The sequence below is a fragment of the Erwinia persicina genome (assembly GCF_014838825.1).
Lineage (GTDB): Bacteria > Pseudomonadota > Gammaproteobacteria > Enterobacterales > Enterobacteriaceae > Erwinia > Erwinia persicina_A.
Window position 1 is genome coordinate 57,672 of the sequence record NZ_JACYMO010000006.1, and the last position, 115,343, is coordinate 173,014.

Consider the following 115,343-nt stretch of genomic DNA (forward strand, 5'->3'; position numbering starts at 1 on the left):
TGGCGGGGTTTTCCTCGACAGCGATATTCAGACGGTAGAACAGCTGATCCTGAGCTGGTACGCCAGCCGTCTGGATCAGATCAGCCCGGGCGATAAACAAAAGGATCCAAAAACGCGTCTGCAGGAGTTCTTGCAGGGTCGCCATCTGCCTCTGCCCTCCTATCTGGTGGTGCAGGTGCGTGGCGAAGCGCACGATCAGGAATTTACTATTCACTGTCAGGTAAGCGGCATGGCAGAACCGGTTGTGGGAACCGGGTCAAGCCGTCGCAAAGCTGAACAGGCAGCAGCCGAACAGGCGCTGATTAAGCTGGGAATTGAATGAACGAACAAACTACCCATTGCGGCTTTATTGCTATTGTAGGCCGTCCGAACGTTGGTAAATCTACCTTACTGAACCAGTTACTGGGACAGAAGATTTCCATTACCTCGCGTAAGCCACAAACCACGCGCCACCGCATTATGGGCATCCATACGGAAGGGGAATATCAGGCGATTTATGTCGATACCCCGGGCCTGCATATGGAAGAGAAGCGGGCGATTAACCGCCTGATGAACCGTGCTGCCAGCAGCTCGATCGGTGACGTTGAAATGGTGATCTTCGTCGTGGAAGGCACCAAATGGACCGCCGATGACGAGATGGTGCTGAACAAGTTAAAAGACGGCAGAGTGCCGGTACTGCTGGCGATCAATAAAGTCGACAACATTACCGATAAAAGCATCCTGCTGCCGCACCTGCAGTTCCTGGGTTCACAAATGAACTTCATGGACGTGGTGCCGATCTCGGCCGAAAAAGGCACTAACGTTGATACCATCGCCAGCATCGTGCGCAAACGTCTGCCGGAAGCCGAACATCACTTCCCGGAAGATTACATCACCGATCGTTCTCAGCGCTTTATGGCGTCGGAAATTATCCGTGAAAAGCTGATGCGTTTCCTGGGGGCTGAACTGCCTTATTCTGTGACGGTAGAAATTGAACAGTTCCTCACCAATGAGCGCGGTGGCCTGACCATTAACGGTCTGATTCTGGTGGAACGCGAAGGTCAGAAGAAGATGGTCATTGGTAACAAAGGTGCCAAAATCAAAGTGATTGGTACCGAGGCCCGTCGGGACATGGAAGAGATGTTCGAGGCGAAAGTGCACCTTGAACTGTGGGTGAAAGTGAAGTCCGGCTGGGCGGATGATGAACGCGCCTTACGCAGCCTGGGCTATACCGACGACCTCTGAACCTGATGGAAGGCTGGCAACGCGCATTTGTCCTGCATGGACGGCCCTGGAGCGAAACCAGCCTGCTGCTTGACCTGTTTTCTGAACAGCATGGCAGGGTACGGGTGCTGGCCAAAGGCGCCCGTTCCAAACGTTCCAGCCTGAAAGGGGCACTGCAGCCTTTTACTCCGCTGCTGGTGCGCTGGGGAGGCCGTGGCGAGGTGAAAACCCTGCGTGGGGCTGAACCGGTCTCCCTTGCTCTCCCTCTCAGCGGTACCTCTCTCTACTGCGGCCTGTACGTTAACGAGCTCCTTTCCCGGGTGCTGGAACACGAGACGGCATTCAGCGAGCTCTTCTTCGACTATCTGCACTGCATTCAGACGCTGGCGTCGGATGCCGCTTCCCCTGAACCTGCGCTCCGGCGCTTTGAACTGGCGATGCTCGGCCACCTTGGCTACGGCGTAGATTTTCTGCACTGTGCAGGCAGCGGGGAAGAAGTGGCCGACGGCATGACCTACAGCTACCGCGAAGAGAAGGGCTTTATCGCCAGCCTGGTGGTGGGGCACCGCAGTTTCACCGGGCGTCATCTGCGTGCGCTGTACCAGCGTGACTTTCCAGATGCCGATACCCTGCGCGCGGCGAAGCGCTTTACCCGCATTGCCCTTAAGCCCTACCTCGGAGGAAAACCGTTGAAAAGTGCCGAACTGTTTCGGCAGTTTTTGCCGAGAAAACGACCAGATGCAGCGCTTCCGGGCGATGAATAGCCACCAGCCATACCCCTGTGTGCTGGGATCGTTGTACACTTCTTAAAACCCTTCGCGATTTTCTGAGGACTATCATGGCAGAGCTGTTGTTAGGCGTTAATATCGATCACATAGCCACCGTTCGTAATGCCCGTGGCACGCACTATCCCGATCCGGTTCAGGCCGCTTTTGTCTCTGAACAGGCGGGGGCCGATGGCATTACCGTCCACCTGCGGGAAGACCGCCGCCACATCACCGATCGTGACGTGCGCATTCTGCGTCAGACCATTCAGACCCGGATGAATCTGGAGATGGCGGTGACAGATGAGATGGTCGATATTGCCTGCGAGATCCTGCCGCACTTCTGCTGCCTGGTACCGGAGAAACGTGAAGAAGTGACCACCGAAGGCGGGCTGGACGTGGCCGGCCAGCAGGATAAAGTGACGGCTGCGGTAAAACGGCTGAATGATGCCGGCATCCTGGTATCACTGTTTATCGACGCTGACCATCGCCAGATTGATGCCGCCGTCGCCGCCGGCGCACCTTATATTGAGATCCATACCGGTGCTTACGCTGAAGCCGAAGAAGGCCCGGTACGCGAGGGTGAACTGGCGCGTATTGCTGAAGCGGCCACCTATGCCGCCGGGAAAGGCCTGAAGGTCAATGCCGGGCATGGCCTGACCTACCACAACGTACAGCCGGTTGCCGTACTGCCGGAGATGCACGAGCTGAATATCGGCCATGCCATTATCGGACGTGCGGTGTTTAGTGGCCTGGCTGAGGCGGTGAAAGAGATGAAGCAGCTGATGCGGGAAGCGCGGCGTTAATGGCTATTCTCGGGCTCGGTTCTGACATTGTGGAGATTGCCCGTATCGAAGGGGTGATCTCCCGATCCGGCGACCGCCTGGCAAAACGCGTACTCAGTGCCAGTGAATGGGCGCAGTATCAGGCGCATCAGCAGCCGGTTCGCTTTCTGGCCAAGCGTTTTGCGGTAAAAGAGGCGGCGGCGAAAGCCTTTGGCACCGGGATAAGAGGTGGCCTGGCGTTCAATCAGTTTGAGGTTTATAACGACGAACTTGGCAAACCCGGACTGCGGTTTTTCCAGCAGGCCAGTGAAGTTGCGGCGAAGCTCGGGGTGGTTCACGTGCACGTCACGCTGGCTGATGAACGTCACTACGCCTGTGCGACGGTGATTATCGAAAGCTAGCCGGCAGGGTGCAGTTGCACAAACTTCTCCCACAGCTGGTCGGAACTTTCGCTGCGCTGCGGGTCGACAATAATGGTGTTATCGATGGGGCAAACCTGCTGGCAGGTGGGAGCGTCGTAGTGGCCGATGCATTCCGTGCAGCGGTCAGCATCGATTTCATAGTACTCGTCACCCATGGCGATCGCCTCGTTAGGGCACTCGGGTTCGCACATATCACAATTAATACATTTCTTAGTGATCAGCAGCGCCATCGTTCTCTCATCCAGTAACCGGTTAAAGTGCGCGGGTATTATACGCACGCTGTCTGCTCAGACCAGCTTTTTCACCAGCGCTTCACTGTGACGGATATGGCTGGATGCGCGTTCCGGATCGCGTTGGATCAGCGCCATAAACAGCAGGTCGGTCAGCGCCAGCTGCGCGGTCGTGGAAGAGATGGCCGCGCTGCGCGTCGTCTGCTCTTCTGCCACGGTGTACAGGCAGTGGCTGGCTGCCTGCTGCAGGGTATTGGGCGTAAACCCGGTAAACGCCAGTACGGTAGCACCGATGCGCTGGGCTTCCTGCGCGGCCAGGTTAATTTCCCGGCGTTCCCCCGTGTAGGAGATAGCCAGCAGCACATCGCCCACCTCCAGGGCCTGAACGCTGGCCAGCAGGGCATGCATATCCTGCTCTGCCACCGCACTGATGCCTATCTTCATCAGCTTCCAGGAAAAATCTTTTGCAACCAGGCCGGAAGCGCCGATACCTACCAGCACGATGCGTCTGGCCTGCTTCAGCAGGCGCAGCGTTTCCAGCAGCATCTCTTCACTGTTAATATCCAGCGTGGCGCGTATGGCGGAACATTTTTCGGTAAACAGCTTCTCCCCGACCACCTTTAGCGCATCGTCACTGAGGATGTGATTGTGAACGGTGATTGCATCCTTCTCGGTAAGGGACTCACTCAGTGCCAGCTTCAGTGCCGGAAACCCTTTGTAACCCAGTTTCTGAGCGAATTTCACCACGCTGGACTGACTGACCCCTGATTCATCCGCCAGCTTTTGTGAGCTCAGGTGGCGTGCGCGGTCCGGCTGCGACAGCAGATAGTCAGCAAGCCGACGTTCGTTCAGAGCCAGGCTGGGATAAAGCTGACGGATACGCAGCAGTGAACTCATCATTTTTCCTCTTACGAATCAGGCCCATCATATTGAATTATCTGTAATGATAACATTCAGTGCTCTAAGTCTAACGTGCCATTTAACGGTTTCCATGATTAAGAAGGGTAAAATGGCATGCGGCAAAGAATAAAATATTCGTATATATTAAATTTATTGTGAATTAAAAATTCTAAAAGGAGAAGTCATGGATCTTGGCTCACTGGTATCAGAAACGCGTAACCCGGATACGATCGATCTGGATAATCTGTCGACCTTAGAGATGGTATCCAGATTTAATCAGCAGGATGCCACCGTGGCGGACGCCGTCCGTCTGACGCTGCCGCAGGTGGCGCAGGCCGTTGATGCCGCCGCTGCCGCGCTCTCCGCCGGCGGCCGTCTGATCTATATGGGTGCCGGTACCAGCGGACGGCTGGGCGTGTTGGATGCGTCCGAATGTCCGCCCACCTTTGGCGTACCGCACGGGCTGATTGTCGGGCTGATTGCGGGCGGCCCGGGGGCGTTACTCAAGGCGGTGGAAGGCGCTGAGGATGATGAACAGCTGGGGATCGCTGATTTACAGGCGCTGAACCTGACCGCAAACGATATGGTGGTGGGGATTGCCGCCTCGGGGCGCACGCCTTACGTCATCGGTGCGCTGCGCTATGCCCGCCAGCAGGGCTGTCGTACGGCAGCGATCTCCTGCAATCCAGACTCCCCCATTGCCCGTGAAGCGCTGATTGCTATCTCACCCGTGGTCGGTCCGGAGGCGCTGACCGGCTCAACGCGGCTGAAGTCGGGAACGGCTCAGAAGCTGGTGCTGAATATGCTCTCTACGGGGGCCATGGTCAAAATCGGTAAGGTCTATCAGAACCTGATGGTGGACATGCAGGCGACTAATATCAAACTGATCGATCGCGCGCGGCGCATGGTGTGTGAGGCCACGGGCTGCGACGCGCAGCAGGCCGGGAACACCTTACAGCAGGCACAGTACGAAGTGAAAACCGCGATTTTAATGATTCTCGCCGATCTTCCGGCCGACCAGGCAAAACAGCGACTGGTTGCCTGCAACGGCTTTTTGCGCGCGGCACTCGCCAGCAACTAACGGCAGAAAAAGGATCACCCATGGAAAAATCTCTCCAGCTGGCACAGGCATTACTGCAGGGCATTGGCGGCCCGGCCAATATTCTGCGACTGGAAAACTGTATGACGCGCGTGCGCGTTGAGGTCCGTGACGAAAGCCTGCTGATACCGCAAGAGCTGCGCCGGCTGGAAGGGGTGAAAGGCTACGTTAAGCAGGGCAGTCAACATCAGTTTATTGTGGGGCCAGGAGCAGCGGCCAAAGTGACCGATGCGATGCGTACGCTGATTACCGCCCCCGGGGCGGCTGATGCAGCGGCGGTCGTCAGACAGAATAAGGCACAGGCGAAAGCGCAGTATCACGCCCCTTTCAGTGATGCGCTGCGCCAGCTGGCGAACGTCTTTATCCCGCTGATCCCGGCTTTTATTGCCTCCGGTTTGATCACCGGGCTGATTAATATCGTCAAACGTCCTGATATTGTGGGTAACCTTGCCACGCAGTACCCCAATATCATCGGGCTGGCGGCGATTTTCGGCAGTGCGGTATTCGCCATTATGAATATTCTGGTCGGTGTTAATACGGCCAAAGTTTTTGGCGGCTCTACCGCTCTCGGTGGCGTTATGGCGGGCATCCTTTCCAGTCCGGCGCTGGCGCAGATCACCCTGTTTGGCGAACCGCTCCAGCCAGGACGCGGCGGGGTGATTGCCGTATTGCTGGTGGTGGTCATGATGTGCTGGATTGAAAAACGTCTGCGTCAGCGGCTGCCAGAGTCTCTGGAGCTGATCCTTAACCCGCTTCTGACTACACTTATTACAGCATCACTGGCGATTGTGCTGTTACAGCCGCTGGGCGGTATGATTTCAGACGCCATTGCTCATGGGGCCACGCTGGCCATCGATCGCGGCGGAATGCTGGCAGGAGCAGTACTGGCGGGAACCTTTTTACCGCTGGTTCTCACCGGCCTGCACCAGGGCATGGTGCCGATCCACGTCGAGCTGGTGCAGGCGCACGGCTATAACGCGCTGCTGCCCATTCTGGCGATGGCCGGGGTAGGGCAGGTCGGGGCGTCGCTGGCGGTATTAATGAAAACGCGGAATGCCAGGCTGAAAAAGCTGGTTAAAGGGGCACTGCCGGTGGGGATCCTCGGCGTGGGCGAACCGCTCATCTTTGGTGTTACGCTTCCGCTCGGACGCCCTTTTATCGCGGCCTGCCTGGGCGGTGCGGTTGGCGGCGCAGTGATCGGTTATGCTAAGGTCGCTACCCTTATTACATTTGGGCTTTCCGGCCTGCCGCTGGCGATGACCATCGTGGCCGGTAAAGTGATGATGTATCTGGTGGGGTGGCTGACAGCTGTGATTTGCGGCTTTCTGTTTGCATGGTTTATGGGGTTCAACGACCCTGAGGAGTGAGGTTTGACAACCAGTCGGGAACGACGTGTGGTATTTTTTGACCTTGATGGCACCCTGCATCGGCAGGATATGTTCGGCACCTATATGCGCTGGCTGCTGTGGCGTCAGCCTCTGAACCTGCTGCTGGTTGCGCCTCTGCTACCGGTTATTGGTCTTGGCCTGCTGTTGAAGGGCCGCGCCGCACGCTGGCCAATGAGCCTGCTGCTGTGGTCAATCACCTTTGGCCACAGTGAGGCGCGTCTGAAGGCGCGTGAGCAGCAGTTTGCCCTCTGGTTCCGCCAGCGCGTGACGGCCTTCCCCGTGGTGCAGCAGCGGCTGACGGACTATCTCAGCAGTGAGGATGCCGACGTCTGGCTGATCACCGGGTCGCCGCAGCCCCTGGTGGAGCAGGTCTACTTCGATTCAGCATTTCTGCCGCAGGTTAAACTGATCGCCAGTCAGATGGGGCGAGCCTGGGGCGGGCGGGTGCTGGCAATGCGCTGCCTGGGCCATGAGAAGGTGGCGCAGCTGGAAGAGCAGATTGGGACTCCGCTGCAGCTTTACAGCGGTTACAGCGACAGTAAGCAGGACAACCCGTTACTGTTTTTTTGCCAGCACCGCTTCAGAGTTACCCCGGTGGGGGAGCTACAGCAACTGGAATAACCGACAATTGACGATATAATGTCGCGCTTTTTTTTGCTGGAGACGCGGGTGACTGACAATAACGATGAATTCTGGATGCGCCATGCGCTGACACTGGCCAGGCGTGCCTGGGACGAGGGCGAAGTCCCTGTGGGCGCTGTGCTGGTGTATCAGGGGCGGGTGATTGGTGAAGGCTGGAACCGCCCGATCGGTCATCACGATCCAACGGCACACGCCGAGATGATGGCGATCCGGCAGGGGGGGAAGGTGATCGAGAACTACCGCCTGCTGGACACTACGCTGTATGTCACTCTGGAACCCTGCGTGATGTGCGCAGGGGCGATGATCCACGGGCGCGTGGGACGGTTAGTGTATGGCGCACGGGATGCAAAAACCGGGGCTGCGGGGTCACTGCTGGACGTTCTGGGGCATCCGGGAATGAATCATCACGTGCAGACTGAACAGGGGGTACTGGCGGAAGCGTGTGCTGCGCTGCTGAGCGACTTTTTCCGCCAGCGCCGGGCCGAAAAGAAGGCTCTCCGCCTCTAGAGGCCGGCCGTCTGTTCCGGTGCCTCCGTCCGACTGAGTCGGTTCAGTTTAGCGCGATTTTTGCTGCCACCGCCGGATAACCGCTGCCCAGTTCGGCCTCCATCGCCGCCTGCTGGGCCAGCTTTCTCTCCTGATCCTGCAGATAGCCAACCAGGCTCAGCTGATATTTGCGAATATTTTCCACGTAGGCATAAGCTTCATGACCGCGCGCGTAACCGTAGGTGGTCTGGCTGTAGTAACGTTTCTGACTCAGCATGGGCAGGCGGACTTTGACGTCAGCCCAGCTATCCGGATCCCCTTTCTGCTTTTCCGTCAGCTTGCGTGCATCAAGCATATGGGCGTACCCCATGTTATAGGCCGCCAGCGCAAACCAGATACGTTCATCTTCCGGCACGGTGGGCGGCACCTTCTCCATCATGCGCACCAGATACTCACTGCCGCCGCGTATACTTTGCTCGGGGTCGGTACGGTCACTGACGTTCAGGCTGTCAGCGGTGTTACGCGTCAACATCATCAGGCCGCGTACCCCGGTCGGTGAAGTGGCCTGCGGGTTCCAGTGTGATTCCTGGTAGGAAATGGCCGCCAGCAGACGCCAGTCGATAATCTGCGCGTACTTCTCGAACAGCGGCTGAATGTCCGGGAGTGTGCCGTCGATGGCGCGCAGGAAGGTGCGCGTGTCGACATAGTCAAAGGTGCCGACGTGACCCAGATACTTTTCATCCAGTCGGGCCATCGCACCTTCTTCGCTCATCTGGTTAAAGAAGTCGAGCAGGGCCGCATTCATGCTGTCGTCCTGCTCGTGTTGCACGTACCAGGTGACCGGCTCTTCATCGGTAATGTCAAAGGCCACCGCCAGCTGTGGATGGATCCGCTGCATCAGGGCAATGGTGACCGAGTCACCCACCGTATAATCGAGTTTGCCGTCTGCCACCGCCTCCAGCAGGCCCTGGGGCGTCTGATCGGTGGAGATCGCCCAGTCGAGGTCAGGATACTGATGCGCTTTCACATTGCGCAGCGTCGACAGATAGGCTGAGCCGGATGCCGCCGTCAGGCGACCTTTCAGATCGCCGAGGTTTTTGGGGCGCGGAGCGCCAATGCGGTACACCAGCTGTTGGGAAACGGAATAATAGGACGGGCCCGCACGAAAACGCGCCAGCCGTTCATTATTATAAATTAAGCCGGCCGCCAGCAGGTCGGCCTTGTCATCTTCCAGGTCATCAAACAGATCGCCCAGATTAGGACGAACGGTGACTTCAAGCTTCACACCTAAATAACGGGCGAAGCGCTTCGCCAGCTCGTAGTCCATACCCGCTGGTGATTTATTGACCGTGTAGTAAGTCAGCGGAGAATTAATCGTGCTGACACGAAGTACTCCCCGCGATTTTATCTGTGCAATCCGGTCGGTGGAGTCCCCGTACCATGGGATAGACGGCCACAGCGCAAGCGCCAGAAGTACCGTGATCAGTCCGACCAGCAGATAATTAAATTTAAGGCGTTTCAAATGGTTATCTCTCGATGGTTCTCAGGTATCTGTCTTCTATGGCAGTATTTGTGGTCTATAATTGGCCCTGAGCGTGGGGCATTCTGCGCAACTCCGCGCGGCTCCGCAACTGAATTCCATCCGATTTGTGTGTTTTTCAGGCAATTCCTTATCGCGATAAATTCTGCGCAAACGGTTTCGTAACGGGTGCGGATTCACTATAATACCGCCCGTTTTCCCCTGTTGCGCCCAATGAAGCGTCGCCCGGCGCTTCGAGACGAGAGATCTTTAATGATGGAAATTCTGCGTGGTTCGCCCGCTCTGTCGGCATTTCGTATTAACAAACTGCTGGCCCGCTTTCAGGATGCTCACCTGCCGGTGAGTGACATTTACGCTGAGTACGTCCATTTCGCTGATGTCAGCGCGCCGCTGAGCACGGATGAAAAATCCCGTTTGCAGCGCCTGCTGAAATACGGCCCCTCTCTCGCTGAACATACCCCGGAAGGTCGCCTGCTGCTGGTGACGCCTCGTCCCGGTACCATTTCGCCCTGGTCTTCCAAAGCGACGGATATCGCCCATAACTGCGACCTGCCGCAGGTGCTGCGTCTTGAGCGCGGTCTGGCTTTCTATGTCAAGGCGCCACAGTTAACGGAAGCGCAGTGGGGGGCACTGGCGGCCCTGCTGCACGACCGCATGATGGAAACCGTGTTTACGGATCTGAAGCAGGCCGACGCGCTGTTCGTTCAGCATCAGCCTGCGCCGGTACAGAGTGTAGACGTGCTGGGTGAAGGGCGTAACGCGCTGGTTCAGGCCAACATTAAACTGGGGCTGGCGCTGGCTGATGACGAAATCGATTACCTGCAGGCGGCGTTTGAACAACTGGGGCGCAACCCGAACGATATCGAACTGTACATGTTTGCTCAGGCCAACTCTGAGCACTGCCGCCATAAAATCTTCAACGCCGACTGGGTGATTGACGGGCAGGTTCAGCCGAAGTCGCTGTTCAAAATGATTAAAAACACCTTTGAGAAGACCCCCGATCACGTGCTGTCAGCTTACAAAGACAACGCCGCCGTGATGGAAGGTTCTCAGGTCGGGCGCTTCTACGCGGACGCGCAGGGCCATTACGATTTCCATCAGGAAGAGGCCCATATCCTGATGAAGGTGGAAACCCATAATCACCCGACGGCGATCTCGCCGTGGCCGGGTGCCGCTACCGGTTCCGGTGGCGAAATCCGCGATGAAGGGGCCACCGGGCGCGGCGCAAAACCCAAAGCCGGACTGGTCGGGTTTTCCGTATCGAACCTGCGTATCCCCGGCTTTGAACAGCCGTGGGAAGAAGATTTCGGCAAGCCCGATCGCATTGTTACCGCGCTGGATATTATGACCGAAGGCCCTCTGGGGGGCGCAGCGTTTAACAACGAATTTGGTCGTCCGGCCCTGAACGGCTACTTCCGTACCTACGAGGAGCGCGTCAACAGCCATAATGGCGAAGAACTGCGCGGCTACCACAAGCCGATCATGCTGGCGGGTGGTATCGGTAATATCCGTGCCGATCACGTACAGAAAGGTGAAATCACCGTCGGTGCCAAACTGATCGTGCTGGGTGGCCCGGCGATGAATATTGGCCTGGGCGGCGGGGCCGCATCCTCAATGGCTTCGGGCCAGTCAGATGCAGACCTCGACTTTGCGTCTGTGCAGCGTGATAACCCTGAGATGGAACGGCGCTGTCAGGAAGTGATTGATCGCTGCTGGCAGCTGGGTGAAGCGAACCCGATCCTGTTTATCCATGACGTGGGAGCGGGCGGTCTTTCTAACGCCATGCCGGAGCTGGTGAGCGATGGTGAACGCGGCGGACGTTTCAATCTGCGCGACATTCTGAACGATGAGCCTGGCATGAGTCCGCTGGAAGTGTGGTGTAACGAATCCCAGGAGCGCTATGTTCTGGCCGTTTCCCCGGACAGCCTGGCGCTGTTTGATGCCCTGTGCCAGCGCGAGCGTGCTCCGTACGCGGTGATTGGTGAGGCCACCGAAGAGATGCACCTGTCTCTGTCGGACAGCCATTTCGACAATACCCCCATTGATATGCCGCTGGACGTGCTGCTGGGTAAGACCCCGAAAATGACCCGCGACGTTGCCTCGCTGCAAGCGAAAGGCGAGCCGCTGGCGCGTGACGGGATCACCGTGGCGGATGCGGTAAACCGCGTCCTGCATCTGCCGACCGTGGCGGAGAAGACCTTCCTGATCACCATCGGCGACCGTTCGGTCACCGGTATGGTGGCCCGGGACCAGATGGTCGGGCCATGGCAGATCCCAGTGGCCAACTGTGCGGTGACCACCGCCAGCCTCGACAGTTACTACGGTGAAGCCATGGCGCTGGGCGAACGTGCCCCGGTAGCGCTGCTCGACTTTGCCGCCTCCGGTCGCCTGGCCGTAGGGGAAGCGCTCACCAATATCGCGGCGACCGCCATCGGCCCGCTGACGCGTATCAAACTGTCGGCAAACTGGATGGCCGCTGCCGGTCACCCGGGCGAAGATGCCGGGCTGTATGAAGCAGTGAAAGCCGTAGGTGAAGAGCTGTGCCCGGCGCTGGGGATCACCATCCCGGTCGGCAAAGACTCTATGTCGATGAAAACCCGCTGGCAGCAGGGAAGCGAACAGCGTGAGATGACCTCTCCGCTGTCGCTGGTGATCACCGCCTTTGCCCGCGTGGAAGACGTGCGTAAAACCGTGACCCCACAGCTGCAGACGGGTGACAATGCCCTGATGCTGATTGACCTGGGTAAAGGCGTCAATGCGCTGGGGGCAACGGCGCTGTCGCAGGTCTACCGTCAGTTGGGCGACAAGCCTGCCGACGTGCGTGACGTGCAGCAGCTGGCAGGTTTCTATAACGCTATCCAGGCGCTGGTGGCCGATGGCAGGCTGCTGGCCTACCACGACCGCTCTGACGGCGGCCTGCTGGTGACGCTGGCAGAGATGGCCTTTACCGGCCACTGCGGCGTAGAAGTCGACATTGCGGCGCTGGGCAGCGACAGCCTGGCAGCCCTGTTTAACGAAGAGCTGGGCGCGGTTATCCAGATCGCGGACGCCGATCGTGAGGCGGTGCAGCAGGTGTTTGCCGATCATGGTCTGAGCGACTGCATTCATCTGCTGGGCCGGGCCGTGGAAGGCGATCGCTTTGTGATCGCTTCAGGCGATACGCCCGTTTACAGTGAAAGTCGCACCACGCTGCGTACCTGGTGGGCAGAAACCACCTGGCAGATGCAGCGCCTGCGCGATAACCCGACCTGCGCAGACCAGGAACATGACGCGAAGAAAGATGACCGCGATCCGGGCCTGAACGTGGCGCTGACCTTTAAGCCACAGGAGGATATCGCAGCGCCGTACATCGCGACCGGCGCACGTCCGAAAGTGGCGGTGCTGCGTGAACAGGGCGTTAACTCTCACGTTGAGATGGCGGCAGCCTTCCACCGTGCCGGTTTTGACGCCGTTGATGTGCACATGAGCGATCTGCTGGCAGGCCGTCGCGGCCTGGCGGACGTCCAGGCGCTGGTGGCATGTGGCGGCTTCTCCTACGGTGATGTTCTCGGGGCAGGCGAAGGCTGGGCCAAGTCGATTCTGTTTAACACCCGCGTGCGCGACGAATTCGAAACCTTCTTCCACCGTCCGCAGACGCTGGCGCTGGGGGTCTGTAACGGCTGCCAGATGATGTCTAACCTGCGCGAGCTGATCCCCGGCAGCGAAGAGTGGCCGCGTTTTGTGCGTAACCAGTCCGAACGTTTTGAAGCCCGCTTCAGCCTGGTGGAAGTGGCGGCCAGCCCGTCGCTGCTGCTGGACGGCATGGCCGGTTCACGCATGCCGATTGCGGTATCGCACGGTGAAGGCTTCGTGGAGGTGCGCAGCGATGCGCATCTGGCCCAGCTGGAAAGCAAAGGTCTGGTGGCGCTGCGTTTCGTCGACAACTTCGGCAAGGTGACGCAGCAGTACCCGGCGAACCCGAACGGCTCGCCGAACGGGATTACTGCCGTGACGAACGAAAGCGGCCGCGTGACCATTATGATGCCGCACCCGGAGCGCGTTTTCCGCACGGTCAGCAACTCCTGGCATCCGGCAGAGTGGGGCGAGGACAGCCCGTGGATGCGTATTTTCCGTAATGCGCGTAAACAACTGGGCTAAACCCCTGCCTGAGCGAACGACTGTACCTGCTAACCGGCCTCTCAGGAGGCCGGTTTTTTTGGGGTTTTACGGCGGTCAGACAGCCAGTGTTGCTATTTCACTACAAAGTCGCCCCCGCCCTGTCTCCAAAAGGAGACATCTAAGCAACTGATTTTTAATGCTTGTTTTTTTTCGTCTGAATGGTGTAGCCATTTGGCGACAGTTTTGCAGACCCGATGGTCAAAAATGGGCTGTGCTGTAGGTAGAAGAGCATTAAAATCCAAATATTTCAGCGGGTTAAAAATATATTTTCAATATGGCACAGTTATTGCTATATTACCCTCAGTGGCTCATTCACCTGGTTATGACAGCCCTGCGCAAGCGGTCAAGTGCCCATAACACCCAGAATGACGCACAATACGGTGCCTGTCGTCCACCATACCGATAATCGTTCACTCTGTGACGTTATCAAACATCGGACGCAACGTTGAGTTAGGCACCACCTATTCAGTTACGCGGGCTTTCCGGCGTAACACCAGTGGCCGGTTCTTTGAACCGGCCATTTTCATTTTCTCCCCGCGCACTTTCTTATCCGCTCACTCTCAGCTAGCATCGCCGTAACTACTGCAAAGAGAACCTGTGTCGTGAAGAAATGGCGTCTGTTACCGCGATCGTTACGTCAGCTGGTGCTGATGGCCTTTTTACTGGTGTTATTACCGTTACTGGTGCTGGCCTGGCAGGCCTGGGAAAGTCTGTCGGCGCTGAGTGACCGCGCCGCCGATACCAACCGTACCACGCTGACCGATGTGCGCCGCAGTGAAGCCATGGCGCGTACCGCACTGGAGCTGGAACGCAGCTACCGTCAGTATTGTGTGCTGGACGACCCGATGCTGGCACGGCTTTATCAGACTCAGCGTAGCCGCTACTCGCAAATGCTGGATGCCCACGCTCCGGTGCTGCCAGATATGCGCACCGGGCAGATTCTGCGTCAGAACCTGACGCAGCTGAGTCAGATTAAATGCGTCAACAGCAGCCCGGTGCCTGCGGCAGCCGACCAGCTTGAAGCGTTCTCTGCCGCTAACAGCCAGCTGGTGCAGGCCACGCGTGAAGTGGTGTTTTCACGCGGTCTGCAGTTGCAGCGTGAGATTGCCGAACGGGGTCAGTATTTTGGCTGGCAGGCGCTGATCCTGTTTCTGCTCAGTTTCGGTCTGGTCATGCTCTTCACCCGGATGATTATCGGCCCGGTGAAGGCGGTTGAACGGATGATTAATCGGCTGGGAGAAGGCCGACCGCTGGGACAAAGCCTCGCCTTTAAAGGGCCGCGTGAGATCCGTTCACTTGGACAACGGATCCTCTGGCTCAGCGAGCGTCTGGCCTGGCTGGAGTCCCAACGGCATGAGTTTCTGCGCCATATCTCCCACGAGTTAAAAACCCCGCTGGCCAGTATGCGTGAGGGCACCGAACTGCTTGCCGATCAGGTGGCCGGGCCCCTGACGCCCGATCAGAAAGAGGTCGTCAGCATTCTTAACGACAGCAGCCGCCACCTGCAAACGCTAATCGAACAGCTGCTGGACTATAACCGCAAGCTGGCCGATGGACCGGTAGCGCTGGAAGATGTCGAACTGCGGCCGTTAATTGATACGCTGGTTTCCTCCCACAGTCTGACGGCCCGCGCTAAACTGCTTCATATTGATATCGATTTGCAGGCAGACCGCTGCCGTGCTGAACCGACTTTGTTATTGAGGGCCATCGATAATCTTTACTCCAATGCGGTACACTACGGTGCAGAATCCGGAAATATCTGGATCCGCAGTCGGCAACAGGGAAACCGCGTCCTCATTGAGGTAGCGAACACCGGAACCCCCATTCCTGCGGCGGAACAGGCAATGATCTTTGAACCCTTCTTCCAGGGAAACCTGCAACGTAAAGGGGCGGTCAAAGGCAGCGGACTGGGGCTGAGTATTGCCAAAGACTGCCTGCGACGGCTGCAGGGGGACTTACAACTGATTGACAGCGTTGATGCTGATGTCTGCTTCCGCATCGAATTAAACACCACCGCCGGGACGTTATCATAATGGAATCATCACGTTTTTCTGCCGCGCCGCACGACGGACGCCTGGGCAGATTTGCCGTTACTGTCATACTGGCGCTGGGGCTGCTGGGATGCAGTCAGCCAGCAACTCAGAAGGTTGTCAGCCGTGCGGATATCCCGGTGAGCGAACCTGATGTCAAAATTGTCGATTATCAGAGCGTTGCCTGCGAGAATATCTGGGCATTTGCGGATGTTGCTGCCACCGGGAACCCTCTCTACTGGCTGCGCACCATCGACTGCGGTATCCGACTGTCGCCCGTGGATGCCCGTGCAGAAGCCCGTCGTTGGCCTGGTAATGACTGGCAGAGCGCCTTCAAACAGGCGGTATTACTGAATAATGGCAACGTGACGCCCGTTGAGCGACGTGAGTTTCTTAAACGTCTGGACAGTTACAGCTATGACTATCCCGCATCGGTACGCCCGTTACTGATGCTGTGGCGCGAAGGGCAGGGCTCACAGTTACAACTTTCTGAAGAGCGGATGCGCTATGCCCACCTGCAGGAGAGCAGCGACGGTCAGCTGGACGCGCTTCGCCAGCAGCAAATCCGCCTGAAGAACGAACTTGTGGTGACCCGACGCAAGCTCGATACCCTGACCGATATTGAACGTCGTCTGTCGTCGCGCCGCTCTCCGGATGCTTCCGATAGTACCAGCCACGGCGATGATACCACCGCTCCGGATAGCCACAGTTCTGGCGATGCCCCGGCTGATAATCTGCCACAGGATGATGCCAATCCATGATGAAAAAGTCAGCAAGGTTGCTGCTGGTCGATGACGACCCGAGTCTGTTAAAGCTGCTGGGGATGCGCCTGACCAGTGAAGGGTTTAGCGTCACCACCGCAGAAAGCGGGCCGGAAGCACTGCGGGTGCTGAACCGCGAGACAATCGATCTGGTGATCAGCGACTTACGTATGGACGAGATGGACGGCATGGCGCTGTTTGCTGAGATCCAGAAGCTGCAGCCGGGGATGCCGGTCATTATACTCACTGCCCACGGCTCGATCCCTGACGCGGTGGCGGCGACGCAGCAGGGCGTGTTCAGTTTTCTCACCAAGCCGGTCGACCGCGATGCCCTGTATAAAGCTATCGACGGGGCGCTGGCCCACCGCGCCCCTTCCAGTGATGAAACCTGGCGCGAAAGCATTGTCACCCGCAGTCCGGTGATGCTGCGTCTGCTCGATCAGGCGCGGATGGTGGCGCAGTCCGATGTCAGCGTGCTGATCAACGGCCAGAGCGGCACCGGCAAAGAGGTGCTGGCCCAGGCGATACACGCCGCCAGTCCGCGCGCGGGCAAAACCTTTATTGCCATCAACTGCGGGGCTCTGCCGGAGCAGCTGCTGGAATCAGAGCTGTTTGGCCATGCGAAAGGAGCTTTTACCGGCGCTGTTAGCAGCCGTGAAGGGCTGTTCCAGGCCGCCGAGGGCGGGACGCTGTTCCTCGATGAGATCGGTGATATGCCACAGGCTTTACAGGTCAAGCTGCTGCGCGTGCTGCAGGAGCGAAAGGTTCGCCCGCTGGGCAGCAACCGCGACCTCGACATTGATGTGCGCATCATCTCTGCCACACATCGTGATTTGCCTAAGGCGATGGAAAAGAAAGAGTTTCGCGAAGATCTGTTCTACCGCCTTAACGTGGTCAACCTCAAGATCCCGGCGCTGCATGAGCGCGCTGAAGATATCCCCCTGCTGGCTAATCATCTGCTTAAGCAGTCTGCCGAACGGCATAAGCCTTTTGTACGCAGTTTCTCCACCGATGCGATGCGCCGTCTGATTGCCGCCGCCTGGCCGGGCAACGTCAGGCAGCTGGTGAATGTGATTGAGCAGTGCGTGGCGCTGACGTCCGCCCCGGTGATCGGGGAAGCGCTGGTGGAACAGGCGCTTGCCGGGGAGAATACGGCGCTGCCGACCTTTGCTGAGGCGCGCAATCAGTTTGAACTGAACTATCTGCGTAAGCTGCTGCAAATGACCCGTGGCAATGTCACCAACGCCGCACGGCTGGCGGGACGCAACCGCACAGAATTCTATAAGCTGTTATCGCGACACGAACTGGATGCTGCCGATTTTAAAGAGTAATTTTCACTGCGGTTAGCCGGTCCGGTTATGGTAGTTTATCTGCCTGAAAAGAGACGGACATCCGCTATACCCATGGCGATCACCGGTTTGCCACCCAGGCGCAGGCAGGCTGAGTGTTACGGGTATATAGTTAACTGATTATCCGTCCGCGTACGGAGGGAGAGAAAAGGGTCAGCCATGAAAAAAATTGATGCAATTATCAAACCGTTCAAACTCGATGATGTGCGTGAAGCGCTGGCGGAAGTCGGCATCACCGGGATGACCGTAACGGAAGTCAAAGGCTTTGGTCGTCAGAAAGGCCACACCGAGCTGTACCGTGGTGCTGAATATATGGTCGACTTTCTGCCAAAGGTAAAAATTGAAATCGTCATTGCTGACGATATCGTTGATACCTGTGTGGATACCATTATGCGCACGGCGCAGACGGGCAAAATCGGCGATGGGAAAATTTTCGTCTTTGACGTCGCCCGCGTGGTGCGTATCCGCACCGGTGAAGAAGACGAAGAGGCGATTTAAACCGCCCGTGACTGCTCAGGGGCCTGTCGGTTCAGGCCCCTGTTGTTATTTCTGCCCGTCTTTCTCCCTTCCTTTGACAATCGCTCTCCTGTCCGGACAATAAGCCCCCCGAAGCCTTCAGGCTGAACTGCCACTTTTCAACAGTTAAGGACGATTATGGCTATCACCCGCCGCGATTTTCTCAACGGCGTCGCGATCACTGTCGCCGCCGGTATGACCCCCCTGCAGATATTACAGGCCTCGCCGTTACAGGCGCAAAAGACGCTGTACTATCCTCCTTCGCTTACCGGTCTGCGCGGCAACCATCCGGGATCCTTTGAAAATGCCCACCGCCTGGGCCGCGATAATGTGGCGTTCGATTTCGACTCTCAGCCGGTAACCGAAGACTACGATCTGGTGGTGGTCGGGGCCGGGATTAGCGGTCTGGCGGCCGCCTGTTTCTGGCAGCAGCTCCATGGGAAACAGCAGCGTATTCTGTTGATTGATAACCATGATGACTTTGGCGGCCATGCTAAACGTAATGAGCTTAACGGGCTGCTGGGTTACGGCGGCAGTGAATCCTTCCAGTCTCCGCGTTCCAATTTTAGCCCGGTGGTGATGGATCTGATTAACACTCTCGGCATCAGTCTTGACGGCATGGAGCAGGGCTTTGATAAAACCTTCTACCCGGATCTGGGCCTCAGTCGTGGAGTTTACTTTGACAGGAAAAATTTCGGCGTGGACAAAGTGGTCAGCGGCGATCCGGGCAGGGTTGTGGCCGACGATATTCCGCGTGACCGGCTTAACGGACGCTCGTGGCAGGCCTTTATCAATGATTTTCCGCTGCCGGAAAGCGACCGTGAGGCGCTGATTGCTCTGCATACGGTACCGAAGGATTATCTGCCAGGACTGAGCCAGCAGGAAAAAGTGGCCTGGCTGGATAAGCACAGTTACAGCACCTTCCTGCGTGAGAAAGTGGGGTTAAGTGAACAGGCTATCCGCTACTTCCAGCAGTCGACTAACGATTTTCAGGCCGTCGGTATTGATGCCACCGCCTGCAGCGATGCGCGTATCTGCGACCTGCCCGGCCTGGACGGTATGGGACTGCCGCCGCTGGATGAGGAATCTCAGGCCGATCTTGACGACCCCTACGTCTTCCACTTCCCGGACGGGAACGCCACGCTGGCCCGCCTGATGGTGCGCAAACTTATTCCGTCTGTGACCTCCGCCGGACAGAATATGAATGATATCGTGCAGGCGACATTTGACTACAGCCAGTTAGACCGGCCGGATTCCCCCGTCAGACTGCGCCTGAACAGCACCGGGATGCAGGTGGTAAATGTGGGTAACCACGCTGAGGTGAGCTATATGACCGGTGATACGCTGACTCGTGTACGCGCCGGACGGGTGATAATGGCCGGTTATAACATGATGATCCCCTATCTGGTGCCGCAGATGTCGCCCGCGCAGCAGGAGGCACTGAAGCAAAACGTTAAGGCACCGCTGGTCTACAGCAAGGTGAAGATTGCCAACTGGCAGCCGTTTATTCAGCTGGGCATCCACGAGTTTTATGCGCCCGGTGCGCCATACTCCCGCGTTAAGCTCGACTATCCGGTAAGCCTGGGCGGTTATCACCACCCGCACGATCCCCGGCAGCCCATCGGGTTGCACATGGTGTATGTGCCAACGCTGCCGGGCAGCGGACTCAGCCCGCGTGAGCAGTCACGCAAAGGGCGCGCCATGTTGCTGGGCACGCCGTTTTCGGTACATGAGCAGATGATCCGTGAACAGCTGCAGGCGATGCTCGGCCCGGCAGGTTTCGACCATCAGCGTGATATCCAGGCGATCACCGTTAACCGCTGGTCACACGGCTACTCTTATGCCCTGAGCGGCATGTTTGATGATGAAGAAGAGGCACAACGAACTATCGAACGCGCCCGTGCGCCCGTTGGTAATATTTTCATTGCCAACGCCGACGCCGACTGGAGCCCTTACGCACACTCGGCTATCGATCAGGCCTGGCGGGCGGTCAATGAGCCGGCAGGAGGCACGTCAGCCCCGGGGGAAGCGTCATGAAGAGGGCCATCTTCAGCCTTATGCTGCTGGCAGGCGGCCCGACCTGGGCGATGTCGCCGGGGGAATACGTGGCAAAAGCAGCCGACTGTACGGCCTGCCATACCGCGCAGGGGGGCGTACCGATGGCGGGCGGGCTGCGCTTTGCCACGCCGGTAGGGGATATTTACAGCACCAATATAACCCCTGATAAACAACACGGCATTGGACGCTACACGTTTGCAGAGTTTGACCGGGCGATGCGACAGGGTGAAGCTCGTGACGGTCATCGTCTTTATCCGGCCATGCCCTACACCGCTTATGCAAAAATGAGCGAGGCGGATATGCACGCGCTGTACGACTTTCTGCTGCGGGAGGTGCCCGCCAGTAGCCAGGCGAACCGCGACAGCGACATTCCCTGGCTGCTATCGGCGCGCTGGCCGCTGGGCATCTGGAACGTACTGTTTCATGAAGACCGCCGTTATCAGCCTGATACGCAACAGAGTGCGCAATGGAACCGGGGGGCTTATCTTGTGCAGGGGGCAGGGCACTGCGGGAGCTGCCACACGCCGCGCGGCTGGGGAATGCAGGAGCAGGCGCTGGATCAGCAGAGTGATGTTTATCTCAGCGGCGCAGAGCTGGACGGCTGGTATGCTCCCTCGCTGAGAGGATTGCCGGAGGAGGAGCTGGTGGCGCTGTTGAAAACCGGGCGTAGTGCCCGGGGCGCGGTAGCCGGACCGATGGCGGACGTGGTCACCCACAGTACTCAGTATCTGACGGAGGCCGACCTCACCAGCATGGCCGTCTATCTGCGGAGTCTGCCTGCGGCCCCGGCAGCCCGCAGTCAGCCCGCCACGCCTTCCGCCGCAGGGGCGAAAACCTATGCCATGTACTGTTCAACCTGCCACGGCAGTGAGGGCGAGGGCAACGCTCACACCATTCCTGCGCTGGCAGGGAATGCCACGCTTACGGCGGACAATCCGCTGACCGCGCTGCGCGTGGTGCTGGACGGGGCACAGACGCCTGTTACACAGCAGGGGATGGCGCAGACCATGCCGGGTTACGGCTGGGCGCTGAATGATGTTCAGATGGCCGAACTGATGAACTACGTGCGTCACAGCTGGGGCAATCAGGCCCCGGGGGTGAAACCTGAGCAGGTGACGGAGGCGCGCCGTCAGGCGGAGAAATAGGGCGGAAAGACATCCGGGGTGAAACGGGTGGAACCCTGTCGCCTGCTGCTGACATTCAGCAACAGGCGAAGGTGTCCCCGCAGGGCCGGGTTACAGCGCCTTATGCGGACCAAAGACTTCATAATGAATACGGTCTTTCGTCACGCCCAGTTCGAGCAGGCGTTTCTCTACCAGCGCCATAAAGGCCAGCGGTCCGCACAGATAGTAGTGCATGGCCGGATCGCTCAGACGGGATTCCAGCGGCAGCAGGTTCATCAGCCCGCGGCTGTCGTAGCGGCCCTGATCCTGTTCCTGCGGATGGTTATACCAGACATGCTGCCAGAACTGCGGCAGCCGTGCGCCCAGTCTGGTCACTTCTTCAGCGAAGGCGTGTGTGGCCCCGTTTTCCGTGGCGTGCAGCCACTGGACACAGGCAGGATGTTTGTCGGCTGCCAGCTGGTTCAGCATGGCCAGCATGGGCGTCAGGCCCACACCACCCGAAATCAGTGTCACTGGTGTCTCCGGGGTCACATCGAGGAAGAAATCCCCGGCGGGCGGTGCCAGGTGGACCCGCTGGCCCGGCTGTTGCTGATGCAGCCAGCTGGAAAGAACCCCCCCTTCCTCATGACGAACGGCAATACGGTAGTCGCGACCGTTTGGTGTGCGGGTCAGTGAGTACTGGCGGATCTCCTGATTGGCAAAAGAGGGATCTTTCACCCACAGGGCGAGATACTGGCCGGGTTTGTAGTCTGCCACTGGCTGACCGTCCGTCGGGGTCAGGATAAAGCTTTTGATCACCGTGCTTTGTGGCGTGATCTCACTCATGACAAACTCACGCTGCCCCCCCCGCCAGCCCCCGACTTTCTCCTCGGTCTCTTCATAAATCTGCTCTTCGCGCTGGACAAAAATCCCCGCCAGCACGCCATAGGCTTTACCCCAGGCCTCAAGGACTTCTTCTCCCGGATGCAGCATTTCATCAATGCTGGCCAACAGGTGCTTACCGACAATGGGATACTGGTCCGGGCGGATCGCAAAACTGGTATGTTTCTGGGCGATTTTTTCCACCGCAGGGCCCAGGGCCGCAAGGTTATCCAGGTTGCTGGCATAGGCGCAGACGGCATTAAACAGCGCTTCAGGCTGGTTGCCGCTGCTCTGATTGCTCATATTAAAAATGTCTTTCAGCTCAGGATTGTGGCTGAACATACGCTGATAGAAATGGGCGGCCAGGCGCGGGCCGAGTGCAGCAATGGCGGGAATGGTGGATTTCACAGTAGCAATGGTTTGGCTGTCCAGCATGGCGTGCTCCTTAGCAGGGATTATAAACATGTATTTTAAATGTATCTTATAACCGCGCAGCTAATTCTGTAAATACACCTTATGAGTTAAGGGGTATTTTTTCGCACGTAACATCCGCTTCAGAACAACAGCCTGTCTGCGGCGGGCGAGGATACGCCCCGATCGGGGGCTGGCAGAAAACTGTAACTAACCCTTGCCAATCCTGAAGCCAATCGTTTGCGTAAAAAGGCGGCCGTGATGCTATTCAACGGGTGGGTAAACAGTTTAAACTGTTTACCATCACCCCCGAGGGGGCATTCATTTTTGAAAGTCAGTTGAGTCAGGAGATGCAGATGTTAAAGCGTGAAATGAACATTGCCGATTACGATGCCGAATTATGGCAGGCGATGGAGCAGGAGAAAGTGCGTCAGGAAGAGCACATCGAGCTGATTGCCTCAGAGAACTACACCAGCCCACGCGTGATGCAGGCTCAGGGATCTCAGTTGACCAACAAGTACGCGGAAGGGTATCCGGGCAAACGCTATTACGGTGGCTGTGAGTATGTGGATATCGTTGAGCAACTGGCGATTGACCGTGCGAAAGCGCTGTTCGGTGCCGACTACGCTAACGTGCAGCCGCACTCAGGTTCTCAGGCCAACTTCGCCGTTTATACCGCGCTGCTGCAGCCGGGCGATACCATTCTGGGGATGAACCTGGCCCACGGTGGCCACCTGACTCACGGTTCCCCGGTTAACCTGTCAGGTAAACTGTACAACGTTATTCCTTACGGCATCGACGAAAGCGGTAAGATTGATTACAACGAACTGGCCGAACTGGCGAAAAAGCACCAGCCGAAAATGATCGTGGGCGGCTTCTCTGCTTACTCAGGCGTGTGCGACTGGGCCAAAATGCGTGAAATCGCCGACACGGTAGGCGCTTACCTGTTCGTCGATATGGCGCACGTTGCGGGTCTGATCGCGGCTGATGTCTACCCTAATCCCGTTCCTCATGCGCACATCGTGACGTCGACCACCCACAAAACGCTGGCCGGTCCGCGTGGCGGTCTGATCCTGGCGCACGGCGGCGACGAAGATTTTTACAAGAAGCTGAACTCTGCCGTCTTCCCAGGTGGCCAGGGTGGCCCGTTGATGCACGTTATCGCGGGGAAAGCGGTCGCCTTCAAAGAAGCGATGGAGCCTGAGTTCAAAACCTATCAGCAGCAGGTTGCTAAAAACGCCAAAGCGATGGTGGAAGTCTTCCTGGCGCGTGGCTACAACGTTGTCTCCGGCGGTACGCACAACCACCTGTTCCTGCTGGACCTGGTGGACAAGAACCTGACCGGTAAAGAAGCGGATGCTGCCCTGGGTCGTGCCAATATTACCGTGAACAAAAACAGCGTTCCTAACGATCCGAAGAGCCCGTTTGTGACGTCCGGTATCCGTATCGGCTCCCCGGCGGTGACCCGTCGCGGCTTTAAAGAAGCAGAAGTCCGCGAACTGGCAGGCTGGATCAGCGATATTCTTGACAATATCAATGACGAAGGCGTGAGCGAGCGCGTGAAGAAGCAGGTACTGGATATCTGTGCGCGCTTCCCGGTTTACGCATAACCTGAGCGCGTCTCCCCGCAGCCACAGGGGAGCCTGACCACTGATAGCGGGACACCAACGTGTCCCGCTATTTTTTTATCTCCCGCCACGGTGTACATTAGCCTCCACTTTGTCGGAGGGAAAATGACGATACGTTCCACGTACTGGCTTGGACTGAGCTACTTCACCTACTTTTTCGCCTATGGCGTCTATCTGCCTTTCTGGGGCGTCTGGTTAAAAGACAGCGGTCTGCAGCCGGAAAAAATCGGTCTTTTACTGGGGTGTGGCATGATTGCGCGCTTTGCCGGTAGCCTGATGATTGCTTCCCGCGTTACCAATCCCTCCCGACTGATTACGGTGCTGCGCCTGCTGGCGCTCCTGACCCTGCTGTTTGCGCTCGGCTTTTGGGCGGGTTCCCAGTGGTTATGGCTGTTGCTGGTGATGGTGGGGTTCAACCTGTTCTTCTCACCGCTGGTTCCCCTGAGCGATGCGCTGGCCGCCACCTGGCAGCGGCAGATTGCGCTGCCCTACGGCCCGGTGCGGCTCTGGGGATCGCTCGCCTTTGTTATCAGTTCAGCCCTCACCGGCGTGCTGGTGACTCATTTTTCCTACCACGCTATTTTAGTGCTGCTGTGTGTGGGCTGCGGGGCGATGATCGGCGGGATGCTGCTGCGGCCTGCGGTGATGCCGCAGGGGGCGGAAAAACAGGCACAGCATGCCGGATGGGCGCAGTGGAAGCAGATGCTGAGTGAGAACGCCGTCTGGCGTTTCCTGCTGTGCGTGACGCTGATGCAGGGGGCACATGCGGCCTATTACGGGTTCAGCGCCATCTACTGGCAGGAGGCGGGCTACTCATCGGGCACGGTGGGCTACCTGTGGTCGCTGGGGGTGGTGGCTGAAATCATCATTTTTGCCGCCAGCCACCGGCTGTTTCGCCGCTGGAGTGCGAGTGATCTGCTGCTGCTTTCCTGTATTTCGGCGCTGGTACGCTGGAGTATCATGGCTTCATCCACCGATCTGGGCTGGCTGATCGCCGCACAAATTCTCCACTGTGGCAGTTTCACCCTCTGCCATCTGGCCGCGATGCGCTTTATCGCCGCCCGTGACGGCGGAGAAGTTATCCGGCTGCAGTCCGTCTACTCGGCGCTGGCGATGGGCGGCGGGATCGCCCTGATGACCATGGTCTGTGGCGTGCTGTTCCAGCATCTGCAGGGGGGCGTATTCTGGGTGATGGCGCTACTGGTTGTACCGGTGCTCTTCCTGCGGCCAAAAGTGAGCTGATTACGACTCCAGCAGCGTACGGATGCTGCGCTGCTGGTGTTCTCCCAGCGGCAGTTCCGCATGGATCAGCGGGGGAGAATAGAGCGGCAGCGGGGTGGCATAGGGGGTGATCACCAGCGCGATGCCTTTCGGCGCACTGTGACGCTGGAAATCGGCAACATCCTGATACTTGATATTCAGCGGCAGCAGCGTCAGTTCGCGCAGCTGCTGTTCGACCTGACGTTCCAGCTCCCGATCGTGACCGATCAACAACAGCACTTGTTTTTCCTGCAGGGCGCTCTCCTGCATCAGCCACGCACCGAAAATAATCGCAATCAGCCCCATCTCTTCATCGCTGAACTGGACACCGTACTGCTGTTCAAAAGCGGCCACCGCCTCACGGGTGGTGCGTAACAGCCGGGGATACTGCTGGGCGATATCCTCAACCAGGCTGTGGTCAATGCCGATAGCGAACAGCGCACGCTCCAGGGCCTGTGCCAGATGCGTATACAGCTGCGCACTGAGCCCGTCATCATTACTGAACACCATGCCCGACAGCGCCTGAAAGCGTTGAATCAACAGCTGAACAGACTGCAGCAGCTGGCGTTCATGCTCTGCGTGAGGGTGTTGCAGCATCGGGATATGCAGCTGGCTGAAGAGCAGGGTAAGCAGGTCGCTCTCACTGGCGGTGGCCTGATAGCCACGCTTGCGCCAGCAGCGGACTATCTCCTCCGCCAGCGCCGACTCGCTTTTTCCTCTCAGCCACCGCTGCTGAACCGGGGTGAAGGTGGGCTGGCAGGGCCAGGCGAGGGAAAAACGCAGCCAGACCTGCAGGAACTGGGCGTCACGGGGGCTGAACTCCCGCCCCAGATGCAGTGAGCAGTGCTGAATTAGCGCCAGCAGATTGTGTTCATCATACAACGCTTTATCAACGGGTAGCGAATGAAGCCGCTGTCTGATGGCGCGGGAAAAATCGGTATGAATAAATGATGGCGACAGGCGCAGCGCACGGCGCAGGCCGTGCAGCAGACAGAGGCGGCGATCCAAATCCGTTCCACAAAGTGACAGCGCGCCCTGACCGTCCTGCTCAATGACAAGACGGTGATAACGCTGGATTTCCTCTGCGACCTTCGCTATATCTTGCCGGGTTACGGCGTGTTCCACTCCGTTAAGCTGGCAAACCGACTCCTCAGTTACAGGGGACGCAGGCAGGCAGAGCATTAAAAGCAGGTGGCAACGGCGCTGTTGACTGGACAGGACAGAAATTTCTGGTGAGTGTGCACTCATCATCTGTGATCCCAGTGACGATTGATTCTGCTAAGAATAGCCTGACCCGCAGACGCTGTGGCCGGTGGGGGGCGCTTTTATTCAGAGCTTTTAAGACAGGTCACAAAAATAATCGACAAAAACTGAGGTGGGGTTTATTTTGTTATATTATAACAGGTGGGTGGCAGCCACTGTCGTGTTGATGGCGCTTCTGACCCAGCGTGCCGGGGCGCACCCGCACAGTTTTATCGATATGCAGACCACCCTGGTTCACCAGGGAGATCGGCTCACCGGGCTGAAAATGCGCTGGGTGATGGATGAAATTACCTCTGCTGACCTGTTGTACGATGCCGGAACGGCAAAACCAGACTCGGTGGTGTGGAAAAAACTGGCGGCAGAGGTGATGGCAAACGTGCTGGGCCAGCATTATTTTAGCGAGTTCTGGCACCAGAAGCAGCCTGTCAAATTCGACAATCTGCCCCCGGAGTATCATCTGTCGCGAGAAGGGCACAAGGCGGTGCTGGAGTTTATCCTGCCGCTGGCCCACCCACAGGCGCTGAAAGGCCAGCGTTACCTTTTTTCCACCTTCGATCCGACGTACTTTGTAGATATGTATTACGACTCTGAAAAATCCCTGACCGTCCCTGCTGAACTGGCATCGCAGTGCCGTTTCGAACTGCACACCCCAAAACCAGATGCCTCCATGCAGGCCTATGCGCTGTCACTGGATAAAGCCGATGCGCCCGCTGAAGAGATGGATCTGGGGCGGCAGTTTGCCCAGACGGTGACCCTGATATGTCAGTAAACGACACCGTTCGTCTGCCGCACAGGGCGGCGATCTGGCCTTTTGCACTGCTGATGGTGATGCTGGCGGGGGCAGGCGTGTGGGGCTGGCAGCACTGGCCGCAAATCCTGCTGCAAAGCATTTTGTGGCAGAAGGAACTGCATCAGCACATGACCGGGTTACTGCAGCAGGTGGCCAGTAATCCTCACCAGGCAGGAGTGACGCTGATGGGCTTCAGCCTGCTGTATGGCGTGCTGCATGCGCTCGGGCCCGGGCATGGCAAAGTGGTGATTGCCACCTTCCTGGCCACCCATCCGACCAAAATGAAAACCAGTCTGCAGCTGACGCTGGCCGCTGCCGTGGTACAGGGGGGCGTGGCCATCGCGCTGGTGACCGTGATGCTCGGCGTGTTACAGCGGTCGTCCCGTGAGCTTCATCTCAGCAGCTACTGGCTGGAGAAGGGCAGTTATTTACTGGTCTGCGGGCTGGGGCTCTGGCTGTGCTGGCGCGCGTTGAAAAAACTGCGGCTGGCGCTGCGCCCGCCGGCAGCGCGAATGACCATCACCCGCATCCTGCCTGCCGATCATCAGCACAGCGACCACTGCGGCTGCGGCCACCAGCACGTGCCGGACAGCGCGATGCTGTCCCAGGTGACTGGCTGGAAAACCCGGGCCGCCGTGGTGCTGTCGATGGGCCTGCGGCCGTGCTCGGGAGCGATCATGATGTTGCTGTTCTCGAAAGTGATCGGCGTGTACCTCTGGGGCGTCCTGTCGGCGGTGGTGATGGCGCTTGGCACCGCGATGACAGTGTCGGCGATGGCCCTGCTGGTGCAGCTCTCCCGTGCGCTGGCCCGGCGGTTAACCCAGAACCGTGGCCAGGCTGGCTGGCACGGCGTGGCGCTGAACAGCCTGGCGCTGCTGGGGGGGATCCTGCTGGTCGCCGCCGGCGCGCTTCTGTGGGTCAGCGCTCAGCCAGCGATGTCCGGCGGCATCCGCCCGATGTTTCTGCCATAAAAAAGGGCTGACCACTGCGTGGTCAGCCCTGAATGGAGAGTGTGTGTCTCCGGTGGCCCTTTTACGACAGCGATTAACGCTTCAGGGCTTCACTCAATTCGTCACGCATATTGGCCAGCATTGCTTTCACGACGCGCGGGTTACCGGCGACGATGTTGCCTGACAGCATATAGCCATGTGCGCCAACAAAGTCAGTAACCAGACCGCCTGCTTCACGCACCAGCAGTTCACCGGCGGCAAAATCCCACGGTTTCAGGCCGATCTCGAAGTAACCATCAACGCGACCCGCGGCCACATAGGCCAGATCCAGCGCGGCAGAGCCGGTGCGACGGAAGTCTGCACACTGGGTAAACAGTTTGCCTACGATGTTGATATACGGGGTCGCGTGCTGTTTTAGTTTGAACGGGAAACCGGTCGCCAGGATGGTGCCATCCAGATCGCGGGCGGTGCCGCCGCGCAGGCGGTAGCCGTTAAGCTGGGTGCCCTGGCCGCGAACGGCGCTGAACAGTTCATTACGCATCGGATCATACACCACCGCGACTTCGGTACGGCCTTTAATGCGCACGGCGATGGAAACACAGAAATGGGGCAGGCGTTTGATGTAGTTGGTGGTGCCATCCAGCGGATCGATAACCCATTGTACATCCTGGTCTTCGCCCTGCAGTTCACCGCTCTCTTCAGTAATGATGGTGTGCTGAGGGTAGGACTTGCGGATCACTTCAATAATCTGGCGTTCCGCTTCACGGTCAACATTGGTGACAAAATCGTTGCTGCCCTTCTGGGTGGCTTCGACTGAGTCCGGGGTTTCATAGTGCTTAGCAATTACGTTTCCGGCCTTGCGCGCAGCGCGCACGGCAATGTTGAGCATTGGATGCATATTAAGTTTCGTCTCGCTGGATGTTAAAGAACGGTATATCATTTATCTGATATAAATCGGCGCGTAGTATAGCAGGGCATAACGGTAAATGTCCTTAAAATATGTTAGTATCGCCAAATTAACTCCCGGACTTCAGAATCCTTATGCTGCAAAATATCCGAATTGTGCTGGTGGAGACCTCTCACACCGGCAACATGGGATCCGTCGCGCGCGCGATGAAAACCATGGGCTTAACCAACCTTTATCTGGTCAATCCACTGGTCAAACCGGACTCGCAGGCCATTGCCCTGGCGGCCGGGGCCAGCGATGTGATTGGTGACGCGAAAATTGTCGACACCTTTGATGAGGCCATTGCCGGCTGTAGCCTGGTTGTGGGCACCAGTGCGCGCTCCCGCTCCCTGCCGTGGCCGATGCTCGACCCGCGTGAGTGCGGTCTGAAAAGCGTGGAAGAGGGGCAACAGGCACCGGTCGCTCTGGTCTTTGGCCGTGAGCGCGTTGGTCTGACGAACGAAGAGCTGCAAAAATGCCACTATCACGTCGCCATCGCCGCCAACCCGGACTACAGCTCGCTGAATCTGGCGATGGCCGTCCAGGTGATTACCTATGAAGTGCGAATGGCCTACCTTCAGTCGCTCGACACCCCACAGGAAGCTGCGGCGGAGTCACCGTACCCGCTGGTTGACGATCTTGAACGCTTCTATCAGCACATGGAAAAAATGATGATCGGCAGCGGCTTCCTGCGTGAAGCCAGCCCGGGACAGGTGATGAGTAAGATGCGTCGTTTGTTTACCCGTGCGCGTCCGGAGCGGGACGAGCTGAATATCCTGCGTGGAATGCTGTCATCTTTAGAGAAAAAACAGAGCGAATGAGTCCGTACGAGTGGTTAAAATAGCAGCATAATAGTTGAGTGTTTTACTTGGTTAAATAGTTGAGTGTTTTAGTAGGTTAAATACTTGACCAATTTACTCGGGAATGTCAGACTTGCGTCCATATTTTGTTAACACCCATCCAGGGTTATAACCGAGGTTGTAAACGCCATGAGACTGACATCCAAAGGCCGTTATGCTGTTACCGCTATGCTTGATGTTGCGCTGCATTCCCATGAAGGCCCGGTGCCTTTAGCGGATATTTCAGAGCGTCAGGGCATTTCCCTTTCTTATCTTGAGCAGCTGTTCTCCCGTCTGCGTAAGAATGGTCTGGTGGCCAGCGTACGTGGTCCGGGTGGTGGTTATCTGCTGGGTAAAGGCGCTGATGCTATCGCGGTGGGTGCGGTGATCACTGCCGTTGATGAGTCCGTGGATGCGACAAAGTGCCAGGGCAAAGAAGGCTGTCAGGGTGGCGAGCGCTGCCTGACGCATGTGCTGTGGCGTGACCTGAGTGAGCGCATTAGCGACTTCCTCAACAATATTACGCTGGCTGAACTGGTCAACAATCAGGAGATCCTGGAAGTGGCTGACCGTCAGAACAGCAATGAAATCCGCCGTGCGCCTAATGGGCGTATGCAGGAAACCATTAACGTCAATCTGCGCGCCTGATCGCAGTCCGGGCGGGGCCCGTTCTTCGCCCCCGGAAATGAATAAAAGGCCTGCACGGGCCTTTTATTCATTTCTGCTTCCAGCAAAGATTTCAGGGCGCAGAAGGGCGGCAATCGATAAACCTCCCGGAGCTTAACGAGCAATGAAATTACCGATTTATCTGGATTATTCTGCCACCACGCCCGCCGATCCTCGCGTGGCCGCTAAAATGATGCAGTATCTCACCCTGGACGGTACCTTTGGCAACCCGGCTTCCCGTTCTCACCGTTATGGCTGGCAGTCAGAAGAAGCGGTTGATGTGGCGCGTAACCAGATTGCTGAACTGGTCGGGGCTGACCCGCGCGAAATCGTGTTCACATCCGGTGCAACCGAAGCCAATAACCTCGCGATAAAAGGGGCAGCCAGCTTCCATAAGGAAAAGGGCCGTCACATTATTACCTGCACCACAGAACATAAAGCGGTACTGGACACCTGTGCACAGCTGGAGCTCGAGGGCTGCAGCGTCACATATCTCAACCCGCGCCATGACGGCACGCTCGACCTGCAACAGCTGACTGACGCCTTTCGCGACGATACGGTGCTGGTGTCTGTTATGCACGTCAACAATGAGATCGGTGTGGTGCAGGATATCGCCACCATCGGCGATCTGTGCCGTGAACGCGGCATTCTCTTCCACGTTGACGCCACGCAGAGCGTGGGCAAATTACCCATCGATCTGAGCGTCCTTAACGTCGACCTGATGTCCTTCTCCGCTCATAAGATTTACGGGCCGAAGGGCATTGGTGCGCTGTATGTCAGCCGTTCGCCGCGTATCCGCCTGGACGCGCAGATCCACGGCGGTGGGCACGAACGCGGAATGCGCTCAGGGACGCTACCGGTTCATCAGATTGTCGGAATGGGTGAAGCGTATCGCATTGCAAAAGAAGAGATGACCAGCGAGATGGCGCGGCTTGGCGCACTGCGCAGCCGCCTGTGGGCGGGGTTGAGCAGTATTGAAGAGGTCTGCCTCAATGGCTCTCTGGCGCAGGGCGCGGCGAATATTCTTAATGTCAGTTTCAACTACGTCGACGGCGAGTCGCTGATTATGGCGTTGAAGGATCTGGCGGTATCGACCGGATCGGCCTGTACCTCGGCCAGTATGGAACCGTCCTACGTCCTGAGGGCGATCGGACTGAACGATGAGCTGGCTCACAGCTCAATTCGCTTCTCTCTCGGCCGGTTTACCACCGAAGAAGAGATCGACTACGCTATTCAACTGGTGCAAAAGTCCGTCAGTCGCCTGCGCGAGCTTACGCCGCAGTGGAAAGCCTTCAAAGCCAGCGGTGCGAAACAGGCCGGCTGATTGACCCGGCATTGAACCCACGGGCCGGATTTTTCGGCCCGTCTGACACGCTCTGCATCCGCAGTCGCATCCAGCAAAAACATCCCTGTCACATTTCTGTTAGTCTGGCTGTACAATCGAACTGCGGAAAAATCGCAGCGATCGGGCAATCCCGGTCTGAAAGATAAAAAAATCAAAAGGAGCCATGCGATGACCACCCCTATGAATATTACCCTGTCAACGGCCGCGGCCGACCTGCGTTGGGGGGAAAAAGCCACCCTGAGCAGCAATGACAGTGGCATGACGATCCACCTGACCGGCAGCGAACCGCTGGTTACCATTCAGCGCGCGGCGCGAAAAATTGATAGCCAGGGCATCCGCCACGTCAGCCTGAGCGGCGAGGGTTGGGATCTGGAAAACAGCTGGGCGTTCTGGCAGGGCTATCGTGGTCCAAAAGGCGAGCGTGAGGTGCAGTGGGCCACGCTGGCAGAGAGCGACCAGCAGGAACTGGTTAATCGCCTGAAAATTATCGACTGGGTGCGTAACACCATCAACCTGCCGGCGGAAGAACTGAGCCCGGAACAGCTCGCGACGCGTGCCATCGATCTGCTGTGCGACGTTGCCTGCGATGCAGTCAGCTACCGCATTATCAAGGGTGACGATCTGAAAGCCCAAAACTACATGGGACTGCATACGGTCGGCCGGGGTTCATCACGCAACCCGGTGTTGCTGACACTCGATTATAACCCGGGCGGCAGCGATGACACGCCGGTTTACGCCTGTCTGGTGGGCAAAGGCATCACCTTTGATACCGGCGGTTACAGCCTGAAGCAGAGTGGCTTTATGGACTCCATGAAGTCAGATATGGGCGGCGCGGCGACCCTGACCGGCGCACTGGCGCTGGCGGTCAGTCGTGGCCTGAAAAAGCGCGTGAAGCTGATCCTCTGCTGTGCGGACAATATGGTCAGCGGCAACGCTTTCAAGCTGGGCGATATTATTCGCTATCGCAATGGTAAATCAGTGGAAGTGATGAACACCGATGCCGAAGGCCGCCTGGTCCTGGCCGATGGTCTGATCGATGCCAGCGCGCTGAACCCGGAGCTGATTATCGACGCGGCTACGCTGACCGGTGCGGCAAAAACCGCGCTGGGCAATGACTATCATGCCCTGTTCAGCTTTGACGACGCACTGGCACAGTCACTGATGCGCAGCGCAGAGGGTGAAAATGAACCCTTCTGGCGTCTGCCGCTGGCCGAGTTCCACCGCAGCCATCTGCCGTCAAACTTTGCTGACCTGAACAATATTGCCAGCCCGTCGCACTCTGCCGGTGCCAGCACGGCGGCGGCGTTCCTGTCACACTTCGTCAGCGACTACCAGCAGGGCTGGTTGCACATCGACTGCTCTGCGACCTATCGCAAAGGTGCGGTCGATCAGTGGGCTGCCGGCGCAACCGGTCTGGGCGTTCGTACTGTCGCTAACCTGCTGTTAAACCGGGCGTAATATCTCAGGCCGATCACAAAGCGATCGGCCCTTCGTCGGGGCGGCCCTGTTTTCCGGTCCGCCCGCTGTACACTCTGGAACCTATTCATGAACGAACTAAACCCGCGGCTGGAAGAAGTACTAAAACTGGCGGCGACGGAGCCGGCACATCGCCCGGAATTTTTTACGCTGCTGATGGACGCCAGCGTAGTAGTGCCGGGCGAGAGTGCCCACCCTGAACAGGCGGTTGACGCCAGTACGCCGGTGGATTTACAGCACTGGGAAAAAGACGACGGCACCAGCATTATTCCATTTTTCACGTCGGCGGCAGCCCTGGAACAGGCGGTCAGCGGTGAGCAGGCCTACCTGGTACTGCCGGTACGTACGCTGTTTGAAATGACGCTGGGCGAAGCGCTGTTCCTTAACCCTAAATTACCGAATGGCAAAGAGTTTTCCCCGCGTGAAATTGCACATCTGTTAGGCGAGGGCAGCAGCGCTCTGAGCCAGCAGACGGTGCTGGAGGGCGGAACGTCGCTGTTGTTATCGGAGCTCGCCGAACCGCCTGCGCAGATGATTGACTCGCTGACCCAGCTACTGGCGAAATACAAAACCGTTCGCCGTGCCTACGTCGCGCAGATCAAAGAGCATGCAGACCAGCCTGCCAATTTACTGATTGGCATCGAAGGTGAGGGCGATCTTGAGGCGATTATCCAGGCCGCAGGCAGCGTGGCGACCGATACGCTGTTAGAGGATGACCCGATTGATATCTGTCAGGTTGTGGAAGGCGAAAAGGGCATCAGTCACTTCTTTGTTGCCCATATCACGCCCTTCTACGAACGGCGCTGGGGCAGCTTCCTGCGGGACTTTAAAGTGAAAAATATCGACTGAAAGGTGGGGGCGGACTGCAATATCCGCCCCCTTCAGTCTGCGTTATAAGGAATCGTTGACGATCGGCAGATCGTTCCGTGCCCCCCATTCGCCCCAGGAGCCGTCGTACAGCGCCACGTTTTTTAACCCCAGACTGGTCAGTGCGAGGATAACCACCACGGCGGTGACTCCGGAGCCGCAGCTGGCGATCACTGGCTGTGACAGATCCACGCCCTGCTGGCTGAAAATTGCCTGCAGTTCGGCCGCTGGTTTTAAGCGTCCTTCGGTGACCAGGGTATTCCACGGAACGTTAAGGCTGCCCGGGATACGCCCGCGATGCAGCCCCGGCCGCGGCTCGTCCACCTCACCGTGAAAGCGGTTGGCGGCACGGGCATCAATAATCTGTGCGCCGCCTTCATGGCTGGCCAGCAGCACGTCCGTTACGCGTTTAACTTCGCCTTCACCGTGATCGGCTTCGAATTCGCTTTCTGCCAGTTTCACCGGGCCACTCGCCAGCGGCAGCTGCGCCTGCTTCCACCCCGCCAGCCCTCCGGCCAGAATGGAAATCTGCTTCACGCCAAAATGCCGCAGCATCCACCAGGCACGCGGGGCAGAGAACAGATTACCCTCATCGTAAATCACCAGGTTTTTGTCATTGTGGACGCCCAGCTCACGCATCGCCACGGCGAAGGTCTCCGCCCGGGGCAACATATGTGGATAAGCACTGGTGTGATCAGACAGGGCTTCAATATTAAAAAACGGCGCACCCGGCAGGTGTTCCGCCTGGTACTCTTCCTGCACGTTGCGGGTTTTCTCCAGGCCTGGCGGCAGCATGCGTGCGTCCAGAACCTGCAGGTTGTCGTCATTCAGATGTTCTGCCAGCCAGTCAGCAGTTACAAAAAGAGAAGGAGTCGTCATCGCGGCCTCATTGTCAGTAACGTTTAGCTGAGTGTCAGTGATTTTGTCAGCTATCACAAGGCGAAATCACGCTATTCAGAGCTGGCTCTGGATTCCTGAAAAATCTTTGCCACCACCGATAGATATTGCCCGGAGAAACTATTACTCTTTGACCAATTTTGTAACATGGAAGGTTCCTTCTGATGGATGTGATCACGTTTATCCTGCGCTTGCCTTTTACCCTGCTAAAAGCGCTGTGCTGGCTCCTGTCGCGGTTTTTCCGCATGCTGGGATGGCTGCTGCGCCCGCTGTTGGGTGAGGTCAACTGGCAGGCTCCCCGCTGGGTAAACCCCCTGAAAGCCCGCTTTACCCGTCTGGAGCAGGGTATTGAGCAACATCCGAAGAAGATTGCCCTTAGCGTACTGCTGCTGGTCGCAGCGGGCGTGGCTGGCGTCTATGGCTGGCACTGGTGGCAGAACCGCCCGAGGCCGATTGAGGTGGCACCGCTGACCATCCAGCACAGCAGCGTGCAGGCAGTAAACCCGCAAGCGGTTGACTACAGCGTGGCTAAACCCGCCGTACAGACGCTGACGCTCCGGTTTAACCAGTCGGTTGCCCCGGTCACCCTTGTCGGTAAAAAGATCACCGAGGGCATCAGTGTTCAGCCATCACTGGCCGGTGAGTGGCAGTGGCAGAACGCCTGGACGCTGGTATTTACCCCGGCGCAGCCGTTGCCAATGGGCGCAGGCTACGAAGTCACGCTGAAGCCTGACACGCTGCTGGCCCCCCAGATCCGTATTGAACAGCCCCGTTATACCTTCACGGTTCCCGCTTTTGACTATCAGATCGTCAGCAGTGAGTACTATCAGGATCCGCAGGACAACAGCCATCACAGCGCTATTTTTAACCTCAGGTTTACAGCCTCTGCCGATGTGCAGAGCGTGGAAAAACAGCTCTCGCTGGGCCTGACGGCAGCCCGGGGGCAGCCTGAGCAGCCGCTGAAGTACAGCGTGACCTGGGATGAAAAGAAGCTCAATGCCTGGGTGCGTTCTTCGGCTTTACAGCCGATGGATCACGGCGGTGCGGTGCATCTGCAGGTTAACAGTGGGGTGGCCTCTTCGCATCCCGGCAGTCCGGTGACGCGTAAGACCAACGGCTGGGTGAACGTACCGAATCTCTACAGCCTGAGCCTGAATGATATCAGCGCTGAAGTCGTGGATAAGCCAGGCAGCCAGGGCGAACGCGCGCTGATAATCGGCTTCAGCGATGCCGTGCGCGATGCGGACGTGAGAAAAGGGGTCAAAGCCTGGCTGCTGCCGGAGAAAGATCCGCGCCGTCCCGCCAGCGAACTGTCAGAGGTGGACTATACCGTCTGGGATCAAGACAATGTCGATCAGAGCATCATTGATCGCTCCCCGGCAGTACCGTTAAGCCTGAATGACGCAGAAGAAACCTGGCAGCCGCAGTTCAGCTTTAAATTTGATGCCCCGGCTAAACGCTACCTGCTGGTGTTGACCGATAACGCGATGACCTCCAGCGGTGGCTACAAAATGGCTGAAAAAGTCTGGCGCGTGGTACAGGTGCCGGACTATCCGAAGCTGCTACAGTTTGCTGCCCAGGGGGCACTGCTGTCGGTCAACGGCGATAAACGTATCAGCGTGGCAGCGCGCAATGTACCGGGACTGCGCGTTGACATTAAGCGGGTTATCCCCAGCCAGTTACAGCACATCGTTTCGTTTAAAAGCCGCCAGTTTGCATCGGCTGATTTTAACCGCCTGAACGATGAGTACTTTACCGAGCGCTTCCGCTACCAGACGACGGTGAATAACGACAAACCGGGCGAGGTCAGCTATCAGGGCGTCGATCTGTCGCGCTATCTCTCTACCCGTCCGGACTCTCATCGCGGCGTGTTCCTGCTGACCCTGTCTGAATGGTCACCGCAGCAGAAAGAGCCTGAGCCGGGCGAAGAGGAGTATCAGGAAGAGGACGGACAGCAGGAAATCACCGGCGACTCACGCTTTGTGGTGGTGACCGATCTGGGCATTATTGCCAAACGTTCGCAGGATAAAACCCGCGATCTGTTTGTGCAGTCGATCAGCAGCGGTCAGCCGGTCGTCGGGGCGAAGGTCTCGGTAGTGGCAAAAAATGGCGAAAAACTGCTAACCCGCCAGACTGCTGAAGACGGACACGTCAGCTTCCCGTCGCTGGAGGTCTATACCAGCGAACGCGAAGCGGTGATGTTCCTTGTGGAAAAAGACGGGGATGTCTCCTTCCTGCCGACCGGACGGGATAATGACCGTGGCCTCGATTTCTCCCGTTTTGACGTCTATGGCGAAACCACCCCGGATGATACGCGCACCCTCGGAAGCTATCTTTTCTCTGACCGGGGTGTCTATCGTCCCGGCGATACGTTCCATATTGGTGTGATCACCCGTGCTGCTGACTGGGCGGTGCCGGTGGGCGGCATTCCGGTGCGTGCTGAAATACGTGACCCTCGCGATAAGCTGATGCGTACCGTCCCGCTGACCCTCAGTGCCAGCGGCTTTAACGAGCTGAGTTTCACCACTGAAGAGAGCTCGCCGACGGGAGAATGGAATATTTACCTTTACCTGCCGGGTAAAGACGATGACTCCACGCGTCTGCTCGGCAGTACGGCGGTTAACGTGAAGGAGTTCGAGCCTGACCAGCTGAAGGTCAGACTGACCCTGACCCCGGACCATCAACAGGGGTGGGTAAAACCGGATGCGCTGAAGGCCAGTATCGACGTACAGAACCTGTTCGGTACCCCGGCGCAGGGGCGACGCGTGGCGTCTAAAATGACCCTGCGTCCGGTATATCCGGCCTTTGATCGCTATGCAGACTACGCCTTCTATGAAGCGCGTTCGGCCAGCGAGGGTTATGAAACTGAACTGGAAGACAGCACCACCGACGAGAACGGTGCTGCTGCGATCAAGCTGGATCTGAGCGGTTTTGGCGAGTCGACCTACCAGCTGCAGCTGCTGTCAGACGCCTTTGTCGCCGGGGGCGGTCGTTCGGTGGCGGCCACGGCCCGTACGCTGGTCTCGCCCTATGATTACCTGATCGGTGTGAAAGCCGACGGCGACCTCGGTTATATCCATCAGAATGCCGTGCGCAACGTCAATCTGATCGCCATCAATCCGTCGCTGGACACTATGGCTATCAACGGCCTGTCACTGCATCTTCTGCAGCAAAAATATTTGTCGGTACTCACCCGCCAGGAGTCCGGGGTCTTCAAGTATCAGTCGAAGCTGAAAGAGATCCCGCTGTCGGAAACGCCACTGGATATTCCTGTCGGCGGTCATACGTTAGCCCTGGCTACCGACAAACCCGGTGATTACGTGCTGGTGGTGGAAAATGCCAAAGGCGAGGTGCTGAACCGTATCGCTTACAGCGTGGCCGGAAACGCCAACCTGACCCGCTCACTCGACCGCAATGCGGAGTTGAAACTCAAGCTGAACAGCGATAACTATCAGCCGGGCAGTGAGATTGAAGTGGCGATCAACGCGCCTTATACCGGCAGCGGGCTGATCACCATTGAAAAGGATCGGGTTTACAGCTGGCAGTGGTTCCACACCACCACGACCAACTCCGTGCAGAAGATCCGCATTCCGGCCGGGCTGGAGGGCAATGCCTATATCAACGTGCAGTTTGTGCGTGATATTAACTCGGACGAGATCTTTATGAGCCCGCTGAGTTACGGGGTTATGCCGTTTAAAATCAGTAATGATGCGCGTAAGAACAGCCTGCAGCTGGCGGCACCGCAGGTGATCAAGCCGGGCGACGATCTGACGGTCGACGTCACCACCGACGGGCCGCAGCAGGTGGTGGTATTCGCGGTGGATGAAGGGATCCTGCAGGTTGCACGCTATCGCCTGGCCGATCCACTGGACTACTTCTTCCGCAAGCGTGAACTGAATGTGGAAAGCGCGCAGATCCTCGATCTGATCCTGCCGGAGTTCAGCAAGCTGATGTCGCTGACCTCTGCGCCAGGCGGGGACGGTGGCGAAGGGCTGGATCTGCATCTCAACCCGTTTAAACGCAAGCGCGACAAGCCGGTCGCTTTCTGGTCGGGCATCACTGACGTAAACGGGCAGGCACGGTTTAGCTGGCCGGTGCCGGACTACTTCAACGGCAGGATCCGCGTGATGGCCATTTCGGTTACGGCGGATAAAATCGGTAAAGCGCAGACTGGCACCACCGTACGTGATGACATTATCCTGACGCCAAACGTTCCGGCAATGGTGGCTCCGGGGGATGAATTTGACGTTAGCGTGGGCGTCAGCAATAACCGAGAAGGGCAGGGCAATGACAAACTGCCCGTGACGATTAATGTGACGCCACCCCCTCAGCTGGAAGTGGTGGGTCAGGCCGCCCAGCCGCTGCAACTGGCGGCAAAACAGGAGGGCGTGGTCAGCTTCCGTCTGCGTGCCAAAGCCGAGCTGGGCGATGCGCCACTGGTCTTCAGCGCGCAGTATGCGGATAAAACCAGCCAGCGAACGATCAGTACTTCTGTACGTCCTGCAATGCCGTTCCGCATCCAGACGGTGATGGGACGGATGAACGGCAGTCAGCAGCAGGTGGATAACCTGCGCCTGATGTTTGATGCTTTTGCGCAGCGCCAGGCGTCGGTATCGAATTCACCGCTGGTGCTGACCAGCGGTCTGGCAACATACCTGGCGAACTACCCCTATTACTGTTCTGAACAGATTGTCAGCCAGTCCATCCCGCTGCTGTTGCAAAGCGAACACCCCGAGCTGCGCAACGGGCTGGATGCCGCTAACGTGCGTCAGCAGCTGAAGGGCATTCTCGACGTGCTGCGCTCCCGACAGAATGGCGAGGGTGCCGTGGGTCTGTGGATGGCGACGCCGCAGGCAGATCCGTTTATTACGCCGTATGTGGTGCAGTACCTGCTGGAGGCAAAAGCGGCTGGTTATCCGCTGCCTGCCGGTATGCTGGAGGACGCCAATGTTGCGCTGCGTTCGCTGGCCGCCAGCGGATATGACGATCTCTACCACCTGCGACTGCGTGCCTGGGCGGTTTATCTGCTGACGCGTCAGGGTGAGATCACCACCAGTGCGCTCGGCTCAGTGCAGGAGACGCTAAAAAAACGCTATCCTGACAGCTGGCAGACCGATCTCAGTGCGCTCTATCTGGCCTCGTCCTGGCGTTTGCTGAAAGCCGATGATGAAGCGGAACGGCTGTTTGATCCGGGCTGGCAGGCACTGAATAAGGCGTATGACAAAAGCTGGTGGACACAGAACTACTACGATCCGCTGGTGCAGGACGCCACCCGGCTGTATCTGATCACCCGCCACTTCCCGGAGAAAGTGGCCGCGATCCCACCGCAGCTGCTGGAAAACATGGTCATGGCCCTGCGTGAAGAGCGTTACACCACCTTCTCAGCGGCAATGAGCATTCTGGCGCTGGAGAGCTATTCGGAGCAGGTCGCCAGGCAAAACGATGCGGCAGCGCTGACCATCAACCAGCTGGGGCGCGACAACCGCACTCCGCAGCTGATCTCGGCACTGCAGGGGCGCTTTGCTCAGGGGAACTTCAGTTCAGCGGCAGCATCCGTTCAGTTCCGAAATGCCGGAAACGCACCGGCCTGGTATGTGGTCACACAAGCCGGTTACGACAGGGAAGCACCGCAGAAGGCGATCAACCGTGGTCTGGAAATCAGCCGCGACTACACGGACGCCGCCGGTAAAGTGGTCGACAAGGTCACGCTGGGGCAAACCCTTAACGTCCATCTGAAAATCCGCGCTAACTCGAAAGCGGCACTGAGCAATCTGGCGATTGTGGATCTCCTGCCGGGCGGTTTTGAAGTGGTTCAGCAGACGCCGCCTCCGCCGGAAGCCGATGAGGATGAAACGGCTGACGCCGCCTCAGCAGGATGGCAGTCGCCGCTGGCCGTCAGTGGATCCACCTGGGCGCCGGACTACAGCGACATTCGTGAAGATCGGGTGATTATTTACGGGGGCGCCAGTACGGAACTGCAGGAGTTCGTTTACCAGATCAAAGCCACCAATACCGGCAGCTTTGTTATCCCTCCGGCGTACGGAGAGGCGATGTACGATCGTGACATTCAGGCCATGTCAGCCAGTAGCGGAAAAATCACGGTGGTGGCAGCTGAATAGTCCTGCCGCGAGGCGTTTGCTGCGATGAAACGGCTGCTGCAAAATCTGGCGGTGGCGCTGGGATTACTGGCGCTGCTGCTGGCAGGCATCCGGCTGTGGCCGCACCCGCCACTGTCCCACGGGGTGCCGCTGTCAACAGCGTGGTATGACCGGCACGGTACGCTGCTGCGTCTGTCGTTGGCCAGCGACGATCGCTATCGTCAGTGGACGCCGCTGGAGGCCATTTCGCCGCTGGCGGTGGACGGGCTGCTGCTGCATGAGGACCGCTGGTTTTATTATAATCCCGGCGTCAACCCGCTGAGCCTGGCACGCGGCTTCTGGCGCAGCTATGTGCTGGGAAGCAGCCGGCAGGGAGGATCGACTGTCACCATGCAGCTTGCCCGCATGCACTGGAAGCTCAATACGCGCTCACCCGGTGGCAAGATGGTTCAGGTATTACGGGCGATCCAGCTCGAACTGAGCTACTCCAAACACGATATTCTGGAGGCCTATCTTAACGCTGCGCCTTACGGGCGAAACATTGAGAGCATCGGCGCGGCCAGCCTGATCTATTTTAATAAACCGCCGGCGGAGCTGACACTGGCAGAGGCGCTGACGCTGGCGGTACTGCCTCAGTCACCCAGCCTGCGGATGAATCCCCGCAGCGGTGAGGTCAGTCCTCCGCTGATGCAGGCGCGTAACCGCCTTTTTCAGCGGTGGCAGCACGCCCATCCCACCGACAGCAGCCAGCAGGCCCTGTTCAGATTGCCGCTGGCCCTGCGCCAGCCGCAGAATCTGCCTTATATTGCCCCCCATTTTATTGAACAGTTGCAGAACGGGGAGCGGGCGTCACGGGTCGACACCACGCTTGATGCCGGCCTGCAACAATTGGTGGAAAAACAGGTCAACGCGTTTATCCGCCGTAATCAGAGCCGGGGCATCCACAATACGGCGGTGCTGCTGGTAGACAGCCGCGATATGGGCGTACGGGCGCTGGTCGGGTCAGCCGACTATTACAATCGCCAGATACAGGGTCAGGTCAACGGCACGAATGCCAGGCGCTCACCGGGGTCGGCACTGAAACCCTTTATTTATGCGCTCGGCATGGAGCAGGGGATCTTACATCCGATGACGGTGCTGAAAGACGTTCCTTACTCTTTTGGCAGCTATGCGCCGGAAAATTTTGACCGCCGCTTTCTCGGGCCGGTCACCGCCACCGATGCGCTGAATTTCAGCCGTAATATCCCGGCGGTGACCATTGCTTCCCGGCTGCACCAGCCGGGTTTTTACCAGTTTCTTCAGCTGGCCGGCATCAGCGGGCTGGCCAGTGAGAAACATTACGGACTGTCGCTGGTTCTGGGCGGCGGGGAAGTGACGGCGCAGGAGTTGGCAAAACTCTATGCGATGCTGGCAAACCGGGGGGCGCTGCGGGCGCTGCGGATGCGGGAACAGACGCCTCAGCCACCGGCATTCCGCCTGCTGAGTGAAGAGGCCAGCTTTATGACGCTGGATATCCTGCGCCAGCACCGTCGCCCGGGGGATACGCTGGCACAGCGTCCATCATCGCTACCGGTCTACTGGAAAACGGGAACGTCCTGGGGCTTTCGTGATGCCTGGAGCGTGGGGATCTTCGGCCCGTATGTGCTGGTGGTGTGGCAGGGGAACTTTAACGGCCAGGGGAATAACGCCTTTGTGGGCGTAGAAGCCGCCGCGCCGCTGTTCTTCAATATCATTGATAGCGTCATCGCCAGCTATCCCGGGCTGCGTGAACCTGAACACCGCTTTCCGCCGCATCTGAAGCGCGTGGAAATTTGCCTGCCGAGCGGAGATCTGCCGACGCAGTGGTGTCAGCAGCGTGGACGCAGCTGGTTTATCCCCGGAAAATCACCGATCAACGTGGATACGGTGTACCGGCCACTGCGCATCGACAATCACAGCGGTCAGCCGGTCTGTGCTCCCTGGGATCCGCAAGCCAGTCACGTTGAAGTGTTTGAGTTCTGGCCCTCAGACCTGGCCCAGGTCTTTATGCAGGCGGGCCTGCCCAAACGTGCTCCGCCTTCGGTAAGTTGCCAGCAGGGGGCGGTGGAGGGGGATGCGCCACGCATCACATCGCCGCTGAGACATACGACTTACCAGCTACGGCAGTCGCAGAAGGGGCGGGACAATATCAGCTTCAGTGCGGTGACCGATGCAGACAGCGCCACCGTTTACTGGTTTGTCGACGATGTATATCTTGGCTCAAGCGCCAGTAAGACGCCCCTCGACTGGCGGCCTTCCCGCCCCGGTAAATACCGTATCCGGGCAGTTGACGATCGCGGCCGGGCAGACAGCCGGGTGATCAATGTGGCCTTAATCCGCTAATTTCAGACGGATCCCCAGGCGCTTTTCTGGTCATCGATTGCCTGCCTGCGTAAAATAGTCGCAGGTGGGGAAAAAATGTCGCGATGAGGATCGGATTTTTCGATAAATTATTGAATCTCCGGTAGGCATCTCACGCGATGCCCCCTATAATCTGCGGCCATTTTCCCGGCCGGGAACCGTTTTCGCGGCTAAACTCGAAAGATAAGACAAGGGTCAACAATGACTATTGAGCGTACATTTTCCATCGTAAAACCAAACGCTGTGGCAAAGAATGTGATCGGTGCCATCTTCAACCGTTTTGAAAGCGCTGGCTTCAAAATCGTTGGCAGCAAAATGCTGCACCTGAGCAAAGAGCAGGCAGAGGGTTTTTACGCGGAACACCAGGGCAAACCGTTCTTTGATGGTCTGGTTGAATTCATGACCTCCGGCCCGGTGGTGGTTTCCGTACTGGAAGGTGAAAATGCCGTGCAGCGTCATCGTGATCTGATGGGCGCAACGAACCCGGCGAACGCGCTGGCCGGTACCCTGCGTGCTGACTACGCGGACAGCTTTACCGAGAATGCGACTCACGGTTCTGATTCTGCCGAATCTGCTGCCCGTGAAATCGCTTATTTCTTCGGTGAAGGCGAAATCTGCCCGCGCACCCGTTAATCCGGCTGCCTGACGGAACGGGGTTTACAAAAAAAGTGAGTTTGCTCCTTTAACCCTTATCACGTCATGAGTACAATAATGCGCCCCTGAGCTGTGTTCGGGGGCGCTTCTATTTTATTCACTCCAAACCCAGTGCCATAACGTGTAACAACGAGGCCAGAGAAAATTATGTCAGAACTTATTGTGACGCCGTCGCCTGCATCTCCTGCAATCGCCACCCCTAAAAAAGAAAAAGTGAATCTGCTCGACCTCAACCGTCAGCAGATGCGTGAGTTTTTTGCCGGTATGGGAGAAAAGCCGTTCCGTGCCGATCAGGTCATGAAATGGATCTATCACTACTGCTGTGATGACTTCGATGAGATGACCGATATCAACAAGGTCTTCCGGAACAAGCTGAAAGAGGTTGCCGAAATCCGTGCGCCGGAAGTGGCTGAAGAGCAGCGCTCGACAGATGGCACCATCAAGTGGGCTATCCAGGTCGGCGGCCAGCAGGTCGAAACCGTTTATATCCCCGAAAAAGACCGCGCCACGCTGTGTGTTTCTTCCCAGGTGGGCTGTGCGCTGGAGTGTAAGTTCTGCTCGACAGCGCAGCAGGGCTTTAACCGCAACCTGCGCGTATCCGAAATTATTGGTCAGGTATGGCGTGCGGCGAAAATTATCGGTGCCACCAAAGTTACCGGCCAGCGTCCCATCACCAACGTGGTGATGATGGGCATGGGGGAGCCGCTGCTCAACCTGACTAATGTGGTGCCGGCGATGGAAATCATGCTGGATGACTTTGGTTTCGGCCTGTCAAAACGTCGCGTAACGCTGTCAACATCCGGTGTGGTTCCGGCGCTGGATAAGCTGGGTGATATGATCGATGTTGCGCTGGCGATCTCGCTTCATGCGCCGAATGACACAATTCGTGACGAAATTGTGCCGGTCAACAAAAAGTACAATATTGAAACGTTCCTGGCCTCGGTCAGCCGTTATATTGGCAAGTCCAACGCTAATCAGGGGCGTGTCACCATCGAGTACGTGATGCTCGACCACGTCAATGACAGTACCGATAATGCCCATGAGCTGGCAGCCTTGTTGAAAAACACGCCGTGTAAAATTAATCTGATCCCATGGAACCCCTTCCCGGGCGCACCTTATGGACGCAGTTCGAACAGCCGCATCGATCGCTTCTCTAAAGTGTTGATGGATTATGGATTTACTACTATTGTGCGTAAAACCCGTGGTGATGATATCGATGCTGCCTGCGGCCAGTTAGCCGGGGACGTGATTGACCGTACCAAGCGCACACTGAAAAAGAAAATGGCCGGTGAAGCGATATCTGTGAAGGCGATCTGAAACCCAGCCTTATCCGCGGTTGACCCTGGTGAGATTGGCGTACGATAGTGCGTTAATACTGACAGGGAGTCACAGAGATGCGAACAGGGCGGGCTGCCGTTTTGCTGCTGGTGCTGCTGGCGAGTTGCCGGACATTACCGCAGCCGGACGGGCTGGTTGAAACACGGATTCAGTTAGGAATGGCGTATCTGGCACGCGGCAACAATGACGCCGCACGCAGGAATTTACAGCGTGCGCTCGATCTTGCCCCTGGGGATTACCGCAGCCAGCTGGCGATGGCACGTTACCGACAGCAGACTGGCGATACCCGCAGCGCGCAGTTACATTATCGCCGCGCCCTTAAATTAGCAGCGCAAAACAGCTATGTGCTTAATAATTACGGTGCGTTTCTCTGCGGATTAGGGCAGTATGATGCGGCACAACGGCAGTTCCGCAGGGCCATGGATGATTCAACCAACGGGCTTCGTGCTGACAGTGTTGAAAATTCGGGCTACTGCTTTTTGAATGCCGGGCAGCATGAAAAAGCCTATCACGCACTGATGGACGCGGTGCGGACCGAACCAGCCAAAGGATTGCCTATGCTGGCAGAAGCCGAAAGGCGATTTGGAAAGGGAAAACGCGCAGAATCGCGGGTTCTGTTGGATATTTACCAACAAAACTTTCCGGTTTCGGCAGAAAGCCTGTGGTTAGAGATTCGCTTCGCCGCGCAGGCAAATCAACTCGATGACGTTCAACATTATGGGGTACAGCTTGCGCGAATTTTTCCACACTCGATACAGTACCAGCATTTTTTAGCTAATGAATACTGAAGCCACTCAAGAAAAATCTAGCGTAAATTCAACAGGCGAGCGCCTGCGTGGTGCCCGTGAGCTTATGGGCCTGACTCAGCAGAATGTTGCTGAACGCCTCTGCCTGAAACTTTCCACCGTTCGTGATATTGAAGAGGACAAGTCGCCTGCCGATCTGGCGTCGACATTCTTGCGTGGCTATATTCGCTCCTACGCACGCCTGGTGCGTGTGCCGGAAGAAGAGCTGCTACCGATGATGGCAAAACAAGCCCCGGTCAGAGCCGCAAAAGTTGAACCGATGCAAAGCTACTCCCTCGGAAAACGCCGCAAAAAACGCGACGGCTGGTTGATGATCTTCACCTGGCTGGTGCTGTTTGTTGTGGTGGGCCTGACGGGAGCCTGGTGGTGGCAGAATCATAAAGCCGCTCAGGATGATCTGGTGACGATGGCCGATCAGAATGCTTCACCTGAAGGGGATAACAGCCAGTCCATCCCCTTAACTGACAGTAACGCCAGCAGCGGTGCCGATAACGGCTCGCAGACGGCGATTCCGTTAGACACTACGCCAGCAGAGTCGGCGAACACCAGCAGTGCACCTGCTGCTGCCACGCCGACGGCGGAAGCGCCCTCTGTGGCGAACACGCAGGCTGACAATACTCAGCCTGCCGTGGTTTCACCAAGCCAGGCACCGGTTGATACCGGTGCCAGTGGTCAATTGCCTACCAGCAGCGCAGGCGTCAGCCAGCCTGCAGTTGACCCGAATGCCGTCATTATGAATTTTTCCGCCGATTGCTGGCTGGAAGTGACCGACGCCGCAGGCAAGAAATTGTTTAGCGGTATTCAGCGCAGCGGGGGCAAACTGAGCCTTGCTGGTACAGCACCTTATCGTTTAAAAATTGGTGCGCCAGCCGCAGTACAGATTGAGTATCAGGGCAAACCTGTCGATCTGAGTCGTTATATCCGTACTAACCAGGTTGCTCGCCTGACTTTAGGTGCGCAATAACGCATCTTCTCTGGTCTCGAGTAATTGTGGAGAAAGAATATGCATAACGAAGCACCCATTATCCGTCGCAAATCAAAACGCATTTACGTCGGCAAGGTGCCCGTGGGTGACGGTGCACCTATCGCCGTTCAGTCCATGACCAATACCCGTACCACCGACGTTGCCGCGACGGTCGCCCAGATCAAAGCGCTGGAACGTGTCGGTGTCGACATCGTACGTGTCTCCGTGCCGACCATGGATGCCGCGGAAGCTTTCCGTCTGATCAAACAGCAGGTTAACGTCCCGCTGGTCGCTGACATCCATTTTGACTACCGTATCGCGCTGAAAGTGGCCGAATATGGGGTGGACTGCCTGCGCATTAACCCCGGCAATATCGGCAACGAAGAGCGCATCCGCTCAGTCGTTGACTGTGCACGCCACTACAATATTCCTATCCGTATTGGTGTGAACGGCGGTTCGCTGGAAAAAGATCTGCAGGAAAAATATGGCGAGCCTAATCCCCAGGCGCTGCTGGAATCCGCCATGCGTCACGTGGATATTCTTGACCGTCTGAACTTTGATATGTTCAAAGTCAGCGTCAAGGCCTCCGATGTGTTTCTTGCCGTTGAATCCTATCGGCTGCTGGCTAAGCAGATCGACCAGCCGCTGCACTTAGGCATCACCGAAGCCGGTGGCGCCCGAGCGGGCGCGGTGAAATCCGCCATTGGTCTTGGCCTGTTACTGTCTGAAGGCATTGGCGATACCCTGCGTATCTCGCTGGCGGCGGACCCGGTGGAAGAAGTGAAAGTCGGCTTTGATATCCTGAAGTCGCTGCGCATTCGCTCACGCGGGATCAATTTTATCGCCTGCCCGACTTGTTCACGTCAGGAATTTGACGTTATCGGTACGGTGAATGCGCTAGAAGAGCGGCTGGAAGATATTATCACCCCGATGGACATCTCTATCATTGGCTGTGTAGTTAACGGCCCCGGTGAAGCGACCGTTTCCACCATGGGTGTGACTGGCGGCAGTAAAAAAAGTGGTTTCTACGAGGACGGCGTGCGTCTGCGCGAGCGTCTTGATAACGACAATATGATTGACCAGTTGGAAGCGCGCATCCGTGCGAAAGCCACCATCCTGGACGCATCACGCCGGATTGATATCCAGCAGGTCGAAAAATAATTAATCGCGCCCGGTAATGCCCTGGGGACCACAACGGTGGGTTATCCCGGGGCGGGCACTCATTGATGAGAACATTGCAGTGGCGAAAAATATACAGGCCATCCGTGGCATGAACGACTATTTACCCGCTGACACGGTCGTGTGGCAGCGGATTGAACAGATCCTGAAACAGGTGTTAGGCAGCTACGGCTTCAGCGAAATTCGCCTGCCGATTGTAGAGCAGACCCCGTTATTCAAACGCGCTATCGGTGAAGTCACCGACGTGGTTGAAAAAGAGATGTATACCTTCGACGATCGCAATGGTGAAAGCCTGACGCTGCGTCCCGAAGGCACCGCTGGCTGTGTGCGTGCGGGCATTGAACACGGTCTGCTGTACAATCAGGAACAACGCCTGTGGTATATCGGCCCCATGTTCCGCTATGAGCGTCCGCAGAAAGGCCGCTACCGTCAGTTCCACCAGATTGGTGCCGAAGTGTTTGGCCTGCAGGGGCCGGATATCGATGCCGAACTGATCATGATGACGGCCCGCTGGTGGAAAGCGCTGGGTATCGCCGATCACGTGAGTCTGGAGCTGAATTCTATCGGTTCCCTGGACGCGCGTGCGAACTACCGCGATGCACTGGTGGCCTTCCTGGAACAGCATATTGACGTGCTGGATGAAGACTGCAAACGCCGCATGTATACTAACCCGCTGCGCGTGCTGGATAGCAAAAACCCGGACGTTCAGGCGCTGCTTAATGACGCGCCAACGCTGGGTGACTACCTGGATGAAGCATCCCGTGAGCATTTCACCGGGCTGTGCAGCCTGCTGGATGATGCCGGCATCGCTTATACCGTCAATCAGCGTCTGGTGCGGGGTCTCGACTACTATAACCGTACGGTGTTTGAGTGGGTTACCAGCAGCCTGGGTTCCCAGGGCACCGTCTGTGCCGGGGGCCGCTATGATGGTCTGGTCGAACAGCTGGGTGGGCGCGCAACGCCGGCCGTCGGTTTCGCGATGGGCCTGGAGCGCCTGGTCCTGCTGGTGCAGGCCGTTAATCCGGAGTTTGAACCGACGCGCATTGTTGATGTCTATGTTATCGCTTCGGGTGAGGGCGTGCAGAGTGCTGCGATGAAGCTGGCAGAACAGCTGCGCGATGCGCTGCCTGAACTGAAGCTGATGACTAATTTTGGTGGCGGCAACTTTAAGAAGCAGTTTGCGCGTGCAGACAAGTGGGGCGCCCGCATTGCACTGGTACTTGGCGAAGACGAAGTGGCTAATAGCCAGCTGGTCATTAAAGATTTGCGTAATGGTGAGCAGCAAACGCTGGCTCAACGTGATGCGGCAACCGCGCTGGCGTCACTGTTACAGCGTTAAGCCCCTGCAGCGGCACGATTTAAAGGAGTAAGATTGCGTGGAAGTATATAGCAACGAAAACGAACAGGTAGATGCGCTGAAGAACTTCTTTGCTCAAAATGGCAAAGCATTAGTGGTCGGCGTCGTTCTGGGGGTTGGGGCACTGCTTGGCTGGCGTTACTGGAGTCATCACCAGGACAGCGGGTCGCGCGAAGTCTCTGCCTCTTACCAGCAGGTCACGTCGGCGCTGGACGCCAGCAAACCTGCCTCGCTTGATGCGGTGGCGAAGTTTGCCAGTGAAAACAGCAATACTTACGGTGCGCTGGCTTCACTGGATCTGGCAAAACGCTATATTGATAATAATCAGTTGGATAAAGCCGTACAGCAGCTGAAGAGTGGCCTGAAAAGCACCAAAGATGCCAACCTGCAGGCCGTGCTGAATCTGCGCCTTGCGCGTATCCAGCTTCAGCAGAAACAGCCTGACGCCGTGTTAAAAACCCTGGATAGCGTTAAGGGTGACGGCTGGGCAGCCATCGTGGCTGACGTGCGCGGCGAAGCGTTACTCAGCAAAGGCGACGCAAAGGGTGCACGCGATGCGTGGACTAAGGGGATCGACTCTGATGCCTCATCGTCGCTGAAAGAGATGCTGCAAATGAAAGTGAATAATCTGCCGGGTTAATTTCCAGCCTGTCACCGCAGCAACGGCGAATGCTGGCTGCTGCGGGATTGGTATAAGGCTCTAATATTTGGCCTGAACAGGCACAAGAGGGATTTCATGGAATTGCGTAAGTTACTTCTGCCGGGACTGATGTCAGTCACTTTACTCAGCGGATGTTCATGGTTCAGCGGTGAAGAGGACGTGGTGAAAATGTCACCACTGCCAACGGTTCAAAACCAGTTCGAACCACAAAAAGTCTGGAGCACTTCGGTTGGCGATGGCGTAGGTGATTTTTATTCCAACCTGCACCCGGCCTGGGCAGAAAATACCGTCTATGCTGCTGACCGCCACGGCGTGGTGAAAGCCCTGAACTCCGGCGACGGCAAAGAACAGTGGAAAGTGGACCTGTCGGAAAAAACCGGTTTCTTCTCCAGCAATATCCCTGCACTGCTTTCCGGTGGTGTGACCGTTGATGCGGGCCATGCCTATATCGGCAGCGAGCGCGGTCAGGTATTCGCACTGAACACCAGCGATGGCTCGATCGCCTGGCAGACCACAGCGGCGGGTGAAGTACTGTCCCGTCCGGTCGTCAGCGATGGTCTGGTACTGGTTCACACCAGTAACGGTATGCTGCAGGGTCTGGATCAGACCAGTGGCAATATCAAATGGACCGTTAACCTCGATGTTCCGGCGCTGAGCCTGCGCGGCGAGTCTGCACCAGCGACGGCATTTGGCGCGGCCATTGTTGGCGGCGATAACGGTCGTGTCAGCGCCGTGATCATGAACCAGGGCCAGATTATCTGGCAGCAGCGCATCTCCCAGCCAAGCGGAGCGACTGAAATCGACCGCCTGGCGGATGTGGATACCACGCCGGTTATTGTTAACGGTGTGGTTTACGCACTGGCCTACAACGGTAACCTGACGGCGCTGGACCTGCGCTCTGGTCAGATCCTGTGGAAACGCGAAATCGGTTCAGTCCATGACATGATTGTTGATGCAGGCCGTATCTACCTGGTGGATCAGGATGACCGCGTGATTGCCCTGAATACTGACGGCGGAGTGACTCTGTGGCGTCAGAGCGATCTGCTGCACCGTAACCTGACCTCGCCGGTGCTGTATAACGGCTACCTGGTGGTCGGTGATGCAGAAGGCTACCTGCACTGGATCAATACGGATGACGGGCGTTTTGTTGCGCAACAGAAACTGGACAGTTCTGGCTTCCAGACTGAACCTGTGGTTGCCAGCGATAAGCTGCTGATCCAGTCCAAAGACGGTGAGGTTTACGCGATTACGCGTTAATTCGCCGGTCAGTTTGAGCCCCAAAAATCACCGTCTGCCACCATCGCGGCAGGCAGTGAGATGAAGGGTAAGCGGCTCCTGATTGTTCAGGGGCCGTTTTGTTTTATCCAAGGCGTGTTATTCTAGGCGCCATCGGCCTGAGTAGAGCGGCAGTTAATCTGCCTGCACAGCGAATAATATCGCAGCCAGGCGCTTATTTTTTAGTTATGAGGCTTCACTATGGTACCTGTGGTCGCGCTGGTCGGGCGTCCCAATGTGGGAAAATCCACCCTGTTTAACCGTTTGACGCGCACACGAGATGCGCTGGTGGCAGATTTTCCCGGGCTTACCCGAGATCGCAAATATGGCCGCGCCGAAATAGAAGGGCGTGAGTTTATTTGTATCGATACCGGTGGTATCGACGGTAATGAAGAGGGCGTGGAAACGCGCATGGCGGAACAGTCGCTGCTGGCGATTGAAGAGGCCGATGTCGTGCTGTTTATGGTTGATGCGCGTGCCGGGCTGATGCCTGCAGATACGGCTATTGCCAAACATCTGCGCTCGCGCGACAAACCAACGTTTATCGTGGCGAACAAAACCGACGGTCTGGATGCGGATTCTGCCGTCACTGACTTCTGGTCGCTGGGGCTGGGTGAAATCCATGCGATTGCCGCCTCTCACGGGCGCGGTGTGACCAGCCTGCTTGAGCTGGTGCTGCTGCCGTGGATGGACGTGGTCGCGCCTGAGCGTGAGCTGACAGAAGAAGAAGAGAACGAAGCCTACTGGGCGGAGTTCGCGGCGAAAGAAGCCAAAGCCAGCGGTGAAATGCCGGAAGATGAAGAAGATGACTTTAACCCGCTGGATCTGCCGATCAAGCTGGCCATTGTCGGTCGTCCGAACGTCGGTAAGTCAACACTCACTAACCGCATTCTTGGTGAAGAGCGCGTGGTGGTCTATGACATGCCGGGTACCACGCGCGACAGTATTTATATTCCGATGGAGCGCGACGGGCGTGAATATGTTCTGATCGACACCGCCGGGGTGCGTAAGCGCGGGAAAATTACTGAAACCGTCGAAAAGTTCTCGGTGATCAAAACCCTGAAAGCAATTGAAGATGCCAACGTTGTGCTGCTGGTGATTGATGCGCACGAAGGCATTTCCGATCAGGATCTCTCGCTGTTGGGCTTTATCCTCAATAGTGGGCGCTCACTGGTGATCGTGGTCAACAAGTGGGATGGCCTGTCACAGGAAATCCGTGATGAGGTGAAAGAGCAGCTGGACTACCGTCTGGGCTTTATCGATTTCGCCCGCATTCACTTTATTTCCGCCCTGCACGGCAGCGGCGTGGGTAACCTGTTTGAATCCGTGACCGAAGCCTACGACTGTTCTACCCGCCGTGTTAACACCTCCATGCTGACGCGCATTATGAACATGGCGGCCGACGATCATCAGCCGCCACTGGTGCGTAGCCGCCGCGTGAAGCTGAAATATGCGCACGCCGGCGGGTATAACCCGCCGATTGTTGTGATCCACGGTAATCAGGTTAAAGACCTGCCGGATTCCTACAAACGTTATCTGATGAACTATTTCCGCCGTTCACTGGAAATTATGGGTACGCCAATCCGTATTCAGTTCAAAGAGGGTGATAACCCGTACGAAGGTAAGCGTAACCTGCTGACGCCAAATCAGCAGCGTAAGCGCCAGCGCCTGATGAGTCATCTCAAAAAGAACAAACGTTGATCCGTAAGGGGGCCTGATGGCCCCCTTTGTTTTATGCTTAACCGCAAAGACAAAGGAGAGACTGAATGAACAGACCTTGCCCGCGCTGCCAGCGCCAGAACGCCACCGACGGTGGCAGCGTCTGCCCCGAATGCCAGCACCCTTTCACCGCCTGCTGCCCCGACTGCCAGCACCCACTGCACGTGCTCAAAGCCTGTGGCGCGATCGACTACTTTTGTCAGCAGGGTCATGGGTTAATTTCTAAAAAGCGCCTGCTGTGGCTGCCTGTAGCACCCGAACAGGGCTAATCCTTTCTTTTTATCACGTTAATCTTTTTGTGCGGACTCCCGACCTGATAAAGCTGGCAGTCAGCCGCTTGTTAATTTTGTGTTTAGCAAATTACGAACCTGATGGTACAATCCTGCCGCTTGCTCCCGGTGCTCTGCCACGCCAGCCGTGACTTCAGAGCCTCCGCAGTCAATGCAGGACCGGATGCTATCCGTGTAACATGTTAATAAAGATAAGGTATTCATCCAAAAAAGCCTTGTCTTCTCCAGGAGTATTTCTGCTATGCCTCAAATCAATGCCGGGTCATCAAAATGGCTGGGCCTGTGGTGTTTCCTGCTGGGTTTAATTTTACTGGCAACGGGCCTTTACTTTGTCATCGGGGGGGGAAAGTTAGTTTCCCTGGGCGGCAGCTGGTATTTCGCGATCGCCGGTATCGTCACCGTGCTCTCTGCTATCCAGTTCTTCCGCCGCCGGGCTTCCGCCGTGGTGATATATGGTCTGGTGTTTGTGGGATCGGCAATCTGGGCCGTGCTGGATGCCGGGATCGACTTCTGGCCGCTGGTGTCGCGCCTGATGTTCCTGGCAGGAATACTGCTGCTGACGCTAGTCACCTGGCCATCCCTGCGTAAGCATGAAGGCAAACCTGCGGGGGCGAAAGGCGCTTACGCGTTGAGCGCCGTGACCGTCGTCGGCCTGCTGGCCACGCTGTACGGCATGTTCCAGCCGCACCCGACCGTCGCCAACGGCCATGAACTGCCGCTGGTACCGGTGGATAAGTCCACTGAACAGAAAAACTGGGATAACTACGGCAATACCGCAGGCGGCAGCCGCTTTGTGGCGCTGGATCAGATCACCCGTGATAACGTAAAAGACCTGAAACCAGTCTGGACTTATCGCACCGGTGATATTCCTGAAAGCCCGACTGGCAGCGGCGCGGAAGATCAGCAAACTCCGCTGCAGGTCGGTGACCGCGTATTCCTCTGCACCCCCCACAACAACGTGATTGCGCTGGATGCCGATACCGGCAAGCAGATCTGGAAAACCGAGATCAACGCGCAGTCTCAGGTATGGAATCGCTGCCGTGGCCTGGCCTACTTTGACGCCAGTAAACCGCTTGAACAGCCGACGGTACCGGGCTCAACGCCGGTTAAGCCGGTAACGCTGGCCGCAGGTGATACCTGTCAGCGCCGTATTCTCATGAATACCATTGACGCACGTCTGGTGGCGATCAACGCCGAAAACGGTGAAATGTGTCAGAACTTCGGTGACAAAGGGGTAGTTGACCTGAAAGCCGGTCTGGGCGACGCCAGCGATCCGAAATACCAGTTAACCTCAGCCCCGACGCTGGCCGGTACCACCGTGGTCGTGGGTGGCCGTGTGGCCGACAACGTGCAGACTGATATGCCGGGCGGCGTACTGCGCGGCTTTGACGTTATCACCGGTGAAATGCGCTGGGCGTTTGACCCGGGCAATGAAGATCCGAATGCGCCACTGGAAGCGGGTAAAACCTACGCTCGCAGTACGCCAAACTCCTGGGCCCCCATGTCTTACGACGCCGGCATGAACACCGTGTTCCTGCCCATGGGCAGCTCGTCTGTCGACCTGTGGGGCGCCAACCGTAACGCGCTGGATCACAAATACGGGGCCTCCATCCTGGCGCTGGACGCGACCACCGGTAAAGAGAAGTGGGTTTATCAGACCGTGCATAACGATCTGTGGGACTTCGACATTCCGATGCAGCCTAGCCTGATCGACTTCCCGCAGAAAGACGGTAGCACCAGGCCCGCTATCGTATTCGGTACGAAAGCAGGGCAGATTTTTGTGCTGGATCGTTTGACCGGCAAGCCGCTGACTGAAGTGAAAGAAGTCCCGGTAAAAGCCGGCAACATTCCCAACGAGCAGTACACGCCGACCCAGCCAAAATCAGTGGGCATGCCGCAAATTGGTGCGGAAACGCTGAAAGAATCTGATATGTGGGGGGCGACGCCGTTCGATCAGCTGGCCTGCCGTATTGGTTTTAAATCCATGCGTTACGATGGCCTGTACACCGTACCCGGTACTGACCTGTCTCTGAGCTTCCCGGGATCGCTGGGTGGCATGAACTGGGGCAGCCTGTCGACCGATCCGAACAACCACTATATTTTCGCCAACGATATGCGCCTGGGCCTGTGGGTACAGATGGTACCGGTGCAGGCTGATGCGAAAGCCAGCGATGGTGGGGAAGCGGTCAACGCCGGTATGGGTGCGGTCCCACTGAAAGGTACGCCGTATGCGGTGAATAAAAACCGCTTTATGTCGCCAATGGGCATTCCCTGCCAGAAACCACCGTTTGGTACGCTGTCGGCTATCGATCTGAAAACGCAGAAGGTCGTGTGGCAGGTTCCGGTGGGTACCGTGCAGGATACCGGTCCATTAGGGATCAAAATGCATGCGCCAATGCCGGTCGGTATGCCGACGCTGGGCGGGACACTGGCCACACAGGGCGGTCTGGTGTTTATCGCCGGGACTCAGGACTACTACCTGCGCGCTTTCGATACCTCAACCGGTAAAGAAGTGTGGAAAGCCCGACTGCCGGTCGGCAGCCAGGGCGGTCCGATGAGCTATAAATCACCGAAAACCGGTAAGCAGTACATCATCATTTCTGCCGGTGGCGCACGCCAGTCGCCGGATCGCGGTGACTATGTGATCGCTTACGCCCTGGACAAATAAAGCCTGGCGATCCCTCGCTGGCCTGACAGTCAAAGCCCCTTCAGTAATGAAGGGGCTTTTTTTATTTGTTAATATCCTTTCAGCCCGTTCGCTGGCGAAAGAACGTAAGTGCGGGTGGCGTTATCGTGGCGGCGCGTTCAACGTAACGCATAATAAATAACAGGAAACGTTAATGGAAAAGATACAGAATCTGATCGCTGTTCTGAAGCAGTGTATTCCGCAACTGGATATCGCGCCCTTACAGAGTCAGACCCCGGAAAACAGTGAGCTGTTAACGGTTTTAGACTGGCTTTATCAACAGCTTAGCGCACAGAACCTGATGGTTTATGAGGAGTGGAGTGAATATAACGGCTATATTCCGGAGCTGAAAACGTTGTCTGATTTGTCAATATCCGAAGATCCGGCGAATTTTATTTTCTCCGCGATTGAAGAGATCGACTGGTCAACCGCCAGCATGGATCCCGCTGAAATCGTCTATTCACTGCCCTGGCTTGAACATATTAATTTTTATCTCAAGCCACACGCGGTCAGACTGGTCGATCTTCTGCCGTTAGAAAATGCCTATATTATCGCTGTGCGGGATGATGAAACCTTACTGCAGAAACTTCATGCCAGCCTGGAAGCTTTTGATATGGGCATCAACGAGCGGCAGCCAATGGATCAACAGCAGGTGTTAGCCGATATCAGACAGATGATTGCCGGGTAACGACCCGGACTTATCAGGCAGTCTCAACCGTCATTCAGGGGAGCGGCGTTTGCGCGGTTTTTTCACCGGGGTGATGGCAGTGACTTCGCTTTCCACCCAGCCGTCATCCAGGCGGGTTTTCAGCGTATCGCCGGGGTGCAGCTGTTGGGTCTTTTTCACCACCTGACCGTCGGCGGCCGTCGTCACGCTGAAACCGCGTGCCAGCGTTGCCAGCGGGCTGACGCCCTCAAGCTGCGCGGCAAGATTGCCAAAGCGCTGTTTATTGCCGTTGAGCTGCTGCTGCATGGCTTGCTGCAGGCGATACTGCCACTGCTGTAGCTGCTGCCCGGCGCGCTGAATGCGCATTTCCGGGCGAATGGCGCGAAGGCGCAGGTCCACGAGCTCCTGCTGGCGCGTCGCCTGGCGCAGTTTCAGCTGCATGGCATCATCCAGCCGGCGCTGTAGCGTCAGCAGCGCGGTCTGCTGCCGTGCCAGACGCAGCTGCGGGTGCTGCTGCTGCAGACGATGCTGGAGGCGGGAAAAGGTGCGCTGCTTCTGCGCAAGATAGTAGTCCATCGCCATTTCCAGCCGCTGCTGCTGGGACAGAAGCTGACGCAGCAGCTCTGTCTGGTTACGGCTGACCAGCTCTGCCGCCGCAGAAGGGGTCGGGGCGCGCAGGTCAGCGACGAAATCTGCGATAGTCACATCGGTTTCATGGCCGACGGCGCTGACGATGGGGATGCGGCTGGCATAAATTGCCCGCGCCACGCGCTCATCGTTAAAGCTCCACAGATCTTCCAGCGATCCGCCGCCGCGTCCGACAATCAGCACGTCGCATTCATTGCGCGCATTCGCCAGCTCAATGGCCCGTACGATGCCTGAGGGCGCGTCTGCGCCCTGTACGGAGGTCGGGTAGATGACCACCGGCAGGGACGGGTCGCGTCGCTGCAGGACGCGTAGCACGTCGTGTAGCGCGGCACCGCTGGCAGAGGTGATAACGCCAACCTGATGTGCCGGGTCCGGCAGCGGTTGTTTATGGCCCTGCTCAAACAGACCTTCTGACATCAGCCGCTGCTTCAGCTGTTCGAACTGCTGTTGTAGCAGCCCCTCTCCAGCGGGCTGCATACTTTCGGCAATCAGCTGATAGTCGCCGCGCGGCTCATACAGGGTGATGGTGGCACGCACCAGAACCTGCTGGCCATTCTGCGGGCGGAAGGTCACCCGGCGGTTGCTGTTGCGAAACATCGCGCAGCGTACCTGGGCACCATCATCCTTCAGGGTGAAGTACCAGTGGCCGGAAGAAGGCTGGGAGAAATTCGAGATCTCCGCGCTCAGCCAGACCTGGCCCATTTCCATCTCCAGCAGCTTGCGCACTGTTGTATTGAGACGGGTGACGGTAAAAATATTGGCGGTTGGCGGTAGCGACATGTGATGAAGATCAAACTTTAAATCAGAGGGTTAATTAACCGATACTACATGGCCCACGCAGGGGATCAAGCATTTTTCTTAAAATAATGCTGGAGGCAATCGATTACGCCCTGTATAATGCCGCGGCAATATTTTACAAGTTCTCATTCACCCTGAGGTTGAGATATTGCCATGCTAAGAATCACTAAAGAAGCCCTGACATTTGACGACGTTCTGCTCGTTCCTGCCCACTCGACTGTCCTGCCAAATACGGCCGACCTCAGTACCCAGCTTACCAAAACCATCCGTTTAAACATTCCTATGTTGTCCGCTGCTATGGATACCGTGACCGAAGCGGGTCTGGCCATTGCACTGGCACAGGAAGGTGGCCTGGGCTTTATTCACAAAAATATGTCCATTGAGCGCCAGGCGGAAGAAGTTCGCAAGGTGAAGAAACACGAAAGCGGCGTGGTGACCGATCCGCAGACGGTGTTACCGACCACGGCCCTGAGCGAAGTTAAAGCGCTCACCGAACGCAATGGCTTTGCCGGTTACCCGGTGGTGAACGGCGAAAACGAGCTGGTGGGTATCATCACCGGCCGTGACGTGCGCTTCGTGACCGACCTGAGCCTGCCGGTTTCAGCCGTGATGACGCCAAAAGAGCGTCTGGTGACGGTGAAAGAGGGTGAAGCGCGCGAAGTGGTGCTGCACCGCATGCACGAAAAGCGCGTGGAGAAAGCGCTGGTGGTGGACGACAGCTTCCACCTGCTGGGCATGATCACTGTAAAAGACTTCCAGAAAGCCGAACGTAAACCTAACGCCTGTAAAGATGAGCACGGACGCCTGCGCGTCGGTGCTGCCGTGGGTGCGGGTGCCGGTAACGAAGAGCGCGTGGATGCGCTGGTCGCCGCCGGTGTTGACGTGCTGCTGATCGACTCCTCTCACGGCCATTCCGAAGGCGTGCTGCAGCGCATCCGTGAAACCCGTGCGAAATATCCTGATCTGCAAATCCTTGGCGGTAACGTGGCAACCGGCGCGGGCGCACTGGCGCTGGTGGAAGCGGGTGTGAGTGCGGTGAAAGTCGGTATCGGCCCGGGCTCCATCTGTACGACCCGCATCGTGACCGGCGTGGGCGTACCGCAGATCACCGCTGTTTCTGATGCGGTCGAAGCGCTGGAAGGCACCGGTATTCCGGTTATCGCTGACGGCGGTATCCGTTTCTCCGGTGACATCGCCAAAGCGATCGCCGCCGGTGCGGCCGCCGTGATGGTCGGTTCAATGCTGGCGGGAACCGATGAGTCTCCGGGTGAGATCGAACTCTACCAGGGCCGTTCGTTCAAGTCCTATCGCGGGATGGGCTCGCTGGGCGCCATGTCCAAAGGTTCTTCAGACCGTTACTTCCAGACCGATAATGCCGCGGACAAACTGGTGCCGGAAGGTATCGAAGGCCGCGTGGCGTACAAAGGCTACCTGAAAGCGATCGTTCACCAGCAGATGGGCGGCCTGCGTTCCTGTATGGGACTGACCGGCTGTGCTACCATCGACGAGCTGCGCACCAAAGCGGAATTTGTGCGCATCAGCGGTGCCGGGATCCAGGAAAGCCACGTTCACGACGTGACCATTACCAAAGAGTCTCCGAACTACCGTATGGGTTCCTGATAACCCCACGCCCGGCTAAACAGCCGGGCGTTTTAATATGCCCTTAGGGTATAATCCCCGAAATTTTTGTACTACATCGCCTGGAATAGCCCAATGACGACGGAAAATATTCATAAACATCGCATCCTGATCCTCGATTTCGGTTCGCAGTATACGCAGCTGGTTGCCCGCCGTGTGCGTGAGCTGGGTGTCTACTGTGAACTGTGGGCGTGGGACGTCACCGAAGAGCAGATTCGTGGTTTTAACCCGAACGGCATTATCCTTTCCGGTGGCCCGGAAAGCACCACCGAGCACGACAGCCCGCGTGCGCCGGACTACGTGTTTAACGCAGGCGTCCCGGTACTGGGCGTGTGCTATGGCATGCAGACCATGGCAATGCAGCTGGGTGGCAAGGTGGAAGGCTCCAGCGAACGTGAATTTGGTTATGCCCAGGTTGAAGTACAGACCAACAGCGCGCTGATCCGGGACATCGAAGATGCGATCAGCCCGGCCGGTAAGCCGCTGCTGGACGTGTGGATGAGCCACGGCGACAAAGTCACGGCGATCCCGTCTGACTTCGTGACCGTTGCCAGCACCGACTCCTGCCCGTTTGCCATTATGGCCAACGAAGAGAAGCGCTTCTACGGCGTACAGTTCCACCCGGAAGTGACACACACCCGTCAGGGTCTGCGTCTGCTGGAGCGTTTCGTGCTGGATATCTGCCAGTGTGAAGCCCTGTGGACTCCGGCTAAAATCATTGAAGATGCCGTTGAACGTCTGCGTGTGCAGGTCGGCAACGATAAAGTGATTCTCGGCCTGTCCGGCGGCGTTGACTCCTCTGTGACCGCAATGCTGCTGCACCGTGCGATTGGCGACCGTCTGACCTGCGTCTTTGTCGACAACGGCCTGCTGCGCCTGAACGAAGCCGAGCAGGTGATGGAGATGTTTGGTGACCATTTCGGTCTGAATATCATCCATGTGGAAGGCGAAAAACGCTTCCTCGACGCACTGGCAGGCACAGATGAGCCGGAAGCCAAGCGTAAAATCATCGGCCGCGTCTTCGTTGAAGTCTTCGATGAACAAGCTCTGAAGCTGGAAGACGTGAAGTGGCTGGCCCAGGGAACCATCTACCCTGATGTGATTGAATCAGCCGCTTCTGCTACTGGCAAAGCGCACGTGATCAAATCGCACCACAACGTGGGCGGCCTGCCGAAAGAAATGAAGATGGGCCTGGTTGAACCACTGCGTGAGCTGTTTAAAGACGAAGTGCGTAAAATCGGTCTGGAGCTGGGCCTGCCACACGCCATGCTGTTCCGTCACCCGTTCCCGGGCCCGGGCCTGGGTGTGCGCGTACTGGGTGAAGTAAAGAAAGAGTACTGTGACCTGCTGCGTCGTGCCGATGCGATCTTCATTGAAGAGCTGCATAAAGCCGACCTGTACAACAAAGTCAGCCAGGCCTTTACCGTCTTCCTGCCAGTTCGTTCTGTCGGCGTGATGGGTGATGGCCGTAAGTACGACTGGGTAGTTTCCCTGCGTGCCGTCGAGACCATCGACTTTATGACCGCACACTGGGCGCATCTGCCGTATGATTTCCTCGGCCGCGTATCCAACCGCATCATCAACGAAGTCGACGGGATTTCCCGTGTGGTTTACGATATTTCAGGTAAACCACCGGCGACGATTGAGTGGGAATGATTTCGCGTCTGGCAACAGCCTGCACGTAAAAGCAGTAAAGTACCTCTAAGCCCGCGTAACTGCGGGCTTTTTTGTTTTTGTGTCTGGCACTTTCTGGCAGCTGTTAGCAACGGGAAGCAGGGTTTTTTCAATGGAATTTTTGATGGTACTCTCTGGTTTTGAATTCAGGTTTGAAAAAGTACCATGTGATAAATTCTGGTTGAGTTATGGTATTTGTTTTTTATAACTCAATTAAAAACAGATAGTTAAATAATTTTTCTGAATTTTTTACAACATGGTATTTTTTGATAAAAGGAAAACAATAAACCATGTTGACTGACACCAGGCTGCGTCACCTTAAGCCGAAGGAGAAACTCTATAAAGTTAATGACCGTGATGGTCTGTATGTTGCGGTCACTCCGGCTGGAACTATTTCATTTCGTTATAACTATTCAATAAACGGAAGACAGGAGACTGTTACTTTTGGCCGCTATGGTGTTGGAGGGATCACGCTTGCAGAAGCGCGTGAACGGCTCAATGAAGCCAAAAAAATGGTTGCCAGTGGAATATCGCCTGCGAGGGAAAAAGCCAGAGATAAAGCGCGTATTAAAGATGCGGAGACTTTTGGTGCGTGGACTGAAAAATGGTTACGCGGTTATCAAATGGCTGAATCGACGCGTGATATGCGGCGTTCGGTATATCAAAGGGAGTTGAAGTCAAAATTTGCCCAGCAGAAACTTAGTGAGATTACACATGAAGACTTACGCGCATTAACCGATAACATTGTCGAGAGAGGGGCACCAGCGACAGCTGTACACGCCAGAGAGATTGTATTGCAAGTCTATCGCTGGGCTATTGAGCGCGGTCAGAAGGTGGAGAATCCTGCTGATCTGGTACGGCCTGCAAGCATAGCGAAATTTGAGCCTCGAGACAGGGCATTGACGCCAATTGAAATTGGTCTGATGTATCGGTACATGTGTAAGTATCTCTGCAAAACGAACCATTCACTTTTAGAGATCTTCCGACATACTGACTATATCCCCTGAGGAGATCGCTATGCGCAAGATCCGATTCACCGAGCACCAGATCATCGCCGTTCTGAAGTCCGTCGAAGCCGGACGGACCGTCAAAGATGTCTGCCGCGAGGCCGCTATATCCGAAGCCAGCTACTACAACTGGAAGGCGAAATATGGCGGGATGGAAGCCGCTGATATCAAAAAGATAAAAGATCTTGAAGACGAAAATCGTCGCCTGAAGCAGATGTTTGCCGACCTGAGCCTGGAATGCCGGGCGCTGAAAGACGTTATCGAAAAAAAGCTTTAAAACCAGCGATAAAGCGTGAGCTCGTCAGCTATCTGACCGCGCAGTTTACGATGAGCATACGCCAGGCATGCAGGACGTTATCGCTGAGCAGGACGGTGTTTCGCTATCAACCGGACACGCGACGTGATGAACCGGTGATCCAGAGGCTGACTGAGGCGGCTGAACGCTATCCCCGCTACGGCTTTAAGAAGCTGTTCCAGGTGCTTCGCAGGCAGGGCCACGTCTGGAACCACAAGCGTGTACACCGGATTTACTGCCTGCTGAAACTGAATTTCCGGCGTAAGGGTAAACAACGTCTGCCGGTGCGTAATCCGGCTCCGCTGGCCACGCCGGAAGCACTTAACCAGAGCTGGTCGATTGATTTTATGCACGACGCCCTGACATGTGGCAGACGCTTTCGGACCTTCAACGTCGTGGATGATTTTAACCGCGAGGCTCTGGCGATAGAAATTGACCTGAATATTCCGGCGCAACGGGTTGTGCGGGTGCTGGACAGGATTGTGGCAAACCGTGGCTATCCGCTGAAGATGCGGATGGACAACGGGCCAGAGCTGGTCTCACTGGCTCTGGCGCAATGGGCTGAGGAGCACGGTGTGTTGCTGGACTTTATTAAGCCGGGTAAGCCGACGCAGAACGCGTTTATCGAACGCTTTAACCGGACGTACCGGACAGAAATCCTGGATTTTTATCTGTTCAGAACTCTGAACGAAGCACGGGAAATCACGGAGCGCTGGCTGACGGAATACAACAGTGAGCGGCCCCATGAATCCCTGAATAACCTGACGCCGGAAGAATATCGGATGATGGCTGAGAAACCGGAAATCTCAAAAAGTGTTTGGAACTAAAACGGGTGTACTTACACTTATGGCCACCTCTCTTTAAAGCATTTAAAATGATCCTGAGGTGTTTAAAGCGTGGCAATTCAGTTAGGGATAATAGAACGAATGCGTTTTTGATTGAAATGTAGTTGCCAGATATTGGTCTAAACCAATATCTGGAACGTTTATAGCTTAACTATTCTTGAATCGTTACTCATTCAGTTCAAGCACTCGAATAAGAGGGTGACAGGTGGCCTCATGTCTTAGGCCTGCTCTAAGAAAGTTGAAACATTTTTTTGGAAGAGATTGATGCCTAGCCACTAAGTTGGTTTTATTTATCTCGTCATCTATAGAGGCTATTGCTTGTTTAAAAACCCGTATGGTATCAAGATGATTATACAGCTCCTGCATCGCCTCCAAGTCCCTTAGTGTACTTCGAATAGAGTCCTTTTCTTTTTCACCTATTTTGCTTGTTGATCCAAATAGTGCATCATCACCAATATCTTTTCCGCATATTATATTTACAGTTATATTTTTGTCGATAAGTTCTTTTAATTCATTTTCAATGTTCTGTAGCGCTGTGGGCGTATATAAAATAGTGCATATATTTATTGATTTAAGTCCTTGTAGTGTGTTTTTTAAAGATTCTTGGCTCTCCTTTGGTATGTCAAAGTTATTCGCGTTTGGTCTAGGTTCGTTGACGGATAAGTAAAATTTGAGGGACGAAATTATCTGTGATCCTGTGATAATGTTGTCGGTGATTATCGTTGCATTATCTGCATTTTCTGAAATTCTCAATGGAGATAGGTTTTCGATATTTCGACCAATAGTTGTATATTTAAATAAAATCCTGTGGGTTCCATTATAATCACCAACACGTTTTATTAAAAAAGGATTGGCATTTTTGTCATTCAATAGCTCTTCTACCTTTTTCGCGAAATTATTTATGTCTTCCTCGCGCATAACTACATGAGCAGATATTAGTGTTACTAACATCTGGTGGAATTTCTTTGGAATCGCACTGAGCCATTTTACTAGGTTTTTTTGTGCGTCTGTTTTCGGAATGTCGCGATGCTGTGAGATAACATCAATGGCAGAATCGAAATTGTTTAAACAGACTATACTTTTTTCGTCGAAAATTGATGCTGGGTAGCTTTTAGCTGGTACACCAGTGTTAGTTGTTTTTTCTGCTCTTTTTACTATGGAGTCGTATATTTTACTAATTGCACTGTTTATTGAGGCTATATATGTATCGGTTGCGTTTTCAAAAAAATAAATATGTTCTGATGAGCTTATGGCTACAGAGTGGCGAGCCTCAAATGGATGAATTTCATTAGTTGTCAAATTTATAAGCTTGATGTTTTTGAATTTGTAGTCTTTGTTATTAATGTTTAACGATTCGCTGAGAGGGGAAATTCTCGGATAAACACGTATGAATTTATTTATATCTAATGCTGGAGCTTCTGAGTTGTGCAACTCAACTAAGCTGATAAGTCGCTGTTTGTACTGCTGAATATCTTTGTGGATATATAGAGCCAAAGATGGGGTTACTTCTAAAGGTATTAATTTGAGTGAGACTTCTACAGTGTGTAGTAACTGTATAGGAGTGCCATCAAGCGGATTTGTTTTTTGGTCTATAGCATATATATGGCGATCATTATTGGATTGATTAAATCGGTGGTATTGATTAACAAATTTATCAATTCTTCTTACTGTGTCTGTTTCTTTCAAGCATAGATACAGCGCAGCTGCTGCCGCAATGTCAAAATGAAAATTGTCTTCTACTATATTTGTTTCTTCGAGTTGAAGAGATAGGTGTTTTATAAATTCTACTATATTAAAATCATCTTCTAGGTTGTCGATGTATTTTTCTTTAATCGGAAGTAGCCCGGTTTCATCAGGTTCTGAGCGGAAAAAACTTCTGATAAAGTTTTTCTGATTGTTTGCGAGTGTTTCAATGTTTTCATTTTTGTCTTCAAATAGAATTGTTCTCGAATTCATAAGTTCGTTGCTAAATGGAAGTGAAGTGCTGTAATTTAGAATGCGATCGCGACAAAAAATATTTGGGTATGTATCTGAATTTTTACAGTAATCTATTATTTCGAGAAGTTTTTTTAGTTTTTGGGCGGTAGTTTTACCTGAAAGAGTGTCTGAAAGAGTGTTTAGATCTGCTGGGTTATATTCAACAATTACTTCGCTATAGCCATTATGCTCGCTTTCTGGGAGGCTAGATGGGTGAAAGTTGGTGGTGGGCTTCCTGAAAAGTATAGAGTTACCTTTTTTCAATATAATCGAACTGTTTTCAATTATGTTTTTCTCAAACCATGATTTATTGGTCGTTGGAAATAAAAGTGTTCCGTCTTTTTCGATAAGCCAGTTGTAAAAATTTGCCTTGTATTTAAGCTCTTCGAGAGCTTTTTTAATATCGGTGCTTTTTAAGTTGTTATCTTGGAATGTTATGTATATTAATAGTAGGTTGTGAAATTTTTCGAAAACTTTGCTTCTGTCATAAAGTCCTCTGAATATATTTCCGTCGACTATAGATGATATTATAAATAATGCTTTCTCTTCGCTGTAATCAATGCTATTGATTTTTTTGAACCAGTCTTGGGACTTGTGTGTGGTTTCCGTGTCGCATGTATTGAATATATGTGCACAGTATTTCCATGCATTTATTAAAAGATCGATTGATTTATTTTTGTCGGAAATTGAGAAAAGGCAAAGCAAGTAATAGTATTTAGATGTAGTTGATGGGGATTTTATTTCAGGTTGTGTGGATGTGGCCAGTTTACCATTAGCTTGGTCTGTCGAAAGTTTTGCGTAAAATGTAATTGCTAAGTTATTTAATTCTTTATTTTTTATTTTCGGACTGGCGCAGAGAGGGTAAATAGCCTCAATAAAGTCTGGCAGCAATTTAATGTCATTTAGAGATGTGTTTAGCTGTTCAATTAGCTCTGTTGTTACGTTTATAGTGTCTACATCTGGTATGGATTTTAGACAGTTAATGATGGTGGTTGAAGAAATTTTTTTTAGATTGATTTTGGCATCGAACACCAATGCGAGATGTGCAAGATTCTCATGGGTTAATTCAGAGTCAGATAGCTTTTCTTCTATCTGAGTGACTAAATGTTTAAGCGCTTCAGTAGCCGACTTGCTTGACTCTAGCATAGTGATAAAGCAAGCGGTCAATACCTCTGATTGAAGATCATCGAATCGCTCTATCTTTTCTAATTCACTCCAGTTTTCTGGTGAGTCTAGAACAAAGTTGAACAAATGTTTGTAAAGGCTTCCTCTGCCAGCTCTGCCATTTAAGGTAGGCTCTACTTTTTCTCTTTTCAACGTGTCTAGTTGGGGCACGCCCGCTAAATGTGAGAAAATGAAGGCAAGGTCATTATCGCAGCTATCTGATTGAACAAGACTCATAAACTCAGTAATAGCCAGGTTTTTTTGTGTGTCGGTTGAGTCAGCAAAGTTTTTTGAGACTTTGTCTACAGCGTATTTGGATTGTGAACGATAACTGTTAAAATCTTCAGAGAAATTACTTATTTTTGTTATTACTGTTTTATCATAGTTTATCTCTAGTCCGAGGAGTTCAAGTTCTGTATGTAATGTTTTAAGCGCAACATTTGCAGATTCTTCAGTAGGTGCTACGAAGAAAATATCATCTACGTACCGTTGGTATAGTTGTAATTCTTCCTTTTGAATTTTTGCGTCGAATTGTTGGTCAAGATTGTCAAGATACAGCTCCGCTAAATACCGTGCATAAGCCGGTCCTTGCGGCAAGCCTATTTTAGAGTCAATCGTTTTTTCTGTTATTTCGAATAATGTATCGATATGTGCTTTGTACAGAAGCTTTGACGCTTCAGATAAAGCACCTGATTTTGCGACTATACGAGGGTTTGCTCCCCCAAGAAGCATCCTTTTTAGATTGTCGTGCGGTATCGTGTCATAAAAATTTCTGATATCAGTTTTTACGATATAGCACTGTTGATTATCATTGTCTTCGATAGCTGTACTTATATTGGATACAAATTTTATCCACAGGTATAACCATGGCTGGAATATGTAACCACCACTAAAGCCTTTATTTGGTTTATACCCATGTGAGTTGGTGCTTGGTTGAAGGTTTAAAAAATATATTAACTGCTTGAGAATGCACGAAGTAGCTATTCTCTCTGGTGCCTTCAACGTTATTAAAGTTCTTACTTTGTTTTTTTCGTTTCGTAGATGTTTATAAAACTGAGCTGATTTTGGGTTTTTTATTACATTTTCTGCGAGGTTCAGTAGTCTAAAACTGTCATCGGATGAAAGATCGTTAATAATGATTTTTGACTGTGCTTCATCGTTTAGAAAAAGGTAGCTAAGTTCAGCGGCTTTGGTGATTTCTATATCAGATTTCGAGATATCAAATGTAGCATCTGTATAAGCTAAAAATTTTGGTATGCAGGTATTTATCAGTTCTTCTGTTGAAAGTGTGTTGGGAAACCTTACCTTCGTCGTCTTTTCTATTTGCTCTTGTGATGGGAAGTTAAATGAGGAAAGCTTTTTAATTGATCTGCTAGTTACTTCGGGGTTGTAGTTGTCGGTCTTGCTAAATAATTCTTGTAGAATGCTTTGTCCTGCATTTTTTATTTTTTTAGCTTGAATGTTGCAGAATAATCCAACGAGTAGTTTTCTCTCCTCATGACTCAGCTTTCCGGTTTCATTGATTTTTTTCGCAAGTGCATTAAGTGGTGCGCTGCCTTCCCAGTGCGTAAATATTTCGTCAAGCGTGAAGCCATTTTGTTGTACTTTTATTGACTTGACTCTTGTGGGTCTAGATGTTTCATCGTGTGTTATGTCGAAGAATACTCCAAAAACACTTTCTAACTCGGATTTACTGGTGTTTCGATGGTTTTTCAGTATTTCAAGGTTTTTGTTTATTACTTCGTCATTAAATTCCGTGATTTTTGTGACTGATTGTATTCCTTTTGATGAGCTTAAAAGTAGTGCGTACTGTTTTGATTTGGCATGCTTAGACAGAGGGGATTTAACTCCAAGTCCAACCCCGTCAGTAGGCGTACCAGAGCTTGGAAATAAATCTATAGCTATAAGATCTTTATTGAAGCTGAGTTCAGTTGCATCAATTAGTGTTTGTTGAATTTCATAGCCTGTTCGGTAACTTATTCTATCCTCGAATGTTATCCATATATGAAAACCTCTGTTGCCAGAGAACTCAAGTAAGTGGGGTATGTTAAGTGACTCAAGTGATTGACAGAAATGATTTACGCTACGTTCAAGCTCTTGTTGGGCGGCTCCGTGGTTTTCGCTATTTAAATTAGATTTAATTATGTCAAAGTCAAAGCAGATCCAGTTAATTGTGAGATCGTTATTTTTTTGATAGATTGCGACGGATCCACCATCATTTAGGGTTTTCTCCAAAAGTTTTGGGGTGATGGCACCTGCTCTCTTTCTGTAAGTTCCGTCAGGTTGTTGTTGTGCGTGATAACTTTGGTCTGTCGCTAAAAACCTGTATAATAATGTGGCTAATTCGTTAAGCATTGATGTCTCCTTACAACAGCCTTAGGAAAATGGGGGAGTCTAAAGATTTTTTAAAACACCCTCATGATCAAATTAATCTTTTAGCTAAGTCTTTCATTTTAGGATGGTAGCATCTCACTGGCATTCATGTGTCCTGATGTACCGTGATTTCCGTCAATTCGTGTAGTGGAAAAAATCTTCGCCAGACGGGAGGTTGTCTCGTGAAGTAAATCATGAAAGCGCAGAACCTTCAAATTTGGTATCGCTGCTGAATTGTTTATCGCTCTTGTCATATGAAAGCTTTTTTCCTAGAGATGAAGCGTTAGCTCTTCTATTGTAACTGTGCTTGGTTGGCTCTTGAAGCAGCGGCCATAGTCTCATTCTGCGAGGTTGCTCAAGGCAACTGCTGCTTTGCTTGAAATGGCTACACAGCGGACAGAATCATTCTTAATCATCGGCAGCACTGCGGCTCGCTTCTGGTCTGTCGTCAGAACTTTCGGCCCAAAGCCACCTGTAGCGCCTCCTTATCCAGCATGGCTTCAGCAAGCAGCTTCTTGAGGCGGGCGTTCTCCTCTTCAAGCGACTTGAGCCGCTTCACTTCGGGAACTTCCATGCCGCCAAACTTCTTGCGCCAAGTGTAAAAGGTAGCGTCTGAAATAGCATGCTTACGGCAGAGTTCCCGGGCTGAAACCCCGGCTTCAGCCTCGCGGAGGATACTGATGATCTGTTCGTCGGAAAAACGCCTCTTCATGGGCATGTCCTCATGTGGCTTATGAAGACATTACTAACATCGCGGTGTGTTAATCAACGGGGAGCAGGTCATCCCGTGGTTGGCGGATGTGTGACACTATGCATTGACCATAAACCCGATTACACTCCGTTACAATGCTATCCTTGCTGCCATACATTTTACAAGGGTATTTTTCATGGTATTGAGTAGTGCGTGATTTCCATGATATTGTTTTATAGTGTTTTTTTATTATTATTGGTAATAGAGTGGGAATGATTTCGCGTCTGGCAACAGCCTGCACGTAAAAGCAGTAAAGTACCTCTAAGCCCGCGTAACTGCGGGCTTTTGGCTATTTTTTCCCCGGCATAAACACGTTGAAGAACTCCTGCGCTGCGGTTCGTCTTCAGAACCCTGAACGCCATTATTTTGTTTTCTGATACGCCATCCTGACTTTTCCTCCTTGTCCGCCTTTTCCATCATTATGCGCATTTTTCTGACGTCGTTAACCTCTTCATGGGCCCCTTCGGATCGTCGTGAACATCTTTGCTCGAATTATCGCTGGTAACGATGCGCTCAATTTGGTCGGGTTAATCACTGCAGCACGTTCTGGGAAACACGTCAGGTTCTGTTTGCATCGCAAAATTTCCTGTCATCGAGGGCCCGCTCAGTCAGGGTTTAAACGCCTGTAGCGCCCATTGCCTGGCGTCATTAACGGAAGATTGATAAGAGTTGTAAAGGTATTAAGCTTACAAAAAATGGATAATTACTTTACACAAATTTATCATTTGTGTTAAAAATTGCTTCACAAGTTGTCTCAATGTAATCAGATTATAAGGATGTTTTATGGCTACTTTCTCATCTCTGGTTAGTCAGTCCCATCGCTTGGATATTACGCTTGACTCCCCTTCAGCGCAGTTCGACGGGATCAATCTGCTGGTGGAAGAATTGCCGGAAACCCTGTATTTCGCCAGCGACTGCGCTTCAACTGCAGCCAGTGTCAGCACCGCATCTACCGCAGGTTGTGGCAGTATTGCTTCGGCAGGCAGCATCGGTACGATGGGCAGCATTACCAGTAGTGGCGGTTAATTTCCCTCTACGCAACCGGTACGAAACATTGTGCCGGTTACCCTCCTGACACTTTCTCGCTGGCTCCCAACTAATGATCAAGCAGGATGACATCACTCTGGCTACTCAGCTCGCAAATAGCCCGGCATCACATCAGTTTTCGGCAGGTCGGTCGCCGCTACTGCAGGTGGAATCGTTAAGTAAATCTTACTCTGATGTTCAGGTGCTGCATGATATTTCGCTGCAGATAAACCCCGGCGAAATTCTCGGTCAGGTAGGGCCAAATGGCGCGGGAAAAACCACGTTGATGGAGACTTTGCAGGGGGTGCACCCTTTTAAAGGACTGATTAGCGTCTGCGGGGAAGTTATCCAGCAGGGGCTGAGCCAGGGTGTTAAACAGCCGCTGGGCGTTGCGCCTCAGTTTTTCAGTTTGCCGTCGCTACTGCGCGTGGAAGCGCAGCGAAAAATCCGCTTTTCCCGTCTTTCTGGAGGCCAAAAACGACGACTGGCTGGTTTTCCGGGAGGCGCTTCCCTCGCCGGAGAACCGCTTGATGCAGACGCAGGAAAATAATTACGTCTCTGAAATTCATACCGAAATGGTAATTTCCGGCGACAATTTCAATCTATCCCTGATGTTCCCTGAACAGGAGAAGCACAATGTATAAGGTCTCGAATCTACTGGTTTTTATCGGCCTTATCAGCCTCGCGATAGTGTTAGCCCTGAACCTCTATAGCAGCTATGCCACCAGTCATATCAATAGCACGCCGCTGTTTTCTACCAACTGGTGGGCGCGCTGGTTCCCGGTTTACGCCTCGGGCATTGCGCTGATTTTTATTGGTCTGATGCTGCGTCTGACCGGTGGAGCGCGTTAAGCAATAATGAGCTTATATCGCCGGCTCCCGCAGCGCCGGTTACTGCCAGCAATCCTCTGCCGTTTACCGATGCCGTGGATGAGCATCAGCAGGATGATGGGTTTACTGAACTTATGCTGGATGCTTATGCCGGACTCGCTAAGGCTCAACCGGACCCACAGCAGCAGGCGCTTGGCATATTGATCGAAGCGGACTGGCATCAGGCGCAGGCGAGAGGAAGCCAGCTCACGTTGATGCAATACCAGCGCTGCTGCCTGTTGCGCGCATGGCGACGCAGCGCATTTAGCCCGCTGTTCTGGCGCAGCCGTGTCTATGTTGCGGTTAACGATATCTGCCAACCAGAAATGGGCGATGTGGACGGGATGATGAATGCGTTAACGGCCTTTATGGATTTCGCTTTTACTCACGACCCGGCAGAAAATAAGGTGGCTCTGCTCAAACTGAATGATATAGAGATTAGCTGGCTAACCGCCAGCGATAGCTATCAATTGCTGTATCAGCAACGCGTTACTGAGTTCGCACATGCCGGCCAGCTCGCTCAGGCGCTCGCAGCGTTGCCGTTAAACTGGATGCGCTGGCGGTTTGATTTCCGGCACCCAGTGTTGGCGTTGTTAAAGGCGCTGTCAGTGTAATGTTTGAATTTGGTGCTGATATGTCTTTTTATTCAATACATCCACTTTTCCACCACAGCATCGCCCAGATGCTCACGCAACAGGTCCTCATTGTCCTCCTCGCCGTGAACCGCCAGCAGGCACATAAACATCAGCACGTCGAGGTACTGGCCCACGTCGCTGAAGATTTGCGTCAGCATCGGCGAGCTGTCGTGATCGAAGTACCACACCTCGCCGGTCTCGACATGAAAGCACCACATATTGCCATTGCCCAAATAGTCACCGAAGACGACCAGTTGCTTGACCAGTACCCAAAGTGCATCGGAATTGGGGGCATCTTCCAGAATGTCACTAATGCCGGGATAGGCGCTGTGCAGCGGTTCAATGCTGGCGTATTTGGCGGGGGCCACGCTGCACAACGTTTCCGCCAGGTCCAGCACGCCAATCTGCTCATGATACGTGCGCAGTAACGGAGGGAGGAGGCAGCCCAGGCGTTGTTCGAGGGCGACCACCTCTTCGGGTTTGACAGGCGTCAGCGGCGACGGGTTTTCCCACTGATCGAGCCAGGCCAGTGCGCAGACACGCCACCAGTCCAGCCGGGCATTATCATCGGCAAATTCTGGCCAGGCCAGAGGGGGAAGGTCGCTGGTCGGGGCTGGCGAGTGAGTGTCTGAATTCATAGCGGATGATGCCTCAGGATGATTAATAAGTGCTGCTGTCGATGGTGAAACGATAGTTGATATCGACCTCAGACGTAATATCGGCGCGTTCGGTTTTCTTTAAAACGAACTCAAAAGCGGGTTCGTAGTCCTCGCCTCTGAGCACTTCACCGCCGAGGATTTCAACATCATACAGGCCATTCTCAAGCGCGATCTGTGGCCGTCCCGGCTGGTGATAGCGTTCCTGCAGTGAGTGGATATCGGCATCGGTGAAGTTTTGCAGAATCCGCCATGTGAAGAGCAGGAGCTGCTGGTTTTCAATCCGCAGGAAGTAGCCGCCGCGCCGATGCTGTAAACGGCTCTCCGGCTTGAGCAGCTCCGGCATCTCATTCGAAAGGTTGAAAATAATCGTGTACGGGTAATTTTCAATGCCCGCTAAGGGGATGACGATGCCGTTCAGCACCGCCCTGTCACCGCTATCATTGCTGGCAAATTCCGAGGCCAGATCGTCACTGAGCAGGTTGTCGTCCTTGAATTTTTTCAGCAGACGAAGGTCGCCAATCAAAAAGTAATCAATCAGGTCGTTAAGGACTTCAACGAATTCATAGCGCATCAATCAGTTGCTCCGTTATTTTTACCCTTGTTAAACCTCAACGCCCCACATTGAAACGCCCTGGATCATCTGCAGTATGGCGCAGGTATGAATACTCAGGGAAATGGCATTTGAGTATTTACTGGCATAATTTTCACTGATCGGCTGGAAATAAAGTCGGCCTAACGTTTTCAGTATCGCCCTGTTCTTTTTCATTGCCTGATAGAGTTCCGCAGACTCCTTCAGTGAAAAGTGCCCGGTAACGCCCTCGTCGATCAGTTCATCCAGCACCGTTGCGCTTGCCTGAAACTGAGGTTGCAGCCTTTCCAGCTTAGCGCGGAAAGGGGCGATTTCGCGCTGCATGGTTAATAACAGCTCTGCATTTTGTTCCGGGTCGATGCGTGATTTCAATTCGGATACCAGATGGCAAAAATAGATATCGTTCTTCAGATCGCTTTCAAGAAGACGGTTGGGATCGGCCAAATATTTTTGTTGCGAAACTGCTCTGAAATCGGCATCACCTGAGTGGCTGTCCAGGGCGTTCAGGTGGTCTTCAATGTGAATAAACGCTGCCAGTCTCCAGGTCAAATTTTCTGCAGTTTGCCAGCCTAACTGCCCGCGAAATGCCCAAAAAACCATTTCGGAACTTTCATGCAGCAGATGGCGTAAATAACGCGGCGTGTGGTTCTTGAGATCAAAGCGATCGAACTGATGTACAACGTTGGTCAGCGTTTCCTCTGCCAGCCTGCTGAGCTGCGAAATGTCTTCTTTGTGCCGATCGCGGATCTGTTTTAACGCCTTACGATAGGGGGCGTGCTGTTCAGAGAGATAGGAACGGTAATCATTATGCGCGGCTATCCGGGAATGCTGATTCTGCTGCTTTGCATAACGCAGACTGACTATCGAGACAATCAGTGCCGCAAACGCCACACAGTCTGATACGGTGATGTTCATACTGTCCTCCCTGTGAATGCCCATTATCTTAACGTGATGAGGACGGGTGTAAACCCCCCTCCGGGGTGGGGATCCTCCCGGCACTGTGCATCCCCGTACATTAAGGTATGCTGGTAAACCCACATCGCCAGGAAACCCCCAACATGTTCTCACTGAAAGCCCTGAGCCTGATTTTGCTCTGCATTATGCTGCTGTCACTGGGAGCCAGCCTGACAGCGGCCACGCGCCATCAGGAGACCGGCGGGCAGGGAGGCTGGGCGACGGCGCGGCGCGACGCCTCCGGGCAGGCCCCTGACCCTAAGCGCTTTGCCCGTCTGGCTATTGTGCAGATTTATGCCGCCCCGACCTATGGCTGGAAGGGGGCAGTGGCCGTACATCCGTGGATAATCTATAAACGTGCCGGCGAAACCCGCTATACCCGTTATGAAGTGATTAGCTGGGGAAGCGACGATAAAGTAAGGCGGAACAGTAACTTACCTGATGCTTACTGGTATGGCGCACGTCCCCGCCTGCTGGTAGAGCACCGGGGGGCAGAGGCGGAAGCGATGATCCCTCAGATTGTGGCGGCGATTGTTTCTTATCCCTGGCCACGGACCTATCATGCCTGGCCGGGCCCCAACAGCAACACTTTCCTGGCGCATATCGGTCGGGAAGTCCCGGCGTTAAAGCTGAATTTGCCCGCTAACGCGATCGGGAAAGACTATCGCTCTCTGCTTAACCCCATTGGGCTGCCGCCTTCCGGGCGCGGCGTTCAGGTGTCAGTGCTGGGGATAGCGGCGGTCACGCTCGGCGCTCAGGAGGGCATTGAAATTAACGTGCTGGGGCTGAATCTGGGGGTCGGTTTCGCGCCGCTCCAGATGCGCTTACCCTTTATCGGCGGTTTGGGTGAGGACAATCTGCAAAAAGAAAATCCCGGGATCTGACCTGACGGCTTCTTAACCTTCCCGCTGCAGGGGAGCTTTCTCGGGCTGGTACGCAAAAAATTTGTGCCAGCCCGCAATCCGCAACGTCCGCCGTCAGCCTGTCTCACATTCCTGAAACGTTATGCTGGCACGTTTTTTCTCTTTATCACAAGATGGCGCAAAGAATGGAGGTTGTCAGTTGACAACTTAACTGGAGCATCAGATACTGGGAGGAAACATGGCGCGCCGGGCTCATGCCATTAAGGAAATTGAAGCGGTACTTAAACATGCCGAACAGCAGGGCTGGCGTGTTGTCTGCGGCGGCAGCCATGCCTGGGGGAAGTTATATTGTCCCTGGAACAGTACGCCGTGCCGCTGCGGGGAGTTTTGTATTTGCTGCGTGTGGTGTACGCCCAAAAATGCAGCGAATCACGCAAAACAGCTCAGACGGGTGGTCGATCACTGCACACTGCGCCAGCAATTTGAAAGCAATGGAAGGACTCAGCTGCCATGGAATACACGTTTACACTGAAATATCAGCTAGCTGACCAGGCACCGTCCGCTGACGTACTGGTTGAACGTCTGGCGACGGCGGGCTGTGAGGATGCCCTGATTGGCCTCGGTATTCCGGGACGAATGGCGCTGGAGTTTATTCGTGAAGCGCCATCGGCAGGTCAGGCAATGGAGAGCGCCTTACAGCAGATTAATACGGTGATGCCGGCGGCCCGCCTGTTTGAAGTCTCACCGGATTATGTGGGCCTGACGGACGTGGCCGATCTGATTGGGGTGACCCGGCAAAATATGCGCAAGCTGATGCTGACACACTACCTGACTTTTCCACCACCGGTGCATGAAGGGGCGGCGACCATCTGGCATCTTGCCGAGGTGCTGACATGGCTGAGCCAGCGCGGCGGCTATCGCGTTCCCGGGCATATTCAGGAAACCGCTGCCGCCGCGTTAAAACTCAATCTGAGCAAAGCGATTACGCGGCATCACTCTCCGCCAGATACTCCCTGACCATCTCATCAAATGAGTCATTTGCCCTGAAGCCCAGGCGATGGGCATAGCTGGCGTGGAAATCGCCCGGCCAGGAGTTGACGATGTTGATAATGGCCTGGTCAGGCTGATAGCTGATGCGGGAAAGCGCGTCTTCACCGCTGATACGCCGGAGCGAAGCCAGCATTTCCTCTACGGTCACTGACAGTCCGTTCAGATTGATCACCCGCCCCTGGTCCAGGTCTGCGCTTTTCAGTTCATGGCCGAGGATCAGCGCCTGTACCGCTCTGGCCGGAGACATCAGCCACAGGCGGGTGGCCAGGCTGACAGGGCAGTTGGCTTTCTCGCCGTTGAGCGGTTCGCGAATAATACCGCTGGCAAAGCTGGAGGCGGCAGCGTTCGGTTTACCCGGGCGCACAACGATGGTGGGCATACGCAGGCTGCGTCCGTCCAGGAATCCCCTGCGGCTGTAATCAGACAGGAGCAGGTCGTTGATGGCTTTTTGCGTGCCGTAAGAGCTCTGCGGCCTCCACACCTGGTCGTCCGGCACTTTGTCGGGGAGCGCCCCGCCAAACACCGCAACTGAGCTGGTGGTGACCAGTCGCACGCACTGCGGTAAAGCGCGCAGCCTTTCCATAATCTGACGTGCGGCATCCACGTTAATCTTCATTCCCAGGTCGAAGTCCTGTTCAGCCTGTCCGGACACGATAGCGGCCAGATGGAAAACGCTGTCCGTCTGCGCATCAATCAGGGTTTCCAGCTCGCTGCGGCTGCTGATGTCCCCACAGCGTACGATGAGGCGGGGGTCTTCAATGCCGCGGACGGGGGCAATATCAATGGCAGTGATCTGCTTAATGATCTGCGGCTGTCCGTGGGCATCGTTCAGCGAGCCTTTTGCCAGCAGGGCCTGAAGCAGTTTTTTCCCCAGGAATCCGGCTGCGCCGGTGACAACGATATTCATAGTGTTCCTCATTGATGTTAGCGGTTGACGATACGACCGGGAATGAAAAAGATGGCCACCGCGCCCACGAATAGCGTGCAGGAGATGATCATCATGCCGGTCAGCGTAGAGTGTGTAAGATCGGTCAGAATGCCCATCAGGTAAGGAGCGACAAACCCGGCCAGGTTACCAAAAGAGTTAATCAGCGCGATACCGACGGCTGCCATGGTGCCGCCGAGGAAAGCTGTCGGCAGGCTCCAGAACAGGGGCAGGGTGCTCAGCCCTCCCGCCGCGCCCAGCGTCAGGCCAAACATGGCGATAACCAGGTTGTCGCTGTAAAGGGCAGATATCACCATCCCGACACCGCTTAGGACGGCAATGCCCGCCAGGTGCCAGCGGCGCTCACGGTGGCGGTCGGCGCTGCGCGATGCGACGATCATCGTGACAATGGCTGCGGCATACGGGATCGTCGTCAGCAGTCCGACGGTGAAGACATCCTCCACCCCGGCATTACGCACCAGCGTCGGCAGCCAGAAGCTGACGGTATAAAACCCGGCGATCAGGCAAAAATAGATAAAGGTTAACAGCCACAGCTTGCCGTTTCGCAGTACGCTGCCAATCGTCGCCTGCTCAGCCGTCGCGTCCTGTACGGCGTCTTCCTGCAGGCGCGTGCTCAGCATGACTTTCTCTTCTGCGCTCAGCCAGCGGGCGTTTTCAATGCGGTCGGGCAGCAGGAAGAACACCAAAATACCAATCAGCAGGGAGGGGGTTCCCTGAATGATAAACAGCCACTTCCAGCCCGCGATGCCGTGAGCGTTATGGAAATATTCCATAATCCAGCCGGAGAGAGGGCCTCCCAGCAGCCCGGACAGAGGGACGGCTGCGGCAAACAGAGCAAACATTTTTCCGCGTCGGTAGGAGGGGAACCACAGGGAGAGGTAGAGGATCACCCCGGGGTAAAATCCGGACTCCGTCAGGCCGAGCAGGAAACGCACGGCATAAAACTGAAAGGGCGTGGAGACCAGCGCGGTTAGCGGAGCGATAACCGCCCAGGACGCCAGCAGTGCCGCCAGCAGGCGACGGGCGCCAAAGCGGTGCAGTGCGATATTGCTGGGCACCTGGAAAAAGAAGAAACCAATAAAGAAAATTCCGGCCCCGAGTCCGTAGACCGTTTCGGAAAAGGCCAGGTCGCTGGACATTTGCAGTTTGGCAATACCGACGTTGATCCGGTCGAGGTAGGCAAAAATATAGCTCACGGTCAGGATCGGCAGGATGCGCCAGACGGCACGTTTCCAGGCATTCTCTTCCCTGTCGCTGACCACAGCAGGAGAGGAGATAACGGCGTTAGGTGAGTTCATACGGCTTCCTTTTCGGGTAAAGAGCAGGGAGATGTCCTTTCTTCAGGCAACAGTCATCCTGTCCCGGGTTCAGGCTAACCTGAGCCCGGGATAAGTGAAATAACGAGAAGGTTTGTTATTTTTTGTTAGATTAAGCGCTGTGAGAGGAAGTTTCTGCGTTATAAATCACATTAATAACCATTAATTATCATTTTATAACAATGCGCGTGCTTTCTTAACGATCAGTGGATCAGGAACAGGGTGGCCAGACCGAGGAAGATAAAAAAGCCGCCGGTATCGGTCAATGCCGTGATCAGCACGCTGGAGCCGACTGCCGGGTCGCGTTTGAGTTTGGTCATCATCAGCGGTATAAGCACCCCCATCAGCGCAGCCAGCAGCAGATTGAGCACCATCGCCAGCATCATGACGCCGCCAAGTGCCGGATTGCCGTACATCGCCCAGGTCACGCCGCCCATGATCCCGCCCCAGAACACGCCATTAATTAATGCAACGCCCAGTTCGCGACCAATCAGGAAGGAAAAGTTGCCCGGTTCAACCTGGTGCAGGGCCAGCGCACGCACAATCATTGTGATGGTCTGATTACCGGTATTGCCCCCGATCCCGGCGACGATAGGCATCAGCGCTGCCAGCGCGACCAGCTGAGATATCGTTTCCTCAAACATGCCAATCACCCGGGAGGCAATAAACGCGGTACACAGGTTGATGGCCAGCCAGGCCCAGCGGGTGCGCACTGATTTTCTCACCGGAGCGAAGACATCCTCTTCCGGGTTAACGCCACCCATTTTACGAATGTTGCTGTCATTCTCTTCATTCACCAGGTCGATCACATCTTCGATGGTGACGCGGCCCATCAGCTTACCTTTGGCATCGATAACGGCAGCAGAGATCAGGTTGTAACGTTCGAAGGCCCCGGCAGCATCTTCGGCTTTATCATCAATCAGGAAGGTGGTGGGTTTGGTATTCATGACCTCTGAAACCTGCTTTTCCGGGGTGTTCAGCAGGATTTCTGTCAGTGGGAGTTCGCCAAGTAGCTTGTTATTCTTGCCGGTAACAAACAGTTTGTCCGTACCATCCGGGATAGATTTTTTACTGCGCAGGAAGCGCTGTACGGTTGCCAGGGTGACATCTGCACGCACCGTCACCATTTTGAAGTCCATGATGCGGCCAACCCGGTCCCGGTCGAAATGCATCACATCCAGCACGCGGGAACGCAGTTCCGGATCGAGAGAGGTCAGCAGGCGGCCGGTTAAATCACGGGAAAGATATTTGGCCAGGTAAGCCTGATCATCAATATCCAGAGGAGCGATAGCGCGTAGCAGATCGCGGTCACTCATCTCTTCTATCAGACTTTCCCAGACGCTTTCAGAGGCCTCAACCAGCACACGGCCCCGGCGGTCATTACCAATCAGACGCCACAGCGCCAGGCGCTCATCTTCCGGGAGGGCTTCCAGCAGGTCAGCGATATCGGCCGCATGCAGCAGGGGCAGGGTACGCTGGATCTCTGCAACCTGCTCACGATGCGCTTCTGCTTCAGCGGCAGATTCGCGCAGAGGGCGCTCGTGTAAGGTATCGACAAGGTCTTTATCATTCAGCAGCAGATTAAGAATACGGCTACGAATTTCAGCCAACTGCTGAACATGGGAGTGCGCTACAGACATACAACATCCTTTTGTCTGGCTAAAAGAGGAAGACGAAACGAGGCTATAGTTTAGCTGATTTCAGGCAAAAGAGAGGCGGCAAAAGCTCCGAAAAGCGTCTGTTAACATGCCCGGCGGGCAGGCGCTATTTATCGTTAACGACGGTGACGGGAACCGCAGGTGGATTTTTTTTCTGCTGATGATGCTCGATGGCACCGGGAACGACATAAATCAGGCGTCCTAATAAGATGATAAAGCTGACCAGTAAAATAACGCGGGTCATGCGACCTGTTTTCTGACGTTTTCTAAATGACATAGCGCTGTTCACGCAGTTTTTCCTGAAGTATACCCAGAGGGCGATGGCTAATTTACGCACAAATCAGGTGTGAAGGTCAATGAGAAAAAGGACTACGGCCGGGGGCAGCAGGTCACGCGAAACACGCTGTTGATTGTTAGATGAAGCATTAACTCAATCGCGTGTCTATTAACGTAATTACAGTGAAATTGATTTAAATCAATTTATTGTGAGATTTAACCTCTACTATAGCGCCATCTTTTTAAAAGCCTTTTAATTGATAAGCAACGCAGTCGCTGATCATCTAAGAATAAACCTGCAAATTAATATTAAACAAAACAATAATTCAATGAAAAAATCGGCGTTGCTGACACTCTTTAACCACCGCTGGTGGGGGCTGCCATTCCTGCTGGGGATGTTGCTGATGCCGCTGGCTTCCTCGCTATCAGTACGACTATGGTTGCCAGACGGCTATGTGTATCTGATCTACCTGCCGCTGGCGATGATGATCGCCATGCTGATGGTGTTTGACTGGGCGGCTTTCCCCGGCATTTTTGCCGCGCTGTGCTGGCACAATTTTTCCAGCTACAGCGTGCCGCAGGCTATCATTATCATCGCCATATTTATGGCGACGCTGATGATATGCTGGGCAGGCTATCGCAGCCAGACAAGAAGCCGCTGGAGCATCAGTTTTGGCGACCTGAAGCAGGTAGGGACGCGGCTGTTCTGGCTGGCATTTGCCGTGCCTACGCTGTTTACGCTGCTCTTCCAGGCCATGGTGCCGCTGGCTATTTTGCCTGAAATAAATTCCATCTTTGTCCGTCAGTCTTTTTCGCTGCAGACCTTACTCAACTATCAGTCCACACTGCTCTCTTCCCTCGCCATGGTGCAGTTGTTCTACTTCTCAATACGCACTCTGCGTCATCCTCGTTTCTATTTAATATTAAAAGCGCGGTGTAAACAGGAGTTTTCCCCTACGGCAACGGTGCGGGAATGGCTGTGCTGGGTGGCGCTGTTATTGATGTCCATCACCATGCTGACGCAGTTCAGGCATACGCCAGATAACCTGCTGACCACTGAGTACGGCATTCCTTTTTTATTGCCGCTGATGCTCTGGAGCGCGTTACGCTTTGGTTATCTGTTTACCTCACTTTCCTGGGGGGGGCTGCTGGTCGTGCTTTACCAGCTCCATGACCGCTTTATGCACCCTGCGGTTGAACCCCACGATCTGGCCGTGGTCTCGGCGAACCTGCTGGTATTTACGCTGACGATTTTGCTGATGTCTGCTATCAGCTCCCGGCAGCGCCGTCTGCTGGCTAAAGCCCGCGAGCTGGCGCTGACCGACCCGGTGATCGGCCTGCCCAATCTGCGCGCGTTAAGCAAGGATCTCGCGATCGGTTCCGGCTCGGCACTGTGCTTTCTGCGCATCCCTGACCTCGACCGACTGAGCCGGACCTACGGCCTGCAGTTGCGTATTCAATATAAGCGCAGCCTGGCCGTGCATCTCCAGCCCTGCATGCTGGCGGGCGAGGATATCTACCAGCTGCCGGGCTTCGACCTGGTCCTGCGGCTGGAAATGAGCGGACACCAGCAGCGGATAGAACGGCTGGAGGCCCGCCTGAAAGATTATCAGTTAAGCTGGGACGGCCTGCCCATCCATCCTGATGTCGGGATCAGCTACTGTACGGTGACGCCCCCCGTGCAGTACCTGTATGAACTGCTGGGCGAGATGAGCGCCATGGCGGAAATATCCCTGCAGAGCGGACACGCGGAAAATATGCAGCAGAAAAGCAACGTTCCGGCACAGCAGCAGATCACCGGGAAACTGGCGATGCTGCATGACATCCAGTGGGCGCTGCGCCAGGGAGGGGTTCGTCTGATGGCGCAAAAGATCCGTGGCGTGCGCGGTGACGACTATTATGAAATTCTGCTGCGCATGGTAAACGCGCAGGGTGATCCGTTAAAACCACAAAGTTTCTTACCCGTGGTGCATGAGTTTGGCCTGACGTGGGAAGTTGACAGCCTGATGCTGGATCAGTCGCTGGCCTTTATGCAGCGCCACAGCGAACAGCTTCCGGGTATCCGGCTGGCCGTGAACCTGTTTGCGGCGACGCTCTGCCGGCCGCAGTTTGTGGAGGAAATCGCTTCACGCCTGAAGGTCAACGGCATCGAACCGTGGCAGCTGATTATTGAAGTGGAAGAGTCACCGATGCTGACTGACCACAGCTGGGGTAACCGTTCGATAGCGCAGCTGCGTAATCTGGGCTGCCGGGTGGCGATCGACGATTTTGGTACCGGCTATGCCAGCTATTCCCGCCTGAAGCTGGTGCAGGTGGATATGCTGAAAATCGACGGCAGCTTTGTGCGCAATATGCTGAGTAACAGTCTGGATTATCAGATTATCGAGTCGATTTGTGTCGTTGCCCGCCTGAAGCGCATGCAGATTGTGGCGGAATGCGTTGATTCTGAAGAGAACGCCGAGGCGCTGCGTAAAATGGGGGTGGATTATCTGCAGGGAGCAGTGACGGGTGCGCCCGTTCCCCTGACGGAGCTGGCCGCTGTACAGGCAGGGGCCAGCAAAACGGTCAGGCTTTGATGCTGGCCTTGCGGGCAAGCAGCGTGGCGAAACGTAACGCAATCCGCTGACCGTTTTCATCGACCCGGTGCAACTGACCGACGTTTTCGTTGTACTTGACGATATGCCATTTACGATAATAGTCGCTCAGTTCACCCGACCGGAAGGCAAACGGGAACCCCTGATTGCAGGGGTAGTCCGGTGTATCCATGGCGGCGACGATCAGATTGTATCCGTCCCTGACGGTGCTGGCCTGCATATCGGCAATCAGCTGTGGGATCGTTTCCGGCTGCAGGAACATCATTACCACAGTCGACAGAACCAGTTCATAGGCACCGTTAAAGCGCAGGGTGTTCAGATCCTGTTCTGCGGTATGAATGCCGCTCAGGTTTTCTGCTGCAATAATCTGGTTAAGCCGTGACAGGCTGTTCGGGTTCTTATCCCAGGCGGTGACGTCAAAGCCTTTGCTATTAAGAAACAGGGAATTGCGGCCGCTGCCGCAGCCGACATCCAGCGCTCGTCCTCCGTCCAGGTAGGTCATCGCTTCCACAACCTCGGAATGGGGGGCGGTGAGTTGATATTTCTCAGTGAAATAGGTGTCTGTGTGTTGTGTCATCGTTGTCAGTTCTGTAGGGGGCCGATCCGGTGCGGCGATCGGCCCTGTTAGCGGTTATTCCGCGCGGATCACGGTTCTTCCTGAATGGTTAACTGCCAGCCGGTGACATCCTTCCAGTATGTCTGCTCACGTTCCAAATCCAGCTGAACCAGGTTGTTCTGACTGAAGTAGTCCCGCGGGAAGGTCAGCGTCCAGTTGCCCTCATCGGTTTGCAGCTGAAGCGCGGTCGGTTTGGTCGTGGCCTGGCGCTGATTATTCAGTAACGCGCCCAGACGCAGTAAAAAGACCAGCGGCAGGAACTGCTTACGTTTAAACAGGGTCAGGCGCGGCATATCCTCCACTTTCACGGCTTTGCGGTGGTAGCGTACCAGCGTGGCGAGCAGCGTTTGTTGATCCTGATTAAATCCGGGCAGGTTGGTGTTCTGCAGGATATAGGCTGAGTGCCGCTGCATCCCGCTGTGATTAATGGTCAGCCCCACCTCATGCAGCATGGCCGCCCATTTCAACAGCGCGGCGAGCTGCGGATTGGCCTGGCGGGTATTCTGGTCGCGCCACTGTTCGTAAAGCTCAACGGTGGTTTCCAGTACGCGGCGAGCCTGATCGCTGTCGATGGCGTAATGGTTAGCCAGGCTTTGTGCGGTCCGGCTGCGGATGTCCTGATGACGGAAGCGGCCTTCCATCTCGTACAGCACGCCTTCACGCAGCGCACCGTCGGACAGGCGCAGTTCACGAATGGCCAGGGCATCAAACACGCCGCACAGGATGGCCAGGCCGGGAACGAACACGCCTTTACGCTCATCAGACAGGCCGGGCAGGCTCAGCGCATCGAAAGATTTGTGGCGGATCACCTCGTTATAAAGCCTGTCCAGGCGCTCCGGGGTGATCAGTTTATCCTTCTCACCCATCGCCTGCAGCACTTCACAGGCGGCCTTAATGGTGCCGGAGGCACCGAGAGCAAACTGCCAGCCCATCAGGCGGTACTGCCAGGCCAGCGTTTCCAGTTTTTGCACGGCGGCCAGGCGGGCCCGGTTGAAGTTCTCTTTGCTGATGACGCCGCCGGGGAAATAGAGGTTAGCAAAGCTCACGCAGCCCATGCGGCGGCTTTCTACCAGCCTGGGTTCAAAATCCTCACCGATGACCAGTTCCGTCGACCCCCCACCGATATCAATGACCAGCTTACGGCCTTTTTCCGGCTGGGTGTGTTCCACGCCCATAAAGATCAGGCGGGCTTCTTCATGGCCGGAAATGACTTCAATCGGATAGGGAATCACATCGGCGGCGCGCTGCAGAAAATCTTCTGCATTGATCGCCTGGCGCAGAGTGTGTGTGCCGACAATGGTGACATTGGCCGGGCTGAAACCCTGTAGACGCTCGGCGAACAGCGCCAGACAACTCAGCCCCCGTTCGATAGCGTCTTCACTCAGTATATTGTTGTTGTCCAGCCCGTCGGCCAGGTGCACACGCTGTTTCAGGCGGCCGAGCACCTGCATCGCCCCGTCAACTACGCGGGCAATCACCATGTGAAAACTGTTCGAACCCAGGTCAATGGCAGCGAATTCCTGCGGTTTGGGCGTACTTTTATGGGAAATTGGCATAGTGATTAGTCAGGTTGCTCAAGAGATTTAATGTAATCGTAAATTGCCAGCTGGGCCCGAACCTTGCGACGGTTACCGCGAGGAACATACCGATTGCTTAACTCTTTATCGACGAAACGTGCCTTCAGCGTATCACTTAACAGGATGGCAATAATATCCAGCACACGCTGTTTCAGAATAGGGTCAAGGATGGAAACCGCGACTTCGATACGATAATCAATGTTGCGCGTCATCCAGTCCGCAGAAGAGAGGAAGACCTTTTTGTCGCCGCCATTATCAAAAATGTAGACCCGATCATGCTCCAGGTAGCGATCGATGATACTGATCACGCGTATATTTTCGCTAATCCCTTCCAGATCCGGGATCAGCGAGCACATGCCGCGCACCAGCAGGTTAACCTTCACGCCCACGCTGGAGGCAGTATAAAGACGATCCACCAGGCCTTTATCCACCAGGTTATTAATCTTCAGGGTGATACCGGCCGGGATCCCCTTCTGGGCATTAGCAATTTCAGCATCAATCAGCTGATACAGCATTTTGCGTGAGTTCTGCGGGGACACCATCAGATGCTCAAAGCTCACCGGACGATACGGGTTTTCGATAAAGTTAAACACCCGGCGCACTTCATTAGTAATACGCGCATCCGCCGTCAGCAGGGAGTAGTCGGTGTAAATACGGGCGGTTTTTTCATTAAAATTACCGGTACCAATATGCGCATAGCGGGCAATTTCACCGTTTTCACGACGAGAGATCAGGAACAGCTTGGCGTGGATCTTCAGCCCGGGGGCGGAGAAGATAACGTGTACCCCGGCCTCAGTCAGCCGCTTAGCCCAGTGGATATTCGCCTCTTCGTCAAAGCGGGCCTGCAGCTCTACCACCACCGTTACTTTTTTGCCGTTGTAGGCCGCATGGATCATCGCATCAATAATGCGTGAATTCTTGGCCACGCGGTAAATATTGATTTTTATCGCCAGCACCGCCGGATCAAAGGAAGCCTGACGCAGCAGCTCCAGCACGTGCTCGAAGGTGTGATAGGGATAGTACAGCAGGACGTCACGATTACGGATCGCGTCAAAACCATTGCGGAACCGATCAAACCAGATGTGGCGCAGCTGTGGCAGCGGTTTATTGACCAGGTTGGCCTTACCGACGTTCGGGAAGCCAATAAAGTCTTTAAAGTTATGGTAGCGGCCGCCGGGCACAATCGAGTCATAGTTCGAGATATTCAGCTTGTTACGCAGCAGCTCCACCATCGCATCGGGCATATCGCGCTGATAAACAAAGCGCACCGGTTCGGCGTTCAGGCGCTGCTTCAGACTGGAGGACATCAGCTCCAGCAGGCTGGATTCCATCTCTGTGACCAGGTCATACTCCGCATCCCGCGTCATTTTCATTGAATAGGCATTCAGCGCATCGTAATCGAAGAACCCCCGGAAGATGTCTCCCAGGCAGTAACGCAGGATGTTATCCAGCAGGATCATCGGTTTTCTGCGGCGCGGCGTCTCCGGCGGCAGGTTAACGAAACGCGGGACTTTATCGGACGGGATTTCCAGCAGCGCGTAACGAATGTCGTTACCGCGAATAATCTCCACGGCCAGATAGGTATAATCGTCTTTCAGGAACTCGATCAGATCGGTGTCATGATTGATCAGAATTGGCGTGATGTGCTGGCGCAGATGATGTTTGAAATAGTGGCGCAGCCAGCTCTGCTGGTTGGGTGACAGCTGGCGTTCGTTAATCAGGAAGATCTGATTACGCGCCATCTCCAGCAGCAGGTCGTTGTAAAGGCTGTCGAACTCCTGATCGGCTTTTAGTACCCTGGCCTGAATTTTTTTCAGCAGGTGACGCGGCGGATTGGGGGAGCCCTGTTCTTCACCGATCAGAATACGACGCTTGAGGTCGGCAAAGCGAACTTTGTAGAACTCCTCCAGGTTATTGGAGTAGATACCTAGAAAGCGCATACGCTCGATTAGCGGGTTAGTTTTATCTGCCGCTTCCTGCAAGACGCGTTCATTAAAGGATAACCAACTTAACTCTTTCTCTATATACAGCTTTTCCTGACCCATTTTTACTCCGTTGTCTGATTCAGGATGAAGGTATCCATTGTTCTGAAACATTATGGCGAGAGTATGGCAGCATTGTCCAACGCTCGTGATTGTTGATTGTCTTATTAATCACATACGGGCAACATAGCGGCTTCGACGCACAATGGAAACCCACTCTGATATGACTGACCGCCCAATCCCTGTCCACGATAACGCCGGGCGCCGCCGCATGGTCGATCGGCTGACGCGACGCGTGGTAACGGCGTGTGGCGTGGCGATCCTGCTGGTCATGATGCTGCTGTTTTTCTGGCTGATTTGGGTAGTCGTCCCACTCTTCGTCAGCCCGGGCCTGCAGGCAGGGAACGAGATAAAACTCGGGCAGAGCAGCCCGGCGGTGGCGATGGGCATGGACAAGCCGCAGCAGTGGGGCTGGCGTATTGATCAACAGGGGCGCGGACGCTTTATCCCCCTGAATGCTCAACCCCCTTCCGCTGAGTTTGCGCTGTTGCGTGAGGTCGGTGAGGTGCGTGCCAGCGCCAGCGCCGATAACAGCAGCGTGATGCTGCTGTCCGGCGGCGGGGCGATGGTGCTGGTACAACCGGATTTTCCGGCTGGCGAGGAGCCACGCTGGAAATTTCCCCTCGGCGATGTGCCGCTGGCTACCGGCGAGGACGGCGTGCGCCATTTCAGCCTGGCGCAGAGTGGTGAAAATCGCTGGCAGGTGGCGCTGGCCTCGGCCGATACGATTACTCTATGGCAGCTACAGGCACAGCAGCCAGCACAAAACTACCGGCTGAACGTGCCGGATGTTGACCATCTTCTGCTTTCTCCCGACGGACATCTTTTATTTGCGCTTTCCGGGGCACAGCTGCGCGTCTGGACGTTAGGCAGCGGCGAGCCCCGGCTGCGTGACTCCCTGATGCTGGCCGAGGCACCCAAAAGCATGGCGTTGCTGAGCGGGGGAAACTCGCTGCTGATCGCCGACAGTCACGGGATCGCCCAGTGGTTTGATATTGCCAGCGTCAGCGGCCCGCATCTGCGTCATATTCGCCAGTTTGCCGGGGCGACCTGGCAGCCGCTGTTGTTCACCGAACCTCACCGCCGTGTCTTTGCCACCCTGGATCCGCAGGGTGAACTCAATCTTTACGCCAGCAAGCAGGATGGGGCGATTCTCAGCCAGCGGATTGCGCCGGGAGCTGAACGGGCCCAGTTCTCTCCTGAGGGGGATGGCTTACTGGTTGAGCGCGCCGGACGCTGGCAGCACTATCATCTGACGAACCCCTGGCCGGATCTCAGCTGGCGTAATCTGTGGCAGAAAGTCTGGTATGAAAACTACCCGGAGCCGGACTATGTCTGGCAGTCGACCTCGGCTAATGATTACTACCAGGGGAAGTTCAGCCTGGTACCGATGGTGGTGGGGACACTGAAAGCAGCCGGTCTGGCCATGCTGTTTGCCACCCCGCTGGCACTGGCAGCGGCGATGTATACGGCCTGGTTTATGGCACCGGCACTGCGACGCTGGGTGAAACCGGCGATTGAAATGATGGGGGCACTGCCGAGTGTCGTGATTGGCCTGATTGCCGGTCTGTGGCTGGCACCTAAAATTGCCGACCGCCTGCTGGGGGTTCTCCTGTTACCCCTCCTGCTGGCCGCCGTGCTGTTACTGTGCGGCTGGCTGATGCAGAAACTGCCGTCCCGCTGGCGACAGCGCTGGCTTGCCGAAGGACGGGAGGTGATGCTGCTGCTGCCCGTGCTGCTGCTGACGGCGCTTTTCTCTCTGTGGGCGATCCCGCTGGCAGAGCAGGCGCTGTGGGACGGGGGGCTTGCTGAGCGCTTCAGCGCCGACTATCAGCAACGCAACCTGCTGGTGGCGGGCGTGGCGATGGGCTTTGCGCTGGTCCCCCTGATTTTCACCCTGGCAGAAGATGCCATCTTCAGCGTACCGGCGTCACTGGGGCAGGGGTCGCTGGCGCTGGGGGCAACGCCGTGGCAGACCCTGACGCGGGTGGTACTGCCGGGGGCCTCCTCGGGGATATTTGCCGCGCTGATGATCGGCTTTGGCCGGGCGATAGGGGAAACGATGATCGTACTGATGGCGACCGGGAACACACCGGTCACCGATGGCGGCCTGTTTGAAGGCCTGCGTTCGCTGGCCGCCAACGTGGCGGTAGAAATGCCGGAGGCTGCCGCAGGCAGTGCGCACTATCGCGTGCTGTTCTTATCCGCGCTGGTGCTGCTGGTGTTTACCCTGGTGGTGAATACCCTGGCCGAAATGGTGCGGCAGCGGCTGCGGCAGCGTTACAGCCAGCAGGAGATGCCAGGATGAAGGCACAGCGTAATAATCACCGCTGGCGCTGGCTGACCGGCGGAGCCGTTGCGGTCAGCCTGCTGGCTTTTTTCCTGCTGATCGCGCTGCTGGCCTGGCAGGGGCTGCGCTATTTCTGGCCGCAGCCGCTGGAACTGTTCACCCTGAATACGCCCGACGGTCAGGTACAGATGCTGGGTGAAGTGACCCAGCAGCAGACCGTGTCACGGCAGCAGCTGATGGCCAGCGGCCAGCACCACGGGCAAAACCTGCCGGCCAGCGTCACGCGTTATCTGATCAAAACCGGCAACCGTGATTTTAGCGGCTCGGACTTCCGCTCGTTTCTCTCCAGCGATGTTGTTTCGCGGGAAATACCGCCTCAGGTGATTGTTTTGCAACGGCGCACCGGCGGCAATGCCTACGGCTGGTTTGACGGGCTGCGTGAAGATCGCCATCCGCTCACGGCACAGGACCTCGGCCAGACATTGCAGCAGCGGCTGATCCAGACGCGTCAGCGTATCGACGAGGCGGAAAAGCTGCGGCGGAAAAATATGGCCCGGTTGAATGCCCAGCTGGAGGCGCTGGAACAGCAGCGGCAGCATCAGCGTAATGAACAGACCTATACTCCGGAAGCCCAGTCGGTTTATCTGGCCGATCGTGCCGAGCTGCAGCGCCAGTTTGCCCGTCAGGCCACCAGGCTGGCCACGTTGCACCGGGAAAGTGACAGTACCGTACTGCTACTGCGGGATGCCAGCGGCGTTCAGCATCAGATATCGCTGGCGCAGATTGTGGCTGCCTGGCAGCCCAATGCGATGACTACCGGAATGAAATGGCGTCATTTTGGCAGCCAGCTGTGGCACTTTGTCAGTGATTCATCCGCTGGCAGTCAGGGAGAGGGCGGAATATTCCCGGCCATCTTTGGTACGGTGCTGATGGTGTTGTTGATGTCGATCGTGGTGATGCCGCTGGGGGTGATTGCCGCTATCTGGCTGCATGAATACGCCGGGCGCAACTTGCTGACCCGGCTGGTGCGGATTGCCGTGGTCAATCTGGCGGGGGTCCCATCGATCGTTTATGGCGTCTTTGGCCTGGGGTTCTTTGTCTGGTTTATGGGGGGCAGCCTTGACCGTCTGCTGTTCGCCAGTACACTGCCGAATCCGACCTTTGGCACGCCGGGGCTGCTGTGGGCATCGCTCACGCTGGCTCTGCTGACGCTACCGGTGGTGATTGTGGCCACTGAAGAGGGGCTGTCACGCATCCCTGTGACCTTACGCCAGGGGTCGCTGGCGCTGGGGGCCACGCAGGCAGAAACGCTGTGGCATGTGATCCTGCCGCAGGCGATGCCGGCGATGTTAACCGGGCTGATCCTCGCCGTTGCCCGCGCCGCCGGAGAAACGGCACCGCTGATGCTGGTGGGGGTGGTGAAAATGGTGCCGGAACTGCCGATTGATTCGCTGTTCCCCTATTTGCACCTCGATCGCAAATTTATGCACCTTGGTTTTCAGATTTACGATCTGGCCTTCCAGAGCCCTAATGCTGAAGCCGATCGCCCGCTGGTCTTTGCCACCGCGCTGCTGTTGGTGCTGCTGATCCTGGGGTTGAATCTGATGGCCATGATCCTTCGCCATCGTCTGCGCGAACGCTATCGTGCCCTGACGCATTAACACGGAATTCCGTTATGACTGTGAACTTTGATGATAACGATACCGCGCTGGAACTGGATAATCTCTGCCTGTGGTACGGCGATAAACTGGCACTCAATGCCATCAGCCTGCGGGTGCCGAAAAATCGTATTACGGCGCTCATCGGGCCGTCCGGCTGCGGTAAGTCGACGCTGTTACGCTGCTTTAACCGCATGAATGATTTGATTGATGGCTGCCGCATCACCGGCGATATTCGCCTGCAGCAGCAGTCGATCCTCGGCCCCGATCGGGATCTCTCTGCGCTGCGTCGCCGCGTGGGCATGGTGTTTCAGCGGCCGAATCCGTTTCCTAAAACGATCTACGATAACGTCGTCTACGGTCTGAGGTTGATGGGCGTGCGCGACAGGCGCGTGCTGGATGAAGCGGTGGAGCGCGCGCTGCGCGCTGCGGCGCTGTGGCCGGAGGTGAAAGATAATCTCTGGCAGAACGCCCTGACGCTGTCGAGCGGACAGCAGCAGCGTCTGGTGATCGCCAGGGCCATTGCCATTGAACCCGAAATCCTGCTGCTGGACGAGCCAACGTCGGCGCTGGATCCCATCTCAACGCTGGTGATCGAAGAGCTGATGACCTCGCTCAAGCAGCATTTCACCCTGATTCTGGTCACTCACAATATGCAGCAGGCGGCCCGTGTGTCGGATTATACCGCCTTTATGCATCAGGGTAGCGTGGTGGAGTTTGGCCTCACCGATGCCCTGTTTACCTCACCGCGCCAGCGCCGAACTGAAGATTATATTACCGGTCGCTACGGCTGACACCATCAGATAAGCGGCGGGCTAGCGGGCACTGCCCGCCAGCAGAGCGCGTTTGAACGAGAGTATATGGTGCTCTGTCGCCCGCCCGGCCGCGCTGAGATCCCCGGCCGCCAGCGCATCAATAATCGCGTTGTGCTCGGCAATTACCTCTTCCATATGCCCGGCATCCGAAAGCGTTGTCGCCCAGAAACGCTGGGCCTGAGCGTGGATGATACTGAGAATATCCATCAGACGACGGTTGGCGGCAATGGCCGCCAGCAGATGGTGAAACTGGTTATCGCAGGCCATCATCGTCAGCGGATCGCGCTGCTGGCTGGCCTCAGCAAGGCGCGCGTTGATCTCCCGCAGCTGGCCGACCTGGGCGGCAGAAATACGCGCTGCGGCCAGGCGGACACAGAGCTGCTCATTCACCAGACGCACCTCAATCAGCTCCAGCGCATCGTCGACGGACAGCGGCGCGACCATCACCCCCTTGCGCGGCAGGACCTGCAACAGTCCCTCTGCCGCAAGACGGTGCACCGCCTGATTCACCGGGGTGCGTCCGACCTCAAGATCCGCCATCACCTGCGCCATGTTCAGATAATCCCCCGGTTTATATTCCAGGGTGATCAGTGCCTGACGAAAACGGAGATAAGCCAGTTCATTCAGTGAGATAGCCCGATCTCCTGCCGGGATCTGTACCGTATCGCTCATCAGCATTCCTTTCTTCATTTTGACCTTGCCCACATTTTACACACATTTCGGCATGACAATTGCACTTTTTAAATTATAGTGAAATTTCACAGGTATTTTAGTTAATCAAAAGGAGCAGTTATGTTGCAATTTTCACTGGGTCCGGTGGCAGAAGGGCAGACTGATATCACTATTAATCAACTGGTTATTGCAGGTTGGGCCGGAAGGGATAGCCAGGCCGTGCTGGCACACATCCGTGAGCTGGAGGCGCTGGGGGTGCCCGCACCGGGTGCAGTGCCGCTGTTTTATCGTGCCAGTGCGACGCTGCTCACCCAGCAGAACCATATTGAGGTGCTGGGCGAACAGAGCTCGGGAGAGGCCGAACCCTTCCTCTTTCGCTGGCAGGGAGAGAGCTGGCTGACGCTCTCCTCCGATCATACCGACCGCCAGCTTGAAACGCACAGCGTGGCGCTGGCCAAACAGGTCTGTGCCAAGCCGCTGGCCCGCGATGCCTGGCGACTGAGTGAGGTGGCTGACGACTGGGACAATCTGCTGCTGCAGTCGTGGGTCAAAGAGGGGGCCGACTGGACGCTTTATCAACAGGGTTACCTGGCGGAACTGCGCACGCCGGACGACCTGCTCACCCGCTACGCCGGGGGCCGGGAACTGCCAGAGGGCCTGGGCATGAGCTGCGGCACGCTGAGTGCGCTCGGCGGAATACGCCCCGCACGTCAGTTTCGCATGGCGCTGGTCGATGAAAAGCGCGGGCGCAGTATTGAACATCAGTATCAGATCCAGACGCTGCCGCTGGTGGCCTGAGGAGGCGGGATGACGATGACCTTACAACAGGCGGCAGACGCGCTGGCAGCGGGGCAGGTCAGCGCCCGTTCGCTGACGGAGCAGGCGCTGACCGCCGCCGAAGACCCGCNCGCCACTCAGGCCGATGATCGCCGCCGACAGGGGCAGTCACGCGGGCCGCTGGATGGCCTCCCGATCAGCGTCAAGGCGCTGTTCGATGTGGCAGGAGAGAGCACCAGCGGCGGTTCGCGGCGTCTGGCACAGGCGTCACCCGCGCAACAGGATGCCGCCGCCGTTGCGCGACTGCGTCAGGCCGGAGCGGTGCCCATCGGCAGTACCAATATGACCGAGTTTGCCTATTCCGGCCTCGGCATCAATCCCCACTACGGCACCCCGGCAAACCGCTGGCAGCGTGAGCGCAGGCTGATCCCAGGCGGGTCATCCTCCGGTGCAGCGGTCGCCGTCAGTGACGGCATGTGCCTCGGCTCCCTCGGCAGTGATACCGGCGGTTCGGTGCGCATCCCCGCCGCGCTTTGCGGACTGACCGGCTTTAAACCGACGGCCCGCCGTATCAGCATGCAGGGCCTGCAGCCGCTGTCGCCCTCGCTGGATTCTGTCGGGGTTATCGCCCATGACGTGGCCAGCTGTGCCTTGCTGGACGGCGTGGTGGCGGACCGGCCCCTGGTGCTGGCCATGCCCGACCTTCAGCGGCTGCGGCTGGCTGTGCCGCAAACCCTGGTGCTCGAAGGCTTAACGACGGCGGTGGCGCAGGCCTTCTACGCTGCGGTTGAGCGGCTGAAATCCCTCGGCCTGCGTATTGACACGCTGCCGCTGACGCCATTTGCAGAGCTGGGGCAGATTAATGCCGCCGGAGGGCTGACCGCCTGTGAAGCCTGGCAGTGGCATCAGTCATCGATCGCCACAGAGGCACACCGTTACGACCCGCGCGTTCTGTCACGTATTCGCCGTGGTGCGGCCATTTCAGCAAAGGATGCCGCCCTGCTGCACCGGCAGCGTGCCGGGTGGCAGCAGCGCGTTAGTGAAGAAATGGCCGGCTATGATGCGCTGCTGATGCCGACCGTACCGATGACCGCCCCGACAGTGGCGGAGCTGGAGCAGGATGAGGCGCACTATTTTGCGGTTAACGCGGCGCTGCTGAGAAACCCGTCGCTGGTTAATTTTCTGGACGGCTGTGCCGTCTCATTACCCTGCCATCCGGCAGGAACCGCGCCGGTTGGCCTGATGCTGGCAGCGTTGCCGGATCGGGACACCGCGCTGATGTGCTGTGCGCTGGCGGTGGAACAGGCGCTGCGCCCCCTTACTCAATCAACAGGAGTCTGAAGATGACATCACACCCTCAGGGAATGCTGTTTGTAGCGACCAATGTCGCCAGTGAAGATGACGCTGATTTTAACTGCTGGTACGACAATGAACACGTCGCCGAGCGCGTGGCGATTAGCGGTTTTATTAGCGGAACGCGCTATCGGGCCCGGCAGGCCGGGCGGCGCTATCTTGGACTGTATAAAACCCACAGTCTCGACGATTTTACCCGCGACGACTATTACTCCGCCTTCACCCGGCAGACCGCGTGGTCAGTAACGAATCTGCAAAGGATGATCGATCCGCTCCGTCGGGTCTGCCGTATTGACGCACGGACGGGGGCGGGCAGTGGGGCGCACCTGGCGGTGCTGACGTGCGCGCAGCCGGTGACCGCCGACGACGTGATGCAGGTCGGGGAGGCGCTCTCTGCGCTGCCGGGCTTTGTCACCTGTGCGCGGTTAAGCCCGGATGAGGTCCTGAGCACGCCGTTGCCTAAAGAGGCACGCCTGCCCGGACGCCTGCAGCAGATGGTGCTGATTGAAGCCAGCAGCGAGGCGGCGGTAGATGCGCTGGCGCGGCGGGCGTCGACGGCGCTGCAGGGCACTGCAGAGTTTTATACGCTGAGCTGGCAATTAACCTCTCAGGAGATGACATCATGAGCCTGTCTGAACTGCCGCAGAGCCAGACCGTTATTCCTGAACGGGACGTGACCTCCTCCGCGAAAACCGGCCGGCTGGCGGCCGCCAGCTCAATTGGCACCGCCCTGGAATGGTACGATTTTACCATTTACAACATCATGGCGGCGCTGGTCTTTAACCATATCTTTTTCCCCTCTTTTAATCCGCTGGTGGGGACAATCCTTGCTTTTTCGACCTATGCAGTCGGTTATATTTCGCGCCCGCTGGGCGGAATGCTGTTCGGGCATCTGGGTGACGTGCTGGGCCGCCGCTTTGTGCTGGTCACTACCCTGATGATTATGGGCGGAACCTCTGCCCTGATGGGGCTGCTGCCGGGATATGCGCAGTGGGGGATCCTGAGTCCGATCTTGCTGGTGGCGCTGCGTTTCTTGCAGGGGATCGCGCTGGGGGGAGAGTGGGCAGGGGCCGTACTGTTGTCGATGGAGCACGGCCGCCAGGATCGGCGCGGTCTCAATGGATCCTTCGCGCAGATGGGGCCCTCCTGCGGCACGCTGTGCGGTACGGCGATCATTGCGCTGATCAGCCTGTCGGTCAGCCCGGAGCAGTTTCAGCAGTGGGGTTGGCGCATCCCGTTCCTGCTCAGTCTGATCCTGATGCTGTTCGGCCTGTGGCTGCGCCGTGGCGTGGATGAAACGCCCGTGTTCCGGGCGCTGGCCGAGAAAAAACAGACCAGCCACAGGCCGCTGAAAGAGGTGATGCTGACGCAGCGTAAAGCGCTGCTGATCGCCGGTGGTTCACGAATTGGTTCCGACGTGCTGTACGCGCTGGTCGTGGTCTTTACGCTGACCTACGTCACCACGGTGCTGCAGCTGCCGCGCCCGCTGGCACTGGGTGCGACGATGCTGGGCGCGGCGGCCAATGCGCTGGCAGTTCCGCTGTGCGGACTGCTGTCCGATCGTTTTGGCCGACGGCCGGTCTATCTGGCAGGTACGCTGCTGGGGATGATTTGGGCCTTTGTGTTCTTTGCCCTGCTGGACAGCGCGCAGCCGTGGGCGATCTGCCTGGCGGTGGTGGTGGGCTTACTGATCCATGCCCTGATGTACGGCCCGCAGGCGGCATTTGTCACCGAACAGTTTCCCGGCCGGGTACGCTATGCCGGTTCATCCATGGCTTATACGCTGGCGGGGATCCTGGGGGGTGGCTTTGCGCCGCTGATCATCACGACGGTGTTCAGCAAGACAGGGGGAACGCTGTGGGTGTCACTATATATTGTGCTGGCGCTGTTGATCACGGCCATTGCGGTCTTCTGTTCTCGCGAGACGGCAAAAAAACCGCTGGCGTGAAACGGGGAAAAGAAGGGCGGAGGGGATCCGCCCGTCAGGCGTCAGTCCAGGGCATGTCCGGCAGGCGGCAGCGGCTGGCCATCAAGCCAGGCCGCGTCGTCGCGCATCGCCAGGCGGCCAGCCATAAACCAGCCGACTACCAGCGGATAAATCGCATGTTCCTGATGCTGTACGCGCGCGGTGACATCGTCTTCACTGTCATCGCTGAATACCGGCACTTTCGCCTGCAGGATCACCGGGCCACCGTCCAGCTCTTCGGTAACAAAATGCACCGAGGTGCCATGCTCGTCGTCACCGTTTTCGATAGCCTGACGATGCGTATGCAGCCCCGGGTATTTCGGTAACAGCGAAGGGTGGATATTCAGCATTCGACCGGCGTAGTGCAGCACAAACGCCGGGCTGAGAATGCGCATATACCCGGCCAGCACCACCAGGTCGGGAGCGTAAGCGTCGATCTCCAGCATCAGCTGGCGGTCAAATGCCTCACGGTCGGCAAACTGGGTGGCAGACAGGGCATGGGCGGGAATACCGGCATCGCGTGCGCGCACCAGCCCAAAGGCTTCTGCCTTATTGCTGAAGACGGCAGCGATGCTGCCGTTAATCCGCCCCTGCTGGCAGGCATCCAGGATTGCCTGTAAATTGCTTCCATTGCCGGAAACCAGCACGACTATGCGCTTCATGCGTTAATAACCACACGCTCGTCAGAGTCAGAGGCTTTGATCACGCCGATTTTCCACGCTTTCTCGCCGGCATCCGTCATCAGCTGCACGGCTCTGTCGGCATCTGCCGGACTGAGCGCGATCACCATGCCGACGCCGCAGTTAAAGGTGCGGTACATTTCAAAACGGCTGACGTTACCCGCCTGCTGCATCCAGCCGAATACGGCTGGCCATTCCCAGCTTGATTCGGACAGTACGGCCTGGGTGTTTTCCGGCAGAACGCGCGGAATATTTTCCCAGAAGCCACCGCCGGTCAGGTGGGCAATCGCATGCACATCGACCTGTTCGATCAGGCTGAGAATGTTTTTCACATAGATGCGGGTCGGGGCAAGAAGGTGGTCAGCAAGCGACTTCCCTTCCAGCTGGGTGGTGTCCGGGTCAGTGTGACTGACTTCCAGAATTTTGCGCACCAGCGAGTAGCCGTTAGAGTGCGGGCCGCTTGAGCCCAAGGCGATCAGAACGTCACCATCGGCCACTTTGCTGCCGTCGATAATGTCGGCTTTCTCAACCACGCCGACGCAGAAGCCCGCCACGTCGTAATCTTCACCGTGGTACATGCCTGGCATCTCAGCGGTTTCACCGCCGACCAGCGCACAGCCCGACTGCGAACAACCTTCAGCGATGCCGGTGATCACACTGGCTGCGGTATCAACATCCAGCTTGCCAGTGGCATAATAATCAAGGAAAAACAGCGGTTCTGCACCCTGTACCACCAGATCGTTGACGCACATGGCGACCAGATCGATACCGATAGTATCATGGCGTTTCAGGTCCATCGCCAGACGCAGCTTGGTGCCGACGCCGTCAGTGCCGGAAACCAGAATCGGCTCACGGTATTTTTGCGGCAGTGCGCAAAGGGCACCGAAACCGCCCAGTCCACCCATGACTTCAGGGCGGCGGGTTTTTTTCACTACGCCTTTGATACGGTCGACTAAAGCATTACCAGCATCAATATCTACGCCGGCGTCTTTATAGCTGAGAGAGGTTTTGTCGGTCACTGCGGAATCCCCACGCGTTTTGCGGTTGGTGTTGTGGCTGTTTTAAGCGCGGCAATTCTAACAGCGCAGGCAAACGTTTGCGAGTGCCATCTTAAGCGCTATTGCGGATAGTCAGATTTTAGCTAATTCTTAGGGGGCTTGCAGGAGAGATGAAAAGTATTGCACGAAGTCATATGGCGCAGCGGTTAAATGGCGCTATAATCTCGCGATTTTTTTTGCAGCTTAACACTCCGGGAGTACAACAATGAAGATCGTGGAAGTCAAACACCCGCTGGTCAAACATAAACTGGGTCTGATGCGGGAACATGACGTAAGCACCAAACGTTTCCGTGAACTTGCGTCAGAAGTGGGAAGTCTGCTGACTTATGAAGCCACTGCCGATTTAGAAACCGAAACCGTCACCATCGAAGGCTGGAACGGCCCGGTTGAGATTGAGCAGATTAAAGGTAAAAAAATTACCGTTGTGCCGATCCTGCGTGCGGGCCTGGGCATGATGGAAGGTGTACTGGAACATGTGCCCAGCGCACGTATCAGCGTGGTCGGCGTATATCGCGACGAAGAGACGCTGGAGCCGGTTCCCTATTTCCAGAAGCTGGTTTCCAATATTGAAGAGCGTATGGCGCTGGTCGTCGACCCGATGCTGGCCACCGGCGGCTCAATGATCGCCACCATCGACCTGCTGAAGAAAGCCGGCTGCAGCAGCATTAAGGTGCTGGTGCTGGTGGCCGCACCGGAAGGGCTGGCTGCGCTGGAAAAAGCGCACCCGGATATTGAAGTTTACACCGCCTCCGTCGATCAGGGCCTGAACGAGAAGGGGTATATCATCCCTGGCCTCGGCGATGCCGGCGATAAGATCTTCGGGACGAAATAAACGATGTGCCAGGCGATTGTCCCTGCCTGTACCGTCGGCGACAATAACGCCTGGTCTGCCCGATCCCTGCAGCGGCAGAAATTTTGCGGTAATACATTATTTTTATTAACAAACCGACCATAGAGTCGGTTTTTTTATGGCTCAGAAAACTCAAGGGGTAATGAAATCATGACGCGTCGCGCAATTGGCGTACACGAGCGGCCACCGCTGCTGCAAACTATTCCACTCAGCTTCCAGCATCTGTTCGCTATGTTTGGCGCGACGGTACTGGTACCCATCCTCTTCCATATCAATCCGGCCACCGTGCTGCTGTTCAACGGAATCGGTACACTGCTGTACTTGTTTATCTGCAAAGGTAAAATTCCGGCCTATCTTGGCTCCAGCTTTGCCTTTATTTCCCCGGTATTGCTGCTGCTGCCGCTGGGCTATGAAGTGGCGCTGGGCGGTTTTATCATGTGCGGTGTGCTGTTCTGCCTGGTAGCGCTGATCGTCAAGAAAGCGGGTACCGGCTGGCTGGATGTGATGTTCCCACCCGCCGCGATGGGCGCGATTGTAGCCGTGATCGGCCTGGAACTGGCTGGCGTCGCAGCCAATATGTCGGGTCTTCTCCCTGCCGATGGCAGCGCAGCTGACAGTAAAACCATTATTATTTCGATGGTCACGCTGGGGGTGACGGTGTTTGGTTCGGTGCTGTTCCGGGGTTTTCTGGCCATCATCCCGATTCTGGTGGGGGTGCTGGTGGGCTATGCGCTCTCCTTCGGCATGGGCATCGTCGACTGGACGCCAGTGCGTGAGGCGCACTGGTTCGCCCTGCCGACCTTCTACACCCCGCGTTTTGAATGGTATGCCATCTTTACCGTCCTGCCTGCGGCGCTGGTAGTGATTGCCGAGCATATTGGCCATCTGGTGGTGACGGCCAATATCGTGAAGAAAGATTTGCTGAAAGATCCGGGCCTGCACCGCTCCATGTTTGCCAACGGTATTTCGACCATCTTCTCCGGCTTCTTCGGTTCAACGCCGAATACCACCTATGGCGAAAACATCGGTGTGATGGCGATCACCCGGGTGTACAGTACCTGGGTGATCGGCGGCGCGGCCATTCTGGCGATCCTGCTCTCCTGCGTCGGCAAGCTGGCTGCGGCTATTCAGGCCGTGCCGGTGCCGGTGATGGGCGGGGTGTCGCTGCTGCTGTACGGAGTGATAGCCGCATCGGGGATCCGCGTGCTGATCGAATCAAAAGTCGATTACAACAAAGCGCAGAATCTGATCCTGACCTCGGTGATCCTGATCATCGGCGTCAGCGGGGCGAAAGTGCATATTGGTGCCGCAGAACTGAAAGGCATGGCCCTGGCCACCGTCGTCGGGATCGGGCTCAGTCTGATCTTTAAAGCGATTTCCCTGCTGCGCAGCGAAGAAGAAGTGATCGAGCTGCCGGACGACGGTAACGGCGCGAAGTAAGTCTGATCGGGGCAGCCACCACGGTTGCCTCGCTAACCTGCCGGTCAGACAGCCTTAGCGTTTCATGATCCCGGGCGAGTTGTGTTAGAATTTTACCGTTTTCTGCCTGCTCAAACCCTGAGGTGAATCTGAACACGCCGGCACAGCTCTCACTGCCACTTTACCTGCCCGACGACGAAACCTTTGCCAGCTTCTGGCCGGGGGAAAATCCGTCGCTGCTGGCTGCCCTTCAGGGCGCACTGCATCAGCAACACGGTAGCTACTTTTACTTCTGGTCCCGCGAAGGGGGAGGACGCAGCCATCTGCTGCATGCCGCCTGTGCTGAACTGTCAGCCAGGGGGGAAGCCGTGGGCTATGTTCCGCTGGATAAACGCACCTGGTTTGTCCCCGAAGTGCTCGACGGCATGGAGCAGCTTGCGCTGATCTGCATCGATAATATCGAGTGTATTGCCGGGGATGAACCGTGGGAAATGGCGATTTTCGATCTTTATAACCGTATCCTGGAGACCGGGAAAACGCGGCTGTTGATCACCGGAGATCGTCCCCCTCGTCAGCTTAATCTGAAGCTGGCCGATCTGGCATCGCGTCTGGACTGGGGGCAGATCTATAAGCTGCAGCCGCTGTCAGATGAGGACAAACTGCAGGCGTTACAGCTGCGGGCGAAGCTGCGCGGGTTTGAGCTTCCTGAAGATGTGGGCCGCTTCCTGCTGAAACGGCTCGATCGCGAAATGCGTACGCTGTTTGTGACGCTGGATCAGCTCGACCAGGCCTCAATCAGCGCCCAACGTAAGCTGACCATTCCTTTCGTCAAAGAGACGCTAACCCTCTAGCGCCGTTTTTCGTTCTGGCGATCACAGGATCGCCAGCACCTGCTCCGGGGGCCGGCCAATGCGTGCCTTATCCCCAGCGACAACGATCGGACGTTCAATCAGCGTCGGCTCCGCCGCCAGTGCGGTCAGCAGCTGCGCCTCCGTCAGAGCCGGGTCGTCCAGACCTGCCGCTTTATATTGCACTTCTTTCGTCCGCATCAACTGGCGTGCGCTGGTGAATCCCAGCTGCTGCACCAGTCTGCTGAGTGTTGCCACTTTCGGCGGCGTCTGCAGATAGAGGATCACCTGCGGCTCCACGCCGTGTTCTTTCAGCAGGGCAAGGGTTTCGCGGCTCTTCGAGCAGCGCGGGTTGTGGTAAATCTGCACCTCAGACATGGTTTTCCCTTTCTGTCGTTACGATTTCTGGTACTGGCGGAAACGTTCCTGCAGCCGGCGAAGCTGGTCAATACGGGCGTCATAGCGCGCCTGCTTCAGGCTGCCCAGCGGTACCGCCGCGCTGGCGCTGCTCAGGCTGCGGATAGCCTGATCAAGCTGACCGCTTAATGCCAGATCCTCCGCCCGTGCCGCCTGCTCTTCATCGGTGAGGCCCTGGTCGGCAGAAGCCTGTGCCAGCAGGCCCCAGCCGTTCGGGTCGTCTTTATTTGCCCAGGTGTAGCGGTACAGGACTTTGCTGGCACTGGCGGGCTGTTTAGCCTCGACGTAGGCATTCGCCAGGTTAAGCTGCAACACCGGATTAGTGTTTACGCCTTTAGCGGCAAGCAGACGATTGATCGCCTGCTGCGGCTGCTTCAGCCCGATATCAATATCCGTCATGATATCCAGATACCAGATATTGTCCGGCTGTTTCGCCAGCAGCGGCGCAATGATGGTTCTGGCCTCCTGGTATTTACTTTCCCCCAGCAGCAGCACCGCTTTACCATACAACGCCGCCGCCTGCTCACGGCTGTTGCCGTTGGTCAGGCTGGTCAGCAGGTCGCTGGTGAGCTGGTTTTGCCCGGTAGAGAACATGCCCAGCGCCCGGACTTTCGCCATGTAGTAATCCTGCGATGACTGCACCACAACCTGTTTCATCTGATTGGCGCGGTTACGGGCATCTGACAGCCGGCTGTCGGGGAGCGGGTGCGTCAGCAGCATTTCGGGGGGCTTAGAGGCAAAGCGGGAGGCGTCGGCCAGTTTTTGCAGAAAGTCCGGCATCGCCTCCGGGTCAAATCCGGCACGCTGTAATACCTGGATGCCGATGCGGTCGGCTTCCTGTTCGTTCTGCTGGGTAAAGCTGATAATGCCCTGCTGGGCCCCCGCCAGGGTGCCGCTGAGGGCCGCCATACCGGCCTGCGGACTGGCCATCGCCAGCAGAATTGACCCGAGCGCACCGACCCAGGTTAGCGGGGCATTACGCTGCTGCTCTTCCATGGCGCGGGCCAGATGGCGCTGGGTAACGTGAGAAATTTCGTGTGCCATAACCGAGGCCAGCTGGCTTTCGTTATCGCTGTAGCGGAACAGCGCGGAGTGAAGCACCACGTTACCGCCAAAGAAGGCAAAGGCGTTAATCTCATCGTTGCGGATCAGATAAAAATGAAAGGGCGTTTTAACCGACCAGGCATGGTTCACCAGGCGCTGGCCTAATTGATTAATGTACTGGTTCAGCAGGGGGTCGTTAATGATGGGTGCGCTGGCACGCAGCTGACGAACATAAAAATCGCCCATCGCCAGTTCCTGATTAATCGACAGCGTACCGCCTGCAGTTGTACCAATATCCGGCAGGTTATCGCTGATATCAGCATGGGCCGGAAGCTGACTGCCCGCCAGCAGTGTAACCATCAGCGTCGCCAGCAGGCTTTTCTTTAATCGGATGAACATACGCAAACCCTAACAAGGAAGTCCAGTTTCTGACCGGCAACGTGCCGAAATGTTCTCTTGGCGCGTAAAAGCAACGCACGCATTCCCCATCTTAACCACAGCCCGGGGCGAATGAAATGGCTTAATGTCACCCCGCGCGCCCCGTACTGCGTACGGTAAGCCATCTTGCCGTAAAAAACTGAACGTGATGAGGATTGCCTCCTGCTGCGCGCTTTAAGAGGAGGTGCGTGTTGCGCGGGTGGTCAACCTGTACGTGGCCTCCGGGGTGCCGGCAGAAAAACTGAAGTTTGTGGTCTCGGTCACCGGTGACGGCACGCCCGCCATGCTGAACAACGCACAGTACCACCGACTGTTCGGCAGGGATAATCCCAACCTGCCGCTGATTGCCGCGCTGCGGGAAAAAGGGGTCGACGTGTCCGTCTGCGATCGGTCTGTCGCCTTCCACCACTATAAGAGCGACTGGATTGATAAATCGGTTACCCACGCGCTGCCCAGCCCGACAACGGTTTCCACGCTTGAAAATCAGGGCTACGCCTTCCTGTCGATGTAATTCTTCTCAGCGAGCCGCCGGCCCGCCTCCCTGCGCAAACTTTCCTGTCTTAAGTGAAATAATTATTGGCTCTGAAGGCCTCAGAATATTCCCAAATCGGCTGAGAGGTGTACAATTGGCCCGTGCTTTACCAGGGCATAAATCGTACTTAACCTCTATTCGCTCTTTGGGCATAACGCGCATAAAAAATATAAGGCGCTGATAATGATGTTACTCACCGGGGTGAGTCCATGCTGAGGCTTTCGCGCCCCAAAACGGATTTGCGCACGCTCATTACCCTGCTGGCGGTCGCCAGTATTGTGATCACCCTCGCTAACTCACTGTACGCCAGCTGGCGGGTACAGCGCGATGTGCTTATCGAAAATACGCTGGAGTCAAACCGGGTTTACGCCACTAAACTGGCGTCTACCACTGAAGTGTTTTTCCAGCTGGCGCAGTCGCAGCTCTCCTACAGCGCCAAAGTGCTGGGGAACGGTCTGGATAATGACGCGACCCTGCAGGATGAAGTCGATCGCCTGCGTGAGCAAACGAACAGTTTTAACTCCGTGGTGGTTGTCGATGCCAGCGGCTGGGTGCGGGCAATTTCACCGGAATCTCTGATGCTGAAAGGCATGCATCTCAGCTCCACGGCCACGAAGCAGGCCCTGCGTGAGCGTAAGCCGCTGATCAGCCAGCCCAGCATGTCCGCAGCGAACAATCTGCTGGTGTTTGTCTCCTGGCCCATCTGGTCGAAAACTGGCACCTATCTGGGCTATGTCGGCGGCTCTATCTACCTGAAAAAAAGAAGCATTCTTAACGTTCTGCTCGGCGAGCAGTTCTACCGCGACGGATCGTCCCTGTACGTCATTGATGGTAAAAATCAGGTGCTGTATCACCAGGACCGTCAGCAGGTAGGGAAAACCATCGATCCTTTGATCAGCGCGGCAGTGCGCGCCCGCGCCAGCAACGGTAATCAGCAGGTAACGACGGAAAGCGGTGAGCGGATGCTGGCGGGGTTTGCTAACGTGCCGACGGCAGGCTGGACAATCGTCACGCTTAAACCAGCGGAGGTGACGCTGGCACCGCTCAACAGCCTGCTGCTGAAAGTGCTCAAGCATTCGGTGCCTTTCGCCCTGCTGACGCTGATTATTGCGCTGATCCTCGCGCAGCGCATCGCGCTGCCGCTGTGGCAGCTGGCCCGGAAGGCCAGCCAGATGGATACGCAAAATGTGTCGAAAGAAATTAACGGCATCCGCTCCTGGTACTATGAAGCCTCGCAGATTAAGCGCGCCATGCTGGCCGGCATTGCCCTGATGCAGGACAAAATCGGCCGGCTGAAGAGTGAAGTACAGACGGACCCGCTGACCGGGTTGCTCAACCGGCGGGGCCTGAATGCGGTACTGGACTATTTTCTGGCGACTGGTCAGCCCTTTGCGGTGCTGGCGCTGGATATCGACTATTTTAAACGCGTCAATGATACCTTCGGACACGATGCCGGGGATGCGGTGATCCAGACCGTAGCACGTCAGCTTGAGCAGGGGGCCCGGCAGACGGATGTGATCTGCCGCAACGGTGGAGAGGAGTTCCTGATGATCCTGCCCGCGGCCGATCGTGAAGTGGCGACAGTGATTGCTGAACGGGTGCGCAAGCGCATCGAACAGCTAACGCTGGATCGGGTGGGCCATATTACCGTTTCGGTGGGGGTGGCGTTCTGGCAGCCGGATCGTGACGGCAGTATGGATCCCACCTTCAAACAGGCCGATGATGCGCTTTATCAGGCAAAAAATGCAGGGCGCAATCAGGTGATCGTTGCCCCCGATATCGGCGAAACCGCTGCCGTGGCGCAGGTCTTGCCGCACTGATGTTTCTACGCCCGTGACGGCATGACGCAAGAACGGGCCGTATCAGATACACTCTTCCCATCTTTTTCAAGCAAGGACTCCCATGCTCGAACTTTTAATGCAGTGGTATCGCCGTCGTTTCAGCGATCCCCAGGCGATTGCGCTGCTGGCCATTCTGCTGGCGGCTTTTTGCATACTGTTTTTCTTTAACGGCCTGCTGGCACCGCTGCTGGTGGCGCTGGTGCTGGCGTATCTTCTGGAATGGCCAACGGTGCGGCTGGAGCGGCTGGGCTGTTCACGCACCTGGGCCGTCACGCTGGTGCTGATCGTCTTTGCCACGTTGCTGCTGATCCTGATGCTGGTGGTGGTTCCCGTGGCGTGGCAGCAGGGGATCAATCTGGCCCATGAGTTGCCCACCATGCTGACCCGGCTGTATCAGTACGCGATGCGGCTGCCTGACCGTTTCCCCACCCTGATGGGGGCCGGCATCATTGATATTGTGGTGGAAAACCTGCGCAGCCGCCTGAGCGGGTTGGGCGATCAGCTGGTGAAATACTCTCTCGCCTCGCTGGTGGGGCTGATGACGCTGGCGATCTATCTGGTGCTGGTGCCGCTGATGGTGTTCTTCCTGCTGAAGGACAAAGAGCAGATGCTGAATGCCATCCGCCGCGTGCTGCCGCGTAATCGCGGCCTGGCGGGCCAGGTCTGGGTAGAGATGAATCAGCAGGTGTCTAACTATATTCGCGGTAAGGTGCTGGAAATGGTCGTGGTGGGCGTGGTCAGCTGGGTGGGCTTCCTCGCCATTGGCATGAACTACGCGCTGCTGCTGGCGGTGCTGGTTGGGGTGTCGGTGCTTATTCCCTATATCGGGGCGATGGTGGTAACCATCCCGGTGATTGGCGTCGGGCTGGGACAGTGGGGATTATCCGGTGACTTCTGGACCATGATGGTGATCTATCTGGTCATCCAGGCGCTGGACGGCAACATCCTCGTGCCGGTGCTGTTCTCGGAGGCGGTGAATCTGCACCCGCTGGTGATTATCTTATCGGTGGTGGTTTTTGGCGGCTTATGGGGGTTCTGGGGCGTCTTCTTTGCCATTCCGCTGGCCACCCTGGTGAAAGCGGTAGTACATGCCTGGCCGGATGAGCTGGCCAAATAGTCACCGCTGACCTTGTTACGGGTCGACCGGAAAGGTCGACCCGGACATAATTAAGCGGATTTCAGGTAATCCATCACGATATCGTGGTGATTGCTGGTTTTGAAGTCGTCAAAGACCTTCTCCACTTTGCCATCCACGCCAATCAGGAAGCTGATGCGGTGAATGCCGTCATAGGTTTTGCCCATAAAGGTTTTTTCACCCCAGATACCAAACTGCTCACAGACCTGGTGGTCTTCATCTGAAAGCAGGGTGAAGTTCAGCAGCTCTTTTTCGACGAAGCGGGACAGTTTTTCTGGTTTATCGGTGCTGATTCCCAAGACGTCAACCCCGGCTTTTTTCAGCTCATCCATGCTGTCACGCAGACCACAAGCCTGGACCGTACAGCCTGGCGTCATCGCTTTCGGGTAAAAATAGACCAGAACGCGCTGTCCCTGGAAGTCGGTCAAATTTACTTGTTCACCGTCCTGATCGGGCAAGCTAAATTTCGGTGCGGTATCACCGGCTTTCAGTGGATTCATCACTACTCTCCGTTTTTATCATCATGCTAGGGGAAAATTTGCGCACTTTCTCTCGCGGGTGGGCATCGTTACGCGCCGTGATGAGAAACTGCCTTAATAGTGCCTTGAGCATGCAGCTCTGTACAGAGTCGGTTGAACGCCATTTCAATAAAAGACGCATCCTGGCTGGCCGGACTGTGTGCGGTCAGTTGAATATAGAGCCTCGGCGGCTGATTTTCCTCTGCAGGTTGCGTACGGGAGACCAGTTCGGCGATATTCATCTGCTGCGAATCGAACAGATCGGTAAAACGTTCAATGATGTGTGGGGAGTCGTTAACTTCAACCTGTACCCATACGGTGACCGGCATCGGCGGCGTGGTCCGGGCGCTGGTACGCTTCATCACGATCAGCAGTTCCATCTCCGCCCCTTTTAACGGCAGGGTGGATTCAATCAGCGTAATGGCATTCCAGCTGCCGGACAGCAGCATAATAAAGGTAAACTCATCGCCCAGCATGGCCAGTCGGCTATCTTCAATATTACAGCCACAGCTGCTGACATGTCGGGTGATAGCATTGACAATCCCGGGGCGGTCGACCCCCAGGGCGGTAATGACCAGATGGTGTGGCGATGACTGCGGCAAAATCAAGCTTCCTGTCTAAAATCTAATAACTATAAGGTAAACATAAAAAAAACTGCTGACAAGCGCTTGAGCCGCCCTATGCGCTTGCTTTTACTGCTCGGACAAACGTACCATGAAGCACTTGTTTGTCGAGGGGATGGCTAATGTTCACGGGAAGTATTGTTGCACTCGTAACGCCGATGGATGACAAAGGTAATGTCTGCCGTGCGAGTCTGAAAAAACTGATTGATTACCATGTTGCCAGCGGAACCGCGGCAATTGTTTCTGTAGGAACGACCGGCGAATCTGCCACCCTCAGCCATGACGAACATGGTGACGTGGTGATGCTGACGCTGGAACTGGCAGATGGTCGTATTCCGATTATTGCCGGTACCGGTGCAAATGCCACCGCTGAAGGCGTCTCTCTGACTAAACGCTTCGAAAAATCGGGCGTCGTAGGCTGCCTGACCGTCACACCTTATTACAACCGCCCCACCCAGGAAGGGTTGTACCAGCATTTCAAAACCATCGCCGAAAGTACCGATCTTCCGCAGATGCTGTATAACGTACCGTCACGTACTGGTACAGATTTGCTGCCCGAGACCGTCGGCCGCCTGGCTAAAATAAAAAATATTATCGGAATCAAAGAGGCGACCGGGAACTTATCGCGGGTTAGTCAGATCCAAGAGCAGGTAAATGAAGATTTTGTGCTGGTGAGCGGCGATGACGCCACGTCACTGGACTTTATGCATCTGGGCGGGCACGGCGTAATTTCCGTGACGGCAAACATCGCCGCACGTGAAATGGTTGACCTCTGTGCGCTGGCACGGCAGGGAAACTTTGCTGAAGCGCGCCTTCTGAACCAGCGCCTGATGCACCTGCATCAGAAACTGTTTGTTGAACCGAATCCTATTCCGGTGAAATGGGCTGCAAAACAATTAGGATTAATAGCAACCGATACGCTGCGTCTGCCAATGACGCCGCTGACCGATGCAGGTCGTCCGGTTGTTGAGCTGGCACTGAAAAACGCTGGCCTGCTTTAAATTTAGGGAGAATTAATGGCTTACTCAGTACAAAAGTCCACGGTAGCAAAAGTGGTGGGACTGTCGTTAGTGATGCTGCTGGCAGCATGTTCTAACGATCAACGTTACAAGCGTCAGGTGAGCGGTGACGAATCCTACCTGAAGGCTGCCGATCTCAGCGATCTGCGTGCCCCTGCGGGCATGATCCTGCCGCTGCAGAATGGCGACTTTGATATACCTTCCGTCAGCAGCAAAGGGCAGGTGGGTAAGCAGTTGGATATTCGTCCTCCGGCTCAGACGCTGGCCCTGATGAACGGTACCCGTAGCCAGTTCGCGGGCAATACCGGCACACTGCTGGTCGATTCACGCGGCGGCTCTCTCTGGCCACAGGTAGTTGATGTGGTACAGGCGGCCAAATACCCGATCGCCGACCGTCAGGACGCCCGTCAGTCCCTGACGACCGACTGGGTTCAGTGGAACCGTGCAGATGAAGACAACCAGTATCGTGGCCGTTATCAGTTAAGCGTACAGCAGCAGGGCGGTCAGCAGGCGCTGACGGTGAAACTGCTGGAGCTGCAACAGCAGGAGAAAGCTGTAACCTCTCCGGTTCAGATCCAGCGCTATACCGCGCAGATGGTCAATGCCATCAGCGAAGGGCTGGATAAGATGGAAACCGGGCGTGAAAATGCCGCGGCCAGCCGCAGCCCAAGCCAGATTGACGTTCAGAGCGGTGCCGATGATACCGGCCTGCCTAACCTGATCCTGCGTGCGCCGTTCAATGTGGTGTGGCAACGTCTGCCCGCGACGATGAAACGTGTTGGCATGGAAGTGACTGACAGCAACCGTTCACAGGGCAGCCTGAACGTCACCTACAAAGCGCCAGGCAGCAGTACCTTTGACGAACTGGGTGCGAAAGACCCGGAACTGAACAACGGTGACTACAAAGTGCAGGTCGGTGACCTGGATAACCGTAGCAGCCTGCAGTTCCTCGATCCGAAAGGTCATCCGCTTACCCAGGCGCAAAATGATGCGCTGGTGGCGGTGTTCCAGGCCGCATTCAGCAAGTAAGCCAGAAGGCCGGAGAGACTCCGGCCTTTTTTTATTGGGTCGACGTAAACGATTGCTTCGGTTTTTTATCCCTGGAACATATAATTCCGCCAGGCAAAATTTTAACGGGCTGGCACTGCCAGCCTGATAGTGACACTTATATCGTTTGGAGTTAAACAAGATGCAGAAAAAAGCTGAGTTGTATCGCGGCAAAGCGAAAACCGTTTACAGCACCGAAAACCCGGATCTGTTGGTACTCGAATTCCGCAACGATACGTCAGCGCTGGACGGTGAGCGTATCGAACAGTTTGACCGTAAGGGAATGATTAACAACAAGTTCAATTATTTCATTATGACAAAACTGCAGGAAGCCGGGATCCCAACGCAGATGGAAGCCCTGCTCTCTGACAACGAAGCGCTGGTGAAAAAGCTTGATATGGTGCCGGTCGAGTGTGTTATCCGTAACCGTGCGGCCGGATCGCTGGTCAAGCGTCTGGGTGTGGAAGAGGGGATGATCCTCAATCCGCCGCTGTTTGATCTGTTCCTCAAAGACGATGCCAAACACGACCCGATGGTCAATGAGTCGTACTGTGAAACCTTCGGCTGGGTAAACAGAGAGAATCTGGCGCGGATGCGTGAGCTGACTTACAAGGCCAACGACGTGCTGAGCAAGCTGTTTTCTGATGCTGGTCTGATCCTCGTCGACTTTAAGCTGGAGTTCGGTCTGTTTAACGGTGAAGTGGTGCTGGGTGATGAGTTCTCGCCGGACGGTGCCCGCCTGTGGGACAAAGAAACGCTGAACAAGATGGATAAGGACCGCTACCGTCAGAGCCTTGGCGGCCTGATTGAAGCTTATGAAGAAGTGGCCAGACGTCTGGGTGTCACTCTCGACTGATCCCCGCCAGGGTTAACGCCCTCACGATCTATTGACTGCCGAAAGGCCGGGCTTGCCCGGCCTTTTTCACCTCATCCTCTCAATTCCCGTGTTTTCTGGTTTTCCCTGCGGCATCCGACTAAAATCGACACACGGGTTGTCGTTATTAATTTGGAGCAAACACTTATGCGCTGGCAAGGGCGTCGCGAAAGCGACAATGTGGAAGATCGCCGTAATGAATCCGGGACGGTTGGCGGTGGGCGCATACGTATTCCTCGTGGTAAAGGGGGCATCGCTCTGCTGATTGTCGTGGCCATCGCCAGCTACTATGGCTATGACCTGACGCCGCTGCTGACCGGGGATGGCAGCTCCGCCGCACCGACGGCTCAGCAGCAGCAGCGGCAGACCACGCCGAAAGAGGATGAGGCCGCGCAGTTCACCCGTACGGTGTTCGCGCTGACGGAAGATACCTGGCAAAAGCTGTTCCGGCAGATGGATAAAACGTGGCAGCCCCCGACGCTGGTGATGTACCGCAATCAGACGGCCACCGCCTGCGGCAGCGGCCAGTCGGCGATGGGGCCGTTTTACTGCCCGGCAGACAGTAAAGTCTATATTGACCTGTCGTTTTATGACGAAATGACCCACAAACTGGGGGCCGGCGGTGAGTTCGCCCAGGGCTACGTGATTGCCCATGAGGTCGGACACCACGTACAGCACCTGCTGGGCATTGATAAAAAAGTGCGCGAGATGCAGCAGGGCGCGTCACGTACGCAGGTAAACCAGCTGTCGGTGAAAATGGAGCTTCAGGCGGACTGCTTTGCCGGCGTCTGGGGCCACTATATGCAGCAGGAAAACGTGCTGGAAACCGGGGATCTTGAGTCCGCGCTGAATGCGGCTCAGGCGATCGGTGATGACCGGCTGCAACAGCGCAGCCAGGGGAGGGTCGTGCCGGACAGCTTTACACACGGCACCTCACAGCAGCGTTATACCTGGTTCAAGAAAGGTTTCGACAGCGGTAATCCCGGCCAGTGTAATACCTTTGCAGGCTGATGCGGCGTGAATGAGCTTGTCACGGCGGCTGCCGTTCATCAGCGGCAGGGCTGCCGCCGTTTACTGACCCTCAGCGGGGAACCGGCATGGTGTGCGCAGCAGGCCGCCGGGCTGATGGCGCAGCTCCCCGGGGACTGGCTGTGGGTGGGCAGTGACGCGGCTGCCCCCTTGCACTGCCAGCCACAGGCCCTGCGCACGCTGCTGGGTCGGGAGTACCACCATGCGGTTTTTGACGCCCGCGAGGGTTTTCATGCCGAAGCCTTTGCCGCACTGGCAGGCACGCTGCGTGCCGGAAGCTGGCTGCTGCTGCTGTTGCCGGAGTGGGATAGCTGGGCGGGGCGGCCCGACGCCGATTCACTGCGCTGGGTTGATGGTGAGCAACCCTGTGCCACTCCGCGCTTTGTTCAGCGCTTTCAGCGGCTGCTGCTGACCGATCCTGGCGTGGTTAACTGGCGTCAGTCCCATTCTCTGAAGATCTCCCCCGTCCCGCTGCCCCCGGACTGGCAGACCGATTGCCAGCAACAGCAGCGGATGCTCGATCGGCTGATCAATGCTGTTCCGGGTATTTACGCGCTGACCGCCGCCCGTGGCCGGGGAAAATCCGCGCTGGCCGGTATGCTGGCCGCCCGCTGGCCCGGACGCTGTCTGGTCACCGCGCCCGCCCGTGCCGCCACGGACGTACTCGCCGGCTTTGCCGGAGATCGCTATCACTTTGTTGCACCGGATCGCCTGCTGGCCAGTGCTCAGGAGCTTGTCCCCGGCGTTGACTGGCTGCTGGTTGATGAGGCGGCGGCCATTCCAGCCCCGCTGTTACAGCGGCTGGTGGCCCTTTTCCCCCGCGTCCTGCTGGCCACCACCGTTCAGGGTTATGAGGGGACCGGACGCGGCTTTATGCTGAAATTCTGTGCCGGTCTGCCGGACGTGACGCATTACCGGCTGGACGCTCCCCTGCGCTGGGCGGCGAACGATCCGCTGGAGCGGATCGTGGCGGAGGCCCTGCTGTTTGACGATGCCGTTGCCCCTCCGCAGGCGGGGCCACTGGCCTGTCAGCCGCTGGAACAGGCAGACTGGGTACGCCAGCCCGCTCGGATGGCAGCGGTCTACCAGCTGCTGACCAGCGCACACTATCGTACCTCACCGCTCGATCTGCGGCGGATGATGGATGCGCCAGGGATGCACTTTATTGCCGCCGTACAGGAGCACAGCGTTCAGGGGGCGCTATGGCTGGTGGACGAGGGGGGGCTTTCCGCCGGGCTGTCTGCCGCCATCTGGGCCGGTACCCGCCGCCCGCGCGGTAGCCTGGTTGCCCAGTCACTGGCGGCCCATGCCGGTGAGATCGACGCCCCCCAGCTGCGTTCACGGCGCATCAGTCGGATTGCGGTCGCGGCACCGCTGCGCGGGCAGGGCTGCGGTCAGCGGCTGGTCGCCTGCTGTCAGGAGCTTACCCCGGAACTGGATTTTTTATCCGTCAGCTTTGGTTTTACCGACCCGCTGTGGCGTTTCTGGCAGCGCTGTGGTTTTCAGCTGGTGCGCTTCGGCACCCAGCGGGAGGCCAGCAGCGGCTGTTATACGGCGATGGCCATCCTGCCTCTCAGCCCGGCCGGAGAACGTCTGGCTGACTCTGCCGCCCGACGTCTGGCACGAAATGCGGGCTGGCTGCACCGCCAGTCGGGCTCACAGGCGCTGCCCCTGCCCGCCGATGATGATCTGACGCTGACCGACGATGACTGGCTGGAGCTGTCCGGTTTTGCCTGGGCACAGCGGTCGTTTGAGGCCAGCTATGCCGCACTGGGAAGACTGACTGGTACGGTTTTCTCAGCCCTGCCGCTGCTGCGTGCGGCCATCGCTGAGGGGCTTTCCCCGGCGGAGATCTGCACCCGGTTCCGGCTG

General features: G+C 56.0%; 92 protein-coding genes and 4 pseudogenes (2 of these 96 cut by a window edge). 69 read left to right on the plus strand and 27 right to left on the minus strand.

Annotated elements, in window-relative coordinates:
- The 5 genes from rnc to acpS form a co-directional block, all read left to right on the plus strand.
- On the plus strand, positions 1–322 hold the 3' portion of the coding sequence (gene rnc, locus IFU29_RS15205; RefSeq protein WP_191934667.1) for a ribonuclease III. 359 nt of this gene lie to the left of the window's left edge; 322 of the gene's 681 nt are visible here — the last part of the coding sequence; the start codon falls outside the window, past its left edge; the stop codon is at positions 320–322.
- On the plus strand, positions 319–1,224 hold the full coding sequence (gene era, locus IFU29_RS15210; protein ID WP_062744594.1) for a GTPase Era: 906 nt from the start codon (positions 319–321) through the stop codon (positions 1,222–1,224). Before rnc ends, era begins: the two co-directional genes overlap by 4 nt.
- A 5-nt stretch (positions 1,225–1,229) precedes the next feature.
- Complete coding sequence (recO, locus tag IFU29_RS15215) at positions 1,230–1,967, plus strand: DNA repair protein RecO (RefSeq protein ID WP_191934668.1); 738 nt, start codon at positions 1,230–1,232, stop codon at positions 1,965–1,967.
- A gap of 74 nt (positions 1,968–2,041) precedes the next feature.
- Positions 2,042–2,773 (plus strand): pyridoxine 5'-phosphate synthase, encoded by a 732-nt coding sequence (pdxJ, locus tag IFU29_RS15220; protein WP_191934669.1) that lies wholly within the window; start codon positions 2,042–2,044, stop codon positions 2,771–2,773.
- Positions 2,773–3,153, plus strand: a complete 381-nt coding sequence (gene acpS / locus IFU29_RS15225; RefSeq protein ID WP_191934670.1) for a holo-ACP synthase — start codon at positions 2,773–2,775, stop codon at positions 3,151–3,153. The genes pdxJ and acpS overlap by 1 nt, the downstream gene beginning before the upstream one ends.
- Here acpS and IFU29_RS15230 read toward each other — a convergent pair.
- The gene (locus IFU29_RS15230; RefSeq protein ID WP_191934826.1) at positions 3,150–3,404 is read right to left on the minus strand and encodes a YfhL family 4Fe-4S dicluster ferredoxin; all 255 of its coding nucleotides are present in this window, start codon (positions 3,402–3,404) and stop codon (positions 3,150–3,152) included. The genes acpS and IFU29_RS15230 overlap by 4 nt on opposite strands.
- A gap of 57 nt (positions 3,405–3,461) precedes the next feature.
- Positions 3,462–4,301 carry a MurR/RpiR family transcriptional regulator gene (locus tag IFU29_RS15235; protein WP_062744608.1) on the minus strand — a complete coding sequence of 280 codons (840 nt, stop codon included), beginning with the start codon at positions 4,299–4,301 and terminating at the stop codon, positions 3,462–3,464.
- Between the two features lie 187 nt (positions 4,302–4,488).
- Here IFU29_RS15235 and murQ point away from each other — a divergent pair, with 187 nt between their 5' ends.
- From murQ to tadA, 4 genes are read left to right on the plus strand one after another with little or no spacing between them, the layout of a single operon-like run.
- Entirely contained in the window at positions 4,489–5,385 is an 897-nt protein-coding gene (gene murQ, locus IFU29_RS15240; protein ID WP_191934671.1) for an N-acetylmuramic acid 6-phosphate etherase, read from the plus strand.
- Between the two features lie 20 nt (positions 5,386–5,405).
- Positions 5,406–6,770 carry a PTS transporter subunit EIIC gene (locus IFU29_RS15245; RefSeq protein ID WP_191934672.1) on the plus strand — a complete coding sequence of 455 codons (1,365 nt, stop codon included), beginning with the start codon at positions 5,406–5,408 and terminating at the stop codon, positions 6,768–6,770.
- A 3-nt stretch (positions 6,771–6,773) separates the two neighbouring features.
- Positions 6,774–7,412 carry a phosphatidylglycerophosphatase C gene (gene yfhb / locus IFU29_RS15250; protein ID WP_191934673.1) on the plus strand — a complete coding sequence of 213 codons (639 nt, stop codon included), beginning with the start codon at positions 6,774–6,776 and terminating at the stop codon, positions 7,410–7,412.
- 48 nt (positions 7,413–7,460) lie between these two features.
- Positions 7,461–7,940 (plus strand): tRNA adenosine(34) deaminase TadA, encoded by a 480-nt coding sequence (gene tadA, locus IFU29_RS15255; protein WP_191934674.1) that lies wholly within the window; start codon positions 7,461–7,463, stop codon positions 7,938–7,940.
- 43 nt (positions 7,941–7,983) lie between these two features.
- Here tadA and mltF read toward each other — a convergent pair whose 3' ends face one another.
- Entirely contained in the window at positions 7,984–9,441 is a 1,458-nt protein-coding gene (gene mltF, locus IFU29_RS15260; RefSeq protein WP_191934675.1) for a membrane-bound lytic murein transglycosylase MltF, read from the minus strand.
- 270 nt (positions 9,442–9,711) lie between these two features.
- On the opposite strand from mltF, the gene purL reads away from it, so the two are divergent.
- From purL to IFU29_RS15295, 7 genes are all read left to right on the plus strand, one after another.
- Positions 9,712–13,596: a phosphoribosylformylglycinamidine synthase gene (gene purL / locus IFU29_RS15265; protein WP_191934676.1), complete on the plus strand. Its 3,885-nt coding sequence runs from the start codon at positions 9,712–9,714 to the stop codon at positions 13,594–13,596.
- 671 nt (positions 13,597–14,267) lie between these two features.
- Positions 14,268–15,650, plus strand: a complete 1,383-nt coding sequence (locus IFU29_RS15270; protein WP_194710763.1) for a HAMP domain-containing sensor histidine kinase — start codon at positions 14,268–14,270, stop codon at positions 15,648–15,650.
- Positions 15,650–16,408, plus strand: a complete 759-nt coding sequence (qseG, locus tag IFU29_RS15275) for a two-component system QseEF-associated lipoprotein QseG (protein WP_191934678.1) — start codon at positions 15,650–15,652, stop codon at positions 16,406–16,408. Before IFU29_RS15270 ends, qseG begins: the two co-directional genes overlap by 1 nt.
- A complete protein-coding gene (gene glrR, locus IFU29_RS15280; protein WP_191934679.1) occupies positions 16,405–17,739 on the plus strand; it encodes a two-component system response regulator GlrR in 1,335 nt (444 codons plus the stop codon). The genes qseG and glrR overlap by 4 nt, the downstream gene beginning before the upstream one ends.
- A 177-nt stretch (positions 17,740–17,916) precedes the next feature.
- Positions 17,917–18,255, plus strand: a complete 339-nt coding sequence (gene glnB / locus IFU29_RS15285; protein WP_062744629.1) for a nitrogen regulatory protein P-II — start codon at positions 17,917–17,919, stop codon at positions 18,253–18,255.
- Between the two features lie 156 nt (positions 18,256–18,411).
- Positions 18,412–20,310 (plus strand): NAD(P)-binding protein, encoded by a 1,899-nt coding sequence (locus IFU29_RS15290; RefSeq protein WP_191934680.1) that lies wholly within the window; start codon positions 18,412–18,414, stop codon positions 20,308–20,310.
- The gene (locus IFU29_RS15295) at positions 20,307–21,476 is read left to right on the plus strand and encodes a c-type cytochrome (protein ID WP_191934681.1); all 1,170 of its coding nucleotides are present in this window, start codon (positions 20,307–20,309) and stop codon (positions 21,474–21,476) included. Before IFU29_RS15290 ends, IFU29_RS15295 begins: the two co-directional genes overlap by 4 nt.
- 90 nt (positions 21,477–21,566) lie before the next feature.
- On the opposite strand, the gene hmpA is transcribed toward IFU29_RS15295, so the two are convergent.
- Entirely contained in the window at positions 21,567–22,751 is a 1,185-nt protein-coding gene (gene hmpA, locus IFU29_RS15300; protein ID WP_191934682.1) for an NO-inducible flavohemoprotein, read from the minus strand.
- Between the two features lie 332 nt (positions 22,752–23,083).
- Between hmpA and glyA the strand changes: the two genes are divergently transcribed.
- Both glyA and IFU29_RS15310 read left to right on the plus strand, forming a co-directional pair.
- Complete coding sequence (glyA, locus tag IFU29_RS15305; RefSeq protein WP_191934683.1) at positions 23,084–24,337, plus strand: serine hydroxymethyltransferase; 1,254 nt, start codon at positions 23,084–23,086, stop codon at positions 24,335–24,337.
- 123 nt (positions 24,338–24,460) lie between these two features.
- Entirely contained in the window at positions 24,461–25,597 is a 1,137-nt protein-coding gene (locus tag IFU29_RS15310) for a 3-phenylpropionate MFS transporter (RefSeq protein WP_191934684.1), read from the plus strand.
- On the opposite strand, the gene csiE is transcribed toward IFU29_RS15310, so the two are convergent.
- Positions 25,598–26,866 (minus strand): stationary phase inducible protein CsiE, encoded by a 1,269-nt coding sequence (gene csiE / locus IFU29_RS15315; RefSeq protein ID WP_191934685.1) that lies wholly within the window; start codon positions 26,864–26,866, stop codon positions 25,598–25,600. It lies immediately after the preceding gene.
- 178 nt (positions 26,867–27,044) lie between these two features.
- Between csiE and IFU29_RS15320 the strand changes: the two genes are divergently transcribed.
- Together IFU29_RS15320 and IFU29_RS15325 are read left to right on the plus strand one after the other, a co-directional pair.
- A complete protein-coding gene (locus IFU29_RS15320) occupies positions 27,045–27,647 on the plus strand; it encodes a DUF1007 family protein (protein WP_191934686.1) in 603 nt (200 codons plus the stop codon).
- Complete coding sequence (locus IFU29_RS15325) at positions 27,638–28,639, plus strand: nickel/cobalt transporter (protein WP_191934687.1); 1,002 nt, start codon at positions 27,638–27,640, stop codon at positions 28,637–28,639. The genes IFU29_RS15320 and IFU29_RS15325 overlap by 10 nt, the downstream gene beginning before the upstream one ends.
- A 73-nt stretch (positions 28,640–28,712) precedes the next feature.
- On the opposite strand, the gene suhB is transcribed toward IFU29_RS15325, so the two are convergent.
- Positions 28,713–29,516, minus strand: coding sequence for an inositol-1-monophosphatase (suhB, locus tag IFU29_RS15330; protein WP_191934688.1), 804 nt, complete (start codon positions 29,514–29,516; stop codon positions 28,713–28,715).
- Positions 29,517–29,659: 143 nt separating this feature from the next.
- Between suhB and trmJ the strand changes: the two genes are divergently transcribed.
- From trmJ to sseB, 5 genes are all read left to right on the plus strand, one after another.
- Positions 29,660–30,385 carry a tRNA (cytosine(32)/uridine(32)-2'-O)-methyltransferase TrmJ gene (gene trmJ, locus IFU29_RS15335; protein ID WP_191934689.1) on the plus strand — a complete coding sequence of 242 codons (726 nt, stop codon included), beginning with the start codon at positions 29,660–29,662 and terminating at the stop codon, positions 30,383–30,385.
- 168 nt (positions 30,386–30,553) lie between these two features.
- Positions 30,554–31,051 (plus strand): Fe-S cluster assembly transcriptional regulator IscR, encoded by a 498-nt coding sequence (gene iscR, locus IFU29_RS15340; protein ID WP_062744652.1) that lies wholly within the window; start codon positions 30,554–30,556, stop codon positions 31,049–31,051.
- Positions 31,052–31,193: 142 nt separating this feature from the next.
- Positions 31,194–32,393, plus strand: a complete 1,200-nt coding sequence (locus IFU29_RS15345) for an IscS subfamily cysteine desulfurase (protein ID WP_191934690.1) — start codon at positions 31,194–31,196, stop codon at positions 32,391–32,393.
- 189 nt (positions 32,394–32,582) lie between these two features.
- A complete protein-coding gene (pepB, locus tag IFU29_RS15350) occupies positions 32,583–33,872 on the plus strand; it encodes an aminopeptidase PepB (RefSeq protein WP_191934691.1) in 1,290 nt (429 codons plus the stop codon).
- An 87-nt stretch (positions 33,873–33,959) separates the two neighbouring features.
- Positions 33,960–34,739: an enhanced serine sensitivity protein SseB gene (gene sseB / locus IFU29_RS15355; RefSeq protein ID WP_191934692.1), complete on the plus strand. Its 780-nt coding sequence runs from the start codon at positions 33,960–33,962 to the stop codon at positions 34,737–34,739.
- Between the two features lie 42 nt (positions 34,740–34,781).
- On the opposite strand, the gene sseA is transcribed toward sseB, so the two are convergent.
- Complete coding sequence (gene sseA / locus IFU29_RS15360; protein WP_191934693.1) at positions 34,782–35,636, minus strand: 3-mercaptopyruvate sulfurtransferase; 855 nt, start codon at positions 35,634–35,636, stop codon at positions 34,782–34,784.
- 182 nt (positions 35,637–35,818) lie between these two features.
- Here sseA and IFU29_RS15365 point away from each other — a divergent pair, with 182 nt between their 5' ends.
- From IFU29_RS15365 to IFU29_RS15430, 14 genes are all read left to right on the plus strand, one after another.
- On the plus strand, positions 35,819–41,773 hold the full coding sequence (locus IFU29_RS15365) for an alpha-2-macroglobulin family protein (protein ID WP_191934694.1): 5,955 nt from the start codon (positions 35,819–35,821) through the stop codon (positions 41,771–41,773).
- Between the two features lie 24 nt (positions 41,774–41,797).
- On the plus strand, positions 41,798–44,113 hold the full coding sequence (pbpC, locus tag IFU29_RS15370; RefSeq protein WP_191934695.1) for a penicillin-binding protein 1C: 2,316 nt from the start codon (positions 41,798–41,800) through the stop codon (positions 44,111–44,113).
- Positions 44,114–44,332: 219 nt separating this feature from the next.
- On the plus strand, positions 44,333–44,764 hold the full coding sequence (gene ndk, locus IFU29_RS15375; RefSeq protein ID WP_062744669.1) for a nucleoside-diphosphate kinase: 432 nt from the start codon (positions 44,333–44,335) through the stop codon (positions 44,762–44,764).
- A 168-nt stretch (positions 44,765–44,932) separates the two neighbouring features.
- Positions 44,933–46,102: a bifunctional tRNA (adenosine(37)-C2)-methyltransferase TrmG/ribosomal RNA large subunit methyltransferase RlmN gene (locus IFU29_RS15380; RefSeq protein ID WP_191934696.1), complete on the plus strand. Its 1,170-nt coding sequence runs from the start codon at positions 44,933–44,935 to the stop codon at positions 46,100–46,102.
- Between the two features lie 77 nt (positions 46,103–46,179).
- Complete coding sequence (gene pilW / locus IFU29_RS15385; protein WP_191934697.1) at positions 46,180–46,911, plus strand: type IV pilus biogenesis/stability protein PilW; 732 nt, start codon at positions 46,180–46,182, stop codon at positions 46,909–46,911.
- The gene (rodZ, locus tag IFU29_RS15390; protein WP_191934698.1) at positions 46,901–47,893 is read left to right on the plus strand and encodes a cytoskeleton protein RodZ; all 993 of its coding nucleotides are present in this window, start codon (positions 46,901–46,903) and stop codon (positions 47,891–47,893) included. Before pilW ends, rodZ begins: the two co-directional genes overlap by 11 nt.
- Positions 47,894–47,932: 39 nt before the next feature.
- The gene (gene ispG / locus IFU29_RS15395) at positions 47,933–49,054 is read left to right on the plus strand and encodes a flavodoxin-dependent (E)-4-hydroxy-3-methylbut-2-enyl-diphosphate synthase (RefSeq protein ID WP_062744679.1); all 1,122 of its coding nucleotides are present in this window, start codon (positions 47,933–47,935) and stop codon (positions 49,052–49,054) included.
- 79 nt (positions 49,055–49,133) lie between these two features.
- Positions 49,134–50,411: a histidine--tRNA ligase gene (gene hisS, locus IFU29_RS15400; RefSeq protein ID WP_191934699.1), complete on the plus strand. Its 1,278-nt coding sequence runs from the start codon at positions 49,134–49,136 to the stop codon at positions 50,409–50,411.
- A gap of 37 nt (positions 50,412–50,448) precedes the next feature.
- The gene (locus IFU29_RS15405) at positions 50,449–51,069 is read left to right on the plus strand and encodes a tetratricopeptide repeat protein (protein WP_191934700.1); all 621 of its coding nucleotides are present in this window, start codon (positions 50,449–50,451) and stop codon (positions 51,067–51,069) included.
- Between the two features lie 96 nt (positions 51,070–51,165).
- On the plus strand, positions 51,166–52,347 hold the full coding sequence (gene bamB / locus IFU29_RS15410) for an outer membrane protein assembly factor BamB (RefSeq protein WP_191934701.1): 1,182 nt from the start codon (positions 51,166–51,168) through the stop codon (positions 52,345–52,347).
- A 219-nt stretch (positions 52,348–52,566) separates the two neighbouring features.
- Positions 52,567–54,066: a ribosome biogenesis GTPase Der gene (der, locus tag IFU29_RS15415; RefSeq protein WP_062744687.1), complete on the plus strand. Its 1,500-nt coding sequence runs from the start codon at positions 52,567–52,569 to the stop codon at positions 54,064–54,066.
- Positions 54,067–54,131: 65 nt separating this feature from the next.
- Positions 54,132–54,353 (plus strand): YfgJ family double zinc ribbon protein, encoded by a 222-nt coding sequence (locus IFU29_RS15420; protein WP_191934702.1) that lies wholly within the window; start codon positions 54,132–54,134, stop codon positions 54,351–54,353.
- 262 nt (positions 54,354–54,615) lie between these two features.
- On the plus strand, positions 54,616–57,042 hold the full coding sequence (locus IFU29_RS15425) for a glucose/quinate/shikimate family membrane-bound PQQ-dependent dehydrogenase (RefSeq protein ID WP_191934703.1): 2,427 nt from the start codon (positions 54,616–54,618) through the stop codon (positions 57,040–57,042).
- Positions 57,043–57,214: 172 nt separating this feature from the next.
- Entirely contained in the window at positions 57,215–57,748 is a 534-nt protein-coding gene (locus IFU29_RS15430) for a hypothetical protein (RefSeq protein ID WP_191934704.1), read from the plus strand.
- A 30-nt stretch (positions 57,749–57,778) separates the two neighbouring features.
- Here IFU29_RS15430 and xseA read toward each other — a convergent pair whose 3' ends face one another.
- Positions 57,779–59,155 (minus strand): exodeoxyribonuclease VII large subunit, encoded by a 1,377-nt coding sequence (gene xseA, locus IFU29_RS15435; protein ID WP_191934705.1) that lies wholly within the window; start codon positions 59,153–59,155, stop codon positions 57,779–57,781.
- Positions 59,156–59,326: 171 nt separating this feature from the next.
- On the opposite strand from xseA, the gene guaB reads away from it, so the two are divergent.
- The 4 genes and pseudogenes from guaB to IFU29_RS15455 all read left to right on the plus strand — a co-directional run bounded on the left by guaB (position 59,327) and on the right by IFU29_RS15455 (position 64,614).
- Positions 59,327–60,793, plus strand: coding sequence for an IMP dehydrogenase (gene guaB, locus IFU29_RS15440; protein WP_062744697.1), 1,467 nt, complete (start codon positions 59,327–59,329; stop codon positions 60,791–60,793).
- A 93-nt stretch (positions 60,794–60,886) separates the two neighbouring features.
- On the plus strand, positions 60,887–62,467 hold the full coding sequence (guaA, locus tag IFU29_RS15445) for a glutamine-hydrolyzing GMP synthase (RefSeq protein ID WP_191934706.1): 1,581 nt from the start codon (positions 60,887–60,889) through the stop codon (positions 62,465–62,467).
- A 308-nt stretch (positions 62,468–62,775) separates the two neighbouring features.
- Positions 62,776–63,423: pseudogene (locus IFU29_RS15450) on the plus strand (tyrosine-type recombinase/integrase); the annotation flags it as partial.
- A gap of 79 nt (positions 63,424–63,502) precedes the next feature.
- A protein-coding gene (locus tag IFU29_RS15455) for an IS3 family transposase (RefSeq protein WP_191934707.1) occupies positions 63,503–64,614 on the plus strand; the annotation gives its coding sequence in 2 pieces (ribosomal slippage) (positions 63,503–63,764 and positions 63,764–64,614; 1,113 coding nt in all).
- Positions 64,615–64,797: 183 nt separating this feature from the next.
- Here IFU29_RS15455 and IFU29_RS15460 read toward each other — a convergent pair.
- Both IFU29_RS15460 and IFU29_RS15465 read right to left on the minus strand, forming a co-directional pair.
- Entirely contained in the window at positions 64,798–70,128 is a 5,331-nt protein-coding gene (locus tag IFU29_RS15460; RefSeq protein ID WP_191934708.1) for a reverse transcriptase domain-containing protein, read from the minus strand.
- A 430-nt stretch (positions 70,129–70,558) separates the two neighbouring features.
- A pseudogene (locus IFU29_RS15465) lies at positions 70,559–70,858 on the minus strand (transposase); the annotation flags it as partial.
- Between the two features lie 822 nt (positions 70,859–71,680).
- Between IFU29_RS15465 and IFU29_RS15470 the strand changes: the two are divergent.
- From IFU29_RS15470 to IFU29_RS15485, 4 genes are all read left to right on the plus strand, one after another.
- The gene (locus IFU29_RS15470) at positions 71,681–71,923 is read left to right on the plus strand and encodes a hypothetical protein (protein WP_191934709.1); all 243 of its coding nucleotides are present in this window, start codon (positions 71,681–71,683) and stop codon (positions 71,921–71,923) included.
- Positions 71,924–71,996: 73 nt separating this feature from the next.
- Positions 71,997–72,473, plus strand: a complete 477-nt coding sequence (locus tag IFU29_RS15475) for an ATP-binding cassette domain-containing protein (RefSeq protein WP_191934710.1) — start codon at positions 71,997–71,999, stop codon at positions 72,471–72,473.
- Positions 72,474–72,559: 86 nt separating this feature from the next.
- Positions 72,560–72,775 carry a hypothetical protein gene (locus IFU29_RS15480; protein WP_191934711.1) on the plus strand — a complete coding sequence of 72 codons (216 nt, stop codon included), beginning with the start codon at positions 72,560–72,562 and terminating at the stop codon, positions 72,773–72,775.
- Between the two features lie 74 nt (positions 72,776–72,849).
- The gene (locus IFU29_RS15485) at positions 72,850–73,407 is read left to right on the plus strand and encodes a hypothetical protein (RefSeq protein WP_191934712.1); all 558 of its coding nucleotides are present in this window, start codon (positions 72,850–72,852) and stop codon (positions 73,405–73,407) included.
- A gap of 32 nt (positions 73,408–73,439) precedes the next feature.
- On the opposite strand, the gene IFU29_RS15490 is transcribed toward IFU29_RS15485, so the two are convergent.
- The 3 genes from IFU29_RS15490 to IFU29_RS15500 are packed head-to-tail and all read right to left on the minus strand — an operon-like array spanning position 73,440 to position 75,591.
- The gene (locus tag IFU29_RS15490) at positions 73,440–74,066 is read right to left on the minus strand and encodes an SMI1/KNR4 family protein (RefSeq protein WP_191934713.1); all 627 of its coding nucleotides are present in this window, start codon (positions 74,064–74,066) and stop codon (positions 73,440–73,442) included.
- Between the two features lie 22 nt (positions 74,067–74,088).
- Positions 74,089–74,658, minus strand: a complete 570-nt coding sequence (locus IFU29_RS15495; protein WP_191934714.1) for a hypothetical protein — start codon at positions 74,656–74,658, stop codon at positions 74,089–74,091.
- 30 nt (positions 74,659–74,688) lie between these two features.
- The gene (locus IFU29_RS15500) at positions 74,689–75,591 is read right to left on the minus strand and encodes a hypothetical protein (protein ID WP_191934715.1); all 903 of its coding nucleotides are present in this window, start codon (positions 75,589–75,591) and stop codon (positions 74,689–74,691) included.
- Positions 75,592–75,734: 143 nt separating this feature from the next.
- Here IFU29_RS15500 and IFU29_RS15505 point away from each other — a divergent pair, with 143 nt between their 5' ends.
- A complete protein-coding gene (locus IFU29_RS15505) occupies positions 75,735–76,514 on the plus strand; it encodes a DUF3750 domain-containing protein (RefSeq protein WP_191934716.1) in 780 nt (259 codons plus the stop codon).
- 489 nt (positions 76,515–77,003) lie between these two features.
- Positions 77,004–77,510 carry a helix-turn-helix transcriptional regulator gene (locus IFU29_RS15510; protein ID WP_118663465.1) on the plus strand — a complete coding sequence of 169 codons (507 nt, stop codon included), beginning with the start codon at positions 77,004–77,006 and terminating at the stop codon, positions 77,508–77,510.
- Here the strand turns inward: IFU29_RS15510 and denD are convergent.
- The 4 genes from denD to IFU29_RS15530 form a co-directional block, all read right to left on the minus strand.
- On the minus strand, positions 77,476–78,450 hold the full coding sequence (gene denD, locus IFU29_RS15515; protein ID WP_191934717.1) for a D-erythronate dehydrogenase: 975 nt from the start codon (positions 78,448–78,450) through the stop codon (positions 77,476–77,478). The genes IFU29_RS15510 and denD overlap by 35 nt on opposite strands.
- A 17-nt stretch (positions 78,451–78,467) precedes the next feature.
- Positions 78,468–79,787 (minus strand): MFS transporter, encoded by a 1,320-nt coding sequence (locus IFU29_RS15520; protein WP_191934718.1) that lies wholly within the window; start codon positions 79,785–79,787, stop codon positions 78,468–78,470.
- A gap of 221 nt (positions 79,788–80,008) precedes the next feature.
- On the minus strand, positions 80,009–81,445 hold the full coding sequence (mgtE, locus tag IFU29_RS15525; RefSeq protein WP_191934719.1) for a magnesium transporter: 1,437 nt from the start codon (positions 81,443–81,445) through the stop codon (positions 80,009–80,011).
- Positions 81,446–81,569: 124 nt separating this feature from the next.
- Complete coding sequence (locus IFU29_RS15530; RefSeq protein ID WP_062744722.1) at positions 81,570–81,752, minus strand: YfgG family protein; 183 nt, start codon at positions 81,750–81,752, stop codon at positions 81,570–81,572.
- A 316-nt stretch (positions 81,753–82,068) separates the two neighbouring features.
- Here IFU29_RS15530 and IFU29_RS15535 point away from each other — a divergent pair, with 316 nt between their 5' ends.
- Positions 82,069–84,315, plus strand: coding sequence for a sensor domain-containing phosphodiesterase (locus IFU29_RS15535; protein WP_191934720.1), 2,247 nt, complete (start codon positions 82,069–82,071; stop codon positions 84,313–84,315).
- Here the strand turns inward: IFU29_RS15535 and tehB are convergent.
- The 3 genes from tehB to ppk1 all read right to left on the minus strand — a co-directional run bounded on the left by tehB (position 84,305) and on the right by ppk1 (position 88,571).
- Positions 84,305–84,910 (minus strand): tellurite resistance methyltransferase TehB, encoded by a 606-nt coding sequence (tehB, locus tag IFU29_RS15540; RefSeq protein ID WP_191934721.1) that lies wholly within the window; start codon positions 84,908–84,910, stop codon positions 84,305–84,307. The two genes, IFU29_RS15535 and tehB, sit on opposite strands and share 11 nt — an antisense overlap.
- A 68-nt stretch (positions 84,911–84,978) precedes the next feature.
- Positions 84,979–86,505 carry an exopolyphosphatase gene (gene ppx / locus IFU29_RS15545; RefSeq protein ID WP_191934722.1) on the minus strand — a complete coding sequence of 509 codons (1,527 nt, stop codon included), beginning with the start codon at positions 86,503–86,505 and terminating at the stop codon, positions 84,979–84,981.
- Between the two features lie 5 nt (positions 86,506–86,510).
- The gene (gene ppk1, locus IFU29_RS15550) at positions 86,511–88,571 is read right to left on the minus strand and encodes a polyphosphate kinase 1 (protein ID WP_191934723.1); all 2,061 of its coding nucleotides are present in this window, start codon (positions 88,569–88,571) and stop codon (positions 86,511–86,513) included.
- A gap of 142 nt (positions 88,572–88,713) precedes the next feature.
- Here ppk1 and IFU29_RS15555 point away from each other — a divergent pair, with 142 nt between their 5' ends.
- From IFU29_RS15555 to pstB, 3 genes are read left to right on the plus strand one after another with little or no spacing between them, the layout of a single operon-like run.
- Positions 88,714–90,876 carry an ABC transporter permease subunit gene (locus IFU29_RS15555; RefSeq protein ID WP_191934724.1) on the plus strand — a complete coding sequence of 721 codons (2,163 nt, stop codon included), beginning with the start codon at positions 88,714–88,716 and terminating at the stop codon, positions 90,874–90,876.
- The gene (gene pstA, locus IFU29_RS15560) at positions 90,873–92,519 is read left to right on the plus strand and encodes a phosphate ABC transporter permease PstA (RefSeq protein ID WP_191934725.1); all 1,647 of its coding nucleotides are present in this window, start codon (positions 90,873–90,875) and stop codon (positions 92,517–92,519) included. Before IFU29_RS15555 ends, pstA begins: the two co-directional genes overlap by 4 nt.
- 14 nt (positions 92,520–92,533) lie before the next feature.
- Positions 92,534–93,310, plus strand: coding sequence for a phosphate ABC transporter ATP-binding protein PstB (gene pstB, locus IFU29_RS15565; protein WP_191934726.1), 777 nt, complete (start codon positions 92,534–92,536; stop codon positions 93,308–93,310).
- 21 nt (positions 93,311–93,331) lie between these two features.
- Here the strand turns inward: pstB and IFU29_RS15570 are convergent, their stop codons facing one another.
- Positions 93,332–94,009 (minus strand): GntR family transcriptional regulator, encoded by a 678-nt coding sequence (locus tag IFU29_RS15570; protein WP_423244846.1) that lies wholly within the window; start codon positions 94,007–94,009, stop codon positions 93,332–93,334.
- 114 nt (positions 94,010–94,123) lie between these two features.
- Here IFU29_RS15570 and IFU29_RS15575 point away from each other — a divergent pair, with 114 nt between their 5' ends.
- The 5 genes and pseudogenes from IFU29_RS15575 to IFU29_RS15590 all read left to right on the plus strand — a co-directional run bounded on the left by IFU29_RS15575 (position 94,124) and on the right by IFU29_RS15590 (position 98,081).
- Entirely contained in the window at positions 94,124–94,801 is a 678-nt protein-coding gene (locus IFU29_RS15575) for a DUF2848 domain-containing protein (RefSeq protein WP_191934728.1), read from the plus strand.
- A 15-nt stretch (positions 94,802–94,816) separates the two neighbouring features.
- A partial coding sequence (locus IFU29_RS22520; RefSeq protein WP_342214482.1) for a hypothetical protein occupies positions 94,817–94,910 on the plus strand: 94 nt, incomplete at its 3' end.
- 1 nt (position 94,911) lies between these two features.
- Positions 94,912–96,121, plus strand: a pseudogene (locus tag IFU29_RS15580) (amidase); the annotation flags it as partial.
- Positions 96,122–96,123: 2 nt separating this feature from the next.
- Positions 96,124–96,759, plus strand: a complete 636-nt coding sequence (locus tag IFU29_RS15585) for a DUF4286 family protein (RefSeq protein ID WP_191934730.1) — start codon at positions 96,124–96,126, stop codon at positions 96,757–96,759.
- Positions 96,756–98,081 (plus strand): MFS transporter, encoded by a 1,326-nt coding sequence (locus IFU29_RS15590; RefSeq protein ID WP_191934731.1) that lies wholly within the window; start codon positions 96,756–96,758, stop codon positions 98,079–98,081. The genes IFU29_RS15585 and IFU29_RS15590 overlap by 4 nt, the downstream gene beginning before the upstream one ends.
- A 41-nt stretch (positions 98,082–98,122) precedes the next feature.
- Here the strand turns inward: IFU29_RS15590 and purN are convergent, their stop codons facing one another.
- Together purN and purM are read right to left on the minus strand one after the other, a co-directional pair.
- Positions 98,123–98,761, minus strand: coding sequence for a phosphoribosylglycinamide formyltransferase (gene purN, locus IFU29_RS15595; protein ID WP_191934732.1), 639 nt, complete (start codon positions 98,759–98,761; stop codon positions 98,123–98,125).
- Positions 98,758–99,798 carry a phosphoribosylformylglycinamidine cyclo-ligase gene (purM, locus tag IFU29_RS15600; RefSeq protein WP_191934733.1) on the minus strand — a complete coding sequence of 347 codons (1,041 nt, stop codon included), beginning with the start codon at positions 99,796–99,798 and terminating at the stop codon, positions 98,758–98,760. The genes purN and purM overlap by 4 nt, the downstream gene beginning before the upstream one ends.
- 244 nt (positions 99,799–100,042) lie before the next feature.
- On the opposite strand from purM, the gene upp reads away from it, so the two are divergent.
- From upp to hda, 3 genes are all read left to right on the plus strand, one after another.
- Positions 100,043–100,669, plus strand: a complete 627-nt coding sequence (gene upp, locus IFU29_RS15605; protein ID WP_062744755.1) for a uracil phosphoribosyltransferase — start codon at positions 100,043–100,045, stop codon at positions 100,667–100,669.
- Between the two features lie 168 nt (positions 100,670–100,837).
- Complete coding sequence (gene uraA / locus IFU29_RS15610) at positions 100,838–102,127, plus strand: uracil permease (RefSeq protein ID WP_191934734.1); 1,290 nt, start codon at positions 100,838–100,840, stop codon at positions 102,125–102,127.
- Positions 102,128–102,249: 122 nt separating this feature from the next.
- On the plus strand, positions 102,250–102,957 hold the full coding sequence (gene hda, locus IFU29_RS15615) for a DnaA inactivator Hda (protein WP_191934735.1): 708 nt from the start codon (positions 102,250–102,252) through the stop codon (positions 102,955–102,957).
- Positions 102,958–102,978: 21 nt separating this feature from the next.
- Here the strand turns inward: hda and arsC are convergent, their stop codons facing one another.
- Both arsC and IFU29_RS15625 read right to left on the minus strand, forming a co-directional pair.
- On the minus strand, positions 102,979–103,332 hold the full coding sequence (gene arsC / locus IFU29_RS15620; protein WP_191934736.1) for an arsenate reductase (glutaredoxin): 354 nt from the start codon (positions 103,330–103,332) through the stop codon (positions 102,979–102,981).
- A gap of 18 nt (positions 103,333–103,350) precedes the next feature.
- Positions 103,351–104,814: a beta-barrel assembly-enhancing protease gene (locus IFU29_RS15625; protein ID WP_191934737.1), complete on the minus strand. Its 1,464-nt coding sequence runs from the start codon at positions 104,812–104,814 to the stop codon at positions 103,351–103,353.
- A 226-nt stretch (positions 104,815–105,040) separates the two neighbouring features.
- Here IFU29_RS15625 and IFU29_RS15630 point away from each other — a divergent pair.
- The 3 genes and pseudogenes from IFU29_RS15630 to IFU29_RS15640 form a co-directional block, all read left to right on the plus strand.
- A pseudogene (locus tag IFU29_RS15630) lies at positions 105,041–105,364 on the plus strand (DsrE family protein); the annotation flags it as partial.
- Between the two features lie 230 nt (positions 105,365–105,594).
- On the plus strand, positions 105,595–107,205 hold the full coding sequence (locus IFU29_RS15635; protein WP_191934738.1) for a sensor domain-containing diguanylate cyclase: 1,611 nt from the start codon (positions 105,595–105,597) through the stop codon (positions 107,203–107,205).
- Positions 107,206–107,287: 82 nt separating this feature from the next.
- Positions 107,288–108,343 (plus strand): AI-2E family transporter, encoded by a 1,056-nt coding sequence (locus IFU29_RS15640; RefSeq protein WP_191934739.1) that lies wholly within the window; start codon positions 107,288–107,290, stop codon positions 108,341–108,343.
- A gap of 50 nt (positions 108,344–108,393) precedes the next feature.
- Here the strand turns inward: IFU29_RS15640 and bcp are convergent, their stop codons facing one another.
- Positions 108,394–108,861, minus strand: coding sequence for a thioredoxin-dependent thiol peroxidase (gene bcp / locus IFU29_RS15645; RefSeq protein ID WP_191934740.1), 468 nt, complete (start codon positions 108,859–108,861; stop codon positions 108,394–108,396).
- Positions 108,862–108,929: 68 nt separating this feature from the next.
- The gene (locus IFU29_RS15650; RefSeq protein WP_191934741.1) at positions 108,930–109,481 is read right to left on the minus strand and encodes a glycine cleavage system transcriptional repressor; all 552 of its coding nucleotides are present in this window, start codon (positions 109,479–109,481) and stop codon (positions 108,930–108,932) included.
- Between the two features lie 143 nt (positions 109,482–109,624).
- Here IFU29_RS15650 and dapA point away from each other — a divergent pair, with 143 nt between their 5' ends.
- The 5 genes from dapA to IFU29_RS15675 form a co-directional block, all read left to right on the plus strand.
- On the plus strand, positions 109,625–110,503 hold the full coding sequence (gene dapA / locus IFU29_RS15655) for a 4-hydroxy-tetrahydrodipicolinate synthase (protein ID WP_191934742.1): 879 nt from the start codon (positions 109,625–109,627) through the stop codon (positions 110,501–110,503).
- Positions 110,504–110,518: 15 nt separating this feature from the next.
- Positions 110,519–111,550 (plus strand): outer membrane protein assembly factor BamC, encoded by a 1,032-nt coding sequence (bamC, locus tag IFU29_RS15660; RefSeq protein ID WP_191934743.1) that lies wholly within the window; start codon positions 110,519–110,521, stop codon positions 111,548–111,550.
- A gap of 160 nt (positions 111,551–111,710) precedes the next feature.
- A complete protein-coding gene (purC, locus tag IFU29_RS15665; RefSeq protein ID WP_191934744.1) occupies positions 111,711–112,424 on the plus strand; it encodes a phosphoribosylaminoimidazolesuccinocarboxamide synthase in 714 nt (237 codons plus the stop codon).
- Positions 112,425–112,589: 165 nt separating this feature from the next.
- Positions 112,590–113,453: a KPN_02809 family neutral zinc metallopeptidase gene (gene ypfJ, locus IFU29_RS15670; RefSeq protein WP_191934745.1), complete on the plus strand. Its 864-nt coding sequence runs from the start codon at positions 112,590–112,592 to the stop codon at positions 113,451–113,453.
- 6 nt (positions 113,454–113,459) lie between these two features.
- A protein-coding gene (locus IFU29_RS15675; RefSeq protein ID WP_342214480.1) for a tRNA(Met) cytidine acetyltransferase TmcA crosses the window boundary here: on the plus strand, positions 113,460–115,343 show its 5' portion. The gene runs 114 nt beyond the window's last position; only the first 1,884 of its 1,998 coding nucleotides appear in the window; it begins with the start codon at positions 113,460–113,462; its stop codon lies beyond the right edge, outside the window.

What these genes read in the sequence shown, in the direction of transcription:
- era (WP_062744594.1), top strand. Translation starts at nt 319, where the DNA reads ATGAACGAACAAACTACCCATTGCGGCTTTATTGCTATTGTAGGCCGT.
- recO (WP_191934668.1), top strand. Translation starts at nt 1,230, where the DNA reads ATGGAAGGCTGGCAACGCGCATTTGTCCTGCATGGACGGCCCTGGAGC.
- pdxJ (WP_191934669.1), top strand. Translation starts at nt 2,042, where the DNA reads ATGGCAGAGCTGTTGTTAGGCGTTAATATCGATCACATAGCCACCGTT.
- acpS (WP_191934670.1), top strand. Translation starts at nt 2,773, where the DNA reads ATGGCTATTCTCGGGCTCGGTTCTGACATTGTGGAGATTGCCCGTATC.
- IFU29_RS15230 (WP_191934826.1), bottom strand. Translation starts at nt 3,404, where the DNA reads ATGGCGCTGCTGATCACTAAGAAATGTATTAATTGTGATATGTGCGAA.
- IFU29_RS15235 (WP_062744608.1), bottom strand. Translation starts at nt 4,301, where the DNA reads ATGAGTTCACTGCTGCGTATCCGTCAGCTTTATCCCAGCCTGGCTCTG.
- murQ (WP_191934671.1), top strand. Translation starts at nt 4,489, where the DNA reads ATGGATCTTGGCTCACTGGTATCAGAAACGCGTAACCCGGATACGATC.
- IFU29_RS15245 (WP_191934672.1), top strand. Translation starts at nt 5,406, where the DNA reads ATGGAAAAATCTCTCCAGCTGGCACAGGCATTACTGCAGGGCATTGGC.
- purL (WP_191934676.1), top strand. Translation starts at nt 9,712, where the DNA reads ATGATGGAAATTCTGCGTGGTTCGCCCGCTCTGTCGGCATTTCGTATT.
- IFU29_RS15270 (WP_194710763.1), top strand. Translation starts at nt 14,268, where the DNA reads ATGGCCTTTTTACTGGTGTTATTACCGTTACTGGTGCTGGCCTGGCAG.
- qseG (WP_191934678.1), top strand. Translation starts at nt 15,650, where the DNA reads ATGGAATCATCACGTTTTTCTGCCGCGCCGCACGACGGACGCCTGGGC.
- glrR (WP_191934679.1), top strand. Translation starts at nt 16,405, where the DNA reads ATGATGAAAAAGTCAGCAAGGTTGCTGCTGGTCGATGACGACCCGAGT.
- glnB (WP_062744629.1), top strand. Translation starts at nt 17,917, where the DNA reads ATGAAAAAAATTGATGCAATTATCAAACCGTTCAAACTCGATGATGTG.
- IFU29_RS15290 (WP_191934680.1), top strand. Translation starts at nt 18,412, where the DNA reads ATGGCTATCACCCGCCGCGATTTTCTCAACGGCGTCGCGATCACTGTC.
- IFU29_RS15295 (WP_191934681.1), top strand. Translation starts at nt 20,307, where the DNA reads ATGAAGAGGGCCATCTTCAGCCTTATGCTGCTGGCAGGCGGCCCGACC.
- hmpA (WP_191934682.1), bottom strand. Translation starts at nt 22,751, where the DNA reads ATGCTGGACAGCCAAACCATTGCTACTGTGAAATCCACCATTCCCGCC.
- glyA (WP_191934683.1), top strand. Translation starts at nt 23,084, where the DNA reads ATGTTAAAGCGTGAAATGAACATTGCCGATTACGATGCCGAATTATGG.
- IFU29_RS15310 (WP_191934684.1), top strand. Translation starts at nt 24,461, where the DNA reads ATGACGATACGTTCCACGTACTGGCTTGGACTGAGCTACTTCACCTAC.
- csiE (WP_191934685.1), bottom strand. Translation starts at nt 26,866, where the DNA reads ATGATGAGTGCACACTCACCAGAAATTTCTGTCCTGTCCAGTCAACAG.
- IFU29_RS15320 (WP_191934686.1), top strand. Translation starts at nt 27,045, where the DNA reads ATGGCGCTTCTGACCCAGCGTGCCGGGGCGCACCCGCACAGTTTTATC.
- IFU29_RS15325 (WP_191934687.1), top strand. Translation starts at nt 27,638, where the DNA reads ATGTCAGTAAACGACACCGTTCGTCTGCCGCACAGGGCGGCGATCTGG.
- suhB (WP_191934688.1), bottom strand. Translation starts at nt 29,516, where the DNA reads ATGCATCCAATGCTCAACATTGCCGTGCGCGCTGCGCGCAAGGCCGGA.
- trmJ (WP_191934689.1), top strand. Translation starts at nt 29,660, where the DNA reads ATGCTGCAAAATATCCGAATTGTGCTGGTGGAGACCTCTCACACCGGC.
- iscR (WP_062744652.1), top strand. Translation starts at nt 30,554, where the DNA reads ATGAGACTGACATCCAAAGGCCGTTATGCTGTTACCGCTATGCTTGAT.
- IFU29_RS15345 (WP_191934690.1), top strand. Translation starts at nt 31,194, where the DNA reads ATGAAATTACCGATTTATCTGGATTATTCTGCCACCACGCCCGCCGAT.
- pepB (WP_191934691.1), top strand. Translation starts at nt 32,583, where the DNA reads ATGACCACCCCTATGAATATTACCCTGTCAACGGCCGCGGCCGACCTG.
- sseB (WP_191934692.1), top strand. Translation starts at nt 33,960, where the DNA reads ATGAACGAACTAAACCCGCGGCTGGAAGAAGTACTAAAACTGGCGGCG.
- sseA (WP_191934693.1), bottom strand. Translation starts at nt 35,636, where the DNA reads ATGACGACTCCTTCTCTTTTTGTAACTGCTGACTGGCTGGCAGAACAT.
- IFU29_RS15365 (WP_191934694.1), top strand. Translation starts at nt 35,819, where the DNA reads ATGGATGTGATCACGTTTATCCTGCGCTTGCCTTTTACCCTGCTAAAA.
- pbpC (WP_191934695.1), top strand. Translation starts at nt 41,798, where the DNA reads ATGAAACGGCTGCTGCAAAATCTGGCGGTGGCGCTGGGATTACTGGCG.
- ndk (WP_062744669.1), top strand. Translation starts at nt 44,333, where the DNA reads ATGACTATTGAGCGTACATTTTCCATCGTAAAACCAAACGCTGTGGCA.
- IFU29_RS15380 (WP_191934696.1), top strand. Translation starts at nt 44,933, where the DNA reads ATGTCAGAACTTATTGTGACGCCGTCGCCTGCATCTCCTGCAATCGCC.
- pilW (WP_191934697.1), top strand. Translation starts at nt 46,180, where the DNA reads ATGCGAACAGGGCGGGCTGCCGTTTTGCTGCTGGTGCTGCTGGCGAGT.
- rodZ (WP_191934698.1), top strand. Translation starts at nt 46,901, where the DNA reads ATGAATACTGAAGCCACTCAAGAAAAATCTAGCGTAAATTCAACAGGC.
- ispG (WP_062744679.1), top strand. Translation starts at nt 47,933, where the DNA reads ATGCATAACGAAGCACCCATTATCCGTCGCAAATCAAAACGCATTTAC.
- bamB (WP_191934701.1), top strand. Translation starts at nt 51,166, where the DNA reads ATGGAATTGCGTAAGTTACTTCTGCCGGGACTGATGTCAGTCACTTTA.
- der (WP_062744687.1), top strand. Translation starts at nt 52,567, where the DNA reads ATGGTACCTGTGGTCGCGCTGGTCGGGCGTCCCAATGTGGGAAAATCC.
- IFU29_RS15420 (WP_191934702.1), top strand. Translation starts at nt 54,132, where the DNA reads ATGAACAGACCTTGCCCGCGCTGCCAGCGCCAGAACGCCACCGACGGT.
- IFU29_RS15425 (WP_191934703.1), top strand. Translation starts at nt 54,616, where the DNA reads ATGCCTCAAATCAATGCCGGGTCATCAAAATGGCTGGGCCTGTGGTGT.
- IFU29_RS15430 (WP_191934704.1), top strand. Translation starts at nt 57,215, where the DNA reads ATGGAAAAGATACAGAATCTGATCGCTGTTCTGAAGCAGTGTATTCCG.
- xseA (WP_191934705.1), bottom strand. Translation starts at nt 59,155, where the DNA reads ATGTCGCTACCGCCAACCGCCAATATTTTTACCGTCACCCGTCTCAAT.
- guaB (WP_062744697.1), top strand. Translation starts at nt 59,327, where the DNA reads ATGCTAAGAATCACTAAAGAAGCCCTGACATTTGACGACGTTCTGCTC.
- guaA (WP_191934706.1), top strand. Translation starts at nt 60,887, where the DNA reads ATGACGACGGAAAATATTCATAAACATCGCATCCTGATCCTCGATTTC.
- IFU29_RS15460 (WP_191934708.1), bottom strand. Translation starts at nt 70,128, where the DNA reads ATGCTTAACGAATTAGCCACATTATTATACAGGTTTTTAGCGACAGAC.
- IFU29_RS15470 (WP_191934709.1), top strand. Translation starts at nt 71,681, where the DNA reads ATGGCTACTTTCTCATCTCTGGTTAGTCAGTCCCATCGCTTGGATATT.
- IFU29_RS15475 (WP_191934710.1), top strand. Translation starts at nt 71,997, where the DNA reads ATGATCAAGCAGGATGACATCACTCTGGCTACTCAGCTCGCAAATAGC.
- IFU29_RS15480 (WP_191934711.1), top strand. Translation starts at nt 72,560, where the DNA reads ATGTATAAGGTCTCGAATCTACTGGTTTTTATCGGCCTTATCAGCCTC.
- IFU29_RS15490 (WP_191934713.1), bottom strand. Translation starts at nt 74,066, where the DNA reads ATGAATTCAGACACTCACTCGCCAGCCCCGACCAGCGACCTTCCCCCT.
- IFU29_RS15495 (WP_191934714.1), bottom strand. Translation starts at nt 74,658, where the DNA reads ATGCGCTATGAATTCGTTGAAGTCCTTAACGACCTGATTGATTACTTT.
- IFU29_RS15500 (WP_191934715.1), bottom strand. Translation starts at nt 75,591, where the DNA reads ATGAACATCACCGTATCAGACTGTGTGGCGTTTGCGGCACTGATTGTC.
- IFU29_RS15505 (WP_191934716.1), top strand. Translation starts at nt 75,735, where the DNA reads ATGTTCTCACTGAAAGCCCTGAGCCTGATTTTGCTCTGCATTATGCTG.
- IFU29_RS15510 (WP_118663465.1), top strand. Translation starts at nt 77,004, where the DNA reads ATGGAATACACGTTTACACTGAAATATCAGCTAGCTGACCAGGCACCG.
- denD (WP_191934717.1), bottom strand. Translation starts at nt 78,450, where the DNA reads ATGAATATCGTTGTCACCGGCGCAGCCGGATTCCTGGGGAAAAAACTG.
- IFU29_RS15520 (WP_191934718.1), bottom strand. Translation starts at nt 79,787, where the DNA reads ATGAACTCACCTAACGCCGTTATCTCCTCTCCTGCTGTGGTCAGCGAC.
- mgtE (WP_191934719.1), bottom strand. Translation starts at nt 81,445, where the DNA reads ATGTCTGTAGCGCACTCCCATGTTCAGCAGTTGGCTGAAATTCGTAGC.
- IFU29_RS15535 (WP_191934720.1), top strand. Translation starts at nt 82,069, where the DNA reads ATGAAAAAATCGGCGTTGCTGACACTCTTTAACCACCGCTGGTGGGGG.
- tehB (WP_191934721.1), bottom strand. Translation starts at nt 84,910, where the DNA reads ATGACACAACACACAGACACCTATTTCACTGAGAAATATCAACTCACC.
- ppx (WP_191934722.1), bottom strand. Translation starts at nt 86,505, where the DNA reads ATGCCAATTTCCCATAAAAGTACGCCCAAACCGCAGGAATTCGCTGCC.
- ppk1 (WP_191934723.1), bottom strand. Translation starts at nt 88,571, where the DNA reads ATGGGTCAGGAAAAGCTGTATATAGAGAAAGAGTTAAGTTGGTTATCC.
- IFU29_RS15555 (WP_191934724.1), top strand. Translation starts at nt 88,714, where the DNA reads ATGGAAACCCACTCTGATATGACTGACCGCCCAATCCCTGTCCACGAT.
- pstA (WP_191934725.1), top strand. Translation starts at nt 90,873, where the DNA reads ATGAAGGCACAGCGTAATAATCACCGCTGGCGCTGGCTGACCGGCGGA.
- pstB (WP_191934726.1), top strand. Translation starts at nt 92,534, where the DNA reads ATGACTGTGAACTTTGATGATAACGATACCGCGCTGGAACTGGATAAT.
- IFU29_RS15570 (WP_423244846.1), bottom strand. Translation starts at nt 94,009, where the DNA reads ATGCTGATGAGCGATACGGTACAGATCCCGGCAGGAGATCGGGCTATC.
- IFU29_RS15575 (WP_191934728.1), top strand. Translation starts at nt 94,124, where the DNA reads ATGTTGCAATTTTCACTGGGTCCGGTGGCAGAAGGGCAGACTGATATC.
- IFU29_RS15585 (WP_191934730.1), top strand. Translation starts at nt 96,124, where the DNA reads ATGACATCACACCCTCAGGGAATGCTGTTTGTAGCGACCAATGTCGCC.
- IFU29_RS15590 (WP_191934731.1), top strand. Translation starts at nt 96,756, where the DNA reads ATGAGCCTGTCTGAACTGCCGCAGAGCCAGACCGTTATTCCTGAACGG.
- purN (WP_191934732.1), bottom strand. Translation starts at nt 98,761, where the DNA reads ATGAAGCGCATAGTCGTGCTGGTTTCCGGCAATGGAAGCAATTTACAG.
- upp (WP_062744755.1), top strand. Translation starts at nt 100,043, where the DNA reads ATGAAGATCGTGGAAGTCAAACACCCGCTGGTCAAACATAAACTGGGT.
- uraA (WP_191934734.1), top strand. Translation starts at nt 100,838, where the DNA reads ATGACGCGTCGCGCAATTGGCGTACACGAGCGGCCACCGCTGCTGCAA.
- arsC (WP_191934736.1), bottom strand. Translation starts at nt 103,332, where the DNA reads ATGTCTGAGGTGCAGATTTACCACAACCCGCGCTGCTCGAAGAGCCGC.
- IFU29_RS15625 (WP_191934737.1), bottom strand. Translation starts at nt 104,814, where the DNA reads ATGTTCATCCGATTAAAGAAAAGCCTGCTGGCGACGCTGATGGTTACA.
- IFU29_RS15635 (WP_191934738.1), top strand. Translation starts at nt 105,595, where the DNA reads ATGCTGAGGCTTTCGCGCCCCAAAACGGATTTGCGCACGCTCATTACC.
- IFU29_RS15640 (WP_191934739.1), top strand. Translation starts at nt 107,288, where the DNA reads ATGCTCGAACTTTTAATGCAGTGGTATCGCCGTCGTTTCAGCGATCCC.
- bcp (WP_191934740.1), bottom strand. Translation starts at nt 108,861, where the DNA reads ATGAATCCACTGAAAGCCGGTGATACCGCACCGAAATTTAGCTTGCCC.
- dapA (WP_191934742.1), top strand. Translation starts at nt 109,625, where the DNA reads ATGTTCACGGGAAGTATTGTTGCACTCGTAACGCCGATGGATGACAAA.
- bamC (WP_191934743.1), top strand. Translation starts at nt 110,519, where the DNA reads ATGGCTTACTCAGTACAAAAGTCCACGGTAGCAAAAGTGGTGGGACTG.
- purC (WP_191934744.1), top strand. Translation starts at nt 111,711, where the DNA reads ATGCAGAAAAAAGCTGAGTTGTATCGCGGCAAAGCGAAAACCGTTTAC.
- ypfJ (WP_191934745.1), top strand. Translation starts at nt 112,590, where the DNA reads ATGCGCTGGCAAGGGCGTCGCGAAAGCGACAATGTGGAAGATCGCCGT.